Source organism: Cupriavidus sp. NPDC089707, assembly GCF_044748965.1.
GTDB lineage: Bacteria > Pseudomonadota > Gammaproteobacteria > Burkholderiales > Burkholderiaceae > Cupriavidus.
Genome location: NZ_JBIVHB010000003.1, coordinates 1 through 113,899 on the forward strand (window position 1 = coordinate 1; position 113,899 = coordinate 113,899).

Annotated in this window: 100 protein-coding genes, 1 tRNA gene and 4 pseudogenes; 38 read left to right on the forward strand and 67 right to left on the reverse strand. The window is 66.2% G+C overall.

What is annotated here, in order from left to right; genetic code table 11:
• The 6 genes from ACIP1U_RS06300 to ACIP1U_RS06325 all read right to left on the reverse strand — a co-directional run.
• On the reverse strand, positions 1–656 hold a 656-nt coding region (locus ACIP1U_RS06300), incomplete at its 3' end, for an ATP-binding cassette domain-containing protein (RefSeq protein ID WP_400312848.1).
• A 291-nt stretch (positions 657–947) separates the two neighbouring features.
• Positions 948–1,907: a muramoyltetrapeptide carboxypeptidase gene (gene ldcA, locus ACIP1U_RS06305; protein ID WP_400312850.1), complete on the reverse strand. Its 960-nt coding sequence runs from the start codon at positions 1,905–1,907 to the stop codon at positions 948–950.
• Entirely contained in the window at positions 1,904–2,569 is a 666-nt protein-coding gene (gene tadA, locus ACIP1U_RS06310) for a tRNA adenosine(34) deaminase TadA (RefSeq protein WP_400312852.1), read from the reverse strand. Before tadA ends, ldcA begins: the two co-directional genes overlap by 4 nt.
• A gap of 8 nt (positions 2,570–2,577) precedes the next feature.
• Positions 2,578–3,054: a 6-pyruvoyl trahydropterin synthase family protein gene (locus ACIP1U_RS06315; RefSeq protein ID WP_400312854.1), complete on the reverse strand. Its 477-nt coding sequence runs from the start codon at positions 3,052–3,054 to the stop codon at positions 2,578–2,580.
• 135 nt (positions 3,055–3,189) lie between these two features.
• Positions 3,190–3,825, reverse strand: coding sequence for a 7-carboxy-7-deazaguanine synthase (gene queE / locus ACIP1U_RS06320; protein WP_400312856.1), 636 nt, complete (start codon positions 3,823–3,825; stop codon positions 3,190–3,192).
• A gap of 355 nt (positions 3,826–4,180) precedes the next feature.
• Positions 4,181–4,687 carry a DUF1993 family protein gene (locus ACIP1U_RS06325; RefSeq protein WP_400312858.1) on the reverse strand — a complete coding sequence of 169 codons (507 nt, stop codon included), beginning with the start codon at positions 4,685–4,687 and terminating at the stop codon, positions 4,181–4,183.
• 306 nt (positions 4,688–4,993) lie between these two features.
• On the opposite strand from ACIP1U_RS06325, the gene ACIP1U_RS06330 reads away from it, so the two are divergent.
• Entirely contained in the window at positions 4,994–5,395 is a 402-nt protein-coding gene (locus ACIP1U_RS06330; RefSeq protein ID WP_400312860.1) for a hypothetical protein, read from the forward strand.
• Between the two features lie 29 nt (positions 5,396–5,424).
• On the opposite strand, the pseudogene ACIP1U_RS06335 reads toward ACIP1U_RS06330, so the two are convergent.
• A pseudogene (locus ACIP1U_RS06335) lies at positions 5,425–5,646 on the reverse strand (LysR substrate-binding domain-containing protein); the annotation flags it as partial.
• 171 nt (positions 5,647–5,817) lie between these two features.
• Between ACIP1U_RS06335 and ACIP1U_RS06340 the strand changes: the two are divergent.
• Positions 5,818–6,069: pseudogene (locus ACIP1U_RS06340) on the forward strand (alkene reductase); the annotation flags it as partial.
• Positions 6,070–6,140: 71 nt separating this feature from the next.
• Here ACIP1U_RS06340 and ppk1 read toward each other — a convergent pair.
• Positions 6,141–8,276 carry a polyphosphate kinase 1 gene (gene ppk1 / locus ACIP1U_RS06345; RefSeq protein WP_400312861.1) on the reverse strand — a complete coding sequence of 712 codons (2,136 nt, stop codon included), beginning with the start codon at positions 8,274–8,276 and terminating at the stop codon, positions 6,141–6,143.
• A gap of 146 nt (positions 8,277–8,422) precedes the next feature.
• Between ppk1 and ACIP1U_RS06350 the strand changes: the two genes are divergently transcribed.
• Complete coding sequence (locus tag ACIP1U_RS06350) at positions 8,423–8,740, forward strand: hypothetical protein (protein WP_400312863.1); 318 nt, start codon at positions 8,423–8,425, stop codon at positions 8,738–8,740.
• Between the two features lie 183 nt (positions 8,741–8,923).
• Here the strand turns inward: ACIP1U_RS06350 and ACIP1U_RS06355 are convergent, their stop codons facing one another.
• Together ACIP1U_RS06355 and ACIP1U_RS06360 are read right to left on the reverse strand one after the other, a co-directional pair.
• Entirely contained in the window at positions 8,924–10,225 is a 1,302-nt protein-coding gene (locus ACIP1U_RS06355) for an ATP-binding protein (RefSeq protein WP_400312865.1), read from the reverse strand.
• Positions 10,222–10,965, reverse strand: a complete 744-nt coding sequence (locus ACIP1U_RS06360) for a response regulator (protein WP_400312867.1) — start codon at positions 10,963–10,965, stop codon at positions 10,222–10,224. Before ACIP1U_RS06360 ends, ACIP1U_RS06355 begins: the two co-directional genes overlap by 4 nt.
• A gap of 336 nt (positions 10,966–11,301) precedes the next feature.
• Between ACIP1U_RS06360 and ACIP1U_RS06365 the strand changes: the two genes are divergently transcribed.
• Positions 11,302–12,105, forward strand: a complete 804-nt coding sequence (locus ACIP1U_RS06365; RefSeq protein ID WP_400312869.1) for an SDR family NAD(P)-dependent oxidoreductase — start codon at positions 11,302–11,304, stop codon at positions 12,103–12,105.
• Between the two features lie 162 nt (positions 12,106–12,267).
• Here ACIP1U_RS06365 and ACIP1U_RS06370 read toward each other — a convergent pair whose 3' ends face one another.
• The 4 genes from ACIP1U_RS06370 to ACIP1U_RS06385 all read right to left on the reverse strand — a co-directional run bounded on the left by ACIP1U_RS06370 (position 12,268) and on the right by ACIP1U_RS06385 (position 15,958).
• Positions 12,268–12,732, reverse strand: a complete 465-nt coding sequence (locus tag ACIP1U_RS06370; protein WP_400312871.1) for a group 1 truncated hemoglobin — start codon at positions 12,730–12,732, stop codon at positions 12,268–12,270.
• A 318-nt stretch (positions 12,733–13,050) separates the two neighbouring features.
• Positions 13,051–14,115: a VWA domain-containing protein gene (locus tag ACIP1U_RS06375; protein WP_400312874.1), complete on the reverse strand. Its 1,065-nt coding sequence runs from the start codon at positions 14,113–14,115 to the stop codon at positions 13,051–13,053.
• A 134-nt stretch (positions 14,116–14,249) separates the two neighbouring features.
• On the reverse strand, positions 14,250–15,350 hold the full coding sequence (locus ACIP1U_RS06380) for a metal-dependent hydrolase (protein ID WP_400312876.1): 1,101 nt from the start codon (positions 15,348–15,350) through the stop codon (positions 14,250–14,252).
• Complete coding sequence (locus ACIP1U_RS06385; RefSeq protein ID WP_400312879.1) at positions 15,326–15,958, reverse strand: TetR family transcriptional regulator; 633 nt, start codon at positions 15,956–15,958, stop codon at positions 15,326–15,328. Before ACIP1U_RS06385 ends, ACIP1U_RS06380 begins: the two co-directional genes overlap by 25 nt.
• 331 nt (positions 15,959–16,289) lie before the next feature.
• Here ACIP1U_RS06385 and ACIP1U_RS06390 point away from each other — a divergent pair, with 331 nt between their 5' ends.
• A complete protein-coding gene (locus tag ACIP1U_RS06390; protein ID WP_400312881.1) occupies positions 16,290–17,366 on the forward strand; it encodes an AI-2E family transporter in 1,077 nt (358 codons plus the stop codon).
• Between the two features lie 199 nt (positions 17,367–17,565).
• Positions 17,566–19,422 (forward strand): SagB/ThcOx family dehydrogenase, encoded by a 1,857-nt coding sequence (locus ACIP1U_RS06395; protein WP_400312884.1) that lies wholly within the window; start codon positions 17,566–17,568, stop codon positions 19,420–19,422.
• 113 nt (positions 19,423–19,535) lie between these two features.
• On the opposite strand, the gene ACIP1U_RS06400 is transcribed toward ACIP1U_RS06395, so the two are convergent.
• Positions 19,536–19,862 carry a hypothetical protein gene (locus ACIP1U_RS06400; protein WP_400313812.1) on the reverse strand — a complete coding sequence of 109 codons (327 nt, stop codon included), beginning with the start codon at positions 19,860–19,862 and terminating at the stop codon, positions 19,536–19,538.
• 364 nt (positions 19,863–20,226) lie between these two features.
• Here ACIP1U_RS06400 and ACIP1U_RS06405 point away from each other — a divergent pair, with 364 nt between their 5' ends.
• Entirely contained in the window at positions 20,227–20,481 is a 255-nt protein-coding gene (locus tag ACIP1U_RS06405; RefSeq protein WP_400312887.1) for a hypothetical protein, read from the forward strand.
• Between the two features lie 60 nt (positions 20,482–20,541).
• Here the strand turns inward: ACIP1U_RS06405 and ACIP1U_RS06410 are convergent, their stop codons facing one another.
• The 9 genes and pseudogenes from ACIP1U_RS06410 to guaB all read right to left on the reverse strand — a co-directional run bounded on the left by ACIP1U_RS06410 (position 20,542) and on the right by guaB (position 30,169).
• Entirely contained in the window at positions 20,542–20,982 is a 441-nt protein-coding gene (locus ACIP1U_RS06410; protein ID WP_400312889.1) for a hypothetical protein, read from the reverse strand.
• 158 nt (positions 20,983–21,140) lie between these two features.
• Positions 21,141–21,719: an elongation factor P gene (locus tag ACIP1U_RS06415; protein WP_400312892.1), complete on the reverse strand. Its 579-nt coding sequence runs from the start codon at positions 21,717–21,719 to the stop codon at positions 21,141–21,143.
• Between the two features lie 218 nt (positions 21,720–21,937).
• A pseudogene (locus ACIP1U_RS06420) lies at positions 21,938–22,966 on the reverse strand (IS3 family transposase); the annotation flags it as partial.
• Positions 22,967–22,985: 19 nt separating this feature from the next.
• Positions 22,986–23,837 (reverse strand): nucleotidyl transferase AbiEii/AbiGii toxin family protein, encoded by an 852-nt coding sequence (locus ACIP1U_RS06425; RefSeq protein WP_400312894.1) that lies wholly within the window; start codon positions 23,835–23,837, stop codon positions 22,986–22,988.
• Complete coding sequence (locus ACIP1U_RS06430; protein ID WP_400313815.1) at positions 23,821–24,642, reverse strand: type IV toxin-antitoxin system AbiEi family antitoxin domain-containing protein; 822 nt, start codon at positions 24,640–24,642, stop codon at positions 23,821–23,823. Before ACIP1U_RS06430 ends, ACIP1U_RS06425 begins: the two co-directional genes overlap by 17 nt.
• 154 nt (positions 24,643–24,796) lie before the next feature.
• Positions 24,797–25,970, reverse strand: a pseudogene (locus ACIP1U_RS06435) (tyrosine-type recombinase/integrase).
• A gap of 301 nt (positions 25,971–26,271) precedes the next feature.
• Complete coding sequence (guaA, locus tag ACIP1U_RS06440; RefSeq protein ID WP_400312896.1) at positions 26,272–27,891, reverse strand: glutamine-hydrolyzing GMP synthase; 1,620 nt, start codon at positions 27,889–27,891, stop codon at positions 26,272–26,274.
• Positions 27,866–28,477 (reverse strand): hypothetical protein, encoded by a 612-nt coding sequence (locus tag ACIP1U_RS06445; protein WP_400312898.1) that lies wholly within the window; start codon positions 28,475–28,477, stop codon positions 27,866–27,868. Before ACIP1U_RS06445 ends, guaA begins: the two co-directional genes overlap by 26 nt.
• Positions 28,478–28,705: 228 nt before the next feature.
• On the reverse strand, positions 28,706–30,169 hold the full coding sequence (gene guaB / locus ACIP1U_RS06450; RefSeq protein WP_400312900.1) for an IMP dehydrogenase: 1,464 nt from the start codon (positions 30,167–30,169) through the stop codon (positions 28,706–28,708).
• 123 nt (positions 30,170–30,292) lie between these two features.
• Here guaB and ACIP1U_RS06455 point away from each other — a divergent pair, with 123 nt between their 5' ends.
• Complete coding sequence (locus ACIP1U_RS06455; RefSeq protein ID WP_400312902.1) at positions 30,293–31,249, forward strand: DMT family transporter; 957 nt, start codon at positions 30,293–30,295, stop codon at positions 31,247–31,249.
• A 190-nt stretch (positions 31,250–31,439) separates the two neighbouring features.
• Positions 31,440–31,976 (forward strand): DUF4124 domain-containing protein, encoded by a 537-nt coding sequence (locus ACIP1U_RS06460; RefSeq protein WP_400312904.1) that lies wholly within the window; start codon positions 31,440–31,442, stop codon positions 31,974–31,976.
• 72 nt (positions 31,977–32,048) lie between these two features.
• Here ACIP1U_RS06460 and ACIP1U_RS06465 read toward each other — a convergent pair whose 3' ends face one another.
• Together ACIP1U_RS06465 and ACIP1U_RS06470 are read right to left on the reverse strand one after the other, a co-directional pair.
• Positions 32,049–32,393, reverse strand: a complete 345-nt coding sequence (locus tag ACIP1U_RS06465; protein WP_400312906.1) for an RnfH family protein — start codon at positions 32,391–32,393, stop codon at positions 32,049–32,051.
• A complete protein-coding gene (locus ACIP1U_RS06470; RefSeq protein ID WP_400312908.1) occupies positions 32,380–32,817 on the reverse strand; it encodes a type II toxin-antitoxin system RatA family toxin in 438 nt (145 codons plus the stop codon). Before ACIP1U_RS06470 ends, ACIP1U_RS06465 begins: the two co-directional genes overlap by 14 nt.
• A gap of 177 nt (positions 32,818–32,994) precedes the next feature.
• On the opposite strand from ACIP1U_RS06470, the gene smpB reads away from it, so the two are divergent.
• Positions 32,995–33,447 (forward strand): SsrA-binding protein SmpB, encoded by a 453-nt coding sequence (gene smpB / locus ACIP1U_RS06475; protein ID WP_063237853.1) that lies wholly within the window; start codon positions 32,995–32,997, stop codon positions 33,445–33,447.
• Between the two features lie 25 nt (positions 33,448–33,472).
• Here smpB and ACIP1U_RS06480 read toward each other — a convergent pair whose 3' ends face one another.
• The 3 genes from ACIP1U_RS06480 to ppsA form a co-directional block, all read right to left on the reverse strand.
• Entirely contained in the window at positions 33,473–34,405 is a 933-nt protein-coding gene (locus ACIP1U_RS06480) for an SPFH domain-containing protein (RefSeq protein WP_400312911.1), read from the reverse strand.
• Positions 34,406–34,503: 98 nt separating this feature from the next.
• A complete protein-coding gene (locus tag ACIP1U_RS06485) occupies positions 34,504–34,926 on the reverse strand; it encodes an NfeD family protein (protein WP_400312913.1) in 423 nt (140 codons plus the stop codon).
• A 173-nt stretch (positions 34,927–35,099) separates the two neighbouring features.
• Complete coding sequence (gene ppsA / locus ACIP1U_RS06490; RefSeq protein WP_400312914.1) at positions 35,100–37,484, reverse strand: phosphoenolpyruvate synthase; 2,385 nt, start codon at positions 37,482–37,484, stop codon at positions 35,100–35,102.
• A gap of 286 nt (positions 37,485–37,770) precedes the next feature.
• Here ppsA and ACIP1U_RS06495 point away from each other — a divergent pair, with 286 nt between their 5' ends.
• Positions 37,771–38,712 (forward strand): pyruvate, water dikinase regulatory protein, encoded by a 942-nt coding sequence (locus tag ACIP1U_RS06495; RefSeq protein ID WP_400312916.1) that lies wholly within the window; start codon positions 37,771–37,773, stop codon positions 38,710–38,712.
• Between the two features lie 31 nt (positions 38,713–38,743).
• Here ACIP1U_RS06495 and ACIP1U_RS06500 read toward each other — a convergent pair whose 3' ends face one another.
• The 14 genes from ACIP1U_RS06500 to pyrH form a co-directional block, all read right to left on the reverse strand.
• Positions 38,744–39,520 (reverse strand): TrmH family RNA methyltransferase, encoded by a 777-nt coding sequence (locus tag ACIP1U_RS06500; protein ID WP_400312919.1) that lies wholly within the window; start codon positions 39,518–39,520, stop codon positions 38,744–38,746.
• Positions 39,517–40,275, reverse strand: coding sequence for a ribonuclease HII (gene rnhB, locus ACIP1U_RS06505; RefSeq protein WP_400312922.1), 759 nt, complete (start codon positions 40,273–40,275; stop codon positions 39,517–39,519). The genes ACIP1U_RS06500 and rnhB overlap by 4 nt, the downstream gene beginning before the upstream one ends.
• On the reverse strand, positions 40,275–41,483 hold the full coding sequence (lpxB, locus tag ACIP1U_RS06510) for a lipid-A-disaccharide synthase (protein WP_400312925.1): 1,209 nt from the start codon (positions 41,481–41,483) through the stop codon (positions 40,275–40,277). Before lpxB ends, rnhB begins: the two co-directional genes overlap by 1 nt.
• A 13-nt stretch (positions 41,484–41,496) precedes the next feature.
• Positions 41,497–42,300, reverse strand: a complete 804-nt coding sequence (lpxA, locus tag ACIP1U_RS06515) for an acyl-ACP--UDP-N-acetylglucosamine O-acyltransferase (protein ID WP_400312928.1) — start codon at positions 42,298–42,300, stop codon at positions 41,497–41,499.
• Between the two features lie 100 nt (positions 42,301–42,400).
• Positions 42,401–42,850, reverse strand: a complete 450-nt coding sequence (gene fabZ, locus ACIP1U_RS06520) for a 3-hydroxyacyl-ACP dehydratase FabZ (RefSeq protein WP_013956950.1) — start codon at positions 42,848–42,850, stop codon at positions 42,401–42,403.
• Positions 42,851–42,860: 10 nt separating this feature from the next.
• Entirely contained in the window at positions 42,861–43,952 is a 1,092-nt protein-coding gene (lpxD, locus tag ACIP1U_RS06525; protein ID WP_400312931.1) for a UDP-3-O-(3-hydroxymyristoyl)glucosamine N-acyltransferase, read from the reverse strand.
• Between the two features lie 44 nt (positions 43,953–43,996).
• The gene (locus ACIP1U_RS06530) at positions 43,997–44,524 is read right to left on the reverse strand and encodes an OmpH family outer membrane protein (RefSeq protein WP_400312934.1); all 528 of its coding nucleotides are present in this window, start codon (positions 44,522–44,524) and stop codon (positions 43,997–43,999) included.
• A gap of 22 nt (positions 44,525–44,546) precedes the next feature.
• The gene (gene bamA / locus ACIP1U_RS06535) at positions 44,547–46,880 is read right to left on the reverse strand and encodes an outer membrane protein assembly factor BamA (RefSeq protein ID WP_400312936.1); all 2,334 of its coding nucleotides are present in this window, start codon (positions 46,878–46,880) and stop codon (positions 44,547–44,549) included.
• A gap of 96 nt (positions 46,881–46,976) precedes the next feature.
• Positions 46,977–48,380 (reverse strand): RIP metalloprotease RseP, encoded by a 1,404-nt coding sequence (gene rseP, locus ACIP1U_RS06540; protein ID WP_400312939.1) that lies wholly within the window; start codon positions 48,378–48,380, stop codon positions 46,977–46,979.
• Between the two features lie 115 nt (positions 48,381–48,495).
• Positions 48,496–49,677, reverse strand: a complete 1,182-nt coding sequence (ispC, locus tag ACIP1U_RS06545; protein ID WP_400312942.1) for a 1-deoxy-D-xylulose-5-phosphate reductoisomerase — start codon at positions 49,675–49,677, stop codon at positions 48,496–48,498.
• Between the two features lie 23 nt (positions 49,678–49,700).
• Complete coding sequence (locus ACIP1U_RS06550; RefSeq protein WP_400312945.1) at positions 49,701–50,522, reverse strand: phosphatidate cytidylyltransferase; 822 nt, start codon at positions 50,520–50,522, stop codon at positions 49,701–49,703.
• Between the two features lie 50 nt (positions 50,523–50,572).
• Complete coding sequence (locus ACIP1U_RS06555; protein ID WP_400312948.1) at positions 50,573–51,343, reverse strand: isoprenyl transferase; 771 nt, start codon at positions 51,341–51,343, stop codon at positions 50,573–50,575.
• A gap of 44 nt (positions 51,344–51,387) precedes the next feature.
• Entirely contained in the window at positions 51,388–51,948 is a 561-nt protein-coding gene (gene frr / locus ACIP1U_RS06560; RefSeq protein ID WP_400312951.1) for a ribosome recycling factor, read from the reverse strand.
• A 117-nt stretch (positions 51,949–52,065) separates the two neighbouring features.
• Entirely contained in the window at positions 52,066–52,776 is a 711-nt protein-coding gene (gene pyrH / locus ACIP1U_RS06565) for a UMP kinase (RefSeq protein ID WP_317919594.1), read from the reverse strand.
• Here pyrH and ACIP1U_RS06570 point away from each other — a divergent pair.
• Positions 52,775–52,945 (forward strand): hypothetical protein, encoded by a 171-nt coding sequence (locus ACIP1U_RS06570; protein WP_400312954.1) that lies wholly within the window; start codon positions 52,775–52,777, stop codon positions 52,943–52,945. The two genes, pyrH and ACIP1U_RS06570, sit on opposite strands and share 2 nt — an antisense overlap.
• A 135-nt stretch (positions 52,946–53,080) precedes the next feature.
• Here the strand turns inward: ACIP1U_RS06570 and tsf are convergent, their stop codons facing one another.
• Both tsf and rpsB read right to left on the reverse strand, forming a co-directional pair.
• Entirely contained in the window at positions 53,081–53,959 is an 879-nt protein-coding gene (tsf, locus tag ACIP1U_RS06575) for a translation elongation factor Ts (RefSeq protein WP_400312956.1), read from the reverse strand.
• 294 nt (positions 53,960–54,253) lie between these two features.
• The gene (gene rpsB / locus ACIP1U_RS06580) at positions 54,254–54,997 is read right to left on the reverse strand and encodes a 30S ribosomal protein S2 (protein WP_400312959.1); all 744 of its coding nucleotides are present in this window, start codon (positions 54,995–54,997) and stop codon (positions 54,254–54,256) included.
• A 352-nt stretch (positions 54,998–55,349) separates the two neighbouring features.
• Here rpsB and map point away from each other — a divergent pair, with 352 nt between their 5' ends.
• The 3 genes from map to ACIP1U_RS06595 all read left to right on the forward strand — a co-directional run bounded on the left by map (position 55,350) and on the right by ACIP1U_RS06595 (position 60,838).
• Positions 55,350–56,168 (forward strand): type I methionyl aminopeptidase, encoded by an 819-nt coding sequence (gene map, locus ACIP1U_RS06585; RefSeq protein WP_400312962.1) that lies wholly within the window; start codon positions 55,350–55,352, stop codon positions 56,166–56,168.
• A 76-nt stretch (positions 56,169–56,244) separates the two neighbouring features.
• Positions 56,245–58,836, forward strand: coding sequence for a [protein-PII] uridylyltransferase (locus ACIP1U_RS06590; protein WP_400312965.1), 2,592 nt, complete (start codon positions 56,245–56,247; stop codon positions 58,834–58,836).
• 22 nt (positions 58,837–58,858) lie between these two features.
• Complete coding sequence (locus ACIP1U_RS06595; RefSeq protein WP_400312967.1) at positions 58,859–60,838, forward strand: pseudouridine synthase; 1,980 nt, start codon at positions 58,859–58,861, stop codon at positions 60,836–60,838.
• Positions 60,839–61,080: 242 nt separating this feature from the next.
• Here ACIP1U_RS06595 and def read toward each other — a convergent pair whose 3' ends face one another.
• The 4 genes from def to smc form a co-directional block, all read right to left on the reverse strand.
• Positions 61,081–61,614, reverse strand: coding sequence for a peptide deformylase (def, locus tag ACIP1U_RS06600; protein ID WP_209805213.1), 534 nt, complete (start codon positions 61,612–61,614; stop codon positions 61,081–61,083).
• 22 nt (positions 61,615–61,636) lie between these two features.
• A complete protein-coding gene (ligA, locus tag ACIP1U_RS06605; protein ID WP_400312970.1) occupies positions 61,637–63,766 on the reverse strand; it encodes an NAD-dependent DNA ligase LigA in 2,130 nt (709 codons plus the stop codon).
• Positions 63,767–63,778: 12 nt separating this feature from the next.
• The gene (locus tag ACIP1U_RS06610; RefSeq protein ID WP_400312972.1) at positions 63,779–65,167 is read right to left on the reverse strand and encodes a cell division protein ZipA C-terminal FtsZ-binding domain-containing protein; all 1,389 of its coding nucleotides are present in this window, start codon (positions 65,165–65,167) and stop codon (positions 63,779–63,781) included.
• Positions 65,168–65,383: 216 nt separating this feature from the next.
• A complete protein-coding gene (smc, locus tag ACIP1U_RS06615) occupies positions 65,384–68,899 on the reverse strand; it encodes a chromosome segregation protein SMC (protein WP_400312974.1) in 3,516 nt (1,171 codons plus the stop codon).
• Positions 68,900–69,345: 446 nt separating this feature from the next.
• Here smc and ACIP1U_RS06620 point away from each other — a divergent pair, with 446 nt between their 5' ends.
• The 11 genes from ACIP1U_RS06620 (at position 69,346) to ACIP1U_RS06670 (ending at position 80,116) form a co-directional block, all read left to right on the forward strand.
• Positions 69,346–70,173, forward strand: coding sequence for a ferritin-like domain-containing protein (locus ACIP1U_RS06620; RefSeq protein WP_400312976.1), 828 nt, complete (start codon positions 69,346–69,348; stop codon positions 70,171–70,173).
• A 186-nt stretch (positions 70,174–70,359) separates the two neighbouring features.
• Positions 70,360–71,079: a carboxypeptidase regulatory-like domain-containing protein gene (locus ACIP1U_RS06625; RefSeq protein WP_400312978.1), complete on the forward strand. Its 720-nt coding sequence runs from the start codon at positions 70,360–70,362 to the stop codon at positions 71,077–71,079.
• Positions 71,080–71,137: 58 nt separating this feature from the next.
• On the forward strand, positions 71,138–72,265 hold the full coding sequence (locus tag ACIP1U_RS06630) for a metallophosphoesterase family protein (protein ID WP_400312981.1): 1,128 nt from the start codon (positions 71,138–71,140) through the stop codon (positions 72,263–72,265).
• Between the two features lie 49 nt (positions 72,266–72,314).
• On the forward strand, positions 72,315–72,776 hold the full coding sequence (locus tag ACIP1U_RS06635) for a hypothetical protein (protein ID WP_400312984.1): 462 nt from the start codon (positions 72,315–72,317) through the stop codon (positions 72,774–72,776).
• A gap of 36 nt (positions 72,777–72,812) precedes the next feature.
• On the forward strand, positions 72,813–74,243 hold the full coding sequence (locus tag ACIP1U_RS06640; protein WP_400312987.1) for a cbb3-type cytochrome c oxidase subunit I: 1,431 nt from the start codon (positions 72,813–72,815) through the stop codon (positions 74,241–74,243).
• Positions 74,240–75,955 (forward strand): cbb3-type cytochrome c oxidase subunit II, encoded by a 1,716-nt coding sequence (locus tag ACIP1U_RS06645; RefSeq protein ID WP_400312990.1) that lies wholly within the window; start codon positions 74,240–74,242, stop codon positions 75,953–75,955. The genes ACIP1U_RS06640 and ACIP1U_RS06645 overlap by 4 nt, the downstream gene beginning before the upstream one ends.
• 8 nt (positions 75,956–75,963) lie before the next feature.
• Positions 75,964–76,140 (forward strand): cbb3-type cytochrome oxidase assembly protein CcoS, encoded by a 177-nt coding sequence (ccoS, locus tag ACIP1U_RS06650; protein ID WP_400312991.1) that lies wholly within the window; start codon positions 75,964–75,966, stop codon positions 76,138–76,140.
• Positions 76,133–76,342 (forward strand): hypothetical protein, encoded by a 210-nt coding sequence (locus ACIP1U_RS06655; protein ID WP_400312992.1) that lies wholly within the window; start codon positions 76,133–76,135, stop codon positions 76,340–76,342. The genes ccoS and ACIP1U_RS06655 overlap by 8 nt, the downstream gene beginning before the upstream one ends.
• Before the next feature lie 254 nt (positions 76,343–76,596).
• Positions 76,597–77,352 (forward strand): sulfite exporter TauE/SafE family protein, encoded by a 756-nt coding sequence (locus ACIP1U_RS06660; protein ID WP_400312994.1) that lies wholly within the window; start codon positions 76,597–76,599, stop codon positions 77,350–77,352.
• Positions 77,353–77,363: 11 nt separating this feature from the next.
• Positions 77,364–79,532, forward strand: a complete 2,169-nt coding sequence (locus ACIP1U_RS06665) for a heavy metal translocating P-type ATPase (protein WP_400312997.1) — start codon at positions 77,364–77,366, stop codon at positions 79,530–79,532.
• On the forward strand, positions 79,529–80,116 hold the full coding sequence (locus ACIP1U_RS06670; RefSeq protein ID WP_400312999.1) for an SCO family protein: 588 nt from the start codon (positions 79,529–79,531) through the stop codon (positions 80,114–80,116). The genes ACIP1U_RS06665 and ACIP1U_RS06670 overlap by 4 nt, the downstream gene beginning before the upstream one ends.
• A gap of 24 nt (positions 80,117–80,140) precedes the next feature.
• Here the strand turns inward: ACIP1U_RS06670 and ACIP1U_RS06675 are convergent, their stop codons facing one another.
• Positions 80,141–81,106, reverse strand: a complete 966-nt coding sequence (locus ACIP1U_RS06675; protein WP_400313002.1) for a DMT family transporter — start codon at positions 81,104–81,106, stop codon at positions 80,141–80,143.
• Between the two features lie 192 nt (positions 81,107–81,298).
• Here ACIP1U_RS06675 and dapC point away from each other — a divergent pair, with 192 nt between their 5' ends.
• The 10 genes from dapC to ACIP1U_RS06725 all read left to right on the forward strand — a co-directional run bounded on the left by dapC (position 81,299) and on the right by ACIP1U_RS06725 (position 90,958).
• Entirely contained in the window at positions 81,299–82,513 is a 1,215-nt protein-coding gene (dapC, locus tag ACIP1U_RS06680; protein WP_400313005.1) for a succinyldiaminopimelate transaminase, read from the forward strand.
• Positions 82,514–82,578: 65 nt separating this feature from the next.
• Positions 82,579–83,403: a 2,3,4,5-tetrahydropyridine-2,6-dicarboxylate N-succinyltransferase gene (gene dapD, locus ACIP1U_RS06685; RefSeq protein ID WP_209775255.1), complete on the forward strand. Its 825-nt coding sequence runs from the start codon at positions 82,579–82,581 to the stop codon at positions 83,401–83,403.
• Between the two features lie 128 nt (positions 83,404–83,531).
• A complete protein-coding gene (locus ACIP1U_RS06690; RefSeq protein ID WP_400313007.1) occupies positions 83,532–83,891 on the forward strand; it encodes a hypothetical protein in 360 nt (119 codons plus the stop codon).
• Positions 83,892–83,916: 25 nt separating this feature from the next.
• The gene (locus ACIP1U_RS06695) at positions 83,917–84,264 is read left to right on the forward strand and encodes an arsenate reductase (RefSeq protein ID WP_400313008.1); all 348 of its coding nucleotides are present in this window, start codon (positions 83,917–83,919) and stop codon (positions 84,262–84,264) included.
• A 50-nt stretch (positions 84,265–84,314) separates the two neighbouring features.
• Entirely contained in the window at positions 84,315–85,466 is a 1,152-nt protein-coding gene (dapE, locus tag ACIP1U_RS06700; RefSeq protein ID WP_400313010.1) for a succinyl-diaminopimelate desuccinylase, read from the forward strand.
• 25 nt (positions 85,467–85,491) lie between these two features.
• Positions 85,492–86,385 (forward strand): 50S ribosomal protein L3 N(5)-glutamine methyltransferase, encoded by an 894-nt coding sequence (gene prmB, locus ACIP1U_RS06705; RefSeq protein WP_400313012.1) that lies wholly within the window; start codon positions 85,492–85,494, stop codon positions 86,383–86,385.
• Between the two features lie 260 nt (positions 86,386–86,645).
• Complete coding sequence (locus tag ACIP1U_RS06710) at positions 86,646–87,914, forward strand: MFS transporter (protein WP_400313014.1); 1,269 nt, start codon at positions 86,646–86,648, stop codon at positions 87,912–87,914.
• A gap of 208 nt (positions 87,915–88,122) precedes the next feature.
• Positions 88,123–89,130 (forward strand): tripartite tricarboxylate transporter substrate binding protein, encoded by a 1,008-nt coding sequence (locus ACIP1U_RS06715; RefSeq protein ID WP_400313017.1) that lies wholly within the window; start codon positions 88,123–88,125, stop codon positions 89,128–89,130.
• A gap of 72 nt (positions 89,131–89,202) precedes the next feature.
• A complete protein-coding gene (locus tag ACIP1U_RS06720; RefSeq protein WP_400313019.1) occupies positions 89,203–90,774 on the forward strand; it encodes a class I adenylate-forming enzyme family protein in 1,572 nt (523 codons plus the stop codon).
• Positions 90,775–90,881: 107 nt separating this feature from the next.
• Positions 90,882–90,958, forward strand: a tRNA-Val gene (locus tag ACIP1U_RS06725).
• A gap of 66 nt (positions 90,959–91,024) precedes the next feature.
• Here the strand turns inward: ACIP1U_RS06725 and ACIP1U_RS06730 are convergent.
• From ACIP1U_RS06730 to ACIP1U_RS06740, 3 genes are read right to left on the reverse strand one after another with little or no spacing between them, the layout of a single operon-like run.
• A complete protein-coding gene (locus ACIP1U_RS06730) occupies positions 91,025–92,164 on the reverse strand; it encodes a CaiB/BaiF CoA transferase family protein (protein ID WP_400313022.1) in 1,140 nt (379 codons plus the stop codon).
• A 15-nt stretch (positions 92,165–92,179) separates the two neighbouring features.
• Complete coding sequence (locus ACIP1U_RS06735) at positions 92,180–93,193, reverse strand: NADPH:quinone oxidoreductase family protein (RefSeq protein ID WP_400313025.1); 1,014 nt, start codon at positions 93,191–93,193, stop codon at positions 92,180–92,182.
• Positions 93,194–93,205: 12 nt separating this feature from the next.
• On the reverse strand, positions 93,206–94,228 hold the full coding sequence (locus tag ACIP1U_RS06740) for a Bug family tripartite tricarboxylate transporter substrate binding protein (RefSeq protein WP_400313028.1): 1,023 nt from the start codon (positions 94,226–94,228) through the stop codon (positions 93,206–93,208).
• 234 nt (positions 94,229–94,462) lie between these two features.
• Here ACIP1U_RS06740 and ACIP1U_RS06745 point away from each other — a divergent pair, with 234 nt between their 5' ends.
• Positions 94,463–95,362 carry a LysR family transcriptional regulator gene (locus tag ACIP1U_RS06745; RefSeq protein ID WP_400313030.1) on the forward strand — a complete coding sequence of 300 codons (900 nt, stop codon included), beginning with the start codon at positions 94,463–94,465 and terminating at the stop codon, positions 95,360–95,362.
• A gap of 67 nt (positions 95,363–95,429) precedes the next feature.
• Here ACIP1U_RS06745 and ACIP1U_RS06750 read toward each other — a convergent pair whose 3' ends face one another.
• From ACIP1U_RS06750 to ACIP1U_RS06795, 10 genes are all read right to left on the reverse strand, one after another.
• On the reverse strand, positions 95,430–96,500 hold the full coding sequence (locus tag ACIP1U_RS06750) for a M14 family metallopeptidase (RefSeq protein WP_400313032.1): 1,071 nt from the start codon (positions 96,498–96,500) through the stop codon (positions 95,430–95,432).
• Positions 96,501–96,608: 108 nt separating this feature from the next.
• Positions 96,609–97,400, reverse strand: a complete 792-nt coding sequence (locus tag ACIP1U_RS06755; RefSeq protein ID WP_400313035.1) for a hypothetical protein — start codon at positions 97,398–97,400, stop codon at positions 96,609–96,611.
• Positions 97,401–97,483: 83 nt separating this feature from the next.
• A complete protein-coding gene (locus ACIP1U_RS06760) occupies positions 97,484–98,302 on the reverse strand; it encodes a M55 family metallopeptidase (protein ID WP_400313037.1) in 819 nt (272 codons plus the stop codon).
• Complete coding sequence (locus tag ACIP1U_RS06765) at positions 98,302–99,366, reverse strand: P1 family peptidase (protein WP_400313039.1); 1,065 nt, start codon at positions 99,364–99,366, stop codon at positions 98,302–98,304. Before ACIP1U_RS06765 ends, ACIP1U_RS06760 begins: the two co-directional genes overlap by 1 nt.
• A gap of 3 nt (positions 99,367–99,369) precedes the next feature.
• Positions 99,370–100,293: a glutathione ABC transporter permease GsiD gene (gsiD, locus tag ACIP1U_RS06770; protein WP_400313042.1), complete on the reverse strand. Its 924-nt coding sequence runs from the start codon at positions 100,291–100,293 to the stop codon at positions 99,370–99,372.
• 7 nt (positions 100,294–100,300) lie between these two features.
• The gene (gene gsiC / locus ACIP1U_RS06775) at positions 100,301–101,221 is read right to left on the reverse strand and encodes a glutathione ABC transporter permease GsiC (RefSeq protein WP_400313044.1); all 921 of its coding nucleotides are present in this window, start codon (positions 101,219–101,221) and stop codon (positions 100,301–100,303) included.
• A 289-nt stretch (positions 101,222–101,510) separates the two neighbouring features.
• Positions 101,511–103,067 (reverse strand): glutathione ABC transporter substrate-binding protein GsiB, encoded by a 1,557-nt coding sequence (gsiB, locus tag ACIP1U_RS06780; RefSeq protein WP_400313817.1) that lies wholly within the window; start codon positions 103,065–103,067, stop codon positions 101,511–101,513.
• Between the two features lie 38 nt (positions 103,068–103,105).
• Positions 103,106–105,010 (reverse strand): dipeptide ABC transporter ATP-binding protein, encoded by a 1,905-nt coding sequence (locus ACIP1U_RS06785; protein ID WP_400313047.1) that lies wholly within the window; start codon positions 105,008–105,010, stop codon positions 103,106–103,108.
• 50 nt (positions 105,011–105,060) lie between these two features.
• A complete protein-coding gene (locus ACIP1U_RS06790; RefSeq protein WP_400313050.1) occupies positions 105,061–106,038 on the reverse strand; it encodes an isoaspartyl peptidase/L-asparaginase family protein in 978 nt (325 codons plus the stop codon).
• Between the two features lie 8 nt (positions 106,039–106,046).
• The gene (locus ACIP1U_RS06795; protein ID WP_400313053.1) at positions 106,047–107,039 is read right to left on the reverse strand and encodes a MurR/RpiR family transcriptional regulator; all 993 of its coding nucleotides are present in this window, start codon (positions 107,037–107,039) and stop codon (positions 106,047–106,049) included.
• A gap of 308 nt (positions 107,040–107,347) precedes the next feature.
• On the opposite strand from ACIP1U_RS06795, the gene ACIP1U_RS06800 reads away from it, so the two are divergent.
• The gene (locus ACIP1U_RS06800) at positions 107,348–109,291 is read left to right on the forward strand and encodes an ATP-binding cassette domain-containing protein (protein WP_400313055.1); all 1,944 of its coding nucleotides are present in this window, start codon (positions 107,348–107,350) and stop codon (positions 109,289–109,291) included.
• A 274-nt stretch (positions 109,292–109,565) separates the two neighbouring features.
• On the opposite strand, the gene ACIP1U_RS06805 is transcribed toward ACIP1U_RS06800, so the two are convergent.
• The 4 genes from ACIP1U_RS06805 to alr form a co-directional block, all read right to left on the reverse strand.
• A complete protein-coding gene (locus tag ACIP1U_RS06805; protein ID WP_400313058.1) occupies positions 109,566–110,051 on the reverse strand; it encodes a disulfide bond formation protein B in 486 nt (161 codons plus the stop codon).
• Positions 110,052–110,198: 147 nt separating this feature from the next.
• Positions 110,199–110,786: a GNAT family N-acetyltransferase gene (locus tag ACIP1U_RS06810; protein WP_400313061.1), complete on the reverse strand. Its 588-nt coding sequence runs from the start codon at positions 110,784–110,786 to the stop codon at positions 110,199–110,201.
• 3 nt (positions 110,787–110,789) lie between these two features.
• Positions 110,790–112,151, reverse strand: a complete 1,362-nt coding sequence (gene radA, locus ACIP1U_RS06815; protein ID WP_400313064.1) for a DNA repair protein RadA — start codon at positions 112,149–112,151, stop codon at positions 110,790–110,792.
• 100 nt (positions 112,152–112,251) lie between these two features.
• Entirely contained in the window at positions 112,252–113,373 is a 1,122-nt protein-coding gene (alr, locus tag ACIP1U_RS06820; protein WP_400313067.1) for an alanine racemase, read from the reverse strand.
• Positions 113,374–113,899 lie beyond the last annotated feature (526 nt).

The window sequence follows — 113,899 nt, forward strand, 5'->3', positions numbered from 1 at the left end:
CAGACCGAGTTCAGGAAGTGGCGATCGTGGGAGATGATGATCATGGTGGAGTTGCGCTCGTTGAGCACGGTCTCCAGCCAGCGGATCGTGTTGATGTCCAGGTTGTTGGTCGGCTCGTCCAGCAGCAGCACGTCCGGGTTCGAGAACAGTGCCTGCGCCAGCAGCACGCGCAGCTTCCAGCCCGGCGCGACGTCGCTCATCGGGCCCTGGTGCTGCGCGGTGGGGATGCCCACGCCCAGCAGCAGTTCACCCGCGCGCGCCTCGGCGGTGTAGCCGTCGTATTCGGCGTACTTGGCCTCCAGCTCGGCGGCCTTCATGTAGTCTTCGTCGGTCGCTTCCGGGTTGGCGTAGATGGCGTCGCGCTCCTGCGCGGCGGCCCACATTTCGGTGTGGCCCATCATCACCACGTCCAGCACGCGCATGTCTTCATAGGCGAACTGGTCCTGACGCAGCTTGCCCAGGCGGATGCCCGGCTCCAGCATGACGTTGCCCGCCGACGACTCGAGGTCGCCGCCCAGGATCTTCATGAAGGTGGACTTGCCGCAGCCGTTCGCGCCGATCAGGCCGTAGCGGTTACCCTCGCCGAACTTGACCGAGATATTCTCGAACAACGGCTTGGGGCCGAACTGCATGGTGATGTTTGCGGTAGAAAGCACGTCTGGAACCTTGTCTGGAGAATGTGGCGTCACGGCACTGGCCGCGTTGCGCAGGTTGTTGCACCGGGGTGCGCCCCCATGCCGTTCAGGGGCCGGCCTTGCCGGGGAGGCATCGCGCCGGCCGGAGCATGCCGGAGCCATGGCTGGCGATGCGGCACGGGCCGCCCAGGTTCTTGCGAGAACCCGGCAGGAAGTCGGGAAATAACCGCGCATTCTACCATCCGGATGCATTTCTTGCACCCGGATGGCGGCTTGATGCGCAGCGTCGCGCTCGCGCCTGGCGTGAGGTGCTCAGGCCACCGGCGGCAGCACCGGATGGCCGGAAAACGCCATCGAGAATCCGTCGGCACGTGCGGCCAGCCGCACCTGCGCGCCTACCGGCAGCGTCAGCTTGCGAGCGCAATGGCCGAACGGCAGGCCGGTCAGCACCGGCACTGGCAGTTGGTCGCGCAGGTAGGCCACCACGGCCTCCATGTCGTAGCCGTTGTCGTAGTCGGTGACGCGATAGTTGGAAAAGTCGCCCAGCAGGATGGCGCGCTGGGTGTTGAGCACGCCGGCCTGCTGCAACTGGACCAGCATGCGTTCGACCCGGTACGGCGGCTCGTTGATGTCTTCCAGGAACAGCACCCCGCCCTCGACCCGCGGCATGAAGGGCGTGCCGAGCAGGCTGCACAGCATCGCCAGGTTGCCGCCCCACAGCGTACCGGCCACCTCACCGCTGAACGGCTGCCCGCCGGCCTGCGGCGCCGCCACGTCGACCCGGTAGGCAGGATCGCGCAGGATGCCTTCAAAGTGCTCCCACATGTAGGGATCGACGCTGTCGGCGCCAAAGTCCGCCAGCAGCATCGGCCCGGCAAAAGTCACACCGCCGGTGGCCGCGAGGTACGCCAGCTGGAACGCGGTGAAATCGCTGTGCCCGACGATGGGCGTGGCGCTGGCGCGCGCCTGCTCGGCGATACGCGCGAAGTCCACCTGCGCCAGCAGCCGGGCAATGCCATATCCGCCGCGCACCGCCAGCGTCAGCTCATGCGGCACGCCGGTGCCGATGGCATGCAGGTCGGCCAGCCGCTCCGCGTCGGTGCCGCCGAAGCGCAGGTAGCGCCGGGCGATCACGTCGGGGTTGGTGGTGTGGTAGCCATGCTGCTTGAGCCAGGCAACGCCGCGCGCGGCAACCGCAACGTCGTGCGGATAGCCGGACGAGGCAATCAGTCGGACTTCGGTATGCGGCGGCCTGCTGTTCGGCGTACTCATGCGTCGTTGGCTTTGTTCTGTGTATTCGGTTCGGGATGGGTCGGACAGGCGCAGCCTGCGTCAGTTCCGGCCTCGCTGCCTTCCCTGACACCTTCCCCGACACCTGCCGCAACCCCTTCCGCAACACCACGGGCGGCCTTCTGCGCGCGGCGCCTGGCGCCGAAGAAATCCTTCAGCATCTGCCCGCAGGTGTCAGCCAGCACGCCGCCGGTGATGGTGGTCTGGTGGTTGAGCTGCGCGTGCTCGAACAGGTTGAGCACGCTGCCCGCGGCACCGGTCTTGGGATCGGTGGCACCGAACACCACGTGGCGCAGCCGCGCGTGCAGGATCGCGCCACTGCACATCGCGCACGGCTCCAGCGTCACGTATAGCTCGCATTCGGGCATGCGGTAATTGCCGATCACCTGTGCGGCGGCACGCAGCGCCTGCATCTCGGCATGCGCGGAAGGATCGATCGCGCGGATCGGCAGATTGTGGCCGCGGGCGATGATGGTGTCGTTCCAGACCACCACCGCGCCGACCGGGACTTCGCCGGCGGCCTCGGCCAGGCGCGCTTCTTCCAGCGCGGCGCGCATGTAGTGCGCATCGCGCGCGGCGGCCTCGGCCGGATTGTCCGGCAGCGCGCGCGGGGCGCGCAGCGGCAGCGGCGGCGTCTCTGGCATCGCCTGGCTCAGTCTTGCACCGGCAGCACTGCCGGGGCGCTGACTTCGGCCCAGCAATTGGGGGTTTCGAACAGCACCAGCCTGGTCAGCTGCAGTTGGTGGCCGAAACAGTCCTTGAACACCGGCGCCAGGATATCGAAGGCGACCTGGGCCAGGTTCTCGACGGTGGGGATGGCATCCAGCACCACGGTCTTGTGCCCTTCCATCGACTGCAGGAAGTCCAGCAGTGCGGTGTCGCCGCGATAGATCAGGAAGGCGTGGTCCCACTTGTTGACCAGGTGCTCGTTGGCAAGCGCCTTGATATCGCCGAAGTCCAGGATCATGCCGTCATCCGAGGCACCTTCGCGATGCAGCACCTCGCCCGACAGCGTCAGGTCCAGCCGGTAGCGGTGGCCGTGGATATTGCGGCACTGGCCGCAGTGGTTCGGGATGCGGTGGCCGGAGTCGAACTCCAGCCGGCGGGTAATGGAAACTTGTTTGCTCATGTGTAGCGGCGCCCTTTTCGTGGTCAAGGCCGCCTGCGTTGGACGGGCGCCGCGCGTGCGCCCGCAGCCTCTATTGTGTACGTTTGCCCCGGGTTGGGCAAAACCCGGGGCAAAACCCCGAGACAAAACCCGCGCTCAGCGGATGCCCAGCAGCTTGTGGGTCTGCAGCGACAGCCGCCAGCGCGGATGGCGCTGGCAGAAGTCCACCGCGGCGGCCGTATTCTCGCGCTGCAGCGGGCCGTCCATGGGCTGCACCAGGAAATGCTCGAAATCAAGCTGCTCGTATGCGGAAAAGTCCTGGCCCGCTTGCGGGATCACGACCTTGAGTTCGTCGCCGCGCCTGACCACCAGCTCGGAACCCATTTTGGGACTCACGCAAACCCAGTCGATGCCGGGCGGCACGGCAATGGTGCCGTTGGTCTCGATGGCGATCTCGAAGCCCTGCGCATGCAGCGCATCGATCAGCGGCGCGTCGAGCTGCAGCAGCGGCTCGCCCCCGGTGCACACGACCAGCGGCTTGCCGCCCGCGCCCTGTGGCCATTCCGAGGCGACCACCGCGGCCAGTTGCTCGGCAGTACGGTATTTGCCGCCGCGGGTGCCATCGGTGCCGACGAAATCCGTGTCGCAGAACTGGCAAACCGCGCTGGCGCGATCCTCTTCACGGCCGCTCCACAGGTTGCAGCCGGCAAACCGGCAGAACACCGCGGCGCGGCCGGCGTTGGCACCTTCGCCCTGCAGCGTATAGAAGATTTCCTTGACGGCGTAAGTCATGCGTGGGGTCTCTCTGGGACCGTAAACGGATTATCGGCAGCCTTCTGGCTGGCCGAGTGTCTTGGTATGGTGGGACTCGGCCAGGGGCCAGTCATGGCGGATCGATCGGCGGGACCGATGCCGCCCCAAGGCGGCGCACGATCGTGGCAATCGCTGGCAGCGCGGGGGAGCACCGGGTTTCCCGTGCAGGGCTCCGGGCACTGCCGGAGAGTCCGCCCCGTGGCCTGTCGCAGGCTGCGTCCGGCCGCTCCGGACGCAGCTCGGTCAACGAATAAGTATACCAGAGGGCTAAGGGTTTTCGCTTAGAGCCGGCGTGCGGGCCGGCGTGACGGGTGCGTCGCTCGCCGGCAGCACCTTACCTGAGCCCGAGGTAGTCGCGCTTGCCGATCTGCACGCCCTTGTGGCGCAGGATGTCGTAGGCGGTGGTCACATGGAAATAGAAGTTGGGCAGCACAAACCCTAGCAGGTACGACTTGCCATCGAACGTCACCGGCCCCTGCCGCAATTTCAGTTCAATCACGCGCTTTTCACTGCCCTCGAGCTGCGCCGGGGTGACCTGCTCCAGGAACACGATGGTGCGCGCGATCCGGTACTGCAGTTCCGCGAAAGTGGCTTCGGTGTCAGCGAACGACGGCACCTCGATTCCCGCCAGCCGCGCTGCACACCCCTTGGCAGCGTCGCTGGCGCGCTGGACCTGCGCCGGCAGCGGATCCATGTCGGCGATCAACCGGGTCTGGATCAGGTCGGCCGGATCCATGCCCTGCGCCTGCGCGTGCGCGGCGCCCTTGTCGAGGATCGCGGCAAGGTTGCCGAGGGCGCGGATAAACGGCGGGATCGATACGTCGTACATCGAGAGGGCCATGGGGTCTCCTGGTGTGGCTTGTGTTGTCGCGGTTGCAGTGATTGTCGATGGTCGGCAGGCTGTCCTGGCAACCTGCCGCGAGCATAAAACGGATTGGCCTTTACCGCAGAATTCCCCCCGTTTCTGCAGCCTCGCTGCTGCCGGAGGTGCCGACACGCGGCGAGTCCGGCCTCAGGGAACGACCAGGGCGTGGCATGGAGCGGCGTGGTCGCGCTCTGTTGCGGTACACGAACCGCAGGCCGGCAACCTGATTTAACATATCCCGCCATCGCCCCGGAATCCGGCGGAGCCACCGCCGCGCGCCCCATGACTGCGCCGTTCCCCCTTCGCACAGAGTGCCCGCCTGGCGCCTGCATCTGCGGGCGCGAAGCGCTGTTGAGCGATCCCAACGCCGACCTGCGCGTGCTGCGGCTGACCCGCGCGGAAGAAAAGCGCCTGGTCGAACGGCTCGAGAACCTGACCAGCCTGGCCGACCTGCGCCGCATGGAGGGCCTGATGCAGGCGCAGCTGAACATCGTGCTGACCATCACGCCCAGCGCGCGCGGCGTGAAGACCGTGCGCGGCATCAATATCCAGGTGCAGGAACAGCCGGGCCTGTGCCGCAAGATCCGCCAGTCCATTCCCGCGGCCATCCGGCGCAGCATGGAGCAGCATCCGGAGATCGCCTATGCGATCGTCGATGCGCACGACCTGCTGGGCGGCATCTGACGCCCTCGCGACGCCCTGCTTGGACGCCCCTATTCGTCAAATGGCCGCGTGCCGAGCGCGTCGACCACGTGGTCGACAAAGCAGGTGATACGCGAAGCGAGCGCGGTATTGCGGTAGTAGACCGCGTTGACTGGCTGGCGCACATCCAGCGATTGCGCCTCGAACAGTTGCACCAGCCGCCCGCTGCGCCGATCGTCGCGCGTCATGAAATCCGACAGGCACACGATGCCGAGCCCTGCCAGCGCAAGATCCATGAGCATCCCTTCCTTCGGCGTCGGCACGTTCCGCCTCACCGGACCGGCCGTGGCCGATTCGGTACCTACGGCAAGGTGTTGAAAGACCCGGTTGTCGCCGCGATCGCGCGCAAGCACGACGCCACCCCGGCACAGGTGGTTTCTGGCGAGGTTCTCGCGCTGCGTTGACGACGGGATCTGCGTGCGGCCTTTACTGGCGTGCTGATCTATGCCGGCAAATACACCGCGGAACGTGCACGCACAGCATTGCGCGAAGGCTGGGCCGACATGATCGCCTTTGGCAGGCCATTCGTCGCCAACCCCGACCTGCCCGAACGCCTGCGGCAAGGCGCACCCGTCAACGTGCATGAGCGCGAGACGCTGTTCGGCGGCGGTGCGCGCGGCCTGACCGACTATCCGGCGCTGGCGGCCGCGGCCTGAGCAATTAATGTCTGTGGCGTCGCGACGTAGTCGTGATGCCTCCTGCGACAATCATCCCATTGCCCATCCACTCAGGTCAGTGCTGACAGCAATATGTTCTGCGCTGCCTCGCCGTCCTGCACAAGCTGACGCTCATAGTTGCCGCCAGGCGTCATCACCCACGTGTCGCGCCGGTCGGAAAGGTACGGCTTCAGGCCTTCAGAAATAACCCGTTCCTTCAGCCGGGGATCCAGGATGGGAAAACAGATCTCGATCCGCCGGGACAGGCTTCGTTCCATCCATTCCCCACTGGACAGCATGACCCTCTCTGCCCCGCCTTCGTGGAAGTAGAAAATGCGCGAGTGTTCAAGAAATCGGCCCATGACCGATTTCACCGCAATGTGCTCCGACAGGCCAGCCACGCCCGGTCGCAGTGCACAGGCGCCCCTGACGATCAGGTCAATGCGCACGCCTTCACGTGAGGCATCGTAGAGCGCCTGGATCAACTCTGGCTCCAGCAGCGCATTCATCTTGGCAATAATCCGTCCCTTGCGCCCGGCTTTGGCGTGCTCGGCTTCGCCTCGGATCGCCGCCAGCAACTGCTTCTTCAAGGTAAACGGCGATTGCCAGATATGGGTCATGCTCTGCGTCTGTCCGCGGCCGGTCAGCTGGCTGAAGACTTGCGCGACGTCCTGCGTCAGCGAGTCATCGCATGTCAGCAACCCGAAATCCGTATAAGTGCGCGATGTCTCGTGGTGATAGTTCCCCGTGCCGAGATGGACATAGCGCCTGAGCTTTCCACCCTCTCGCCGCAACACCATGACCATCTTGGCATGTGCCTTGAAACCGACGACGCCATAGACAACATGCGCGCCAACTGCCTCCAGTTGCGCCGCCCAGCCGATGTTCGCCTCTTCATCGAAGCGGGCCAGCAATTCCACCACGGCGGTGACCTCCTTGCCGTTGCGCGCAGCTTCGATGAGTGCCGACAGCAGGACCGAGTCGTGGCCGGCTCGATACACGGTCTGACTGATCGCCACGACATCGGGATCCTCTGCCGCCTGCCTGACGAAATCGACGACCGGTGCAAATGACTGGAATGGATGGTGCAGCAGGATGTCGCCCTCGCGCATGGCGCGGAAGACATCGGAATGTTCGTGCAAGATATTCGGCAAGCCCGGCCGGAAAGGCATGTATTTCAGTTCCGGCCTGTCGACGTGATCCGGCACCTGCATCAGGCGAACCAGGTTGACCGGCCCGTTGACCGCAAACACTTCACCTGGCGCCAGCCCGAACTGTTCCTGCAGGAATGTCGTCATTGCCGGCGTGCAGTTGTCCGCGACTTCCAGCCGGACCGCGTCACCAAAATGGCGGTGCGGCAATTCGCCTTGCAGCGCCTCGCGCAAGTTCTTGACCTCCTCCTCGTCCACGAACAATTCACTGTTTCGGGTCACACGGAACTGATAGCAGCCCCGTACCGACATACCACTGAAAAGTTCGCCGACATGGGCGTGAAGGATGGACGAGAGAAAGACAAAGCCATGCTCGCATCCCGAAATGTCCGCCGGCAGTGCGATCACACGTGGCAACGCTCGTGGCGCTTGCACGATCGCATTGCCGGAGTTGCGGCCGAACGCATCCTTGCCCTCGAGCTCAACCGCGAAATTCAGGCTCTTGTTGAGAACGCGTGGGAACGGATGCGCCGGATCCAGCCCGATAGGTGTCAGGACCGGCATCAGTTCGGCGAAAAAGAATTCGCGGATCCAGGCCTTCTGCTCAGCGTTCCACGATGGCCGCCGCAAGAAACAAATCTGCTGTTCCGCCATGGCGGGAATCAACACATCATTGAACAGGCGATACTGTTGATCGACCAGCTCACGCACCCGCTGGTTAACCGTGGCATAGACGACCTGCGGCGTGAGCCCGTCCGGACCGACAACCGGCGATTGAAGCGCGCACTGTTCCTTCAGGCCCGCTACGCGAATCTCATAGAACTCATCGAGGTTGCTGCTGAAGGTACACAGGGCACGAAGGCGCTCGAGCAGCGGAATGGCGGGATCGGCTGCCTGCTGCAGGATGCGGCCAAAGAACGCTAGCTGGCTGAGTTCGCGGTTAATGTAGAACTCATTGCCATTGGCCAAGCCCCCCTCATCCGCCAGGGTGCCCGAGCGTCCCGCGCCCCGAGCATCCGGCGACCCGTTCTGCATGGAGCTGGATTCGTGTTTCATGATTCCGTACCAAGGAGAGCCCTTTCCAGATTCTAGCTGGCGTATCGCGCATATCGACGCGATTCTGGTTCCGGTGTTCGTGAAAGATGCACTCCCCCCGACGAATCCTCGACCTAGAATAGTCCGGCGTGCCCAAGGAGTTGCCAATGACACAGGAAATGCCATATGCCAGCGAGACCACACCCGAGGGCCTGGAGAAATTGATCGAGCACATCAGGCAGGCCGCAGTGCAAGGTGATCTTGACCCCGACTTTGTCCACAAGCTGGCCAAGCGCATCGGCAAGGAGTTTCAGGGGATGAGGGCCGCAAGGCCCGGAGATGCCGGGCTTGCAGGCCTCGAATCAAGCATCGAAGCGCTGCTGCTGGCCGCGGACAGCGGACATGGGGCCAGGTTGACCAAGTCCTGGCAAAGGCTGCGGGAAAATGAGGGCGCAAGCGGCGGCGCGAGTTCTGCTTCCCGGTAGCGGCCGTTACGACGGTTATGCCGGGGACGTTTTCATTACGTCGTTAATTCATTTTTGGCTTCCCTCTGTTTTTCGCCTGCCAGAGGCCGCCGGTTATGCAGCCGCATCCTGGATCTGCCGAGCCCTGATAATCCAGTCTTGCAGTAACTGGACGGGTCTGGTCATTGATGTCGCCCTCAATGCTCACCCGAGCCTGAGCTGCGCCTCGAGCCCACCGCCATCGCGGTTGCGCAGCGTCAGCGAACCGCCGATCGCCAGCGCCAGCTGATGCGCGATGGCCAGGCCCAGGCCGGTGCCGCCGGTCTCCCGGTTGCGCGATTCCTCCAGCCGCACAAACGGCTGCATCACCGATTCGAGCTTCTCTGCCGGGATACCGGGGCCACGATCGAGCACGCCGATCACCACCGCGCCGCCGTCGCGCCGCACGCTCAACTCTGCCGCCCCGCCGAACTTGATGGCATTGTCGGTCAGGTTGGTCAGGATGCGGCGCAGGGCATGCGGGCGCGTCGTGATGGCGCCGCCGATGTTCTGCAGGATCGTGACTGCCTTGCCGGTGTCCTGATAGTCGTAGGCCAGGCTCTCGACGAAAGACCCGATGTCGATCCGCGATGCCTTCTCGCCATCGTCATGCATGGCGCGTGCATAGGCCAGCCCCTCCTTCACCAGCGTCTCGATCTCGGCGAGGTCGTGCACCAGCTTGCGCTTGTCTTCGGAGTCGTCCGCCATCTCGGCACGCAGCCTCATGCGCGTGATTGGCGTCTGCAGGTCGTGCGAGATCGCGGCCAGGATCTGCACGCGCTCCTCGACAAAGCGGGCGATGCGCTCGCGCATGGCGTTGAACGCGCGCGCGGCACGCACCAGTTCCGTCGGGCCGGTCTCCGTCAGCGGCTCGCTCGCTGCGTTCGGATCGAGCGCGTCGGCGGCATTGGCCAGCGCCACTACCGGCCGCAGCGACAGCCTTACGGCCAGCCAGCAGCACAGCACCAGCAGCAGCAACTGCAGCACCAGCACATACGGCAGCCATTGCGCGACGGGAGTCGGCTTCGGATGCACGTCGATGGTCAGCGGGCTGCCGTCGCTGAGGGTGAGGTGCGCCTGCAGGCGTTTGCCCTGCCCCGGGATCGATTCGACCTTGACGGGGAAGCGGCCACCGCTCGCCTCGGTAATGCGGTCAGCGATCTCCTTGGCCTGCTCGCTCATCTCCGGCATGCCCGGCAGGCCCGGCCCGAGTACATATTGGTAGTTGCCGCGATTAACGTACCGTAGCCACTGCGGCCGCTCTGCCGCGGGTAAGCGGTCGAGGATGGCGATCGACGTGGAAACGTCGGTTTCCAGCGTGCCAAGCATCACCTGGCGCGCGGTGATGTAGCGCTCCGCAAACAGCACGCCGAAAGACAGGCCATGGGCCACCACGAGCCCCGCCAGCAAGATCAGGAACAGCCGCGAGCCCAGCGTGCGGGGCCACGGCAATCTTCGGAGATTCACTGCCGGGCCTCCCGGATCTCAACCGGCATCGAGAACACATAGCCCTCGCTGCGCACGGTCTTGATGTAGCGGGGCTCGCGCGCATCGTCCTTGAGGTGCTGGCGCAAGCGGCTGACCAGCAAGTCGACCGACCGTTCGAACATCTCCGCCTCGCGGCCTTGCGTGAGGCTGAGCAGCTGGTCGCGGTTGAGGACGCGCTGCGGATGATCGACAAACACGCGCAGCAGGCGGTACTCCGCGCCACTCAGTGCGACGATGATGCCATCGCGGTCGATCAGGTGCCGCGCCGTGGTGTCCAGCTGCCAGTCGCCGAACGCCAGCAACTGGCCCGCTTCGGTGATCTGCAGGTTAGGCGGCAGCATGCGCGTCCTGCGCAGCACCGCCTTGATGCGAGCCAGCAACTCGCGCGCCGCGAAAGGCTTGGGGAGATAGTCGTCGGCACCCATTTCAAGGCCGAGGATGCGGTCGGTCTCGTCGCTGCGCGCGGTCAGCATCAGGATCGGGGTGGCCTTGTGCTTGCCGGCTCGCAGTTCACGGCACAGCACCAGGCCATCGTCACCCGGCATCATGACGTCGAGCACGATCAGGTCGACAGCATTGGCCTCCAGGATCGACCGCATTTGCCTGCCATCCTGCGCTACGGTCACACGCAGGCCATTCCTGGTCAGGTAGGTCGATACCAGTTCCCGGATCTCCCGGTCGTCATCGACAACCAGAATATGGTCGACGTGTGCATCCATCTTGCATCCCCTCAGAAAAGTCAGGTGAACCGCTAGTCTGCGTCGACGATATTGTATGGGTGCCGGCGCTTCTCCGTGTATCGCACTGTATCTGGCGCAGCGGACGCCACAATCCGGTACATATCCGTTTGCTCGCCCGGTACCGGGAACATCGGTGGATGCCGGTCGGTTCAACTGGAACCCCCTTCCTTGCTGTGAGAGCACCGCTGGCGGCGGTGGCAGAAAAGGTGGCATCTATGACATTGGCGCCATGCCCTTGTGCCCCTACTCTTGAGTTCACGCAGCCGGCCAGTCTGGCGACGGCGTCTCCTCCCCCTGAACTCCGGAGCTTTGACAATGACTACGCACACCCACGCCGGCACCGCCCTCATCACCGGCGCATCTTCCGGCATCGGCGCCCTCTATGCGGACCGCCTCGCGCGCCGGGGTCACGACCTGATCCTGGTGGCACGCAACCGCTCCCGGCTTGAGGCGCTGGCCCGCCGCATTAGCGACGACACGGGCCGCTCGGTCGAGATCGTGACCGCGGACCTTGGCCAGGCCGCCGATCTCCGGCGCATCGAAGCGCTGTTGCGCAGCGATGCCAGCATCACCACGCTGGTCAACAACGCCGGCATTGGCGCCGCGGCGCCGTTGCTGGTATCGGATGTCGACAAGATGCAGGCGATGATCGAACTCAACGTCACGGCCCTGACTCGCCTTACCTATGCCGCTGCGCCGGTGTTCGTGGCGCGCGGCGAAGGCACCATCATCAATATCGCGTCGATCGTGGCGGTGGCGCCCGAGGTCCTGAATGGCGTCTATGGCGGCTCGAAAGCGTTCGTGCTGGCCTTTACCCAGTCGCTGCAGCATGAGCTTGCCGGCAAGGGCGTGCGCGTGCAGGCCGTGCTTCCCGGCGCGACGCGAACCGAGTTCTGGGACACCGCCGGCCAGCCAGTCGAGAACCTGCCGCAAGGCATTGTGATGAGCGGCGACGATCTGGTCGATGCCGCTCTGGCCGGGCTTGACCTGGGTGAAGTGATTACCGTGCCGTCATTGCCTGACGACGCGGACTGGAAGGCGTTCGAAGCCGCACGTGCCGCGCTCGGCCCCAATCTGTCACGTGACCAGCCCGCGGCCCGGTACGGCGTGGCGCGGTAGTTCTCTGGTTGTTCTCTGGTTGTTCCCTAATATCGGGCGCCGGATCGGCGCCCAGGCGAGAAGGCAGGAACCGGCGCGCACGCCAGATTCCGTCCGAACTCGCCCATTCGGCTGATCGATACCAGGGAAGCACACTCGCACATCGCGCGGGGCACCGCAGGTTCAGCGCGAGACAATATCCTTTCTCATCGGCCCGAGTATGCCGAGCAACTCCTTCTGCTCGGGCCCCGGCACCTTGAACTTGTTGAGCGACTTCACCAGATCATCCACCAGCGCGTCAAACTCGCTGTTGGTGATCCCCATGCCGGCATGCGCGCTGCGCATGTCGCGGCCCTGGTAAGTGCATGGCCCCCCTGTGCCAGCACAGATTTGCTCAACCAGCCTCATCTTCAGGCGTGGGATATTGGCATTGGCGAACTTCGCATTGATGCGTGTGTCAGCCGCGACATTGGCAACAAAATCGTCCACGACCGCTGTAATCGCCTTGCTACCGCCAAGCCGATCGTATAACGACTGCTTCGACATATCCGAAGGCGCGGCCGGCTGCGGTCGATCCGGCATGGCGCAACTGCCGAGCCCCATCAAACCCGCCATCAAGATGCCGAACAGAAAAGGTGAAATGCGCATGGTCGACTCCTCTTGTGCGGCGGCGGGCTTGAACAGAGGATGGGGGACGCCCACTACGCGCCGCCGCTCACAAACGGGCCGCGGTATCGTGGAGCGCTGGGCCATTGTTGCCCCTGCTCTTGAACCGCGAACCCCCGCGCGGGTGAATCCAAGTTAGTGCCAAACCAGGGCGAGTTCAAGCCGTCGCGGCTGGCGCGCCATTTAGGATGTCCAGCAAGGCCACGCCCATGGCGCCCTGCACTGCCGCATGATGGCATTCATCACGGCACTACAAGCTGCTCGCCGCGCTGAACGCGGCCTGGTCGCCCGCGCTTCAGTTCACCGCCGGAACCACAGCAGCGACAGCCCGCACGCGGCCACCAGCAGCAGGACCGAGGCCGCCGCCAGCAAGGCACTGATTTCGATTTCCCTGCGCTCGAGCGCGAAACGGGCGCTCAGCCGGCGATACACCTGCGTCAGGTCCGCGGCCGAGCCAGCCTGGAAGTACTCGCCGTCAGTGAGCGTCGCGACCGCGCGCAAGGTGGGTTCATCCAGCAGCATGTAGAAAGACAGGTTCGACACTGCCACACCCGCTTCCAGCGACGTACCGAAGCCCACGGTATAGACACGCACGCCGCGCTGGGCGGCCATGCGCGCGGCATCCAGAGGGTCCGGGCCGGTTGTGCGGCGACCATCGCTGAGCAGGATCACCGCACCGTGCCGGTAAGAGCCGGGCTGCGCCGCCGGCCGCTCCTGGTCGCGCTTGCGGACGGCGTCCGCCGCGGCGGCCTCTGTCATCGATCTGCCCCCCGGCCCGGGTGCGAGCGACTCGCCACTGAAGAGGATCGCTTCCAGGTCGATGCCATCGTCGGGGAACAACATCGCCAGCGCCTGGATCAGTCCGCTGCCTGTCGCCGTGCCGCGCTGGAGCTGGAAGCGATCGATCGCGTCAAGCATGTCCCGCCGGTTGTCGGTGGGGGGCAGCACCACGGTCGCCGTGGCGGCAAAAGAGACAATGCCCAGGCGCACGCTGGCCGGCAGCCCCACGATGAGATCCCGCGCAGCCTGCTGGGCGGCGCTGATCCGGGTCGGAGCGACGTCGGTCGTCTCCATGCTGCGGGAAGTATCCATCGCCAGTACCAGGGTGATGGTGTCGGACGGCAGCGTAACGGTCGCCGTAGGGCGGGCACAAGCCAGCAGGGCCGCGCCCAGCGCAAGCAGAAACAGCAATGGAGGGATGTGACGCCGCAGGCGTTGGCGCCGTCCGAGCGCGGCGCGGGGCAGCGCAAGGCTGGCATACAGCAGGGCGGATTTCTTGCGCCGCGCGATCAGGTACAGGTAGGCCGCCGCCAGCACCGGGAGCGCCAGCAGCAACCAGAGCATCTGCGGCCAGAGAAACTGCATGCCCTGCTCCTTGGCGCGTGGGTAAATTGATGGTACTACGGCATTTTCCCCGGCGGACGGAACCTCCGGGAACAGCGATCAAGCGGGTAACGCAAGCTTCACTGGATCGCGTGAAGCGCCACAAGCATTCAGTGCTAGTCGAGGCGCTGGCGCTGGTCCTTGCTGAAATAGCCAAGCCGGTATAGCCGCCATGGTGCCTGCGCACTGTCGCGGCAATAGCCATAGCGGAAGATGTCTTCCACCGCGGGCAAGTCATAGCGCAGGTCGGTGAACCAGACGCAAGCGGCCGTTTCGACCGGCGGCAGCGGTGTTGCCGGCATCGCCGTGATGGCGGAAAGGGCCGGATAGACTGCGAATCGCCTGAAATCGGCAAAGTCCGGCCGCATCCAGAGCTGCCATGCGAGCGCCCGCTCAGCCCGAGCCTGCGGCAGCCGCGGCCGCTGTGTCCAGGCCATGCGCGCGGGCGGCACATAGGCCCTGGCCATGGCGGGCAGGCGCCCCAGCACCTGCCATGGCGGCACCCAGGCAGGATGCCCGGCCAGGTTGACGTGGGCGACATGGTAGTCCGTCCCTGCGCGGGCGATCAGTTTCCAGTTGAACGGAGAAAACGGCTGGGGGAGCGCGTCCACGCCCTGCGCCTGGATGCCGGCAGCATGCAAGGATTCGTTGCCCAGTTCCAGCGCACGTTGCCTGAGCACACCCTGGACGCCAACATAGGCGCACAGCAGCCCCACGCCCGCCAGCGCTGCCCGTGCACGCCGCTGCGGTACCAGGCACAGTGCCAGGCCCAGGCCGGACACAACGATACCGCTCAGCAGCGGATCGACCAGGAAGGTGGTGCCGAGGCTGAAACGCCGTTCGGAACCGGGATAGAAGATGCGGGTGCCATAGACGGTGATCAGGTCCAGCGCGATGTGGCTGGCCACGCCGAGGCAACTGACGGCGAGCGCTTCGCGCCAGGCCTGGCGCCGGCGCGTCACCAGGCAGAACAGTCCGGCAAGCAATGCGCCCCAGGCAGGAAGCAGCAGCAGCGAATGCGTCGGCCCCTGATGCCAGTGGGCCAGGAAACGCAGCGGATGGACCAGGAAGCCCAGGAAATCAATATCCGGAAAGGCTCCGGCGGCAGCGCCAAGCAGCAGTCGTTCGCAAGTGCTGAGGCGCCGGCCGGGAGCCTCGTCCATGGGGACGGCCAGCGCGACCTGCGCGCCCATCAAGGCGTGGGTGATCGTGTCCATCCGGGCCGGGCTCCGGTATCCCCAGGCCCGCGCGAGGCCAGGCGCTCGGCGCAGCGCAGTTGCCGGCCGAGCCAGGCCCGCGTGCGGCCGGCATCCGGTGAGCGGTCGCGCAGCCAGCAGCCGAAGGTGGAGAGGAAGATGCCGGTCAGCACGACCTCCTGCACTTCGCGCCGCCAGCCGGATTCTGGCAGGCGGGCAGCTTCCCGCAGCCACTGCACGGTGCGGCTGATATGCAGCAGGCCCTGCACCTGCAGATGCACGTGCTCCGGCTGCAGCTTGTAGCGCAGCATCTGGGCAGTGAGCTGCCGGTGCGGGGCCAGCGCCTGCAGCCAGGCGAGGATGGCCTGCTCCAGCCGCTCGCGGTGCGACAGGGCACCCCAGCCTTCACGCGCGGACACACGCACCAGCGCAAGGTCCGCGCGCTCGAACCAGGCTTCGGCCAGGTCGTCCTTCTGCCGGTAATGCCGATGGATCCCGTCCAGGCCGATGCCCATGTCGTCGGCGACATCATGCAGATGCAGGGCGTCCCAGCCGGTGCGCTCGCCGAGCATCAGAGCGGCCTCCAGGATCCGGCCGGCCAGGGCTGCATTGTCGTTCATGGCGTTCATGGCTTTGCCATCCTCGGGAATACGTCCCCACGCTACTTTCCAGCATAGAAAGGCAGCGCGCACGCGGGCGCGGATTTCTTGGCCATGTGCGCGATGCTGCCGGATCGGCGCGCGGTCGGGAGCCTGCCGTCCTGCGCCCTGATCGGCACCCGCCTCGCCACCTTCCGCACACAGACTTCGCACCTGCAACCGGCTGGACGGATACTGTCTCGCTTGTTCTGTCTCGTTTGTTCTGTCGCGCCAGCATAGCGCCTCCTTTGCGGCGTGATGCGTCGCGGTTAGCATAGTGGCAACGCGCATCGCCCCGGATGCCGTACCCACATGCCCTTCCATGAACGATTTCCAAGCAGCCGTATGGGTACGCCGGAGTCTTCTGGTGTGCCTGCTCGGCGGGCTCCTCGCCCTTTCCTTTGTCATAGTGCGGCCGTTCCTTGTGCCACTTGCCTGGGCCGCAATCCTCACCTTTGTCACCTGGCCGCTCAACGCATGGCTGCGCCGCATGCTGCGCCGGCGGCGAACCTGGGCGGCGCTGCTCTCCACGCTGGTACTTGCCGCGTTGCTGGGCGTGCCGCTTATCGGGCTCACCATCCTCCTGCGTGCCGAGATGGTCGCCGCCTACCGGGAGGCGGCGGAGATCGTGAACGCGGGCGTCGCACTGCCGGATTCGCTCGCACGCCTGCCCTGGGTCGGCGAATGGTTGCAGGAATGGTTGTCAGTGCTGTTGGGTGACCGCGCAACCCTGCGTGCCCAGGTCACGGCGCTGATCGAACGGTGGGGCGGCGCCCTTGCAAGGCTGGCCGGCGGTGTGGGACTCAACGCAGGGCTCATTGGCGTGACGCTGCTTACGGCATTCTTCTTCTTCCGCGACGGCGAGCAGTTGCTCGCGCAGTTGCGCCTGCTCCTGCAAGGGGTCCTGGGGCCGCGCGCGCACGGGTACGTCATCGCAGTGGGCAACACCGCGCGGGCCGTGGTATTCGGCCTCTTCCTCGCCGCAGTCGCCCAAGGATCGTTCGCCGGAATCGGCTACTGGGTGGCGGGCGTCGACGCGCCGGTGTTCTGGGGCATTGCCACTGCCATCCTTGCGCTGATTCCCTTTGGTGCGCTTGCGATCTGGGTCCCCATCGGCGTATGGCTGCTCATCACCGGCCACACCGTGGCGGGGATCGGACTCCTGCTGTGGGGCGCTACGGCCGTGAGCTGGGTCGATAACGTCGTTCGTCCACTGGTCATCAGCGGGGCCACCAAGATTCCGTTCCTGCTGGTGATGTTCGGCGTTTTGGGCGGACTCGCCGCGTTTGGCCTGATAGGCCTGTTCGTCGGGCCGGTGATCCTCGCCGTGCTGCTCGCCGTATGGCGCGAATGGCTGGAAAGCCAGGCGGAGCAGCGGGTGGGGCCACCGCCGGCGTAACGGCGTACCGGGGGCGGCACTTGTCGCGCATCCCAACGCCCAAGGCGGACACGTCCTACGTCAGCCACGTTGGCACAGACCGCGCCAGCAGGTGCTGCAAGCAGCGCTGCAAGGGTCGATAGACTGTAGCCTGACCAGGTAGACAGGGATAGAGTTTAGGTTCCGTCGCGTTCCATATTCCAGCAAGGCGTGTCAGGACATGGTGCCAAAGATCCTTTGGGTTCTGTTGCCGCTTTCGATGTACGCAATGTATGTCACCGTGTCGACGTGGCGCGGACGGACACCATCGCGTCAGGCGCTCAATGTGCAAACCAGCCTGCTGCTGATCGCCTACCTGGTGACGACGGCAAGTCTCGGTGTTTTCTGGGTGGCCAATCAGCAGTTGCCGGTGTTCGACTGGCACTACCTGTTTGGCTACTGCACGCTGCTGCTTGTCTCGGTGCACCTGATTTTCAACCTGCCGGCCGTGTTGCGCTGGCTGCGGCGGGCACCGTCCCAGCCAGCGCAGCAGTCCATCCGTAGCGGCATGCACGGCCCAGTCGCGGTCGGCAAGGCGCTGACCGTCCTCGCCGCTCTCGGCATGGCGTTCTTCCTCGGCACGCGTCACGGTGCCAGCGAAGTCGCCGTCCGCTGGACCAACGCCGCCGACGCCGGATCTGGCCCGGTCGATGCCGTGATCCGTTATCACGAATTCTCGTCCGAGTCGCGCAGCCGCGTGTTCCAGCGCGCGCCGGGGATCGAATGGGGTGCGCCGCCGCCCGCTTTCAAGCGCTACCCCGACGTGCCGCACATCGCCCTCGCGCGGGACAGGACCCACGAGCGCGGCCTGAGCGACGCACTGCGCGCCCCCTCACCGCGCAAGCAGCGCCTGAGCGTTGCCGAGTTGGGCGAGATGCTGTACCTGTCGGCCGGCATCACGGCGCGGCGCGGTGGCCTGACACTGCGCGCCTCGCCATCTTCCGGCGCGCTGTTTCCCAGCGAGCTCTATGTCGTGGCGCACAAGGTCGAGGGCTTGCCGGCTGGGCTTTATCACTACGACCCGGAGCACAATCGGCTCGACGCGCTGGGCCCTGCACCGGCCGCGCTCGGCGCGCCTCAGGCAGACGGCGCCGACGCGGCCGTGGTGCTGACTGCGGTGTTCCGCCGCACCGGCTACAAGTACCGCGACCGCGCCTATCGCTATGCGGTTGCGGACGCTGGCCACTTGCTTGAGAATCTGCGGCTCGCGGGGCATCAGGCGGGAATGCGGGCGACGCTCGTCGCGCGCTTTGACGAGATGCTGGCCGCTAAGGCCATCGGTGTCGATGGCCTCGAGGAAGGCGTGCTCGCCGTCATGGATCTGCGACCCGCAGCCAGCGGCGTGGCGTCCACCGGCGAAGCTTCGCGCGCGCGCTTCGCAGCGCCGCCGGTACCCTCCGGCTTGACAATCGGCGTGACAGGCATGGTGCACCGGGCCACGTCGCTGCAGCTATTGGCCGACAAGGCAGGCGCCGGGCACATCGCGCTGCCCGCGCCTGAGCCCGCCGCCGCAGGCGTGACCGACACGATCGTCCAGCGGCGCAGCCAGCGGCGCTTCCTCGACGAGCCGGTGCCGCTCGCGACGCTGTCATCGATGCTGGCCGACATGGCGCTGCCGCCCCAGCTATCGGGCGCCATCCACATCAATCTGGTCGTCAATCGTGTCGCAGGGCTCCGGCCGGGCGTGTATCGCTACCTGCCTCAGCACGCGCTGGTACGCGTGCGCGACAGCGATTCCGCCGCTGCGGCTCAGGCGGCCGCATTGTCGCAGGACGTGATCGGCAACGCCGCCGTGGTGCTGGTGCTTTCCGCCGATCGCGCGCACGTGCTGGCGGAAGGTGCGCGTGGTTATCGCCATGCGTTTCTCGAGGCGGGCATGCTGGGCGAGCGCTGGTTGCTCGGCGCGGTTGCCCGCGGCCTGGCGGCCTGCCCGGTGGGCGGGTTTTACGACGACGAAGCGGCGGCTCTGATCGCTGTCGACGGGCAAAGCGAATGGGTGTTGCACTTCGCGGGTCTCGGCGTGTCGACTGGAACGTAGAAGGAAGCCCGCACAAGCCAATTGCCAGTGAGAGACACGGCCCCTGCAGCAAGGCAAAGGGACACGGCGCATGCAATCAGCCCCGGCGGGTTGGGCCGGGGCTGTCAGGCTTGTTAGTGCAGTTGGCGCTTCAGGTCAGAAAGCTCCGAATGCATCGAACTGACTGCATCCTTGACCTTTTCATCGAGACCGCCGGCCTGCTGGCAAGCGCGGTCTGCACGATCGCCAATCCGTTCGAGATCATCGACCCATTGCCGGATCCGATCCTCATCCTTGGACGACACGACCTTCGATGCCGATTTGCATTCCTTGTCGAGTTCATCCACGCAGTTCATCAAGTCTTGCGGAACCTTCGCATCGGCATGACAAGTCCGTGATGTCTCGCTGATGGTTTGCTGCAGATGACTAAAACGTTGCTGCATTTCACTGGCTTGCAACATGATGCCCCCTTCGTGAACATCCATCCACATGAATTCAGGCAGCAGATGACAGTGTGTTGCCCGTGCCATTGTCATTCGCCCGCAAGCGGCTAACAGCGAAGTGCATTGCGCCAAAGCGACCGTTAAGCGCGCGAAGGACACTTTTTCAGTCTAGGTCAAAATCGGCCACCCGCTCCCCTGTAATCCCGAGGTTCCCGTTGCTGAAACCCGGCACTGGCTGCGGCATTACTAGGCATTAGCGGCGCCTCGCTATATCGTGAACGCAAGAGAGTCCGGCGCTCGGGCGATTCGCAAAGTGCTGGGGTCCGTTCCCGCGACTGACAGGAGCCTAGCCGCGGACCTGCGTAAATTGCCGGAGGCTGAAATGCTGGAGAGGAAGCGGTCTTACAAGGGATTCCACGTTGCCCTGCTCGTGCCGGAGGTGATTGAGCAGGGCAAACCAAACGGGCGCGTCCAGATATCCACGGGCAATGAGGACATGGGCATCCGCTTTACCCCAGACTGGTCCCACCCGCCCGCAACGCAGCAGGAGGCAGAAGACTGGCTTTTCGCCTACGCCGCCGGGATCATCGATTGTGAACTGGCTGGCGGTTTCGGCATTGACCTGAGGAACGAGTAAGTCAGCTCGGAAGCATCGTCGCGCTCACGCCCCACGAAAACCTCTTGTCGCTGGGGAGGGTTATCGCTTGCCCGGTTTCCTGGCGTGCCGCGCGCCGTACATCCGATCGGGGATCAGATCCCGGTCGACGATGTCATCGATGCTTGGCGGCACTGGCGGGTGCTCTTCCCGTACTGCGCTTTGGTCCGCCCTGTCTGCCGGGCTGTCCGAGGGAATACTCTCTGCAGCGCGGGTAATCTCATCCCGACCCTCCTCCGGCGCATCGTCATCATCCGGCTGGTGGCCATGGGGAAAATCGACCGGCTCCACCACCCGCTCGACGATCTGCTCGACGACCCCTTCGACGTCTTCCCGTACCTCTTCCGGTTCGATCGGATCCAGGATGCTGGGCATGGGGCGATTGGCGTGCGATCGATGCGGTGATCCGCTTCGCCGCGTCCTGCCCAAATCCACTTTGGGTGGCTTGTGCATGATCGACTCCTGAGCGACGACGCTGGTCATGCGTCATGCATGACATGCGCATACTTGCATAATATGCACACAGGAGGCTCAAAGTGAAGAACAGGTACCGGATACGGTACTGCCGCCCCTGCCGGTCCCATCCCAACGGGACTGTAAGCTGCGCCGCGCATGCAGGGCGCGATGGCACGGCACGGGAGTCACGATTTTCGCGTTCCGCGCCTTACCCGCTCCAGATATTTTCCTGAAGCAGCCTCGATTCGCACCGTGTCCCCTTCCTTGATGAACTGAGGAACGAGAACTTCCATGCCGTTGTCCAGCATGGCTGTCTTGAAAGTAGAGGTTTCATGCTCGTGCAGGCCCGGCGGCGTGGACACGATGGTTAGCTCGACCGCAGGGGGGAATGCGATGGTGACTGGCTCGCCCTCATAAAGCTGCACCGGGATTCGCATACCGGGGCGAAGAAATTTTTGATAGGCGCCGATGGCTTCTGCCGGAAAACTGATCTGCTCAAAGGTTTCGGGATTCATGAAATAGAAGGCGACACCATCGGTGTACAGGTATTCCATCTCCTGGTGATCGAGCGCGACCTCTTCGAGCTTGTCGCTCGGGCGTAACCGCAACTCCTTGATGTGGCCAGTTTTCAGGTTCTTGAACTTGGCGAAAACTGCACTTCCCTGTTGTCCACTGCCGGCGTGGTACCCGGCGCTGGTAACGGTATGAAGTTCGCCCTCAAGCATGATGACCATGCCCGACTTCAGTCCGGAAGCTTCGACCATTGGTGTCTCCGCCTGGGCGGGAAGATTCGTCTTCAGCCTAGCACCACAGCGCCCCTTCAACAAACGGCCGGCGGCAACAACAGTACGCTGAGCAAAAAGCTCGAGTGGTGCTGACCGCATTGGAGATTGCTCACGGTCTGGGCCGAGTCGACGATATAGGCCTCCAGATATTGGCCTTGGGGTTACCCCGTTTCATCGGACAGTTCTGCATTTGAATTTCATGTCGATGGGTTTTCTCCTTGTGATGGAGCGGTGTAGGCCCGGTGTAGCGGCGGATTCATGACACCGACAGGTAGCTTTTCCAATTCCTGCGGCGAGAGATAGCCCAGGGCGCTGTGCAGGCGGTGCGGGTTGTACCAGCCTTCGAGGAAAGTAAACAACGCTTGGCGGGCCTCGTCGTGCGAGACAAAGCGAGCGCGCGCGAGCAGCTCGCATTCGAGCGTGGCAAAAAAGCTCTCGCACATCGCATTGTCGAAGGCGTCTCCCACCGAACCCATTGACGGGCGCACACCGGCTTCACGGCAACGTCGCCCGAACGCAATGGAGGTGTACTGCGCCCTGGCACCCTTGATCCGAGTGGTGAATGACATCCTCGGGGCGGCGCTGCGCGAGCGCCATATCCAGCGCCTGCAGCATCAACTCGGTACGCAGATGGCTGCCCATGGCCCAGCCCACAATCCGGCGGCTGAACACATCCAACACCACCGCGAGATAGAAGAAGCCCGCTGCGGTCGGTATGTAGGTCGCATCGGCGACCCACAGACGGTTCGGTGCGTCAGCTTGGAAGTGGCGCTGCACCAGATCCGGAGCCGGTCGTGCCCCAGGTGCTCGCCGCGTGGTCTTTACCCAGCGGCGCCGGCTCACGCCGCGCAGGCCCGCTTCACGCATCAGACGCGTCACGCGCTTGCGCCCGACGTGTATTCCTTGCCGGGCCAGCGTCGCGTGAATGCGCGGCATGCCATAGGTGCCGTGCGAACGCGTGTAGATGACCCGGATGCATGCCAGCAACTCCATATCCCGCAGCGCATGGGCCGATGGCCGGCGTTGATTCCACGCATGGAAACCACTGCGCGAGACCTTGAGCAGCCGTGCCATGGTCGCCAAGGGCCAGGTGTCCTGATTCGCCTTCATGAATTCGAACCCTTGTCGGGTACCGTTCCGGTCTCCCGGGCGAACCAGGCCGCGGCTTTTGCCAAGATATCGCGCTCCATCTTGACCCGCCGAAGCTCTCTACGAAGATGGGTCAGCCAAGTTGTACAGCTTGCGTCATACACCCGGGAGGTCCAGCGCATGATGCAGGTCGATCAACCCGAAATCCGGCTGCTCGACCTCTACCGAACGCAGGAACGCCTGGGAAGGTTCGTCCAGCCAGGCCGCGACCTGTTCCAGCAATCGCGCGCGGCTCTGCAGCAATTGCTCCACGCTCACCGGCTCGGACGTCATGCCGCGGAAGTGCGCGTTGAACGTCGCCTCGAAGTCTGCAGGCTCCCTGGGCGCCAGCATCTCCCAAGCCGGCTTGGGACTGCAGGTCAGATAAACGAGGAAGGTCCGCCAGAGCGTTCCGTCTGCCCTCTCGTCCTCGAGCAGCAGGCTGACATCGAACAGGTCGCGAGGATGCTGGCGCGACAGTGCTGCAGCCAGCTTGCCTGCATAGAGGTCCGCAAAGTCGAGCACCTGCACGGACGCGAATCCGAATGCCTCCTCCACTTTGGGCCTGACCACCATCTCCCGTACCGGATGGACGGTGCCACGCATCACCGGTGTGGTCTCGATCTGCACGCGCGCCCGGCCACGGCTGACCACCAGCCGCGTCGCCACGCGGCCGCCCTCGCCCGCTGACAACTGCACCTGCAGTTGCCACGGCCGCGCGCGCAGCACGCCGGCCAAATGCGCCATTGCCGCCTCGATCTGGGCCGCATCGACGGCATAGTCCTGCATCGGCAACCAGGCCAAGTCGATATCCACGGACAACCGCGGCAGATCATGCTCGAACAGATTGATCGCCGTGCCGCCCTTGAGCGCGAAGCGCGGCTCCTGTGCGAGCACCGGCAGGATGTCGACCGGCAATTGCACCCGGTCGGTGTAGCGCCTGTCCCATTGATCAAGCCAGGTGTTCATCCAGGTCTCCAGGCAAGGTGATCTGATAGGTCGGGTGCAACCGGCCGCCGAGCACCAGCGCGCGCTTGCCCCTGCCCAGATCGACACCTTGGAGCGGCACATGCGACAGCCACGCATGCCGATGCCGTTCGGCCAGGGCCAGGAACAGACGCTTGGCCTTGATGCTGCGGCAATGGCGCAGCAGCATGCCGACCCGTTGCGGTCGCAGCGTGGTCATTGCCTGCATCAAGGCATCGGCCTCATAGACCAACGCCGCATCCGTCACGCCATCACACAACTCCAGCATGGCCCGTTCCGGGGTGGAGCAAGCCAGCGCATCCGTCCCGGCGTTGGTCTCATGCCATGCCAATCCCTGATCGAGCAACGCGTTCTCCGGCATTTCGGGCGTGAAGCGCAATGCAGGCAGGTCGAATGGCCCCTTGCCTCGCAATTTGAAGCGCTCGCTCAACGGCAGCTTGCTCACCCACCCTGGAAGCCGGTCTGGCCCATAGAGCGTGACCGTCCCGGCTTCGCCCAGGCGCAGGTAGTGCTCGTGCCCCTGTAAGGTGAGCGCGAAACGCCCCCCGACATGCAGCGACAACGCCTCGCCGACCTGGAGGCTGCGGACCGCGCCCTCCCATTGCAAGCGTCCGCCCGTCCTCAAATACACGCCACGCGCCGGCGACACCAGCCAGCCACTGTCCACGTAGCGTGCGACGAGGCTGTTGGAATAGCCCTGTGCCCGCAGCCACCGGCTGGAAACCAGGGTGGTGTCGCCCAGTTGGGTCAGGAGGCGGTTTAGCTTTCCAGTATTTTGATCACTCATGATGCTCAAAATACACCATTTATAAACCTCGGCCAACCTACTTTGGTTTAAAAAATTGAAAATTAGTTCACTCAAGGTGCTGTTTTTTCCACGATCATGAACCGCTGGCAAGTGATCTGCGGCACGCCCGAGTATCAGAGCCATAGGGACACCTTCACAACGTCGCGCTCAGCACCGGCACCGACACGTTTTCGGGCATCAGCGTCGGCACGTGCGTCCGGCCATCGATCCAGGCATCGACCATGTCGGCCCACTCCTGCAGCATGTGACGCCGCTGGTCTGCGTACTCGGCCTTGTTGTAGACGGAGCGCGAGGAACGTCCCTCCTCATGCGCCAGGCACTTCTCGATCCAGTCGCGGTTGAAGCCGACCTCATTCAACAGCGTCGAGCCGGTACGGCGCAGGTCGTGGACGGTGAACGGCTCCAGCGGCAATCCGGCGGCCTTGGCCCGCTCGGCCACGATCTGTGTAACCCGGCTCAAGGTTGCCTTCGACATGCAGCGGTCGGCGTCGTAGCGCGACGGCAAGACGAATTTGGAGCCTGCCGCGCAGGTATGCAACGCCACGAGGATGTCGAGCGCCTGGCGCGAGAGGTAAACGACGTGCAAGTTGCGCCCCTTCATCCGCTGCTTCGGAATCGTCCAAATCGCATTCTCGAAATCGACTTCGTTCCAAGTCGCTTCGATCAACTCACTCTTGCGCACCAACGTCAGCAGGATTAGGCGCAGTGCCAGCCGGATTGTCGGATAGGTCGCCACGGACTCCACCTGCCGCGCCATGAGCCGGATCTCCAGCGGCGACAAGGCGCGATCCTTCGGCACGAACGTCGCGATCGAGGCTGCACCCACGTCGTCAGCCGGGTTATCCACCTTCTCGCCATGCAGGATGGCGAAGGCATAGACCTGTTTCACGATGTCGCGGACATGCACCGCGGTGGCGGGCGCACCGCGTGCCTTCACCTTGTTGCACAAGGCACGCAGGTCATCAGCGGTGATTTCATTGAGCAGCCGGTTCTGGAAGGCCGCGAGGATGTCCCGATCGACGATGCTCTTGCGCATCGCCCGTGTGCTGTCGGCCATCCGGGCGTCGGCGAGCCACCGGGCGGTCATGTCGCCGAAGCTCTTGGCAGCGGTCAGCAAGGGCCAGCGAGATACCGGCCGGCCCATAGCGGCCGATGGTCAGCGTTTCCCGCCGCCCGTTGAGACGGTAATCGTAGCGGAAGGTGACGGTACCGCTGGGCGATACCGTCACGTACATGCCGTCGCGGTCAAAAGCCTTATAAGTCTTGGACTTAGGCTTGAGGTTCCGCAGTGCGGTGTCGGTAAGCATCGAGGTTTTTCCTCCTGTTCATGACGGCTTTTACCGTCAGGGGTCAGGAGACCTGCTGATGCCCGGAAAGCCGCATAAAACAAGCTTTCCTCAGGAGACTTTTACCGTCAAAGACCGATTTGGTCCAGATAGTAAACGGGAGGATCTAAATCCGGCCTCCAAGTTCTACCGCCACTTCTACCGCCAACTTGTTCCGCTGGGCGGCGATAGTCATCGATAGGTGCCGCAACGTATTTTGTTAAAAATCAACATGTTACAACGACTTTTCGATAGCTGGCGATAGTCCCCGAAGAACCCGATTTCACTCCCACTCGATCGTCGCCGGCGGCTTGCCCGACACGTCGTACACCACCCGGTTCAACCCACGCACTTCATTGATGATCCGGTTCGAGCACCGTCCCAGCAGCGCGTACGGCAGGTGCGCCCAGTGCGCCGTCATGAAGTCGGTGGTCTGCACCGCGCGCAGCGCCACGACATAGTCGTAGGTGCGGCCGTCGCCCATCACGCCCACCGACTTGACCGGCAGGAACACGGCGAATGCCTGGCTGGTCAGGTCGTACCAGCTCTTGCCGACCTGGTCCGGCTCGCACAGGCCCGCGGCGGCGTCCTGCTCGGTGGCGATGGTCTTGCGCAGCTCTTCGATGAAGATGGCATCGGCGCGGCGCAGCAGGTCGGCGTAGTCGCGCTTGACTTCTCCGAGGATGCGCACGCCCAGGCCCGGGCCCGGGAACGGATGGCGGTAGACCATTTCCGGCGGCAGCCCCAGTTCCACACCCAGTTCGCGCACTTCGTCCTTGAACAGGTCGCGCAGCGGCTCGAGCAGCTTCAGGCCCAGCGTTTCGGGCAGGCCGCCGACGTTGTGGTGGCTCTTGATGGTGGTGGCCTTCTTGGTCTTGGTGCCGCCCGATTCCACCACGTCGGGGTAGATCGTGCCCTGCGCCAGCCACTTGGCGTTGGTCAGCTTCTTGGCCTCGGCCTGGAACACTTCGACGAACTCGCGGCCGATGATCTTGCGCTTCTGCTCGGGGTCGGTCACGCCGGCCAGGTGGCCGAGGAACTGCTCGGAAGCGTCGATGTGAACGACCTTGGCGTGCAGGCGGCCGGCGAACATCTCCATCACCATCTTGCCTTCGTCCAGGCGCAGCAGGCCATGGTCGACGAACACGCAGGTGAGCTGGTCGCCGATGGCGCGGTGGATCAGCGCCGCGGCCACCGACGAATCGACGCCGCCCGACAGGCCCAGGATCACCTCTTCGTCGCCGACCTGTTCGCGGATCTTGGCGACGGCTTCTTCGATGTGGTCGCGCATGACCCAGTCAGCCTTGCAGCCGGCGATCTCCAGCACGAAGCGCTCGAGCATCTGGCGGCCCTTGACGGTGTGCGTGACCTCGGGGTGGAACTGCACGGCGTAGTAGCCGCGCGCTTCGTCGGCCATGCCGGCGATCGGGCAGCTGGGGGTGGACGCCATCAGCTTGAAGCCCGGCGGCAGGCCGGTGACCTTGTCGCCGTGGCTCATCCAGACCTTGAGCATGCCGTGGCCTTCCGGCGTGCGGAAATCCTCGATGTCCTTGAGCAACGCGGTATGGCCGTGGGCGCGCATCTCGGCGTAGCCGAACTCGCGTTGGTCGCTCCAATCGACCTTGCCGCCCAGCTGCACGGCCATGGTCTGCATGCCGTAGCAGATGCCGAGCACCGGCACGCCCAGGTCCCACACCGCCTGCGGCGCGCGCAGCTGGTGGTCTTCATAGGTGCTGGCGTGGCTGCCCGACAGGATGACGGCCTTGGGCGCGTACTCGCGCACGAAGTCGTCGGAGACGTCGTTCGGGTGGATTTCGCAGTAGACGTGCGCCTCGCGGACGCGGCGGGCGATCAGCTGCGTGACCTGCGAGCCGAAATCAAGAATGAGGATTTTGTCGTGCATGATGGGCCGATGGCGTGTCTTCCGTTGCGGGCTCGGTCACGACTTCCGTGCCGGGGCCATAGCCCGGCGGCGGCGTGATGACCGGCTCGCGCCGGTATTCTGGGGTATTCGTTGAGCGCGCCACGGGGGCGACGCCGGGTTCCTTCCTGGTTTCCTGTTCCTTCAGCGCGCGTTCCATCTTCAACTGCTGTTCGCGCACGCGCACGCGTTTCGCCGCGGGGATCTGCACCGCGGCAAAAAACAGCAACACTACGGCCATGGTCGGCAGCCAGATCTTGCCGGCGCCTTCGAGCGGCAACTCCAGGAACACCATCCAGGCAATGATCAGCATCGCGCTGGCCAGGTTCACATAGCCGGCCGTGCGTGCCACCGGTACCGTCAGGTGGCCGTTGAACGCGGCCTGCCACAGCAACACCGACAGGCCGACCAGCGCCACGCCGAGCAGTTGCCCGAACAGCGCGGGTTGCGGCTGCGGCAATTGCAGCGCAGCGTACAGCGTGGTGAACGGGGACATCAACAGCAGGACGCCCAGCAGCAGGTCCACCAGGGCATCGAAAAACAGCACGGCTCGCAGCAACACCTTCATTGGCGCTCCTCGTCTTGGGCCCCGCCGGTGATGCGGCTAGCAGCAAGGCACGCCGGACAGGCAACGCCGGCGTAGCGCGCGGCCGGGGGCCAGGGTCGGGGCCGGCTTGGATTCCGGTCAGACCAGGGCGGCGCTGCGCACCTGGCACCAGACCTTGCACGCCCTCGTCCCGATGATCGCGGGCAGCGCACCGCCGCCGCGGCGGACGGCGGGCGCAACCGCTGCGCGTCAGTCGATATGGTAGTTCGGCGCTTCCTTGGTGATCTGCACGTCGTGCACGTGCGATTCACGCATGCCGGCTGCCGTGATCTGGACGAACTGGGCACTCTCATGCCAGTCGGCAATCGACTTGCTGCCGCAGTAGCCCATCGAGGACCGCACGCCGCCGGTCAGCTGGTGGATGATGGCCATCACCGAGCCCTTGTAGGGCACGCGGCCTTCAATCCCCTCGGGGACCAGCTTGTCGACGTTGGCGGTGTTGTCTTCCTGGAAGTAGCGGTCAGCCGCGCCGTCCTTCATCGCGCCTACCGAACCCATGCCGCGGTAGCTCTTGAACGAGCGGCCCTGGTACAGGAACACTTCGCCCGGCGCTTCTTCGGTGCCGGAGAACATGCCGCCCATCATCACGGTGTGGGCGCCGGCCGCCAGGGCCTTGGCCACGTCACCCGAGTAGCGGATTCCGCCGTCAGCGATCAGCGGCACGCCGGTGCCCTTGAGCGCCTCGGCCACGTTGGAAACGGCGGTGATCTGGGGCACGCCGACGCCAGCCACGATACGGGTCGTGCAGATCGAGCCGGGGCCGATGCCAACCTTGACGCCGTCGGCGCCATGCTCGACCAGTGCACGGGCGGCGTCGCCGGTGGCGATATTGCCGCCGATCACCTGCACTTGCGGGAAGTTCTGCTTGACCCAGCGCACGCGGTCCAGCACGCCCTGGCTGTGGCCGTGTGCCGTGTCCACCACAATCACGTCGACGCCGGCCTTCACCAGCAACTCGACACGCTCGTCATTGTCCGGACCCACGCCGACTGCGGCACCTACGCGCAGCTGGCCGTGGTCATCCTTGCTCGCCAGCGGGTTCTCGACCGCCTTCTGGATATCCTTCACCGTGATCAGGCCGCGCAGCTCGAAGGCCTGGTTGACCACCAGCACGCGCTCCAGGCGGTGGCGGTTCATCAGGCGCTTGGCTTCTTCCAGCGGAGCGCCTTCGGCCACGGTCACCAGCTTCTCGCGCGGGGTCATCTTGGCGCGCACCGGGGCGTCCAGCTCTTCCTCGAAGCGCAGGTCACGGTTGGTGATGATGCCGACGACGGTCTTGCCTTCCAGCACGGGGAAGCCCGAAATGCCATGCTGCTGCGACAGCGCAATCACATCGCGGACCTTCATGTCCGGCGAAATGGTGATCGGATCACGCAGCACGCCCGACTCGTAGCGCTTGACGCGCGACACTTCGCGGGCCTGGTCGGCGGGCTTCAGGTTCTTGTGGACGATACCGATGCCACCGGCTTGCGCCATGGAGATCGCCAGGCGTGCCTCCGTCACCGTGTCCATGGCAGCGGACACCAGCGGAATGTTCAGTTCGATCGAACGGGACAGGCGAGTGCGGAGGGAAACATCCCGGGGAAGAACGGCCGAATAGGCCGGGACGAGCAGCACGTCATCGAATGTGAGTGCTTTCTGGACAAGACGCATAGCAAATCCTCTAGGCGCAAAAGCGAATTATACAGGAATGCGCGGCTGGCTGATGCACGGCAATGGGTTTTCCGGCGTGTCGTCTGCTATGCTCGTCGTCCTTTTAATCGGGCGTTGAATAGCATGGGAATTGGCGTATTGTGCGGGCTGCTGGCGGGCGCGTTCTGGGGCATGGTCTTTATTGCGCCCAAGCTGCTGCCGGTGTTCTCGCCGTGGGAGCTGGCGATCGGGCGCTACCTGGCATATGGCCTGGTGGCGCTCGTGGCCGCCCTGCCGCTGATGAAACGCATCGCCCGCAAGCTGACCCGCGCCGATTGCGTGGCGCTGCTGCGCCAGGCCTTTACCGGCAACCTGCTCTACTACGTGCTGCTGGCCTTCGGCGTGCAGCTGGCCGGGGTCGGACCGACTTCGCTGATCATCGGCATCCTGCCGATCACGGTCACTATCATGGGCCGGCGCGACCATGGCGCGGTGGCGCTGTCGCGGCTGCTGTGGCCCCTGCTGGTAGTGGCCGCGGGCATCGCCTGCATCAACATCGACCTGTTCGGCGGCGGCCAGAGCGCACATGCCGCCGCCGGCGACGCCGTGCGGCCGGTCTGGCAGAAGATTGCCGGCGTCTGTTGCGCCGCCGGGGCGCTGGTCTGCTGGACGCTCTACGCGGTCGACAACGCGCGCTACCTGCAGCGCAACCCGCACTACAGCGGTAACGAATGGTCGGCGCTGTATGGGCTGTCGACCGGCGCGGTTTCTGCCGTGCTGGCCGTCATCGGCTGGCTGGTGGCGGGCGACACCCTCACTTCCGGCGACAGCGGCCGCGACTGGCAGTGGTTCTGGATGGTCAACGCCGCGGTGGCGCTTGGCGCGTCGCTGATCGGCAACAACCTGTGGAACATCGCCAGCCGGCGCCTGCCGCTGACGCTGTCGGGCCAGATGATCGTGTTCGAGACGCTGTTCGCGCTGGCGTACGGCTTTGTCTTCGATCATCGCTGGCCGCGACCGCTGGAAATCGCCGCCATTGTGTTGCTGATGGTCGGCGTGGCCTGGTCGGTACGCTTGCACGCCAACGACAAGTCTGCGTAGACTATCGGACGATGGCGCGGAGGTCACACGCGCCACATCAGAACAGAAATACCAGGGTCAAACCGGCGCCATGCCTTGGCGCCTAGCATCGCCCGCGGCAGGCCTGCCGCGGCATTGCCTCGCGCAGCCGGCGGCCCAGCAATCTTTCAGCCGCACCCGCTCCTTACCAGCCACTTTGAGACGCCTCGCCATGAAACGATCGTCCGTGCTGTGCCTGCTTGCCGCCGCCGTCACCGTTACCACCTCGGTCCACGCCAACGCCTACTGGCAATGGCGCGATGCCAACGGCCGCATGGTCTACAGCGACGTGCCGCCGTCCGGCGCCGCCGCGAGGGTGCTGCGCGCCCCTGGCCGCCTTGCCGGCGAGTATCAGCCGGTAGAGACGGCCAGCCCGGAAAGCGGCAACGTCCCCGCGGCAGTACCAGCCCCTGCCCCTGCCAAGGCCGCAAACAAGACCAAGGAGGCCCCGCCGCCGACGGCCGAAGAGGCCTTCCAGAAGCGCCGCGACTCCCGCCTGAAAGCCGCCGCGGAAGAGGCGCGCAAGGAAACCGAGGCTGCCGACCGCGAGGCCCGCTGCGCCCAGCTGCGCAACTACGCCAGCGGCCTGCAGCAAGGGATGCGCGCGGCGGTAGCGGGCCCGGACGGCTCGCTGCAGCACCTGAACAGCGAGCAGCGCCAGGCCGAATTGGTCAAGACCAGCGCCAGCCTCGAGAAGAACTGCAGCTGAACGGAAACAAAAACGGGGCATCATGCCCCGTCTTGCTGTCAGTGCCGTCGCCAGTGGCGCAAGGCGTCCGCCTCAGCCATTGCCGCGCAGCCATTTCTGGCCTTCCCGCGCCCCGCCCTCGCGCAGCTTCTGCACGCGCTTGCGTCGCGCTTGCTTGGGGTCAGCGGTCAGCGGCCGATACACCTCTACGCGGTCGCCCTCGCGCACCACGGTATCGGGCGTCTTGAGCTTGCCGAAGATGCCCACCCGCATGGTCGACGGATCCACTTCCGGGCACGCCTGCAGCAGCCCCGAGCCAACGATGGCCGCGGCGATCGTGGTACCCGCGGGCACGTCGATCTCCTTCAGGAATACCGCATCAGGCCGCGCGTAACACACCGCGACACGCACGGTGCCCGCGCCTTCAGTTGGCGCCATATACCACCTCCGCGCGCTTGACGAAGGCATCGACGAAGGTATTCGCGATCATGCTGAACACCGGACCGATGAGCTTTTCCAGCAGCAGGCTCGAAAATTCGTAGTGCAGGTGGAATTCGATCTTGCAGGCGTCCTCGCGCAGCGGCGTAAAGCGCCACGCACCATTGAAGGTCTTGAAGGGCCCGTCGGCGAAGGTCATATCGATGCGGGTGGGGCGCTCCTGCGTATTGCGGGTGTGGAAGAACTGCTGGATGCCCTTGAAATGGATATGGATCTTGGCGTCGAGCATGGTTTCGGTCTGCTCGAACACCTCCACGCCACCGCACCATGGCAGGAACTTGGGATAGTCCTCCACGCGCGTGACCAGGTCGTACATCTGCGCGGCCGAATAGCCGAGCAGCACGGATTTATGGACGTCTGCCATGTATTGGGAAATCTGGCTCCCGGCCATGCCGCGCGCATTGCGCCAGGCCGCAAGCCGGTACCGGGGCTGGTTTGCTAAAATGTCAATTTTAGCCGACGCTGGTCGCTGGCGGCACTTTGCCATGCGGCACTGCAGCGATCCGGCCCGCTTTCACCCATTGTTCCCCTACCCGCACGCATGACCATTGCAGACAACAAGAAGGCCTTTTTCGACTACTTCATCGAAGAGCGATATGAGGCCGGAATCGTGCTGGAAGGCTGGGAAGTCAAGGCGATCCGCGCGAACCGTGTCCAGATCAAGGAAGGCTACGTGGTGGTGCGCGACGCCGAGATGTTCCTGATCGGCGCCCATATCAGCCCGCTGCAGAGCGCCTCCACCCACGTCAAGCCCGACCCGGTGCGCACCCGCAAGCTGCTGCTCAAGGCCGACGAGATCAAGAAGCTGATCGGCAAGGTCGAGCAGCGCGGCTACACGCTGGTGCCGTTGAACCTTCACTACACGCGCGGTCGCGTGAAATGCGAGATCGGCCTGGCCAAAGGCAAGAAGCAGTTCGACAAGCGCGAGACCGAGAAGCAGCGCGACTGGCAGCGCGAGAAAGCGCGCATCATGAAGGGCGACACCAAGGAGTAAGCGCCGCCCGCCCGCGCCTGCGTGTTCAGGCGCCGGCCTTCTGCCCCTTCACGATTTGCAGCGCTGACGCAATCATGCCGCTCATCTCGCCCAGATTGCCGGGCACGATCAGCGTATTGCCTTGCTTGGCCAGGTTGCCGAATGCGGCAACATATTCCTCTGCCACCTTCAGGTTGACCGCGTCCATACCGCCCTCGGTGCGGATCGCGTTGCCAATCTTCTGGATCGCCTGCGCGTTCGCTTCGGCCACGGCCAGGATGGCCTGCGCTTCGCCCTGCGCCGTATTGATCGCCGCCTGCTTTTCGCCTTCCGACTTCTGGATCGCCGCCTCGCGCGCGCCCGAGGCCAGGTTGATCTGTTCCTGGCGCTTGCCTTCCGATGCAGCGATCAGCGCCCGCTTTTCCCGCTCGGCGGTGATCTGCGCCTGCATCGCATGCAAGATCTCCTTCGGCGGCGTCAGATCCTTGATCTCGTAGCGAAGCACCTTGACGCCCCAATTGGCGGCGGCTTCATCGAGAGCGTTGACCACGCTGTGGTTGATGAACTCGCGCTCCTCGAAGGTCTTGTCCAACTCCAGCTTGCCGATCACCGAGCGCAGCGTGGTCTGCGACAGCTGCGTGATCGCCACTACGAAGTTGCTCGAGCCGTAGGACGCCTTCATCGGGTCGGTCACCTGGAAGTACAGCACGCCGTCCACCTGCAGTTGCGTATTGTCCTTGGTGATGCAAACCTGGCTGGGCACGTCCAGCGGGATTTCCTTGAGCATGTGCTTGTAGGCAACGCGGTCGACAAACGGCACCACGATCGACAGCCCGGGCGTCAGCGTCGCATGGTAGCGGCCCAGGCGCTCCAGCACCCAGGCGTGCTGCTGCGGCACGATCTTGATGCCCTTGGCGATCAGCACGATCACGGCAATAAGGATAATCAGCGGCAACAGGCCAAGCTGAAAAGCGAGCATGTAACAACCCTCCAGTCAGGAAACAGCGGTACGGGGCCGCCGGAACGGCGGCAGGCGGATGGTTGCACGGCTGGCACCGGGCAACCCTTGGATACGGCTCAGCGCGGCGAAACGACCAGCGTGCTGCCGCGCACTTCGACGATACGGTAGCGGCCCGGTGCCGCGGCGCAGTTCGGCGCGAGCTCGACGGTCCAGTCAGCGCCGCGGTACGGCACGCGTGCGCGCCCGTTGGCGTCCCAGGAGGGGACGTCGAGTTCCTGGCCGATGTCGAGATTGACGTTGGGATCCGCGGCGGCATTGCCGCGCCGCAGCTTGCCGAAGCGGGTACGACGCAGTCCGGCAATCAGCACCGCGGCGACCAGCGCCGCGGTCAAGACCTGTGCGGCGGGCGACTGGTCCAGCAAGGCCGCGACGCCGCCGGCGGCCAGCCCCACGGCCACCATCAGCAGGTAAAACGTGCCGGTATTCAGTTCGACGATCACCAACGCGACCGCCGCCACGAACCAGATGTAGTACGCCATCCGAACTCCCCGTCCGATCGATTCCCGATCGATTCCCGATCGATTCCCAAAAAGCAAAAAACCCCGCAGCGCCAGAGGCGCCTGCGGGGCCGATGCAACACCTGACGCAGGGGCCGGTGCCAGCCGGCTGCCCTAAGGCGCCGGCTAATTTCGTTATTGTGACGTCAAATGCCTCAGGAAGCCAGCTTCTGCCAGGTGGCGACCACCGAATCGGGATTCAGCGAGATCGACTTGATGCCTTCCTTGGTCAGCCACGCGGCAAAGTCCGGGTGGTCCGAAGGACCCTGGCCGCAGATGCCGACGTACTTGTCCAGGCGGATCGCCGTCGAAATGGCGCGCGACAGCATGAACTTCACCGCCGGATCGCGTTCGTCGAAGTCCTTGGCCAGCAACTCCATGCCCGAGTCGCGGTCCAGGCCCAGCGTCAGCTGCGTCAGGTCGTTCGAGCCGATCGAGAAGCCGTCGAAGTACTGCAGGAACTCTTCGGCCAGGATCGCGTTGGACGGCACTTCGCTCATCATGATGATGCGCAGGCCGTTCTCGCCGCGCTTCAGGCCGTGCTTGGCCAGCAGCTCGATGACCTTCTCGGCCTGGCCCAGCGTACGCACGAACGGCACCATGATCTCGACGTTGGTCAGGCCCATTTCATCGCGCACGCGCTTCATGGCCTTGCATTCCATCTCGAACGCTTCGGCGAAGTCTTCGGCAATGTAGCGCGAGGCGCCGCGGAAGCCCAGCATCGGGTTTTCCTCGTCCGGCTCGTAGCGAGAACCGCCGATCAGCTTCTTGTACTCGTTGGACTTGAAGTCCGACAGGCGCACGATCACGGGCTTCGGGTAGAAGGCCGCACCGATGGTGGCGATGCCCTCGGCCAGCTTGTCGACGTAGAACGCGCGCGGGCTGGCGTGGCCGCGGGCCACGCTTTCCACGGCCTTCTTCAGGTCGGCATCGACCTGCGGGTAGTCGAGGATGGCCTTCGGGTGGACGCCGATGTTGTTGTTGATGATGAATTCCAGGCGCGCCAGGCCGACGCCGCAATTCGGGATCTGCGCGAAGTCGAAGGCCAGTTGCGGGTTGCCCACGTTCATCATCAGCTTGACGTCGATCTCCGGCATCTCGCCACGCTGGACTTCGGTCACTTCGGTTTCCAGCAGGCCGTCGTAGATGCGGCCCTCATCGCCCTCGGCGCACGAGACGGTGACCAGCGTGCCATCCTTCAGGATGTCGGTGGCATCGCCGCAGCCGACCACGGCCGGCACGCCCAGTTCACGCGCGATGATGGCCGCGTGGCAGGTACGGCCGCCACGGTTGGTGACGATGGCCGAAGCACGCTTCATCACCGGCTCCCAGTTCGGGTCGGTCATGTCGGCAACCAGCACATCGCCCGGCTGCACGCGTTCCATCTCGGACGGGTCGTTGATGACGCGGACCGGGCCGGTGCCGATCTTCTGGCCAATGGCGCGGCCGCTGGTCAGCACAGGAGCGGTGCCCTTGAGCTTGAAGCGCTGCTCTGCCTTGCCGGCCGACTGGCTCTTCACCGTTTCCGGGCGGGCCTGCAGGATATAGATCTTGCCGTCCTTGCCGTCCTTGCCCCACTCGATGTCCATCGGACGGCCATAGTGCTTCTCGATGATCATCGCGTACCTGGCCAGCTCGGTCACGTCGTCGTCAGTGATCGAGTAGCGGTTGCGCAGCTCACCCGGCACGTCGACGGTCTTCACGCGGCCGGCTTCGCCCGGCTTGGTGAATTCCATCTTGATCAGCTTGGAGCCGATCGAGCGGCGGATGATCGGGTACTGGCCGGCTTGCAGCGTCGGCTTGAAGACGTAGAACTCGTCCGGATTGACCGCGCCCTGCACCACCGTTTCGCCCAGGCCGTAGCTGGAGGTGATGAAGACCACGTCGGGGAAGCCGGATTCTGTGTCGATGGTGAACATCACGCCCGACGAAGCCAGGTCCGAGCGGACCATGCGCTGGATACCGGCGGACAGCGCCACCACGTCATGGGCAAAGCCCTTGTGCACGCGGTAGGAAATGGCGCGGTCGTTGTACAGCGAGGCGAACACGTGCTTGATCTTGTCCAGCACGTCGTCGATGCCGCTGACGTTCAGGTAAGACTCCTGCTGGCCGGCGAACGAGGCGTCGGGCAGGTCTTCTGCCGTGGCCGAGGAACGCACCGCGAACGAAGCCTCGGCGCCTTCGCGTTCGGACACGCGGGCGTAGAACTCACGGATTTCCTGCTCCAGGCGCGGCTGGAACGGTGCGGAGGCGACCCAGTCGCGGATCTCGGCGCCGGCCTCGGCCAGGGCCTTGACGTCATCGACGTTCAGCGTCTTCAGACGCTGCGAGATACGCTCGGTCAGATTGTTGTGGGCAAGGAAGTCGCGGAAGGCGAGCGCAGTGGTGGCAAAGCCGCCGGGAACGCGGACGCCGGCTTCCGCCAGCTGGGAGATCATCTCGCCCAGCGACGAATTCTTGCCGCCGACGATTTCCACGTCAGCCATGCGCAACTGCTCGAACGGCAACACGTAGGCGCCGTTATCTGCCTGGTTAGTCATGAGAGCCTCAAAACAAAGTAGAAAACTTGTTGCGCATGCCCGGTATGTTGTTCGCGTTCTGTTCCCGGACCGATCGCTTGGCTAAGCAACCCCATGCTCATGGTGTTGCAATGTTGCGGACGCGGCGCTACGGCTCTCATCGCGCAGCGCATTGTCGACAATTCCGGGCCTGAATTGATGCAAAGGGGGGCCCTCGCGGAATTGCTTAGCGAAAAGATCGCCGCTATTCTACCGTGCTGCGCCGCACTTTTCTGCGGAAGATTGAATCTATTTATTTGCGCAACCCATGTCCCAGCCAGAAGCGCCCGGTACAGCGGATTCCGGGACCCAGCCTGGAACGCAGCCTGCCTCCCCGTCCACTCAAGCGACTGCGGCGACGCCCGCTGCAACGCCCCAGGTCAGCGATCGCCCGCCGGTTCGTACGGTCTTTATCGTCTCGGATGGCACCGGGATCACGGCGGAAACCTTCAGCCACTCGATCCTGGCCCAGTTTGAAATGCGCTTCCGCAAGGTGCGGATGCCATTCGTCGATACCCCGGAAAAAGCACATATCGCGGTCGGCAAGATCAACGAGGCTTTCCATAACGAAGGCGTGCCGCCCATCGTCTTCACCACGCTGGTCAACCAGGAAGCGAACAAGGCACTTCGCCGCGCCAAGGCGATGATCCTGGACATGTTCCAGACCTTCATCGAGCCCCTCGAGAAGGAACTGGGGCTGAAGTCCACCCACGCCATCGGCCGCTTTCACCAGAACGCCGATACCGAGGCGTACAAGAACCGGATCGAGGCGATCAACTTCTCGCTGGCGCACGATGACGGACAGTCCCACAAGAACCTCGAAGAAGCCGATGTGATCCTGGTGGGTGTGTCGCGCAGCGGCAAGACCCCAACCAGCCTCTACCTGGCGATGCAATACGGGCTGAAAGCGGCCAATTACCCGCTGATCCCGGACGATTTCGAGCGCGGCAGGCTGCCGTCGGCGCTGTACGCCTTCAAGAGCAAGATTTTCGGGCTGTCGATCGACCCGCAGCGCCTGACCGAGATCCGCAACGAGCGCCGCCCCGGCAGCAAATATGCGGCGGTGGAAAACTGCCGCTACGAGGTCAATGAGGCCGAGGCGATGATGCGGCGCGAAGGCATCAAGTGGCTGTCTTCGACGCACAAGTCGATCGAGGAAATCGCCACGACGATCCTGCAGGAGATCAAGGTCGATCGCGACAACTACTAGAAAAACAAAAAGCGGCCTCCCGGCCGCTTTTTCATCGCCGCTGCCGCACCGCCTCAAACAGGCAGATCGCGGTGGCAGCCGCCACGTTCAGCGATTCCAGCCCACCCGGCTGGGGAATGCCGACCTTGCGCTTGACGTGCTGCATCCAGGCGTCGCTGACGCCGGCGCCCTCATTGCCGACCACCCAGGCCACCGGCGCGCGCAGGTCGGTATCGAACACCGCGGCGTCGGCATGCGAGGATGTCGCCAGCAATGGCAGCGCCAGCCGCGGCGCCAGCGACTCCACGGTGCAGTGCTCGACGATGTTCAGGTGGAAATTGGCGCCCATGCTGGCGCGCAGCGTCTTCACCGACCAGGCAAACGCACATCCCGTTGCCAGGAATGCATGGCGGATACCGGCCGCGGCAGCGCTGCGCAAGATCGAGCCGACATTGCCGGCATCCTGCACGCCGTCGAGGATGATGCAGTCTTCTTCGACGCGCGCCGGCAGGTGGCCGGCAGGCGTCTCGATCACCAGCATCAGGTCGATGCCGTTGACCACGCCGGAAATCTGCGTGAACAGCGTGTCGGCCAGCACTACCAGCCGCTCCGCGTCGATACGCGCCAGCAATGGCGCAACCTCCGCATGGTCGTAGTGACGCTCGGACACCACGCAGGTGACTGGCTGGCCCAGTGCGTCCACATAGGCCTGGGCCAGGTGCACGCCGTCGAGCAACGACTGCCCAGCCTTGCGGCGCTGGTGGGTGGAGGTGGCCAGCGCCTTCAGGTGCTTGAACAGCGCGTTGTCGCGCGAGGTGACATGCTTCACGGTGCGTCGGTTTGCAGGCCGCCTGACGGCGCGGCCTGGATAGGGGCGGTGAGTTCGCTGACCGCGATGACCTCGGCGACCGCCGTCATCGCGGTGAACATCGGACGCTGCGCCAGCGCCTCGCGCACCGGCGCGAACGAGCGGCGGTGATGCGGCGTGGCGCCGAATTCCGCCAGCGCGGCCAGATGCTGCGGCGTGCCATAGCCGACATGCGAATCGAAGCCGTATTGCGGGTAGCGCTCGTGCAGCGCCATCAGTTCGCGGTCGCGCGCCACCTTGGCCAGGATCGACGCGGCCGAGATCGCCCTGACCAGCGCGTCACCCTTGACGATGGCTTCGACCGGGAACGGCACCTGCGGGCAGCGGTTGCCATCGACCTGGACCAGGTCCGGCACCACGCCGCTGGCGGCCAGCCCCTGCACCGCGCGCTGCATCGCCAGCATGCTGGCGTGCAGGATGTTGATCGTATCGATTTCTTCGACCGTCGCGAAGGCGATATGCCAGCCCAGCGCGCGTTCGCAGATCTTCTCGTACAGCGCCTCGCGCTTGGCGGCGGTCAGGATCTTGGAATCGGCCAGGCCGCGGATCGGGCGCTTCGGATCGAGCACTACCGCGGCGGCGTACACCGGCCCCGCCAGCGGGCCCCGACCCGCTTCATCGACGCCGCAGAGCCGCTGGATCGCAGCGGCGGCCGGCGCCAGGTCCAGGCCCATCTGCGGCGAGGCCTGCGAGCTCTGGGCATTGCGACGCGCCATCAGACGGTCCCCCGGCTGTGCATCAGGTCCACCACCACATCGGCGGCCAGTTGCGCGGTATTGCACTTGAGGGTCTCGTGCATGCGGGTGAAATGCTCGTACAGGAAGGCGGTATTGCCCTCGTCGTTGAGCTGCAGCAGCGTTTCGCGGGCCAGCGCCTCGGGCGTGGCGTCGTCCTGCAGCAGCTCGGGCACGACAAAGCGCCCTGAAAGGATATTAGGCAATCCCACGTACGGCAGGTAACCCTGCCGCTTCATGATCTGCGCGGTCAGCCAGGGCACCTTGTACGAGATCACCATCGGCTTCTTGTACAGCGCCGCCTCCAGCGTCGCGGTACCGCTGGCCAGCAGCACCACGTCAGCGGCTTCCATGGCCTGGTGCGACTTGCCGTCGACAATGGTCAGGCGCAGTTCCGGATACTGCTGGTGCAGGTCTTCGACGATGGCGCGCAGCGGCGCGCTTGCCGCCGGCAGCACGAACGCCAGGTTCGGGTCCATGCGCTGCATCTGCGCCATCGCGCCAAAGAAGGTGGCGCCAAGGTTGCGCACCTCGGACTGCCGGCTGCCAGGCAGCACCGCAACCACGCGGTGACCGGCAGGCAGCCCCAGTTCGGCGCGCGCCCCGGCGACGTCAGGCACCATCGGGATCACGTCGGCGAGCGGGTGCCCGACGTACGTGGCCGGAATGCCGGCCTTGGCGTAGATCTCGGGCTCGAACGGGAACAAACACAGGATGTGGTCCACCGCGCGCGCGATGGTGCGGATGCGCCCGCCGCGCCAGGCCCAGATCGACGGGCTGACGAAATGCACCACCGGAATGCCGGCGCGGCGCAGCGGCACTTCCAGGCCGAAATTGAAATCCGGGGCATCGACCCCGATAAAGCACTGCGGCGGCTCGGCCAGCAGCCAGTCGCGCACCGCGCGCCGGGTGCGCAGGATCTCGCGTAGCGAGCCGAGCACCTCGACATAGCCGTTGACCGACAGCGTTTCCATCGGCCAGCACGAGACGAAGCCCTGCGCCATCATGCGCTTGCCGCCGATGCCGGCGTACGCCATGGTATCGCCCAGGCGGGCCTTGAGCCCGCCCATCATCAGCGATGCCAGCAGGTCGCCTGAGGCCTCTCCGGCCACCATGGCGATGGTGCCGCGCCTGGCGGCGGCAGAACCGTTGCCCGTGGGCAAGCCACCCCGAATCGCGGCGTCGACCATGTGCGGCCCGGTCTCAGCGCACGATGCCGCGCTGGGTGGCGGCAAGGAAGTCGACGAACGCCTGCAACGGCGCCGCGGTGCCGGCATCTGACTGGGCCAGCAAGGCGGAGATCTCGTTGCGCGCCTCGTCGAAGCTGAGGTCGGACTTGTACAGCAGCTTGTAAGCCTGTCGCAGCACGGCGATCTGGCCGGCGTCGAAGCCGCGGCGGCGCAGCCCTTCGACATTGATGCCATGCGGCGTGGCTTTGTTGCCGCTCTTGTCGCTGGCCGCGATCACGAACGGCGGCACGTCCTGCACCAGCGCCGAGGCGCCGCCCAGCATCGAATGGGCGCCGATGCGCACGAACTGGTGCACGCCGCTCATGCCGCCCAGGATGGCCCAGTCGCCCACGTCGACATGGCCGGCGATCTGCGCGTTGCTGGAAAACACGGTGTGGTTGCCAACCGTGCAGTCATGCGCGATATGCACGTAGGCCATGATCCAGTTATCGCTGCCGATGCTGGTCAGGCCGCGGTCCTGCACCGTGCCGGTGTGGATCGTGGTGAATTCGCGGATGGTGTTGCGGTCGCCGATCTCGAGGCGGGTCGGCTCGTTGCGGTACTTCATGTCCTGCGGCACGCCGCCGACCGAGGCATAGGGACCGATGTTGTTGCCCTCGCCGATCGTGGTATGGCCCTCGACCGTCGTATGCGAGCCGATCCGGGTGCCGCTGCCGATCCGCACATTGGGGCCGACGATGGAGAACGGCCCGACGGTCACGTCGGCTGCCAGTTCTGCCTTCGGGTCAACCAGGGCGGTGGGGTGGATTTGCGTCATACGTCCTGTCCTGTGGTGTGTCTGGTGAAGAGTGGGCCCATGCGCGCGGCAAAGGTTCCCGTCCGCGCCGCGCGCCGCTCCGGGAGCGCGGCAGCCGGCCTCACTCGGCCTGCTTCACGGTGCACATCAGTTCCGCCTCGCAGGCGACCTTGTCGTCCACGGTGGCGAATGCCTTGAATTTCCAGATGCCGCGGATATAGCGCTCGACCGTCACATTCATATGCAGCTGGTCGCCCGGGTACACCACCTGCTTGAAGCGGGCCCCGTCGATGCCGACGAAGTAGTACAGCGCGTCTTCCTTGCGCTCCATGTCGGCGCCGAAGGTCAGCAGGCCGGCCGACTGCGCCAGTGCCTCCAGAATCATCACGCCGGGCATCACCGGATGGCCCGGGAAATGGCCCTGAAAAAACGGCTCGTTCATGGTGACGTTCTTCAGCGTCTTGATGCGCTTCTGCGGATCGAACTCCAGCACGCGGTCGACCAGCAGCATCGGATATCGATGCGGCAGCAGCTTCAGGATCTTGCGAATGTCAATGTCGGCTGCGGTCATGATGTTTCTCTTAGTCTTGTGAGGTTTGGGAGCCGGCGGATTGTCCGCGCAGGCGACGTTCCAGCGCCACCACCCGTTCGCGCAGCTTGCTCAGGCCGCGCACGATGGCTGCGTTGCGTTCCCACTCGCCGTGCGGCAGGAACGGGAAGACGCTGGTGAAATGGCCCCCGGGCTTGGTAATGGATTTGGTAATCGACGTACCGCCGGACACTGTGGTCCGGTCGGCAATGGTCAGGTGGCCGGCAAAGTTGGCCGCGCCCCCGATCACACAGAAGCGGCCGATGCGCGTGCTGCCCGATACCGCGGCACAGCCGGCGATGACCGTATGGGCCCCGACTCGCACGTTGTGCGCGATCTGAACCTGGTTGTCGATCTTGCAACCGTCCTCGATCACGGTGTCGGCCATGGCGCCGCGGTCGATCGCCGTATTGGCGCCGACCTCCACGTCATGGCCCAGCACCGCGCGTCCCGTTTGCGGGATCTTCACGTATTCGACGCCGGTGGCGCTGATATCTGGCGCGAAACCGAAGCCATCGGCGCCGATCACCACACCGCTGTGCAGGATGGCGCGCGCCCCGACCACGCAGTGATGGTAGACCGAAACGTTGGCGTACAGCAGCGAGTCGTCGCCAATCTCGGCCCCGGCACCGACGTAGCCGTTGGCCAGGATGCGGACACGCTCGCCCAGCCGTGCACCGCGCTCGATGACCACGTTCGGGCCGATGTAGCACGACGCCGGCACTACCGCGTCGGGCGACACGCTGGCGCGCGGATCAATGCCGACGCGGGGATCGGCATTGGCCTCGCGGTCGAAGCGCTGCGCCACGCGGGCAAAACAGACGTAGGGATTGCGCGCGACCAGCCAGTTGCGGCCGTCGGCACGGCCCTCGGCGCGGATGCGCTCGAGGTCGGCCGTCGACACGATCACGGCTCCGGCCTTTGAATCGAGCGCCTGCTGCAGGTAGAGCGGATTGGACAGGAACGAGAGTTCGCCCGCCCCAGCCTGGTCGAGAGGAGCCAGGCCAACGATCGCCAGGTCGGGATCACCCACAACCTGCGCGCCGTTCTCGGTGGCGAGCTGACCCAGTGTGGGTGTCTGCATGGCGGTACTTCCTGAAAAAAACGGTACGAACGAACAGCGGCGGCTTACTTGCTGCCGGTGTTCAGCGCCTTCATCACCTCATCGGTGATATCGATGCGCGGGTTGACGTACACCGCTTCTTGCACGATGAGGTCGTATTTGCGCTGCTCCGCCAGTTGGCGGATCACACGGTTGGCGCGCTCCAGCACCTGCGCCAGTTCTTCATTGCGGCGCTGGTTCAGGTCTTCGCGGAACTCGCGCTGCTTGCGCTGGAATTCGCGATCGAGGTCGGCCACCTCGCGCTGGCGCCGCTGGCGGTCGGAATCTGCCAGCACGGCCGTGTCCTTGTCGAGCTTGTCGGCCATGCCCTTGATCTTCTGGGCCATGTCCTGCAGCTCGCGGTCGCGCTTGGAGAATTCCTGCTCCAGCTTGACCTGGGCCAGCTTGGCCGGCTGCGAATCGCGCAGGATGCGCTCGGAATTGACGGCGGCAATGCGCGCCTCCTGGGCCATGGCCGGCATCGCGGCGCAGAGCGCGGCAGTGGCGAATGCAGCGGCGCCCAGGGATTTGACCAGTTTGGATGTTGTCATCATGAAAACAGATCCTTTTACAGAATCAGAATGCCGTCCCGATCTGGAACTGGAAGCGCTGCGTCTTGTCGGTCTCGTCCCGGTTGAGCGGGAAGCCCATGCTGATCTTCAGCGGGCCGATCGGCGACAGCCACGACATGCCGAAGCCGGTCGAGTACTTGAGGTCACTGAACGAAATCGGTGCGCCTTCCTGGTAGACGTTACCGAAGTCGAAGAACGTGAACAGGCGCAGCGTGCGGTCAACGCCCGAGCCCGGCAGCGGGAAAATGAACTCCACGTTACCGATCATCTTGGACGCACCGCCCACCGGGTTGCCGTTCTGGTCCTTCGGGCCCAGCGTGCTGGTCTGGTAGCCGCGCACCGAGCCGATACCGCCGGCGTAGAAGTACTTGAACACCGGGAACGGCGTATTGCCGTAGCCGTGGCCGTAGGCAACTTCACCGTTCAGCGCCAGCGTGAACGCCTTCGAGATCGGGTAGAAGTACTGCTGCTGCACGCTGGCGCGGTAGTACTGCGTATCGCCGCCCGGCAGGCCCACTTCCAGGTTGGCCTGGGTGTATGGGCCCTTGGTCGGGACCAGCGCGCTGTCGCGGCGGTCGCGTGCCCAGCCGATCGTGAACGGGAAGTTGTTGATCCCGTCGCCCGAGTTCTTGCCGATCTGGTTCAGCCAAGCGGTGTACTGGCTCGGCGTGTTGACCGACGTGTAGACCTGGGTGCGTTCGTAGCCGATGCCGAAGAACACCGTGTCGACTTCCGAGAACGGCACGCCGAACTTGAAGCCGCCGCCGGCGGAGACGATCTTGTAGTCCTGGTCGCCGGTGTAGTACAGCGGACGCGAGGTACGGTAGTAGATATCGGTCGAGCGGCTGATGCCGTCCACCGTGAAGTACGGGTCATACTGCGTCAGCGCGATGGTACGGAACGACTTGGCGGTGTTCACGTCCAGGCCCAGGCTGGTGCCGGAACCGAACACGTTGTCCTGGCGCAGGCCGGCCTGCAGCACCAGCTTGTCGGTGGACGAGAAGCCCACGCCCAGGCTGATCTGGCCGGTCGGCTTTTCGGTTACGTTGACGTTCACATCGACCTGGTCGGGCGCGCCGGCCACGTCCTCGGTGGTGATGTTGGTGTCGGTGAAGTAGCCGGTCCGGTTGATACGCGCCTGCGACTGCTGCAGCTTCTCGCTGTCGAACCACGAGCTTTCCATCTGGCGCATCTCGCGGCGCACCACTTCGTCGCGGGTCTTGCTGTTGCCCACCACGTTGACGCGGCGCACGTATACGCGCCGTCCCGGGTCGACCATCAGCGTCAGCGCAACCTCACGCTTTTCCTGGTCGATGTTCGGCTGCGGGTTGATCGTGGTGAAGGCGTAGCCATAGGTGCCCAGCAGGTCGGTAATGGCCTTGGTGCTGGCGGTCAGCTTTTCGGACGAGAAGATGTCGCCCTTCTTCAGCTGCAGCAGCTTTTCCATTTCCTCCTGCTTGCCCAGCAGTTCGCCGGCCAGGCGGATGCCGGACACCTTGTACTGCTCGCCTTCCTTGATGTTCAAGGTCAGGTAGATGTCCTTCTTGTCCGGCGTGATCGACACCTGGGTCGATTCGATCGCGAACTCGAGGTAGCCGCGGTTCAGGTAGTAAGAACGCAGCGCCTCCAGGTCGGCCGTCAGCTTCTGCTTCGAGTACAGGTCATTCTTGGTGTACCACGACAGCCAGTTCGGCGTGGACAGCTGCATCTCGTCGCGCAGCGTGCTTTCCTTGAACGCCTTGTTCCCGACGATATTGATCTGGCGGATCTTGGCGACCGGGCCTTCCTCGACGTTGAACACGACCGAGACGCGGTTGCGGTCCACCGGCGTGACCGTGGTCTGCACGTCGGCGGCATAGTAACCGCGCGCGACGTACTGGCGCTTGAGCTCCTGCTCCGCCTTGTCGATCAGCGCCTTGTCGTAGTAGCGCGCTTCGGCGACGCCGACCGCGCGCAGCGAGCGGCGCAGCGTGTCCTTGTCGAATTCCTTGATGCCGACGAATTCCAGCTGCGAGATCGCCGGGCGTTCTTCCACCTGCACGACCAGCACGCCGTCTTCGGCGCGGATCTGCACGTCCTTGAAGAAGCCGGTATTGTAGAGGGCACGGATCGCATCGGCGCCCTTGTCGTCGGTGAAGGTCTCACCGACGCGCACGGGGAGGTAGCCAAACACCGTACCCGGCTCGACGCGCTGCAGACCCTCAACGCGGATGTCCCTGACGACGAACGGATCGGCAGCCCAGCCCGCCGGGCTCCAGGCTGCAATAACGGCACTCGCCAGCAAACCCAGCGAAATGCGCTTATGTCTGATCAATGTTGATCCCCTCTTTGATTCCATCCAGGATTTTCCATGCCTCGTGGGACTGCGCATGGCAATGGCGCCCCCTGGCGACGGTGTCCGACGACACGACCGCCCCCTTGCCGACATGCGTTTCTAGCCGTTCGCCAGAAACATTCGGCTGACGTCATTGAACAAAGCGAGCGAGGTCAGGAGCAGGATGCAGGCAATGCCAACCTTCTGCAGCATTGCCTGCCAGTGGTCTGGTACGGGCCGGCCAGTCAAAAATTCCACGCAATAATACAGCAAATGCCCCCCATCCAGAACCGGAATAGGTAACAAATTCAGTACACCGAGGCTAACGCTGACCAGCGCCAGGAAGCTGACAAAGGCCTGCACACCGAGGTTTGCGGCACGCCCGGCGTAGTCGGCCACGGTCAGCGGACCGCTCAGGTTCTGCAGCGATGCCTGCCCCACCAGCATCTTGCCCAGCAGCTTCAGCGACAGCACGCTGGTGTCCCACACCTGGCCGAACGCGCGGGCCAGAGCCTGGTCCGGACGGTAGCGCACCGTTTCCATCTCCACCGCCTGGCTGAGCGCCGCGCCCAGCTTGCCCGCCGGCGGCGCCGGTGCGCCGCTGGCATCCTTTTCGCCGTCACGCGGGGCGGCAACGTCCAGCGTCACCGGCACGTCCAGGCGCTTGCCATCGCGTTCGATGCCGAGCGTCACGGTCTGCCCGGGCTGGCTGCGCACTGCCTTGATCAGCGCGCTGGCCTGGGTCAGCGGGTTGCCCTGCCAGGCGACGACGCGGTCGCCCTTCTTCAGCCCGGCGCGCTCGGCGGCCGAATCCGCCAATACCTCGGTGATCGTGACCGGCCCGCCCTTCAGATGCAGGCCGAGGGTGCTGAGCGGATCCTGCTCCGGGTTGCCGCCGGTATTGGGCAGGCGCGCCAGCGTGACTTCCCGCTCGGCTCCGTCGGCGCCGCGCACGCGCAGCACGGCGCGCGCATCGCCGAAGCCCTCGGCGAACACCGCCATGCGCAGGTCGTTCCAGGAACGCACCGCTTCGGTATCGCCGTTGGCGGTCAGCGACAGCACCCGGTCGCCTTCGCGCACGCCAGCCTGATGCGCCATGGTACCGGCCGCCGGTGCGGCGACGATCGGCGCGGGTTCGCGCATGCCGCCGGCGAACAGCGCGAAGTACAGCACGATCGCCAGCAGGAAATTGGCCAGCGGCCCGGCCGCGACAATGATGAAGCGCTTGCCGACCGGCTGGCGGTTGAACGCGCGCGGCAAGTCAGCCGGATCGATCCGGGCGTCGCGTTCGGAGTCAAACTCGCGCTCGTCGAGCATCTTGACGTAGCCGCCCAAGGGGATGGCCGCTACCGTCCATTCGGTGCGGTCGCGGCTCTTCGAGATCCAGCGCAGCAGCGGCCGCCCGAAACCGATCGAAAAGCGCAACACCTTCACGCCGCAGGCGCGCGCGGCGAGGTAATGCCCCATCTCGTGCACGTAGATGAGCACGCACAGGGCAACGATGAAAGCGAGTACGGTTTGCATGGCGTCGGGACGTCGGTAACAGTGGCTGGACTGGCGCGCCGGACCCGGGTGTACCGGCATGTCCGGGGCCTGCCGCTGCGCTATTGTCGCAGATGCGGCAGGCCGGCCCGTCGGGTCAGTGGCGCAGCGCCAGTCCGGCAACAGCCGCGTGCGCTGCCTCGCGCGCCATGCGGTCGGCATCAAGGATGGCGTCAAGCGTGTCCGCCGCGCCGGCTGGTGCTGCCTGGAGCACCTGAGCCACCAAGCGCGCGATGTCAGTGAAGCGCACTTTTCCGCCCAGGAATGCTTCGACCGCCACCTCGTTGGCCGCATTGAGCACGGTCGGCGCCACGCCACCGGCGCGCAGGGCGTCGAAGGCCAGTCCCAGGCACGGGAAGCGCTGCAGGTCCGGCTTCTCGAAATGCAGCCCGCCTGCCAGCGTCAGGTCGAGCGGCGTCACGCCGGCATCGATGCGCTCGGGATAGGCCAGGCCGTAGGCGATCGGCGTGCGCATGTCAGGGTTGCCCAACTGCGCCAGCACCGAGCCGTCGTGGTAGGCCACCATCGAATGCACGATGCTCTGCGGGTGGATCAGCACCTCGATGCGCTCGGGCGGCGCGCCGAACAGCCAGTGGGCCTCGATCACCTCGAGGCCCTTGTTCATCATGGTGGCCGAGTCGACCGAGATCTTGCGGCCCATGACCCAGTTCGGGTGGGCGCAGGCCTCGTCGGGAGAAATGTCGTGCAGCGTGTCGGGATCGCGCGTGCGGAACGGCCCGCCGGACGCGGTCAGCAGCACCTTGGCCACACCGCGGCTGTAGCGCGGATCGTCGGCAGGCAGGCACTGGAAGATGGCGTTGTGCTCGCTGTCGATTGGCAGCAGCGTGGCGCCATGCTCGCGCACCGCGTCCATGAAGATGCGGCCGGACATCACCAGTGCTTCCTTGTTTGCGAGAAGCACGCGCTTGCCGGCACGCGCGGCCGCCAGCGTCGGGCGCAGACCGGCGGCGCCGACGATCGCGGCCATCACAGCGTCGGTTTGCGCGTCGGCGGCGACCGATTCCAGCTCGGCCTCGCCGTGGCTGACTTCGGTATCGACACCGGCATCGCGCAGCAGTGCCTGCAGTTCCCCGGCCGCCTCGGCGCTACCCACCACGGCGCGAGCCGGGCGGAACGCAATGCATTGCCCGGCAAGCTTGCGCACTTGCCGGTGCGCCGTCAGGGCATGCACGGTGTAGCGGTCGGGATGGCGGCGAACGACATCGAGCGTGCTTTCGCCGATCGAGCCGGTGGCGCCCAGGATGGTAATGCGCTGCATATCAGACCGCTTCAGAGAAGGCTTCAGAGAAAAATCAGCATCAGTGCCGCCAGCGGGAACACCGGCAGCAAGGCATCGATCCGGTCCAGCACACCGCCATGGCCCGGCAGCAGCCGGCTGCTGTCCTTCATGCCGACCTGCCGCTTGAGCAGCGACTCGAACAGGTCGCCGATCACACTCGCCGCCACCAGCAGCGTGGTCAGCCCGGCCACATAGCCCAGGCCGCCGCGGTCGCCCAGCACCGAGAACCACGTGGGCGCGAAGGCATGGGTGGCGGCCAGCGCCAGGCCGATGATGAGCGCCAGCAGCCAGCCGCCGATGGCGCCCTCCCAGGACTTGCCCGGGCTGATCGACGGTGCCAGCTTGCGCCGGCCGATGGCCTTGCCGGTGAAATAGGCGCCAACGTCGGCCGCCCACACCAGCACGGCCGCGGTCAGCAGCACGCCGATGCCGGCGCCGCGCAGGATCATCGTGGCATGGGCAAACGCGGGCAGGATAACCAGGCCCAGTATGGCCCCCAGCACGGCAAAGCCCGGCGTCGCGGTGCGCACGCCACGGGCCAGCAGCACCAGCGCCACGCCCCAGCACACCACCGCCGCTTCCAGCAGCCAGGTGGTGGCGTGCCGCAGCGGCATGTCATGCCAGGTGATGGTGGCGATCAGGCAGGCCAGTGCATAGACATAAGGCCAGGGCCCGCGCAGTCCGATCAGGCGTCCGAATTCCCAGCCCGCCAGCAGCACGATCACCCCGAGCAGACCCGCCAGGCCGGCCGGCGGCGCCAGGAACAGGATCGGAAGGATCAGCAGCAACAGGCACAGGGCGGTGATGACGCGGGTGAGGAGCATGCGCTGCGGTCCCGTGGAAGTTGTTGGAGTAGCCAGGAGTGGCCAGAGTGTCAGGCCGTGCCCGATAGTCCCGGCGCAACCAGTTGCGCGCTGGTGCGGCCGAAACGGCGTTCGCGCTGGCGGTACGAGGCAAAGGCCTTGTCCAGCTCGGCGGCGTCGAAATCCGGCCAGTACACATCGGTGAAATACAGCTCCGAATAGGCGAGCTGCCACAACAGGAAGTTGCTGATGCGCTGTTCGCCGCCGGTGCGGATGAACAGATCGGGCTCCGGCGCGTAGGCCATGGCCAGGTGCGGCGCGAGCATCGATTCGTCGATCGACTCCGGATCAAGCATTGGCGAGCGCGCCAGCATCTTGCGCATGGCCTGCAGCAGATCCCAGCGACCACCGTAGTTGGCGGCGATGGTCACGGTCAGGCCGGTGTTGCCGGCGGTGCGCGCCTCGGCATCCTTGATCAGCTGCTGGATGCGCGGGCTGAAGCGGCCCAGGTCGCCAACCACCCGCAAGCGGATGTTGTTGGCGTGCATCTTCACCACTTCGCGCCGCAGCGACATCATGAACAGCCGCATCAGGAACGACACCTCGTCCGCGGGCCGGCGCCAGTTCTCGGAACTGAACGCGAACAGTGTCAGGTACTGCACGCCCCGCGCGGCGCAGGCTTCCACCACCGCGCGCACTGCGTCCAGCCCCCGGGAGTGCCCGGCAACACGCGGCAGGTGCCGCTCGGTCGCCCAGCGGCCGTTGCCGTCCATGATGATGGCAACGTGACGGGGCACGTAAGAGGTATCGGGTACGTCGAGCGTTGAACTGATGTGCTGCATGATGGCAGACGGTCGCTGCTGTCCCGGCAATTGCCGGGACAGCGTCAGACCGTCATGATCTCCTTCTCTTTTTCGGCGACCATCTTGTCGATCTCGGCGACGTACTTGTCGGTCAGCTTCTGTACTTCGTCCTGGCCGCGGCGCTCATCGTCTTCCGAGATGGTCTTGTCCTTGACCAGCTTCTTGAACTGCTCGTTGGCATCGCGGCGCAGGTTGCGCACCGCCACTTTGGCGCCTTCCGCCTCACCCTTGACGACCTTGGTCAGCTCCTTGCGGCGCTCCTCGGTCAGCGCGGGCATCGGCACGCGGATCACGTCGCCCATGGTGGCCGGGTTCAGGCCCAGGTCGCAGTCGCGAATAGCCTTCTCGACCGCGCCAACCATCTTCTTTTCCCACGGCTGCACCGTAATGGTGCGGGCATCAGCCAGGCCAACGCTGGCGACCTGGCTGATCGGCACCATCGAACCGTAGTAATCCACCTGAACGTGGTCGAGCAGGCCGGTGTGGGCACGGCCAGTGCGGATCTTCGCCAGATCGGCCTTGAAGGCTTCGATCGACTTCTGCATCTTCTGCTCGACGCTCTTCTTTGTGTCGGCGACGCTCATGTTAACCTCCGGAAATCAGCCAACCATGATCCCGCCGGGCGGGATCGAAAATGAATCATTCTACTCTTTGCCCGGCCAGACACCAGCGCCGTGGCGCGGCATCGGCGGGCACCGCGCTCAGACGTGGACCAGGGTACCCTCGTCTTCGCCCAGGATCACACGCTTGAGCGCGCCCGGCTTGACGATCGAGAACACCCGGATCGGCAGCTTCTGGTCACGGCACAACGCGAAGGCGGTGGCATCCATCACCTGCAGGTTGCGGGAGATGGCCTCGTCGAAGCTGATGGTGGTGTAGCGCGTGGCGCTCGGGTCCTTCTTGGGGTCGGCGGTGTAGACGCCGTCCACCTTGGTCGCCTTGAGCACGACCTCGGCACCGATTTCCGAGCCGCGCAGCGCGGCGGCGGTGTCGGTGGTGAAGAACGGGTTGCCGGTGCCGGCGGCGAAGATCACCACCTTGCCCTCTTCCAGCTGGCGAATGGCGCGCGGGCGGATGTACGGCTCGACCACCTGGTCCATGCGCAGCGCGGACTGCACGCGGCCTTCGATATTGGCATGGCGCATCGCGTCCTGCAGGGCCAGCGCGTTCATCATGGTGGCCAGCATGCCCATGTAGTCGGCCGTGGCGCGATCCATGCCGGCCGCGCCGCCCGCGACGCCGCGGAAGATATTGCCGCCGCCAATGACCACCGCGACCTGGACACCGAGCTTCACGATCTCGGCAATATCGTTCACCATCGCCTCGATGGTGGAGCGGTTGATGCCAAAGGCATCGTCGCCCATCAGGGCTTCACCGGACAGTTTCAGAAGGACGCGCTTGTAGGCTGGCATGTTTACCCTCGGACAGGAGCAAGTCGCTCGTTTGGGACTCAACACAAATGAGACGATTGATTTTTTGACACCGGCGGCGCGGATCGACGCGCCGTCGGCGGAAGAAAGCCGGTTTTCGGGGTCGCCCGGCCCTGCCGCCAGGCGACAGGAAGACGACCGCGAAAACTGACTGCTGCAGTGCAACGTGCTGCGTGGCGCAATACGCAACGCTGCACTACTTATGCAGAGGGGCACCTTGCGGCGCCCCTGCGGCATTATAGGCGCCCGGCCCCGCCCGCAAGGGCAGGCCGGCGCGCCCCGGACATCAGCCCTTTTGAGCAGCGGCCACCTGGGCGGCCACTTCAGCAGCGAAGTCGTCCTGCTTCTTCTCGATGCCTTCGCCCACGACGTACAGGGTGAAGCCCTTCACGGTCGTGTTGGCAGCCTTGAGCATCTGCTCGACGGTCTGCTTGTCGTTCTTCACGAACGGCTGGTTGAACAGCGACACTTCCTTCAGGTACTTCTGCACCGAACCTTCGACCATCTTGGCGACGATCTCGGCCGGCTTGCCCGACTCGGCGGCCTTCTGCTCGGCGATGCTGCGCTCCTTGGCGATCAGGTCGGCGGGGACCTGCTCGGCCGACAGCGACACCGGCTTCATGGCGGCCACGTGCATGGCGACGTCCTTGGCGGCGGCTTCGTCGCCGTCGAACTCGACCATCACGCCGATACGGGTGCCGTGCAGGTACGAAACCAGCTTGCCGCCGTTGGCGTAGCGGACAAAGCGGCGGATCGTCAGGTTTTCGCCGATCTTGCCGATCAGGGCCGTGCGGGTGGCCTCCACGCTCACGCCGTCGAGGTCCAGCGCCGACAGGGCAGCCACGTCGGCCGGGTTCTGCTTGGCGATCAGTTCTGCAACCTTGGCCGAGAAAGCCAGGAAGTCATCGTTCTTGGAGACGAAATCGGTCTCGCAGTTCAGCTCGACCAGCACGCCGGTGGTGCCGTCGATGAACGAAGCGACCACGCCTTCGGCGGTCACGCGCGATGCGGCCTTGCTGGCCTTGTTGCCCAGCTTGACGCGCAGCAGCTCTTCGGCCTTGTTCAGGTCGCCGTCGGCCTCGGTCAGGGCCTTCTTGCATTCCATCATCGGCGCGTCGGTCTTCGCGCGCAGTTCTGCAACCATGCTTGCGGTAATTGCCGCCATTTGTCACTCCTTGAATGGTTCGCGCCGGGCCCCGGCAGTCGCCCGCGGCACCCGGTCGGTGGGTCTACAGCGCATCCGCGGCAGATATTGCCTGCGGCGGATGACAACAATTCAAATTCGAAAAAAGGGGGCGCCAAATGTGCCCCCTTTTTTGCCCTGCCGCCGACGTACCCCGGCTTGCGCCCTGCGCGCTGCCCGATGTACCGGGCGGCAAGCGAAGCTTGCCTGTCGTGTGTTGACGTGCGCGCTATCGGGTTCCTTCTCGGTTCCTTTCAGGCAGCGGGCCGGAGGCTATCAGCCTTCCTGCACTTCGACGAATTCGTCGTCGCCGCGGGCGGCTTCAACGACTTCCTGCACCGCGTTGGCACGGCCTTCCAGGATCGCGTCAGCCACGCCGCGCACGTACAGGGCCACAGCCTTGCTCGAGTCGTCGTTACCCGGGATCACATAGTCGATGCCGTCCGGCGAGTGGTTGGTATCGACCACGCCGATCACGGGGATGCCCAGCTTCTTGGCTTCGGTCACGGCAATCTTGTGGTAGCCGACGTCGACCACGAAGATGGCGTCAGGCACGCCGCCCATGTCCTTGATGCCGCCGATCGACTTTTCCAGCTTGATCATCTCGCGCTCGAACATCAGCGCTTCCTTCTTGCTCATGGTTTCCAGCGCGCCGGCTTCCTTGGCGGCTTCCATGTCCTTCAGGCGCTTGATCGAGGTCTTGACCGTCTTGAAGTTGGTCAGCATGCCGCCGAGCCAGCGGGCGTCGACGTAAGGCATGCCGGCGCGGCCTGCTTCTTCAGCCAGGATTTCGCGCGACTGGCGCTTGGTGCCCACAAAAAGGATGGTGCCGCGATTGGCTGCCAGCTGACGCACGTACTTCATGGCGTCCTGGAACATCGGCAGCGTCTTTTCGAGGTTGATGATGTGGATCTTGTTGCGATGACCGAAGATGAAGGGGGCCATCTTCGGGTTCCAGAAGCGGGTCTGGTGGCCGAAGTGGCAACCGGCTTCCAGCATTTCGCGCATGGTAACGGACATGTGATTCTCCAAAGGGTTAGGTCTGAAGCCCGCCCCGACATTCCTGAAAAGGAACACCCCGGATAGGCGGGCCAGCGATTTCCAAAAACAAAAAACATCGCAGCAGATGCTGCAAAATACCGACCTGGCGGGTCTAATGCTGCGCCGCAACCAAGTCAGCCCGCTATTCTAGCAAAAAAAGCCCGGAGCGCTCAAGCCGCCCGATCCTGGCCGCAGCGCAGGCCCTGGAGATGCACCGTCTGAAAGCGCCCCCACGCAGGCTGCGATCAGGCTCCGATGGTGCGATAATCCCACATTAATCTTTCGAATTCGGCGCGGCCAGTGGCCCCGCCATCACTTTTGGCGACGCAGCATGAGCATTTACCTGAACACCGCCGAAGACATCGCCCAGATGCGCGTGGCTTGCCGCCTTGCCTCCGAAGTCCTCGACTACATCACGCCCTTCGTCCAGCCTGGCGTCACCACGGGCGAACTGGATCGCCTGTGCCACGCGTACATGCGTGACGTGCAAGGCACCGTGCCGGCGCCGCTGAACTATGCGCCCCCCGGCTACCCGCCCTTCCCCGGCGCGATCTGCACCTCGGTCAACGACGTGATTTGCCACGGCATCCCGGGCGAGCGCGTGCTCAAGAGCGGCGATGCGGTCAACCTGGACATCACCGTCATCACCAAGGAAGGCTATTACGGCGACACCAGCCGCATGTTTATCGCCGGCGAGGGCTCGATCCTCGCCAAGCGCCTGGCGCAGGTGACGTACGAATGCATGTGGCGGGGCATCGCGCAGGTACGCCACGGCGCGCGCCTGGGCGATATCGGCCATGCCATCCAGGTGCACGCCGAAGCCGCCGGCTACAGCGTGGTGCGCGAATACTGCGGCCACGGCATCGGCAAGAACTTCCACGAAGACCCGCAGATCCTGCACTACGGCCGCGCCGGCACCGGCGCCGAGATCAAGGCCGGCATGATCTTCACCGTGGAGCCGATGATCAACGCCGGCAAGCGCGATATCCGCACCATGCCCGACCAGTGGACGGTCAAGACCCGCGACCGCAGCCTGTCGGCGCAGTGGGAGCACACCGTGCTGGTCACCGAGACCGGATATGAGGTGCTGACGGTATCCGCCGGCACCCCGGCGCCGCCGGCCTTCATTACGGAATCCGTCGCGGCCTGAGGTCGCACACCAGCCAGGGCGCCTGACCGGCGCCCTTATTTTTCCAGCCGTGCCCACGAACCACCCCGCCCTCTCCATGGACACCACGCCGGAACTGCTGCTGGCCGCGCGCGTGCGCGACCAGCTCAAAGCCGACAAGCAGGCGCTGTTTGCCGACTTCAACGCCAGCGCCAACGTCGGCACGCTGATCACGCGCCTGCGCCGCGCCGTCGACGCGGCGCTGGTGGAAGCATGGCGCGGCCTGGAGATGCCCGCGGGTGCGGCGCTGGTGGCGGTGGGCGGCTACGGCCGCGGCGAACTGCTGCCCTATTCGGATGTCGACGTGCTGCTGCTGCTGCCCGCCGAGCCCGACCAGGACACCACCGGGCGGCTGGAACGCTTTATCGGCTTGTGCTGGGACCTGGGGCTGGAGATCGGCTCGTCAGTACGCACCGTGGACGATTGCATCCGCGAGTCGCGCCAGGACGTCACCATCCAGACCTCGTTGCTGGAGGCACGGCTGCTGACCGGCAGCCGCAAGTTGTTCGAGTCCATGCGCACGCGCTATCTCGCCGACCTGGACCCGGCCGCGTTCTTCCAGGCCAAGCTGCTGGAAATGCGCCAGCGCCACGCCAAGTACCAGGACACCCCCTACGCGCTCGAGCCCAACTGCAAGGAAAGTCCGGGCGGCCTGCGCGACCTGCAGGTGATCCTGTGGATGACCAAGGCAGCGGGCCTGGGCGACAGCTGGAAAGAACTGTTCGAGCGCGGGCTGCTGACGCAGCGCGAAGCGCAGGAGCTGGCGCGCAACGAGCGCCTGCTCAAGACCATCCGCGCGCGCCTGCACCTGGTGGCGGGCCGGCGCCAGGACGTGCTGGTATTCGACCTGCAGACCGCGCTGGCGGAATCCTTCGGCTACCGCCAGACCACGAACAAGCGCGCCAGCGAGCAGCTGATGCGGCGCTATTACTGGGCGGCGAAGGCCGTCACGCAGCTCAACAGCGTGCTGCTGCTGAACATCGAGGCCATGCTGTTCCCGAGCGAGTCGCAGGTCACGCGCGTGCTCAACGAACGCTTTGTCGAGCGCCAGGGCATGCTGGAAATCACCAGCGACGACGTCTACGATCGCGATCCGCACGCGATCCTGGAAACCTTCCTGCTGTACCAGCGCACGCCCGGCGTGAAGGGCCTGTCGCCGCGCACGCTGCGCGGGCTGTACAACGCACGCACCATCATGAACGCGGGCTGGCGCAACGACCCGGAAAACCGCCGCCTGTTCCTGGCGATCATGCAGGAGCCGCAGGGCATCACCCACGCGCTGCGGCTGATGAACCAGACCAGCGTGCTGGGGCGCTACCTGATCAACTTCCGCCGCATTGTCGGGCAGATGCAGCACGACCTGTTCCACGTCTATACCGTGGACCAGCACATCCTGATGGTGGTGCGCAATATGCGCCGCTTCGCCATCGTCGAGCACACGCACGAATTCCCGTTCTGCAGCCAGCTGATGGCGAGCTTCGACAAGCCGTGGGTACTGTGGGTGGCGGCGCTGTTCCACGACATCGCCAAGGGCCGCGGCGGCGACCATTCCAAGCTCGGCACGCAGGACGCGCGCCGCTTCTGCAAGCAGCATGGCATCGCGCGCGAAGATGCCGACCTGATCAGCTGGCTGGTCGAGCATCACCTGACCATGAGCCACGTGGCGCAGAAGCAGGACCTGACCGATCCGGAAGTCGTGCATACCTTCGCGCGCGCGGTCGGCAGCGAACGCTACCTGACCGCGCTGTACCTGCTGACGGTGGCCGATATCCGCGGCACCAGCCCCAAGGTCTGGAACGCGTGGAAGGGCAAGCTGCTGGAAGACCTGTACCGGATCACGCTGCGCGTACTCGGCGGCGCCAAGGTCGATTCGCATTCGCTGTGGGCGCAGCGCAAGGAAGAAACCATCTCGACGCTGCGGCTCAAGGCGTTCGACCCCGAGCTGGGCAAGCCGCTGTGGGCGCAGCTCGACGTGGCATTCTTCCTGCGCCATGACGCGCGCGATATCGCCTGGCTCACGCGGCACCTGTACGACAAGGTCGACAGCCCCGCGCCGGTGGTGAAGGCACGCATCTCGCCTGCCGGCGAGGGCCTGCAGGTAGCGGTCTACGTGCAGGACCAGCCCGACCTGTTCGCGCGCATCTGCGGCTATTTCGAGCGCAAGGCGTTCTCGATCCAGGACGCCAAGATCCACACCACGCGCCATGGCTACGCGCTCGACACGTTCCAGGTCACCGACCCTGGCATGGCAAGGAATGGCAACGACCGCGGCAATTACCGCGACATCATCGCGCTGGTGGAACACGAGCTTGGCGAAAAGCTGCGCCAGCAGGGCGCCCTTGCCGAGCCCACGCAGGGACGCCTGTCGCGCCAGTCGCGCAGCTTCCCGATCAAGCCGCGCGTGGACCTGCGCCCGGACGAGCGCGGCCAGTATTACCTGCTGTCGCTGTCCGCCAACGACCGCACCGGCCTGCTGTACGCCATCGCCCGCGTACTGGCACGGCATCGCGTGTCCGTGCATTCGGCACGCATCAACACCCTGGGCGAACGCGTCGAAGACGTGTTCCTGGTAGACGGCAGCCGCCTGGCCGCCGACAACCGATTGCAGATTCAGCTTGAACAGGACTTGCTCGCTGCCCTCGCGATCTGAAGCGGCAGACAGCATCAACGATATGACCGACAGCAATTCGCCGAAGCGCAAGACGCTAGGCATCAAGGCCGCAAGCGATACCGGCACGGCCGCACGCAAGACCGGCAACCGCCCGGTGCGGGTTTCGGACCTGAACCGGAACCGCGTGCGAGCGGTGACCGAAGGCATCAAGCGTGCGCAGCAAAGTGACGGTGGCAAGGGTGCCGGCCGCCGCGTGCCGGGCGAAGCGCAAGCTGGCGGCGACGTGCGCAAGCCGCGTTCGCCGCGCCCCGCTGACGGCGAGCGCCAGGCACGGCCACGCCGTGCCGAAGGCGAAGCGCGGCCACCTCGCCGTTTTGGCGACGACGACAATCGCCCACGCCGCTACGGCGACGACCGTGGCGAAGCACGCCCGCGTCGCTTCGAAGGCAATGAATCGCGGCCGCCGCGGCGGTTTGGCGACGACGACAACCGTCCCCGCCGCTACGGCGACGATCGCGGCGAAGCACGTCCGCGCCGCTTCGAAGGCAATGAAGCACGGCCGCCGCGGCGCTTTGGCGACGACGACAACCGTCCGCGCCGTTATGGCGACGACCGTGGCGAAGCACGCCCGCGTCGCTTCGAAGGCAATGAATCGCGGCCGCCGCGGCGCTTTGGCGACGACGACAACCGTCCCCGCCGCTATGGCGACGATCGGGGCGAAGCACGTCCGCGCCGCTTCGAAGGCAACGAAGCACGGCCGCCGCGGCGCTCTGGTGACGACGACAATCGTCCGCGGCGCTACGGCGACGATCGCGGCGAAGCGCGTCCACGCCGTTTCGAAGGCAATGAGTCCCGGCCGCCGCGGCGCTCTGGCGACGACGACAACCGTCCCCGCCGCTATGGCGACGATCGCGGCGAAGCACGGCCGCGCCGTTTCGAAGGCAATGAAGCACGGCCGCCGCGGCGCTTTGGCGATGACGACAACCGTCCCCGCCGTTATGGCGACGATCGCGGTGAAGCGCGTCCACGCCGCTTCGAAGGCAATGAGTCGCGTCCGCCGCGGCGCTCTGGTGACGACGACAACCGTCCGCGGCGCTACGGCGACGACGATAACCGTCCTCGTCGTCCTGCCCCCGCCGGCGAACGCCGCCGCGATGGCTCCGCGCCGGCGCGCCGCTTCAGCGATGCCACCGGAACGTCCCGGCCGCAGGCACCGGCCCCGCGCCCGCAGAAGCCCGCACGCGACGACGCGCCTGAGGCCACCCATGACGACGGCCTGGTGCGCCTGTCCAAGCGCATGTCCGAACTCGGCTTGTGCTCGCGCCGCGAAGCCGATGAATGGATTCCGCGCGGCTGGGTGCTGGTCGACGGCAACCCGGTGACCGAACTGGGCAGCCGCATCCGCCCGGATGCCGAGATCGAGATCCTGCAGGAAGCGCGCTCCGAACAGGGTGAGCGCGTCACCGTGCTGCTGAACAAGCCGGTGGGATACGTCTCCGGCCAGGCCGAAGACGGCTACGAGCCGGCGGCTGTGCTGTTCACCGCCGAGAACCAGTGGGAAGGCGACACCACGCGCAAGCGCTTCGCCCCGTGGCAACGCAAGAGCCTGGCGCCCGCCGGCCGCCTCGATATCGACTCCACCGGCCTGCTGGTGCTAACGCAGGATGGCCGCGTCGCACGCGCGCTGATCGGTGAGGATTCGAACGTCGAGAAGGAATACCTGGTACGGGTGGTCTGGCATGGCCCGCAAGGCGCGGTCGAGCGCAATGTCAGCGAGGTGTTTCCCGCCGACCAGCTCGAACTGCTGCGCCATGGCCTGTCGCTGGATGGCGTGCTGCTCAAGCCGGCCAAGGTCAGCTGGCAGAACGAAGAGCAGCTGCGCTTCGTGCTGCGCGAGGGCCGCAAGCGCCAGATCCGCCGGATGTGCGAGCAGGTCGGGCTGGAAGTCGTTGGCCTGAAGCGCGTGCGCATGGGCCGCGTGGTGCTGGGCGACCTGCCACCGGGGCAGTGGCGGTTCCTGGGGCAGTTTGAGAAGTTCTGATGTGGGAAGAAAAGCGGCCGGGATGGCCGCTTTTTTGTGTCCGGGTGCAAAGCTTGGCGCCAGCCTGATCCGTTGCCGATTGCATGCTCCCTCTCCCGCTCGCGGGAGAGGGTTGGGGAGAGGGCCGGTGTGTCCACGAAGTGAAGCGCACCACTTCGTTGATGCTCCGTCCCTCTCCCCCGACCCCTCTCCCGCGAGCGGGAGAGGGGAGCAAACCAGCAGCGTGCGTGTTCGCGTCGCTCTCAGTCGTCGCTATTGGCCGGCAAATCCGGAAACAGGATTTCGGTAAACCCGAACCTCGAAAAATCCTTGATCCGCATCGGATAAAGAATGCCCTGCAAGTGGTCGCACTCATGCTGCACCACGCGCGCATGGAAGCCCTCGGCGACCCGCTCGATCCGGTTGCCCATCAGGTCATACCCGCTGTATTTCAGCCGCACATGCCGCGGCACCACCCCGCGCAGGCCAGGCACCGACAGGCACCCTTCCCAGCCGTCTTCCAGCTCGTCCGACAGCATCTCCAGCACAGGGTTCATCAGCACTGTCTTGGGCACCATCGGCGCATCCGGATAGCGCGGGTTGCGGTCGAAGCCGAAGATCACCACCTGCAGGTCCACGCCGATCTGCGGTGCGGCCAGCCCGGCGCCGTTGGCGTGATCCATGGTGTCGAACATGTCTTCGATCAGCGTGCGCAGTTCCGGCGTATTGAAACGCTCCACCTTCCGCGCCACCTGCAGCAGGCGCGGATCGCCCATCTTGAGAATCTCGCGGATCATGGCTGTTTCCTGTTTCCCCGGCTTATTCCTGCACGGGCGCAGCGCCCGCTTCTGCCAGCAACGCAAGCATGCCTGCCTCGTCCAGCACCGGCACGCCCAGGGCCTCGGCCTTGTCCAGCTTGCTGCCGGCTTCGGCGCCAGCGACCACGTAGTCGGTCTTCTTCGACACCGAACCCGCCACCTTGGCGCCCGCGGCTTCAAGCAATTCCTTGGCGTCCTCGCGCGACATGGTCGGCAGCGTGCCGGTCAGCACGAAGGTCTTGCCCGACAGCGGTGCCGGTGCCCTGGCGGCCGGCTCGCTTTCCGGCCAGTGTACCCCTGCGGCGCGAAGTTGTTCGATGACCTCGACGTTATGCGGCTCGCCAAAGAAGTGCGCGATTGACTGCGCCACCACCGGGCCGACGTCATTGACCTCCAGCAGCGCGGCTTCGTCGGCGGCCATCAGCCCGTCAAGCTTGCCGAAATGCCGGGCGAGATCCTTGGCGGTGGCTTCGCCCACATGGCGGATGCCTAGCGCGAAGATGAAGCGGTTCATCGTCGTCTCGCGCGACGCCTCGATCGCCGCGACAAGGTTGGTCGCCGACTTGTCGGCCATGCGCTCCAGCGCCGCCAGCTTGGCCACGCCAAGCTTGTACAGGTCTGCCGGCGTGCGCACGATGCCGTGGTCGACCAGTTGCTCGACTACCTTGTCGCCCAGCCCTTCGATATCCATGGCACGGCGCTGCGCAAAGTGCAGCAGCGCCTGCTTGCGCTGCGCCGCGCAGATCAGGCCGCCGGTGCAGCGCGCGATCGCCTCGTCTTCCAGCCGCTCGATATGTGAGCCGCACACCGGGCAAGCCGTCGGCATCACGAAGGCGCGCGCATCCGCCGGCCGGCGCTCGGCCACAACCGCCACCACCTCCGGGATCACGTCGCCGGCGCGGCGCACGATCACCGTGTCGCCGATATGGACGTCCTTGCGGCGGATTTCGTCCTCGTTATGCAGCGTGGCATTGGTCACTGTCACGCCGCCGACGAACACCGGCTGCAGCCGCGCCACCGGCGTGATCGCGCCGGTACGGCCAACCTGCACCTCGATGTCCTCGACAATGGTGGTCATTTCCTGCGCCGGGAACTTGTGCGCCAGCGCAAAGCGCGGCGCACGCGAGACAAAGCCCAGCCGGTCCTGCTCGGCCAGCGCATTGACCTTGTAGACCACGCCGTCGATGTCGTACGGCAGGTCGTCGCGGCGCTGGCCGATATCGCGGTAGAAATCGAGCAGCCCCTGCGCGCCCTTGACTACGGCCCTCTCCTTGCACACCGGCAGGCCCAGCGCATCGAAGCCGTCGAGCATGGCGCTGTGCGTGGGCGGACGATCCACGCCCTGCAGCTCGCCCAGGCCATAGGCGAAGAACGACAGCGGCCGCTTCGCGGTGATGCGCGGATCAAGCTGGCGCAGGCTGCCGGCAGCGGCATTGCGCGGATTGACGAAGGTCTTCTCGCCGGCTTCCGCCTGGCGTGCATTGAGCTTGTCGAAGTCGCGGCGATACATGAAGACTTCGCCGCGCACTTCCAGCACCGCGGGCGCCTGGCCGCGCAACTTCAAGGGGATCGCCTTGATGGTGCGCACGTTGACGGTCACGTCCTCGCCGGTCTCGCCATCGCCGCGGGTGGCGGCCTGCACCAGCCGGCCGTCTTCATAGCGCAGCGACATGGCCAACCCGTCGAACTTCAGTTCGCAGGAATACTCGACCGCGTCGGCCGCGCTGAACAGGTCGGCCTCGCCCGCCGCGGGTGCGGTGCGGCCCAGGCCCTGCGCGCAGCGGCGGTCGAAGTTGAGCACGTCGTCGTCGGCGAAGCCGTTGTTCAGTGACAGCATCGGCACGCGGTGGCGCACCGTGTCGAAGGCGGCCAGCGCCTCGCCGCCGACACGCTGCGTGGGCGAATCCGGCGACTGCAGCTCGGGATGCTCGAGCTCGAGCGCCATCAGTTCGCTGAACAGCGCGTCGTACTCGGCATCCGGGATGGTGGGCGCATCCAGCACGTAGTACTGGTAGCTGTGGCGGTTGAGCTCATCGTGCAGCCAGGCGACGCGCCTGGCTGCGGCTTCGGGCGGCAAGCCGCCGGCGGGCGCGGAGGCTTCAGCCTGCGCGCCGCGTGGTTTTACGGTCATGGCAGGCTCCGGCTAGACGCTGAACAACCGCAGCGCCACCGGCGAGCCGGCTGGCATGCCGCGCGCTTCCAGCTTCTGGTAGAGCGCTTCCAGCTGGCTGAAGATGGCAATGAACGAGGCTTCGGTCAGTGGACGCATGTTGTCGTCGACCAGCTGCGCGCCCATGCGCTGGGCCAGCGTGTTGCCGTACTCGCAAACCGTCTTGAACGGCTTGGCGCCCTGGTCAGCCAGCGGCACGTCGAGCAGCAGCGTGATCTGGCGCCCGGATTTGATCGTCAAATCATCGCGCAGGAAGTTGGTATCGCCGAACTGCAGCGTGAACAGCGGGCGCTGCACGCCTTCGGCATTGGCCTGGTAGCGGATAAAGCGCGTGCCGTCGCGCGACAGCACCAGCCCGTCCTGGGTGGCCACGTTCTGCACGTAGGCGGCCGACCACGGCGCGCCGTCGGAAATCACGTTGACACCCAGCTGCACGTCGCTGCCGGCGGCAAAGCCATCGAGCTCGCGGGCGTTGGCCACGGTCTCGCTCATGTCGGGCAGGTCTGCGGAGGCATCGAGCGCCTCGGCCAGCGACTCCACCGCGGTAATGAACTCGGAGAACTCCAGCGCATTGAGCGGGCCGCTGCGGTTGGCAAGCTGTACGCCGACCTGCAGGTCTTCGTACTGGTGGCCGGCGGTGACCGGCTCCCATGCATTGGCTTCGGCGCGCAAGCCCTCGATATGGACCTGCTTGGTGCCGGCGCGGCGCAGCCGGCCGGTCAGCGGCAGGATGCGGTCGCCGGAGGCCTTGCGTTCCAGGTGCAGCGGCACGATGCAGTCGATCAGCGGATCGACCACGGCCGGTGCGGGCTGGCCGTCGGGAACGGCGGCGGCCGGGGCGGCCGGAGCGGCCGGAGCGGCGACCGGGGCGGGGATCGATGCTGGCGCAGGCGCGGGTGCGGGCACAGCAGCGGGCGCCGGCGCAGCGGCCACCGCAGGGCTCGGCGCCGGTGCGGATACGACCTCGGCGTCGTCTTCGGCGCTGGGCTCGGCCTGCACCACGCCGGCAGCCACCGCGACCTCTTCCGCCACGGCCTCGTCAGCATCGGCGGTGCTGGCCGCGGCAGCGGCAGCAGCGGCTACGTGGTTGGGCTGCGACGGTGCTGCCGGGGTGCCCGGCGCCAGCGTCGGCTCGCGCCGCTGCACCGACTCGGCGGCAGCCTCGTGCAGCCGCGCCGCGGTCTCCGGCGCAGTGGCGTGGCCGGCCACCGGCTCGCGCATCGGCGGCAGGTCGTCCTCGGGGCTCAGTTCGCGGGGACGGCGCGCCTTGCGGATCTGCCACTGGTTATAGCCGAACAGCAGCGCCAGGAATACCAAACCCGCGACGATCAGCGCGGTCTGCAGGTCCATGTTCAGCTTCATGCTGCAATCTCCAAAGCGCCCATATTGGTCACAGCATCGTGGTGTCGGTTGCGCGCAGCATTCGCGGACGTGCGCCGCCCCGCTGCGCGGGGCCCCTGCTTACTGCTCATGCTGCAATCTCCAAAGCGCCCATGTTGATCACAGCACGGTGGTGTCGGTTGCGCGCAGCATTCGCGGACGTGCGCCGCCCCGCTGCGCGGGGCCCCTGCTTACTGCTCATGCTGCCTCCGCCATCGAAACCGCCGCGTCCATATCCACGGCCACGATCCGCGAAACGCCTTGCTCCTGCATGGTTACGCCAATGAGTTGATGAGCCATTTCCATGGCGATCTTGTTATGTGAGATGAAAACGAACTGAGTCTTGTTCGACATGCGCGCCACCATGTTGGCGTAGCGTTCGGTGTTCGCGTCGTCCAGCGGCGCGTCCACCTCGTCCAGCAAACAGAACGGCGCGGGGTTGAGCTGGAACATCGCGAACACCAGCGCGATCGCGGTCAGCGCCTTCTCGCCGCCCGACAGCAGGTGGATGGTCGAGTTCTTCTTGCCCGGGGGCTGCGCCATTACCTGCACGCCGGCGTCAAGGATTTCCTCGCCGGTCATGATCAGGCGCGCCTGGCCGCCGCCGAACAGCGACGGGAACAGTTCGCCGAAATGGTGGTTGACCTGGTCGAAAGTGCCCTGCAGCAGCGCGCGGGTTTCCTGGTCGATCTTGGCGATCGCGTCTTCCAGCGTATTGATGGCGTCGTTCAGGTCGGCCGACTGCGCATCGAGGAAGGTCTTGCGCTCGCGCGCCGCCGCCAGTTCATCCAGCGCGGCCATGTTGACCGGGCCCAGCGCGTTGATGGCGTTGTTGATGCGCGTGACCTCACCCTGCAGGTACGACGGCTTCAGGTCGCCGGTGAGCTTGTGCGCCAGCCCCTCTTCGTCAACCTTGGCTTCGGTCAGCTGCTCGCTGAACTGCTCCTGGTTCAGGCGCGCGGCCTGCTCCTTGAGCTGCAGTTCGGTAATGCGGTCGCGCAGCGGCTGCAGGCTGCGTTCGGCGGCCAGGCGCTGCTCGTCAAACTGGCGCAGCTGCGCCGACAGCGCGTCCAGCTCGGTGCGCGCGATGGTGAGTTTTTCTTCCTTCTCGGCGCGCAGCTCCAGCGCATCCTGCAGGCCGGTATGCGCGGTCTGCTCGTTGATGGTTTCGAGCTCGGCGCGCGCGTTTTCCAGCGACTCGGCAATGCGCTCGGCCTGGTCGGCCGCGACCTGGATATTGCGGCGCAGTTCGTCGATGCGGCTGGACAGGTTGCGCTCGGCGAAGAGCGCTTCCTGCGCCGCGCGCTCGAAGTCGCGCAGCTGATGGCGCGCGCCAGACAGCTTGCTGTCCAGCGCCTCGAAGGCCATCTGCTGGTCTTCGTGCGAGGCCTGCATCTCGGCCAGCGCGGCATCGTGCTGCTCGAAGCTGGCTTCGGATTCTGCGCGGATCGCGCGTTGTTCTTCGATCTGCGCGTGGATCTCTTCGAGCTCCTCGCGGATCTGGCCGCTGCGGGCGGCATAGCGCTCCATCGCCTGCGACAGCTTGAGCACGTCCATCTGCAGCGCGTGCACGCGGCGCGTGGCCTGCTCGGCGCGCGAGCGGGCCTCGCCCAGCGCCTGGCTGGCCTGCGTGTAGGCGGCCTCGGCGCGCACCGCCTGGGTCTTGGCTTCGTCCGACTGCAGCGCCTGCGCGCGCGCCTGCTTCTGCAGGTTCTCGATTTCCTGCTCGCGCGCCAGCATGCCGGCCTGCTCGGAATCAGCGGCGTAGATCTGGATCGCGTTGCGGCCGACCACGTGGCCTTCGGCCACCACGAACGACGCGCCTTCGGGCAGCGTGCCGCGCGCGGCCAAAGCCTGCGCCATGTCGGTGGCAACGAAGATGTCGGCCAGCCAGTCCTGCATCACCGCGCGGATGCCCGGCTCGGTGATCTGCACCAGCGACATCAGCGGACGCAGCCCCGCCGGCGTTTCCAGCGGACGGGCCGCGGCCGGCGGCGAGTAAAACGCCAGCTTGGCCGGCGGCGCGTCCGTCAGGAAGGCCTTGACCCAGTCCAGGTTGGACACTTCCAGCGCATTCAGCTTCTCGCGCAGCACGGATTCAAGCGCGTTTTCCCAGCCCGGCTCGATATGGACCTTCTTCCACAGGCGCGGCAGCTCGGCCAGCCCGTGCTTGGCCAGCCACGGCTGCACCTTGCCGTCGGTCTGCACGTTCTCCTGCAACTGGCGCAGCGCATGCAGACGCGCTTCGAGCGAAGCGATTGCGGCGGCTTCGCTATGCACACGCGCCTGAGCGGCGCGTCGCTCTTCGTCGAGGCGCGGCACGCTGTCTTCAGCATCGGCCAGCACGGCCTGGGCTTCCTCGACCAGCGCCTCCTGTTCGGCCAGCTCGGCGCGGCCCTGTTCCAGCCGGGTTTCATCGGGACGGTCCAGCCCCTTTTCCTCGCCCGACAGGCGTTCGCGGCGCTGTTCGAGCTGCTGCAGCATCTGGTCGGCGCTACGCTGCTGCGCGGCTTCGAGCTTGAGCGCCTGCTCGGCCTGCATGATGCCGGCGCGCTGCTCGTTGAGCAGTTGCTGGGCATCGCGCCACTGGCCTTCCAGCGTCGGCAGTTCGTCGTTCTTGTGCGCCACGGCCTCCTGCGCCTCGACCGTGCGGCCTTCGGCCACGGCGAGGTTTTCCTCGGCCTGCGCCAGTTCATCGGTGGCCTGCTCGGCCTTGCCCTGCCACTGCTCGCGCTGCGTCGTCAGCGCGGCGATCTGCGCCTGCACGCGATTGCGCGACTCCACCACGTAGCGGATCTCGGCCTCGAGCTTGCTGACCTCGGCATTGGCTTCGTACAGGGCCCCCTGCGCCGCGTGCATGCCATCCGATGCGGCGTAATGCGCGGCACGCATGGTTTCCAGCTCGGCCTCGACGTGCCGCAGCTGCGCGGTCTGCGCTTCCAGGTCGATCTGGGCCTGCTCGATGGCGCGCTGGTGGCGTTCCTGCTCGACCTGTGCCTCGCGCTTGCGCAGCAGCCACAGCAGGTGCTGCTTCTCTTCGCCATCGGACTGCAGCGTCTTGAAGCGCTGCGCGACTTCGGCCTGGCCTTCGAGCTTTTCCAGGTTGGCACCGAGCTCGCGCAGGATGTCCTCGACGCGGGTCAGGTTCTCGCGCGTGTCGGACAGGCGGTTCTCGGTCTCGCGGCGGCGTTCCTTGTACTTGGACACGCCCGCGGCTTCCTCCAGGAAGATGCGCATGTCATCGGGCTTGGCCTCGATGATGCGCGAGATCATGCCCTGCCCGATGATGGCGTAGGCGCGCGGGCCCAGGCCCGTGCCCAGGAAAATGTCCTGGATATCGCGCCGGCGCACCGGCTGGTTGTTGATGTAGTAGGACGAGGTGCCGTCGCGGGTCAGCACGCGCTTGACCGCCACTTCGGCGTACTGGCTCCACTGGCCGGCGGCGCGGCCTTCGGCGTTGTCGAACACCAGTTCGACACTGGCCCGGCCGGCCTGTTTGCGCGCCGTGGAACCGTTGAAGATCACGTCCTGCATGGACTCGCCGCGCAACTCGGAAGCGCGTGACTCGCCCAGCACCCAGCGCACCGCGTCGATGATGTTGGATTTGCCGCAGCCGTTGGGACCGACGATGCCGACCAGTTGGCCCGGCACCTGGAAATTGGTGGGATCGACAAATGACTTGAAGCCCGCCAGCTTGATCGAGGATAGTCGCACGGTTTCTCGTGTGGTATCGGCCGCCAGCGGTCCGTCTTGGGGTACCGCGCGCAGCCTGGTATCGGGGCTATAGCCACGTTCAGAAGCCGGGCTGCGCGAGAGTTGGCGCGGCGTGCCGCCTGCGCCTCAAAATGCCCCCCGGGCCCGAGAATTGGGGCTAATCATACCATCGCAGATGCCTTCACCGGCTCGTTTGGCGGTTGCCCCGGCGCCATCTTCCTCCGCGCATTTCCTTTGCTTTTCCGCCCCTTACAGGGGATACCGCAAGCACTTTGGCATCCATCAGCTGCGCGCCGAGCCAGCGCGCATGTGAAGTGGCCGGGAAACTAATTAGGGTAAATGCTAGTCTCTGCTCTGTCGGCGTGATCCCGGAAACGCTCCGGGAGCCGCGCACCCATGAAAGCCCCCGAAGCCCTGCCTTGCGGCAATTTCCAGGAGGACCAAGCATGCGTGAACTGTCGGCGGCCGCTCGGCCGTGGTCTGTCAGCGACATCAATTACCAGGCAATCGAGGTAGAGCGCGTCCGCGACGACCGCGACTTGTTCTACTTGCTGGTGTCGGCCTCGTTTATCGAAAGCGGCTCCGATACCTATGCCGGCAATCTCGCCACTTACTACGCCCGCGTGCCGGACGCCGCCGGCTGGCTTTCACAGCACTGGGAGGCCGAGGAACTGCAGCACGGCCTGGCGCTGCGCCGCTATATCGAGCATGTCTGGCCGGACTTCGACTGGGAAGCCGGCTATGCGCGCTTCTTCGACGAGTACAGCCTGACCTGCTCGATCGACCAGTTCGAGCCGACCGAAGCCCTGGAAATGGCCGCCCGCTGCGTGGTCGAAACCGGCACCGCCGCCTATTACCGCGCGCTGGAACGGGCCAGCGACGAGCCGGTGCTGCGCGGCCTGACCCGCCGCATCGCCAACGACGAGGTTCGGCATTACAAGCACTTCTATCAGTTCTTCAGCCGCTTTGCCGCGTCAGAACGCCTGGGCCGGATGCGCGTGTTCCGCGCGCTGGCCCGCCGGCTGCTGGAGATCAAGAACGAGGATACCGCCATCGCCCTGCGCAACGTGCTGCGCATGGAGCGCGGCGTCGACGAGGTCTCTGAGCAGGAAGTGAAGGCGCTGAACTCCCGCGTCAGCGCCGTGATCCGCAAGAACCTGCCGATCGACATGACAGTGAAGATGCTGCTGCGCCCGCTACACCTGCACCGCGGCGTGGAGCGGGCGGTACGCAAGCCGCTGGTGGCGGCGGTGTCGCGGGTGATGCTGCATTGAGCGCATTGCTCCCTGTGAGCGTCCGCGGCATCACGCGCATGCGCACAAAATGTCAGTTGCGCTTTGCTTCGACCTGCCTGCGTACTATGCTTCAGCGATAATCAATAGTGCCCAGTTGGACCCTTGAACTGTCCGGGGGGACTCAGTAGTTGAGCGCGCATGGTGCGCTCGGGAGTGGGAAACATCATGTGTTTCTTTCTTCGCAAGGCTTGCTGCATGCAACTGGCAGTGCTCTGCCTGTTCAGCGTCCCCACCTTTGCCTATGAAGTCGCCCCGGTCAGCGGCGGCGGCAAGATCGAAGGCAAGGTCACCTTCCAGGGCACCGTCCCGATCCGCAAGATCATCCCCACCAAGGACCGCGAAGTCTGCGGCGGCCCGCGCGATGAACCACAGATCCGCGTGGGCGCCGGCAAGGGCGTGCAGGATGCCGTCGTGTACCTGAAGGAAGTGCCCAAGGGCAAGGCCTGGGGTGCGCCCGACAAGGTCCCGGTGCTCGACCAGGAACAGTGCATCTTCAAGCCTGCCGTGCAGGTGATCCGGCCCGGCAAGCTTGAAGTGACCAGCTCCGATCCGATACTGCACAACACCCACGGCTTCTACGGGAAGCGCACGGCGTTCAACCTTGCGCTACCGGACAAAGGGGTCAAGATCACGCGCGAACTGCCGCGGCCCGGGCTGGTCCGGGTCGAGTGCGACGCGCACGGCTGGATGCTGGCCCACATCTATGTCGCCGACAGCCCGTACTACGCGCTGACCAGCGACGACGGCAGCTTCCGCATCGACGACATTCCGCCAGGCAATTACACCCTGGTCGCCACGCAGTACTACACCGGCGACACCGAGACGCCAGTCACGGTAGCCGGCGGCCAGACCGCGAAACTCTCGATCGAACTCAAAAAGAAATAAAGCGTTCAGTTTCGCCGCTGCCATTTTCATCATCCCCCGGGGGGCGGAGGACCGCCAGATGAACTCATTTGAACTCGAACGACGCGAGTTGCACCGGACCCTGGCCGGTCCGGGCGATCGCCCGGACGGCGCAGCAGTATGGACGCGCCGCACATTCCTGCACCAGGCGCTGCTCAAAGGCGTTGCGGGCGCCGCCGCATGCGGATTCTTCCCGCTCCTGAATACCCTTGACGTGGCCTACGGGCAAACCGGCCAGAGCTTCCGCTTCGCCTGGGTCTCCGACACACACCTCTACCCCAGGGAGCTCAACTCGCGCTTCGTGGAAAAGACGGTGCGCGCCTTCAAGGAAGTGCAGGCGATGAATCCGCCGGCCGACTTCATGATCTTCGGCGGCGACCTGGCGCAACTCGGCGAGCCCGTCGAACTGCAGCTCGGCGCCGAACTGCTCAAGGAAGTGAAGATCCGCAAGGTCTTCATCCCCGGCGAGCACGACTGGTACCTCGACATGGGGTCGACCTGGAACAAGACTTTCGGCAACACGCCCTGGACCTTCGACCACAAAGGCGTGCGCGTGATCGGCCTGAACACCATCGCCGGCGCACCGGACTTCTGGACTGCGCGCAAGATGACGCCGAAAGAACGCATGGGCCATATGGCCACGCTCGACGGCACCCTGGGCGGCGCATGGTCGGTGATCGGCGAAAAGCAATTGCGATGGCTCAACAGCACGCTGTCGAACTGGCCCAAGAACAGCCCGGTCATCCTGTTCACGCACACGCCGCTGTACGAGTACTACCCGCCGTGGAATTTCTGGATCCGCGACTGGCGCGAGGCGCATGAAATCCTCAAGCCCTACGCCAATGTCACCAATGTCCATGGGCATACGCACCAGGTGCTCTACAACGAGATCGGCAAGTTGCGCTCGATCGGCATGCTCGCGACCTCGTGGCCATGGCCCTACGCGCCGGAAGGCGTGCCGCTGCTGACCAAGCCGATGATCCGCGCCGATCCTGGCGATCACTTCGATGGCGTGGGCTGGAGCACGCTGACCATGACCCCGCAGGGACGGGTGGAGAACGAGTACAAGATGTGGCGCAAGACGGTCTTCGCCGACCAGCCGGCCGATTCAGGCACTGAGGACAACCGCAACCAGATCCTCAGCCCGCGCATCGCCGACCGGATCTAGACTAGACCGGCCGCCCCCTCATCCGACGCAGCAATGCGTGAGGAGAGACATGATGAAGAACGACAAATGGCATGCCCGCGCCCTGACGGCAGGCGTGGCCGTGTTGCTGCTGATCGGCTACGACAGCGACCGGCCGATGGCACACAAGGAACCTCACACGGCGGACCAGCTGAAGGCGTTTGAAGACGTGTTCATGGAGCAGGTAAGGGTTGGCGACCAACTGTTCCACGGCGATCCCGTCGCGGAGAAGCGGCTGAACGTCAAGCTCTCGAACACCGGTGTGGCCTGCGCCATGTGCCACCCCTATGCGTCCGACACCCACCCGCATGAGTTCCCCAAGTTCCAGGAGCAGATGAACGAGTTCGCCACGCTGCGCGACATGATCAACTGGTGCATCGAGAAGCCCAACGAAGGCGAGAAGATCGACCCCAACGGGCCGGCCATGAAGGCGCTGGAGGCCTACATCTATTACTCGAACCGCAACAGCAAGCTTGATCCTGGCAGGCATTGAGCGCTTGGCTGGCTGCAAAAAAAGGAGAAAAAGCATATGACTGCCGCCCGCGCGACATCGGACCCATCCGAAGCATTTCCCGACCTGGATTCGCTGATCGACCGCGGGCTTATTCTCAAGTGGCTCTACTGGGGATTGTTCTGGCTGATGTTCACGCCCAGCATCGGCGTGACCATCTCCAGCCTGTTCAACTTCCCCGACTACCTGGGAACCTCGCAATACCTGACCTTCGGCCGCTTGCGGCCAATGCACGTCAATGGCGTGATCTTCGGCGCCTTCTCCACGCTGTTTATCGGCCTGTGCTACTACCTGCTGCCGCGCCTGTGCGGCGTGCCGGTCTGGAAGGGCCGCTGGGGACACTGGCTGGTATGGGTGTGGAACCTGGGCCTGGTTGCCGGCATGGCTTCGCTGATGCTCGGCTACAACCAGGGCCTGGAGGCCGGCGAATTCCCGATCGTGATCGACGCGATCATCTTCTTCGTGGTGACGGTCACCACCGTGCAGTTCCTGATGACGATCGCGCACCGGCGCGAGCCGCAGCTCTATGTGGCGGTGTGGTACCTGATTGGCGCCTTTGTCTGGACCGTGATGAACCTGGTGCTTGGCAGCTTTATCCTGCCGTACACCTTCACCGGCATCAACAGCGCCGCCTTCCACGGTTTGTTCATCCACTACATCGTGGGACTGTGGATCACGCCTGCCGGCTACGTGCTGATCTATTACTTCCTCCCGGCGAGCGTGCAGAATCCGGTCTACAGCCACAAGCTGTCGCTGGTGGGGTTCTGGTCGCTGGCGCTGTTCTATCCCTTCGTCGGCATCCACCATTACCTGTACAGCCCCATCGCCGACTGGGCCGAGACGCTGGCGATCATCACCTCGATGCTGCTGATCGTGCCGGTGTGGACGGTATTGCAGAATTTCTTCGGCACCATGATGGGCCGCTGGCAAACCTTCACCCAGAACCTGACCGCCAAATTCCTGATCATGGGTTCGCTGATGTACCTGGCGGGGTGCTTCCAGGGTTCGACCGAGGCCCTGCGCGCGATCCAGCAGCCAACGCATTTCAGTGATTTCGTTATCTCGCACTCGCACCTGACGGTGTTCGGCACCTTCGTGGTGTGGGCCATCGGCGGCACGGTCTATGTCATACCCCGGCTGGTGGCGCGGCCGCTGTGGTCGCCGCGGCTGGGCAACTGGTCGTTTTGGCTGATCACCTTTGGCATCAGCCTGATGGGACTGGACCTGACCATGGCCGGCCTGCAGCAGGGCTACATGCTGATGGCCGGCGTGGAATGGCTGGACTCGCTGGTGGCCATCCGCCCCTACTGGCTGGTGCGCACGACCGCCGGCATCTCGATGGACATCGGCATGTCGCTGCTGGTCTATAACCTGATGCGCACCGTGCTGTCGGCGGAGCCCGCCACGGCACCCAGCGCCACGGGCGCCGTACGCGGAGCGTCGTCATGACCCCGCGCCGCCCCGATGGCCGCTACGGCCTGCGTTTCTATGCGCTGGTCGCGGGCTTCGGCTGCCTCTCGCTGGCCGCCTTCGTGCAGGGCGTGCTGCCGATGCTGGAGCCGCAGTCGCGCACCGACAAGGTCACCCAGGTGGTGCGCACCGACCTGGGCGAACTCAAGTGGATGGAAGCGCGCGCCACCGACTACTCGCCGCTGCAGCTGCGCGGCCGCGAGGTCTATACGCGCGAAGGCTGCTGGTACTGCCACTCGCAGTTCGTGCGCCCGGTCACCGGCGAGACCCGGCGCTGGGGCCCGGTCTCCCAGGCCGGCGAATATGCGTTCGACCTGCCGCACCTGTTCTCGACGCGGCGCATCGGCCCCGATCTCTCGCGCGTTGGCCTGAAGTTCAGCGATGCCTGGCACCTGGCGCATTTCTGGGACCCGCGCATGTTGTCGCCCGACTCGATCATGCCGCGCTTCTCAGCGCTGTTTTCCGAGCCGCACACCGCAAGGCTGGTCACCGACCAGCAGGGCCGCCGCACCATCGAGAACACGCCCGAGACCCGGCAGTTGTTCGATTTCGGCAGCAGCGAGACCATCGCGCTGACGCCCAACCAGGCCGGCCTGCTCTACGTCCCGGAGCGCGGGAAGTATCCCGTGATCCTGACCCCCAACAAGGAATTCACCGGGGAGACCGTGATCCTGATTGCCGACACGGAAGACCTGCGCGCGCTGGTGGCCTACCTGCAAAAGCTCGGCACCAACCGCGGCAAGTGGCGCGACCGCTTTGAACCGCAGCAGATGGAGGCCTCGCAGACGAGCATCCCGCGCTCGGAAGAATGGATCGCGCACGGCAAGAACGTGTATGAGCGCCGCTGCCTCGGCTGCCATGGCGAAAAGGGCGACGGCAACGGACCGGCCGCGGCGTTCATGCAGAAGGACCGCCCGCGCAATTTCACGCTGGGCGTGTTCAAGTTCCGGCTCACGCCGTCGGGCTCCATGCCGGATGACGGCGACCTGCTGCGCACCATCACGCGCGGCGTGCGCGGCACCGCGATGCCGAGCTGGCACGAACTGCCGGAAAAAGACCGGCTGGCCGTGATCCAGTACATCAAGTACGTGCTGGCGGCCGACCGCAGCAAGCCCGACAAGCCCTACTTCTACTTCCTCGAAGAACCCCCGCTCGCGCCAATCTTTATCGGCGTGCCGCCCAAGCCCTCGGCCGAGCTGATCCAGCGCGGCAAGCAGGCCTGGGACCGCGCCAAATGCTGGGAATGCCACGGGCGCACCGGCAAGGGCGACGGCGAGAAAGCGGCCGGGCTCGAGGACGATTTCGGCTTCCCGATCCCGCCGGCCAACCTGACCACCGGGCAGTTCAAGTCCGGGGCATCGGTGAAGGACATCTTCCGCACCATGAGTACGGGGCTGTCCGGCACGCCGATGCCGTCGTTCAGCGACACAGTGTCCGAGGACGACCGTTGGGCGCTGGCCTACTTCGTCCTGTCCCTGTCGGCCTACACCGATCCGCTGACCGGCCAGCCGCTGCCGATCCCGCCCGGGCAGAAGGCGGCGCTGAACGACCCCGACCTGCGCGCCGACGAATCGCGCCATGCCTATCGTCCCCCGGCGGCCGGCGAACCGGGACAGCCCGGCCAGCCAAGCACCTATGCCGGCGAGGCATGGGCCAGGCGGCACGGCTTCGCATTTGCTGACAAGCGCTAGGAGCGAGCATGGCTGAACTCACCTTCCTGCAATTCGTGGTGGCCTTCTTCATGAGCCTCGGCGCGGTCTGCGTGTTTATCTGGGCCGTGCTGTCGGGGCTGTTCGAAGACGCCGAGGCCATCAAGTACAAGGCCTACCGGGCGGAAGTCAAGGATGACGATGCGGAGACATCCGGCCATGAATGATGAACCCGACACCCCGCCCGCCGGGCCGGAAGCGCCGCATCACCAGCAGACCGAAGGCTACGGTGGCGGCCATATCCAGGCGCGGCATGGCCGCATCAATGTGTGGCTGCTGGTGGTCTACCTGGTGTTGTTCATCTGGGCGTTGTACTACGGCTACGCCTACTGGGGCGGGCTCGGGCCGGGGCTGGACCTGACGCGCTAAGCCGACCGCCCGCCGACCGTCCGCCACACCATCGGAGCCGACCATGATACCGAGACTGCTGCTGGCGCTGGCCCTGCTGAACCTGGCCTTCCTGTTCGGCGAACTCGCGCTGAACGTGCTCGGCCTGCAACTGTTATAGCGGAGCCGGTCATGACCCTTGCCGAAGCGATCGCCTTCTGGATCTTTGTCATCATGACGGTTGGCTTCTTTGCCTGGGTGGCCTATCTGGCGATACGCAAGTAGCGGGAGAGGCCATGAGCAACCTGTGGCTGGTCTTTCTGGCGGGCGCCGCCGGCAGCATGCACTGTGTCGGCATGTGCGGCGGCTTTGCCTGTGGCCTGGGCCCCGCGCCCGGCGGACGCCTTGCCTCCTGGTTGCGGCACCTGAGCTATAACCTCGGCCGGATCTGCAGCTATGCCTTCCTTGGCACGCTGGCCGGCTATCTCGGCATGCTGCTGGCAGGGCACGCCGGTGAAAGCAGCATGGCCAGCATGGTGCAGCGCGGACTGGCCATCCTGTCCGGCCTGCTGATGCTGCTGATCGGGCTGAACCTGGCCGGGTTCGTTGGCCGAGGCGGCCATGCGCTGGGCGGCGCGGGCGCGCAGTGGCTGGCGCAATCGCTGCGCACCTTGCTACGCCAGCCCGGACCTGCCGCGCCGCTGGCATTTGGCGTGCTGAACGGCTTTCTCCCCTGCCCGCTGGTCTATGCCTTCGCCGCGCAGGCGGCAGCCAGAGGCACCGCGCTGGGCGGCCTGCAGGTCATGCTCGCATTCGGGCTCGGCACCTTACTTACCATGCTGGCAATGGGCGGACTCGGGCTCTGGTGGCGCGCGCGGCATCGGTCCGGCGCCATCCCGGTGCAGCCGGTCGTGGCCAGCTTCCTGGCTGCGCCAGCGGCGCGCGTGGGCTGGCGCATGCAGGGCGTGCGCGCCGCCGGCGCGTTCATCTTCCTGCTCGGCCTGATCACGCTCGCGCGCGGCGTGGTACCGATGAGCGCCCACCTGCATTAGCCAGGCCGTCTATGCCAATCGAAAACACACACGCCTGCAGTCACTGCCGGTTGCCGGTCGGACGGCTGGGCCAGCAGCGCGAGCTGGACGGCGAAGCGCACTGGTTCTGCTGCTATGGCTGCTGCCTGGCCTATCAGGTGCACCATGGCGAGCACGAGGAACCGCAGGCTGCCGCCGCGCTGATCCGGCTCGGCGTCGGCGGGTTTCTCGCGATGAACGTCATGTTGTTCAGCTGGCTGCTCTACGCCGACGCGTTTACGGGCGACGAAGCGTGGCTGCGCGGGCCGGTTCACTGGCTGCTGTGGGCGCTGGCGACGCCTCTGGTACTGCTGCTGGGGCGGCCATTTGCCGAAGGCGCGTGGCAGGCCATGCGGCAGGGACGGCTGTCGACTGACACCCTGGTCTGCATCGGCGTGCTCGCCGCCTACTGCTACTCAGGTTGGCAGGTATTGCTTGGTTCGAGCCTGGTCTATTTCGACACCGCCGCCATGGTGCTGCTGCTGTTCACGCTGGGCCGCCTGCTTGAGGCACAGGTGCGCGTACGCACCGCGCGCCGGCTCGCGCCGATGCTGGCCGCTGAACGCGCCGAGGCGCGCGTGGTCGATGGCGGCACCGAAGACTGGCGCGCCGTCGTCGACATCCGGCCGGGCGAGATGGTGCGGATACTTCCCGGCGAGCGCGTGCCAGTCGACGGCATCGTCGTCGATGGCCGCTCGGAGTGCGACGAAGCGGTCCTGACCGGGCAGGGCGAGCCGCAGTTCAAGCCGCCGGGCGCATTGGTGCACGCCGGCAGCATCAACGGCAGCCGTCCGCTGCTGGTCCGCGCCACGGCGGCCGGGTCGCAGACCCAGTGGCAGCAGATCGGCGGGCAGGTGCGTGAAGCGCTGGCGCGCAAAACGCTGGCGGGCGACACCGTCGACCGGATCATTGCCGTGTTCATTCCCGGCGTGCTGGCGCTGGCCGCGGCCAGCGCGTGGTTCTGGGGCAGCCGGGCGGGCGCTCCGGCGCAGGCGGCGGATGCCGCGATGCTGGCCGGACTGGCCGTGCTGGTGGTGGCATGCCCGTGCTCGCTGGGCCTGGCAGCCCCGCTCACGCATGCGTTGGCGATCGGACTGGCGGCACAACGCGGCATCCTCGTGCGCGGCGGCGACGTGCTGGAAAGGCTGGCGCGGCTCAAAGGCATTGCCTTCGACAAGACCGGAACGCTGACGGCGGACACGCCGCACCCGGTCGGCATGCAGACCGAAGGCGCCAGCCACGCGGAAGTCCTGCGCGTGGCGGCTGCGCTGGCGCAGGCGTCGGACCATCCGGCAGCGCGCGCGATTGCCGCCATGGCCCGCGCCGCGGCATCGCCGCCCGCAGCCTCCAACGAAGTCGAGGCCAATGCCGGCGAGGGCCTGTGCGGTCGCTTCGATGGCATGGACTGCGCGCTGGGATCGCCCGCGTTCCTCGGCACGCTCGGCTGGCACGTGCCGCCTGCCCTGCTGGCTACGGCGCCACTGGGATGCACGCTGGTACTGGTCGGCTGGGAGGGCCAGGCGCGCGGGCTGATCGCGCTGCGCACGCTGCCGATGCCGCATGTTGGCGACGTGATCGCCGAGATGCAGTGCCACGGCCTGCGCACGCTGCTGCTGAGCGGCGACAATCCGCACGCGGTGGCGGCAATGGCGGGCGACTTGCATATCGATGCGTGGCAGGCCAGGCTGCTGCCGCACGACAAGGTGCGCGCCCTGCGCGACTGGGCCGCCGGTACAGGTCTGGTCGCCATGGTCGGCGATGGCCTCAACGACGGCCCGGTGCTGGCGGCTGCCTCGGTCGGCATCGCGGTGGGCAATGCCTCCGACCTGGCGCGCGAAAGCGCGGACGTCGTGCTGCCGCGCTCGGGCCTGGCCAGCCTGCCGTGGCTGTTGCAGCAAGCGCGCCAGGTGCGCCGCACGGTTCGGGCCAACCTGGCCTGGGCCTTCGGCTACAACGCCATCGCGCTGGCGCTGGCCGCCAGCGGGCTGCTGCAACCGGTACTCGCGGCGGTGCTGATGGCCGGTTCCAGCGTGCTCGTGGCGATGCGCTCGTGGCGCGCCGGCGCAACTGCCGAAGCGAATGCAGGCAACGCCGAACGCGCAGGCGCCACGGCACCGGGCCATCGCGCTGCCTTGCGATCCGGTCAGGGAGTCTCGCCATGAACCGATGGCTGGCCAGGCTGGCCGCCTGCCTGTTCGCGGCCTCGTTGCCGGGCCTTGCGCCGGCCACGCACAACGAGATCCAGCATACCGACCTGTCGTCGCGCGGCTGGCCGGTGGGGGATTTCCGCCTCACCGACCAGAATGGCCGCCCCTTTACCCAGACGCAGCTGCAAGGCCGCTGGACCCTGGTGCTGCTGGGCGACACCCATTGCGGAGCGCCATGCAGCGCTGCGTTGACAGCCCTGACAGGGTTGTACCAGCGCATCAGCACGACGCAGAAGCTTGCCACCACGCAGGTATTGTTCGTCTCGCTGGACCCGCAGCGCGATACGCCTGACGCACTGCGGCGCTACCTTGCCCCGTATGACGCCCGCTTCCTGGGTGCCACAGGCAGCCCGGAGACGCTGGCGCGGATGATCGACGATCTCGGCGCCAGACCTGGCGTGCCACCCGCCCCCAACGCAGCCTATCCGGGCTCGCTGATCCTGGTCGGGCCGGATGCCACGGTGCGCGCGCAGTTCCTGCCGCCGTTCGACGTGCCGCTGCTCACCGCCGCCTACCTGAAAGCACGCGTGCGAAAGTGACACGCACGCCGCAAAAGCGACGACTCAAGCTGCCGGTTCGGGGTCAGGCACTGCCAACGCACGCGCCGGCCGGCTCCGGTGCACCAGCCCGGACAAGGCCCCGGCCGCGACGATGCACAGCCCGCCGGCCGCTTCCTTCCAGCTCAGCACCTCGGTCGCCAGCCACCACGCCGAAACCGCCGCGATCACGATCTCGAACAGCATCAGCAGCGACACCCGGTTAGCGGGCAGCCGCTGCAGGCCGTACTGCACCACCGAATTGCTGACCACCAGCACGGCGGCCAGGCCCAGCACCAGCATAGCGACGCTGACCTGCGCGCCTGGCACGACTATCACCGAGGTGCCGTCCAGCAACAGTGCCGCCGGCACGCCGACCACGGTGCAGCCGAGGTACACCACCACGGTACGCACGCGCGCATCCATGTCGGGAAAGCGCTGGCCGGCGCGGCGCGACAGCACGTTATTGACGGCGAAGCCCATGCCGCCGACCAGTCCGGACCATTCCGCCGCGTTGCCCGGCAGCGGCACGCCGACTTCTGGCGTCCAGAGCATCAGCCCGGCGCCGAACAAGGCCAGCGCCACCAGCCCCAGTCCGGCCGCCGACAGCCGCTCCCCCAGGAACAGCCGGGCGAACAGCGCGGTCCAGACCGGCGTCAGGTAGAACAGCAGCAGCACGCGCATGACATGGCCGTTGACGCTGCCCCAGACAAAGCCGGCGTTGGTCACCCCGGCCGCCAGCCCGATCGCGACAAAGAGCCAGTGCGGGCGCAGCCCGGCCAGTTGGCGGCGGAATGCCAGCAGCGACAGCGCCGCGGCAACCGCGCTGACCAGCGCGGCGGCGTGCATGCCGCCCAGCCCCCAGCCGGCCAGCACGCGGTACGGAAACCAGGCGATGCCCCAGACCGAGGCCCCCAGCAGGATGGAAAGTGATGCCTTGACCGCATGGCGATCGGCCGGCGCAGCCTGCGCCGTAACGGGTTTCGTGCTCATGAAGGGAATCTGTTTGAGGCGAGCCGGCGCTTGCTGCCATGGCTGGCAGGCAAGTCCGGACGGCGCCGGCGGCATCACTGCGAGGTGATGCCCGCCATCCGTGCCCCGGCCGGCCGCGCGGGCGGCCCCGGCGCACGGTAACCCGCGCCGTTCCTCTATAATGCGTCGTTTTAACCGGCCCCGACTGCTACCGTGAATCCGCGCCTCGATCTGCTCCAGCCCTACCCGTTCGAGAAACTGCGGGTACTCTTTTCGCAGGTTAAGCCTGCCGAGAAGCCAGCGATCAGCTTCGGCATCGGCGAACCCAAGCACCCGACGCCCGAGTTCATCAAGCAAGCGCTGGCCGAGTCGCTTTCGGGACTGGCGAATTATCCCACAACGGCCGGTTCCGATGCACTACGACAGTGCATCGCCGGCTGGCTGGAACGCCGCTACGGCCTGCCCAAGGTCAACGCCGCCACCGAAGTGCTGCCGGTGACCGGCTCGCGCGAGGCGCTGTTCGCCTTCGCCCAGACCGTGGTCGACGGCACCACCCCGGGCGCGCTGGTGATGTGCCCGAACCCGTTCTACCAGATCTATGAAGGCGGCGCGCTGCTGGCTGGCGCCACGCCCGTGTTCGCCAACAGCGACCCGGCGCGCAACTTCGCCCCGGCCTTCGACCGTATCGGCGAAGAGGTCTGGCAGAAGGTCCAGCTGCTGTTCGTCTGCACCCCGGGCAACCCGACCGGCGCGGTGCTGTCGCTGGACGACTGGAAGCAGCTGTTCGCGCTGTCGGACCGCTACGGCTTCGTGATTGCATCGGACGAGTGCTACTCGGAAATCTATTTCGACGAAGGCCGCGCCCCGCTGGGTGCGCTGGAAGCCGCGCACAAGCTCGGCCGCGCGAATGGGGCCCACCCCTTCGAGCGGCTGGTGATGTTCTCCAGCCTGTCCAAGCGCTCCAACGTGCCGGGCCTGCGCTCCGGCTTTGTCGCCGGCGACGCCGCGCTGCTGAAGAAATTCCTGCTATACCGTACCTACCATGGCGGCGCGATGAACCCGGCGGTGCAGACCGCCAGCATTGCCGCCTGGAACGATGAGGACCACGTGCGCGAGAACCGCGCCGCCTACGTGCGCAAGTTCAGCGAAGTGACGCCGATGCTGGCCGAGGTGCTGGACGTGGCGCTGCCCGATGCCGGCTTCTACCTGTGGGCCGATGTGTCGCGCACCGGCCTGAGCGATACCGAGTTCGCCGCGCGGCTGCTGGCCGAGCAGAACGTGACCGTGCTGCCCGGCAGCTACCTGGCGCGCGAGGCTGGCGGCATCAACCCGGGCGCCAACCGCGTGCGCATGGCACTGGTAGCCACGCCGGAGGAATGCCTGGAAGGCGCGCGCCGCATCGTCGAATTCTGCAAGGCGCTGGGCTGAGGCGCTGCCCCGTCCGTCGCATTGACCAGACCCACGCATCAATATTCAACCCTGAGAAAACGAACATGACGCAAGCACTGCAAGCCCTGATCGACCAGGCCTGGGAAGACCGCACCAGCCTGTCGCCCAAGTCCGCCCCCAACGACATCCGCGAAGCCGTGGCCAACGTCATCGGCCAGCTGGATGCCGGCACGCTGCGCGTGGCCGAGAAGCAAGGCAAGGACTGGATCGTCAACCAGTGGGTCAAGAAGGCCGTGCTGCTGTCGTTCCGACTGGAAGATAACGCGCCGATGAGCGCCGGCGGCTTCGCCCAGTTCTACGACAAGGTGCCGACCAAGTTCGCCAACTGGAGCGGCGACGACTTCGCAAAGGCCGGCTTTCGCGTGGTGCCGCCCGCCGTGGCCCGCCGCGGTTCGTTCATCGCCAGGAACGCGGTGCTGATGCCGTCGTACGTCAACATCGGCGCCTATGTCGATGAAGGCACCATGGTCGACACCTGGGCCACCGTCGGTTCGTGCGCGCAGATCGGCAAGAACGTGCACCTGTCGGGCGGCGTAGGCATCGGCGGCGTGCTGGAGCCGCTGCAGGCCAACCCGGTCATCATCGAAGACAACTGCTTCATCGGCGCACGCTCGGAAGTCGTGGAAGGCGTGATCGTGGAAGAAAACTCGGTGATCTCGATGGGCGTGTACCTGGGCCAGTCGACCAAGATCTACGATCGCGAAACCGGCGAGATCCACTATGGCCGCGTGCCGGCCGGTTCGGTCGTCGTTGCCGGCAACCTGCCGTCCAAGGATGGCAAGTACAGCCTGTACTGCGCGGTGATCGTGAAGAAGGTCGACGCGCAGACCCGCGCCAAGACCAGCCTGAACGACCTGCTGCGCGACTGATCGATACGGATCGCGCTTTGGCGCAGCAAGCTGCGCCACCTCGTCCCGGGGCCGTGCCCCGGGACCGCAATACCGCTGTCACCTCCCGCCTGGCCAGGCTGAACATGCCTTCCCTCCGCAAGCGACTCATGGCTCTGGATCCCGCCACCGTCAGTACCGTGCTCTCCCTGTTGCCCACCATTCTCGAGCAGGCCAACAAGACCATCGAGAAGATCAAGAAAGGCAAGCGCAAGGACGACGCGCCCGAAGGCGCCGTGGCCGAAACGCGCGATCCCGCCGCCCGCATTGCCGAACTGGAAACCGCCGCCGTGCAGCAGGCCGAAGCGGTCAAGCTGCTGGCCGAGCAGCATGCCATCACCATCGAAGCGCTGCGCAAGGAAGCCGCGCGGCTGGACCGCCGCCTGCGTCTGATGACCGCGGTCGCCATGGGTGGCGTGGCGCTGGGCCTGGGCAGCCTGGTGATTGCGCTGAACCTGCTGTTCCGCTGAGCCCGAACTCCACAAAGAACAAGCCATGACCGTCCTCCTCTACGGCATTCCCAACTGCGATACCGTCAAGAAAGCCCGCACCTGGCTGGATGCCAACGGCGTGGCCTACACCTTCCACGACTTCAAAAAGCAAGGCGTGGATGAATCCATGCTGCGCGGCTGGCTCAGGCACGTGCCGCTGGCCACGCTGCTGAATCGCAAGGGCACCACGTATCGGGCACTGTCGGATGCCGACAAGGCCCGCGCCGAGGAAGAAGCCGGCGCGATCGCGCTGATGCAGCAAAGCCCGTCGCTGATCAAGCGCCCGGTGCTGGCCCACGCTGGCAAGGTAATGGTGGGCTTCTCCGCCGACCAGTACGCCAGCCAGTTCTGATTTACCTGCTGATTTACCTGCCGATTTACCTGATTTAGCGCCGCCGTCACATGACCGCCACCCTCGCCCTCACCGAAGACCTGATCCGCCGCCGCTCCGTCACGCCCGCCGACGAAGGCTGCCAGGCCATCCTGGAAACCCGCCTGAAGGCGCTCGGCTTCGACTGCGAAGCCATCGTCAGCGGTCCGGACGATTTCCGCGTGACCAACCTGTGGGCGGTCAGGCGCGGCACGCAGGGCACGGCGGGCAAGCTGCTGGTGTTCGCCGGCCATACCGACGTGGTGCCGACCGGCCCGCTGGAGCAGTGGCACTCCGACCCGTTCGAGCCGACCCATCGCGACGGCAAGCTGTACGGCCGCGGCGCCGCCGACATGAAGACCTCGATCGCCGGCTTCGTGGTGGCGGTGGAGGAATTCGTCAAGGCGCATCCCGCGCACGCCGGTTCGATCGGTTTCCTGATCACCAGCGACGAGGAAGGCCCGGCGCATGACGGCACCGTCAAGGTCGTCGAAGCGCTGACCGCGCGCGGCGAGCGCCTGGACTATTGCGTGATCGGCGAGCCGACCTCGGTCAACGCGCTCGGCGACATGGTCAAGAACGGCCGCCGCGGCTCGCTGTCGGGCAAGCTGACGGTGAAGGGCATCCAGTGCCATATCGCGTATCCGCACCTGGGCCGCAACCCGATCCATGACGCCGCACCGGCGCTGGCCGCGCTGGCCGCCGAAGTGTGGGACGAAGGCAACGAGTATTTCCCGCCGACCAGCTGGCAGATGTCGAATATCCACGGCGGCACCGGCGCCACCAACGTGATCCCGGGCCACGTCACCATCGACTTCAATTTCCGCTTCTCGACCGCCAGCACGCCCGAAGGCCTGAAGGCGCGCGTGCATGCGATCCTGGACCGCCACAGCCTCGAATACACGCTGGACTGGACCCTGGGTGGCGAGCCGTTCCTGACGCCGCGCGGCGACCTGTCCGACGCGCTGTCGTCGGTGATCAAGGCCGAAACCGGCTTCGACACCGAGCTGTCGACCACCGGCGGCACCTCCGATGGCCGCTTCATCGCCAAGATCTGCCCGCAGGTGATCGAGTTCGGCCCGCCCAACGCCAGCATCCACAAGATCGACGAGCACGTCGAAGTGCGCTTCATCGACCCGCTGAAGAATGTTTATCGTGGCGTGCTGGAACGCCTGATCGCCTGATTTTTTTTCGCCGAAAGACACCTACATGGCAACACCCGCTCCCCTGCGCACCGTGCGCGACCTGCTGCGCCTCGCAGTCTCGCGCTTCACCGCCGCGCGCCTGTCCTTCGGCCACGGCAGCGCCAACGCCTATGACGAGGCGGCCTACCTGGTGCTGCACACGCTGAACCTGCCGCTCGACACGCTCGACCCGTTCCTCGATGCGCGCCTGCTGCCCGAGGAAATCGACGCCGTGCTGAAGGTCATCGACCGCCGCGTCAACGAGCGCGTGCCGGCCGCGTACATCACGCACGAGGCCTATATGCATGGCCTGCGCTTTTACGTCGACTCGCGCGTCATCGTGCCGCGCAGCTTTATCGGCGAACTGCTGCAGGAAGGGCTGGAGCCGTGGGTCGGCGAGACCGCGCAGATCGGCCCGGTGCTGGAGCTGTGCACCGGCTCGGGGTGCCTTCCGATCCTGGCCGCGCACGTGTGGCCGAACGCGAAGATCGATACTGTCGACATTTCGGCCGATGCGCTGGCCGTGGCGCGCCGCAACGTCGCCGACTACAAGATGGACGACCGCATCCGTCTCTACGAAGGCGACCTGTATGCGCCGCTGCCGCATGGGGCCACCTACGATGTGATCCTGACCAACCCGCCGTACGTCAATGAAGCCTCGATGCAGGCACTGCCGGCGGAATACCAGGCCGAACCGCGCATTGCGCTGGCCGGCGGGGACGATGGCATGGACGTGGTGCGGCGGATCATCGCCGGGGCCAAGGCGCGATTGAATCCGGGTGGCGTGCTGGTGGTGGAGATCGGCAACGAGCATGCCAATGTGGAAGCCGCCTTCCCCGAGCTGGAAATCGTCTGGCTGCCGGTCAGCGCGGGCGAAGAGCAGGTATTTTTGCTGACGTACGACGCTCTGCCGGCGTGATACGCCAAACCCACCGACGGTGTGCTCCCCTCTCCCGCTTGCGGGAGAGGGGCCGGGGGAGAGGGCAGGCGCTTGCGTACCGCAACGGGCTGACTCCGTGGACACTCCCGCCCTCTCCCCAACCCTCTCCCGCAAGCGGGAGAGGGAGCACACAATCCGCACAGGGTACGGCCGCGCAATCTGGGCGAACACCGGCCAACCGTTGATCCGGCAACGCGCGCAGGCTCTACACTCGCTGCAGATATAGCGCCACAGACGCCGTGACCGCCAGCCACTCCCCCCTTCCCGGATCCCCTCCCGGTTCCAATGCCCTGCCCGCCGGGGCCGCAACCGCGCGCGCCGTGCGCGGCATTGCCATCCTGACCTTCGCGTTCGCGCTCAGCCAGTTCTTCCGCTCCTGCCTGGCAGTGATGGCGCCGGAGTTGCAGCACGATTTCGGCCTGTCCCCGGCAGGGTATGGCGCACTCTCTTCGTCATTTTTCCTGGCGTTCGCCGTGGCGCAGATCCCAGTGGGCATTGCGTTCGACCGCTACGGTGTCGGCCGCCCGACCGCGCTGCTCCTGGCCGTGGGCGCGCTGTCGTCAATCGTATTCGTGCTGGCGCCCAACGGCACCGCGGCCACGCTGGCGCAGGTGGGTCTGGGGCTGGCGTGCGCGCCCGTGTTCATGGGCCTGCTGCATTTCGCCTCGGAACAACTCTCCGAACGCGACTACACCCGCGTCGTCAGCCGCTCCAATGCCACCGGCATGATCGGCTCGCTGTGCGCGACCGCGCCGCTTGGCTGGGCCATCTCGCTGATCGGCTGGCGGCCATCGATGGCGGTATCGGCGCTGGGCATGGTGGCGGCCTGCTATGGCGTGTGGCGCTTCGTGCGCGACCATGGCCATGCCGAGGCACGCAGCGCCTCGTGGCCGGCGATGCTGTCGGAAAGCATGCAGCTGCTGAAGCTGGCGCCGCTGTGGACACTGATCCCGCTGTGCGTGGCCATGGCGGCCGGTACCGCCTTCCGCAATGCCTGGAGCGGCCCCTACCTGGCTGAAGTATTCGGCCTGGGCTCGGCGCCGCGCGGCGTCGCCCTGACGCTGCTGAGCCTGGCCGGCTTCCTGACGGCATTCCTGCTGCCGGTGCTGGTGCGCCGCAGTACGCTCAAGACCGCCATCGCCGGCTGGTCGTGCTTTGCCATGTCGGGGGCGATCCTGCTGGCGCTGTGGCCGGACACCGGCATCGGCTACGCCGTGGCGATGATGGCGCTGCTGTCGACCATCGGCATGCTGCATCCGCTGGTGATGGCGCAGGGCCGCGGCCTGATCCCGCCGTCGCAGCGCGGACGTGGGCTGGGGCTGCTCAATACCTTCGTGTTCCTCGGCTCGGCGCTGACGTCGTGGGCGTTCGGTCTGATCGCCAATGCGGGGCATGTGCGGCAGTGGCCGGTGGGGTCGACTTATGCGGCGATCTTTGTGTCCGCTGCGGTGCTGGTCGCGGTGTCGCTGATCCCGTATTTCTTCAGTCCGCCGCATCCGACCAACTGAGCGCCGTTTCGGACGAGCCCTCCATGCAGCCGCGCGGCGTGTGGATCACCAGGACGGACGCCTGGGCTCCGCCCACAAAAAGCCAGACTTATCGATTTAAGAATTCCCCTGCCGCGCATCCCGCTTTACCGTTTGTGACATCCACGTCCCTGCCCGCTACATGGGACGACCGGCCGCGCCCGCGGCCGCATAACAAGGAGACACATCGATGGCATCATCCCTGCGCCCCGTCCGGGGCCGCCGCGCATGGCTCGCCCGCGGACTGGCCGGCATGCTGGCCGCCACGTCCCTGGCCGTACCGTTCACCGCCGGCGCCGAGACCTGGCCCGCGCGGCCGATCCAGCTGCTGATCCCCTACCCGCCCGGCGGCAGCGCCGACCTGCTGGCGCGCCCGGTGGCCGCCAAGCTGCAAGAAAAGCTGGGCCAGCCGGTGGTGCTCGACTACCGGCCCGGCGCCGGCGGCACCATCGCCACGCAGGCGCTGGCGCGCGCCAAGCCGGACGGCTACACGCTGATCATGGTGCTGGCCGCGCATGCCATCAATGCGAGCCTGTATCCCAAGCTGCCGTACGACACCCGCAAGGACTTCGCGCCGGTGTCGCTGGTGGCCAACCTGCCGATGATCCTGGCCGGCAGCGCGTCGCTGCGCGCGAACAACGTGCAGGAGCTGATCGCGGAGGCCAGGGCCAATCCCGGCAAGCTGACCTTCGCCTCGGCCGGCAACGGCAACACCGGCCACCTGGCGGGCGAGTTGTTCGATTCCGTGGCGGGCATCAAGATGACCCATGTCCCGTACAAGGGCAGCGCGCAGGTGGTGACGGCGATGCTGTCGGGCGAGGTCCAGCTGACCTTCGACAGCATCTCCACCACGCTGCCGCACGTGAAGAGCGGCAAGCTGCGCGCGCTGGCGGTGACCGGCAGCCAGCGCGCAGCGGTCGCGCCTGAGGTGCCGACGCTGGCCGAAGCCGGCGTGCCAGGCATCAGCATCACCGGCTGGTATGCGGTGCTGGCACCAGCCGGCACGCCGCAGCCTGTGGTCGACCGCCTCAGCACCGAGATCGCCACGGTGCTGCGCCAGCCCGACCTGAAGGCCACGCTGGCAACCAACGGCTATGAACCGGTCGGCTCGACGCCCGCCGCGCTGCGCACGCATATCGATGCCGAGATCAGCCGCTGGAGCAAGGTGGTGAAGGACTCCGGCGCGCAGATACAGTAACCGAGTAACCGCTTCCCGGCGGGCGCCGCCATGCCGGCGCCCGCTCCGTTCTTGCGACATGAATTTGCCGACATGACCCAGACGCCCACCAAGCCCACCCCGCCCGCCCCGCTCACCCGCCCTTTCACCACCATGTCCGTGCTCGTGCGCGAGCATGCTAACGAACGCCCCACGCAGCGCGCGCTGATGCATGACGGGCGCGTGCTTGATTACGCCGGGCTGGACGCCGCCATGGACCGCATCGCCGCGGCGCTGGCGCGCGACAATGTGCGTCCCGGCGAGGCCATCGCGATCTGCGCGAACTCGTCGATCGAATACGCCGCGGTCTACCTTGGTGCCGTGCGCGCTGGCGTGGTGGTGGCACCGCTGGCGCCTTCGTCCACGGCCGAGAGCCTGGCCGGCATGGTCGCTGACTCCGGCGCGCGCATCCTCTTCACCGATGCCGCGGTTGCGGCTGCATTGCAGCCGGTGCACGCGCAACTGGCGAGCACGCCCATCGTCACCCTCGATGGCGACGACGCTGGCCAGCCCTATGCGGACTGGCTCGCCCCGGCCGGCACGCCGGTGCGGGAGCCCGATATCCGCCCGGAAATGCCGCTGAACATCATCTATTCGTCCGGCACCACCGGCAAGCCCAAGGGCATCGTGCAGTCGCACGGCATGCGCTGGGCGCACGTGTCGCGCGGCGCGGCCACAGGCTACGGCACCGACGCGGTCACGCTGCTGTCGACGCCGCTGTACTCCAACACCACGCTGGCCAGCTTCTTCCCGACCATCGGCCTGGGCGGCACCGCGATCCTGATGGCCAAGTTCGATGCGGGCAAGTACCTGGCGCTGGCGCAGCAGCACCGTGTCACCCACACCATGCTGGTGCCGGTGCAATACCAGCGCCTGCTGGCGCATCCGGACTTCGACCGGCACGACCTGTCGTCCTTCCGGCAGAAGTTCTGCACCAGCGCGCCGTTCAGCCCGACGCTGAAGGCCGAGGTGCTGCGCCGCTGGCCGGGCGGGCTGACCGAGCTGTACGGCATGACCGAAGGCGGCGGCAGCTGCCTGCTGCATGCGCACCAGTTTCCCGACAAGCTGCATACGGTGGGCCGCCCCGCACCGAACGCAGACATCCGCATCATCGACGACGAAGGCCGCGAGCTGCCGCCGGGAAGCACCGGCGAAGTGGTCGGCCGCTCGCCGGCGATGATGAACGGTTACCACAACCAGCCGGAGAAGTCCGCCGAGACCGAATGGCACGATGCACAGGGCAATCGCTTTATCCGTACCGGCGATATCGGCCGCTTCGATGATGACGGCTTCCTGGTGCTGCTCGACCGCAAGAAGGACATGATCATCTCGGGCGGCTTCAACATCTATCCGAGCGATATCGAGGCGGTGGTGCGCGAGCACCCGGCGGTCGCCGAGGTGTCGGTGGTCGGCGTGCCGTCGGAGCGCTGGGGCGAGACGCCGGTGGGCTTCGTCGCGCTGCGCGCCGGAAGCGGCGCGACCGCGCAGGACGTGCTGTCCTGGGCCAACGAGCGCCTGGGCAAGACCCAGCGGCTGGCCGAGTTGCACGTGGTCGACAGCTTGCCGCGCAGCGCCATCGGCAAGGTGCTCAAGCGCGAATTGCGCGAACGGCTGACGCAGGCCTGAGGCCTTGATGCAAAGGATGCTGACGCGCTGCGCGCAGCACAATCGCAGAAAGTTTGCGAAGGCGCTTGCGCAATCGCGAAGGCGTCCCTATAATTCGCGGCTTCGCTAGGCTCGTAGCTCAGCTGGTTAGAGCACCACCTTGACATGGTGGGGGTCGTTGGTTCGAGTCCAATCGAGCCTACCAACGCACAAAGGAAACGGACGGTACGCATCTGCGCACCGTCCGTTTTTCTTTTGCTGCGCGGAATCGTCAGGTGCTGATGCCTAACTCCGCCAGCACCGCCCCGGTATGCTGCCCAAGCGCAGGCGCGCCACCTTCGGGCCGCGCCATGCCTGCCATCCCCGGCAGGTTGGCCCAAGGCACGTCGCCAATCCCATCCAGCGCCAAGCGGCCGAAAACCCCCGCCTGCCGGCATTGCGCGCTCTGCAGGAAATCGCTGGCGTGGCTGACGCGCCCGAACAGCACGTCATGCTCGGTCAGCAGCGCTTCCCAGTGTGCAAGCGGCTGCGCGGCCACCGCCTGCGCCACGCGCCGGTTCAGTTCCGCCGCGCGTGGCAGCCGGCCGGCACTGGTGCGCAACGCGGCATCGTCGAGCCAGTCGTCAAAGCCCAGCACGCGCGCCAGCCGCACGAACATCGCGTCGTTGAGCATGCTGATGTAGAGCATACCGTCCGCTGCCGCGAACAACCCGGTCGGTGCATTGGCCGCGGCCATTTCCGCACCGGGGAACATGGCATCGTCCACCAAGAGGTACGACTGCAGCGCCGCGCTGGTCTCCAGCAGCGACAGCTTCACGTGGCGCCCCTTGCCATGGCGCGCGGCCTTGAACAACGCCGCGCACGCATGCTGGGCCGCATACAGTCCGGTGCTGAGGTCGATCAGGAAGAACGGGACACGCCGCGGCTGGCCCGTGCCGTCGCGGTTGAGGTGCATCAGCCCGCTGACCGCCTGCACGGTGGTATCGACTGCCGGCAGCGCCGACATCGGGCCGGCATGGCCATAGCCAGTGATCGACACGTACACCAGCGCCGGGTTGCGCGCCGCCAGCGCCTCATAGCCCACGCCCATGCGCTCGGCTACGCCTGGACGAAAATTCTGGATCACCACGTCGGCACGCTCGGCCAGTCTTGCCATGGCGGCGCGGCCGCTGTCAGTGCGCGCATCCAGCAGCACGCTTTCCTTGCCGGCGTTGCACGCCACCGCGATCGCGGTCTGGCCGGCGCGGATGCGGCCCATGTTGCGCGACCAGTCACCGCCGGGCGGTTCCACCTTGATCACGCGCGCGCCCTGCTGACGCAGCACCAGCCCGCAGTAGGGGCCGGCAATCCCCTGGCTCAGGTCGAGCACCGTCAGGCCGTCGAGCAGCGCAGCGTCTTGTCCGGATTGCATGTCGTTCTCCACGTTTCAGATATCCAGCATGACCTTGCCGATGGCGCGGCGCGACATCGTGGTGTCGACCGCCGCCAGCCAGTCGCGCAGCGGGAAGTGCTGCAGCACGAGCGGCGCCAGCTTGCCGCTCGCCACCGCCTGCATGATCTGTTCGACTACCTGCTGTACGCGCGGCGCGAAGCGCTGACGCTCGTCGGTCAGTCCCCAGCCGACGTAGTAACCGTAGTTGAAACCGATCATCGACAGGTTCTTGACCAGCAGCAGGTTGGCCGGCACTTCCGGGATGCGCCCGCTGGCATAGCCGATCGACAACAGCCGCGCACCCGGTGCCGCGCAGCGCAGCGAGGCATCGAACAGGTCGCCGCCGACCGGATCGAACACCACGTCGACCCCGCCCGCCGGGCACAGCGCCTTCACCGAAGCCGCCAGCGTGGCCGCATCGGCAGGCAGCGCGTGCGCCGCGCCGTTGCGCAGTGCCGCCTCGCGCTTGGCATCGGTGCTGGCGGTGGCGATCACGCGCGCGCCCATCAGCTTGCCCACCTGGACCGCGGCGGTGCCGAGTGCGCCGCTGGCGCCGTGCACCAGCATGGTCTCGCCGGGCTGCAGCGCGGCGCGCCACGCCAGCGCGGCCCACACGGTGCCGTAGGTAACCGGCAGCGCCGCGGCGTGGGCCAGTTCCAGCCCGTCCGGCACCGGATAGACCGTATCGGCGGTCGTCACCACCTCTTCGGCAAAGCCGCCCCAGTCCAGCGCCGCCGCTACGCGCTGACCCACGCGCAGGCGCGTCACGTCCGGCGCGACTTCAAGGATCTCCCCGGACGCTTCAGTGCCGGGCGTGAATGGCAGCGGCGGCTTGCGCTGGTACTTGCCCGACACGAACAGGCTCAGCGCAAACCCGACGCCCGCATGCCGCACGCGGATGCGCACCTGCCCTGGCTTGAGCGGCTGGCGCGGAATGCGTTGCAGTTCAAGTTCGCTCCAGTGGCACCAGCGCGAACAGACCAGTCCCAGGTAATCGTTGTCTTGCATTCGTCCGTCCTGTCATTCCAGCGTGATGCCGACATCGCGGATGACGCGGCTCCATTTGTCGCGGTCGCTCTTCAGCACCGCGGCGAAGGCTTCCGGCGTGTTGCCCACCGGCACCAGGTTCAGGTCCTGCATCTTCTTCGCGATCTCCGGCATGCGCACAATGCGAGCCACTTCGCGCGACAGCGCCTCGACCCGCGCCTTCGGCACGCCGGCCGGGAACAGCAGGCCCATCCACGCATCCGGCTCGAAGCCCTTGTAGCCCGCCTCGCGGAAGGTCGGCACCCTGGGCAGCAGCGCCGAGCGTTCGGCGCCGGCCATCGCCACCGGGATCAGCTTGCCGCCCTGCAGCAGTGGCATGGCCGTGCCCACCGCGATGAAGCCGATCTTCACGTGCCCGGCGGCCAGGTCGGTCGCCAGCGGCGCACCGCCCTTGTAGGCCACGTGTTCCATCTGCAGGCCGGCCTCGCGCTTGAGCAGTTCGCCGAGGATATGGCCCGTCGTGCCGGCGCCATAGGAGCCGTACGGGTACTTGCCGGGGTTGGCCTTGACCAGCGCCACCAGTTCCGGCAGCGTGCGCACCGGGAAATCCGGCGACACGGCCAGGATGGTCGACGAGATCGCGACCTCGCTGACCGGCGTGAAATCGGCGATCGGATCGTAGCCGATACGCGGGTACAGCGACGGGTTCTGCACGTGCGCGGTAAAGGTCAGCAGCGCGGTGTAGCCGTCCCTGGCGGCGCGCGCGACGTGCTTGGTACCGGTGGTGGTGCCTGCGCCTGGCTTGTTGTCGACAATGACCGGCTGGCCCCAGGCCCTGGTCAGTTCCTGCCCGATCAGGCGGGCAACCGCGTCGTTGACATTGCCGGCCACGGACGGCACCACAATGGTCAGCGGCCGCGACGGATACGCTTCGGTATCCGAGGGAGAATCGGCGGCGCGCGCAGTGGCCACAGTTGAGGCGGCAGTTGAGGCCGCAAGCGCGGCCAGCAAGATGGCGGGCATGGCGGCGCGCAGCCGTGAGCGGAGGATCGGCATGGTTGGTGTCTCCTGTCGTGGCTCCCTTCTGTGATGCCCGCCAGCCGGTGACGATGCGAGGGATGCCAACGCAGTCTAGGCCACCCGCGCGGCACGATCGATTCCTGCACGGCACAGTCCGAGTCCTGCCAGGCATGGCGCAATGCGAGGCGGACATCGAGGCCGCGGCGCGGTCCGCTCGCCGCGCTACAATGGCCCGCACTATTCGCACGCTGCCAGGCCGGCACCTACCCCATGCGATTCGAGGATCTTGAAGCCTTCCTGGTAGTCAGCGAACACGGCAACCTGCATCGCGCCGCCGATCGCCTCGGCATGACCCAGTCCGGCCTGTCCAAGACGCTGGCGCGACTGGAGGGCGAGGCCGGCATGCCGCTGTTCGAACGCACCCCGCGCGGGCTGGTGCCGACCAGCGTCGGCAAGACGCTGCGGGCGCATGCGCGCAAGATCTCGCTGGCAGCGACCGACCTGCGCAATGAGCTGGCCGAGCAGCGGCTGGCGCGCGCCGGCACCGTGCGGCTCGGCGCCATCCCCTACCTGGTGCCATCGCTGCTGTCGCCGCTGCTGGCGCAGTTCTTCGTCAGCCGCCCGCTGGCGGTGTTCTCGATCGAGACGCACCTGAGCGCGCGCCTGATGGCGATGCTGCAGAACGGCGACGCCGACCTGATCCTGGCCGCGCGCCCGGCCAGCGTCCCGGAAGACATCGACTGGCTGCCGCTGGGGCCGCTGACCATGCAGATCGTCTGCCGCAGCGCGCATCCGCGGCGCGACAGCTTCCGTACGCTCGGCGACCTGACCGAGGAGCGCTGGGCCGTGCCGGCCAGCTCGCTGTACTTGCGCCAGTGGCTGGAAGAACGATTCACTTCGGTGGGCCTGCCGCCGCCGCGCGTGGCGGTGGAAAGCACCGCCTCGCCGGTCGCGTTCGGCGAGTTGCTGCGGCACTCGGACCTGCTCGGCATCATGCCGCCGCGCATCCTGAAGCAGGCGGAGGGTCAGGGCCTGCAGGCCATCGCCGGGCCAGGCATGTCGTGGCAGCACGAACTGGCGGTGCTGTGGCGCGCCGGCGGCTACCTGTCGCCGATCTGCCAGGACTTCCGCGACGCGATCGTCAAGTGGTGCGAGGAGATGGAAATCTGAGGTGCCCAATCAGGTCCGCTCACAGGCCCGCTCAGGCCGCAATCAAGCCGCCGCTATCAAGCCACGCTCAGGCCGCTGCCAGCGTGCTGCGCAGGGCGTCGGTCACCTGCGCCACCACGCCGTCGCGCCAGTCGTCGGCATCGCCATAGAAGGCCTGCCACATCGCCTGGCGCACCAGCGCGCGCTGGTTCTCATCCGCTTCGGGGTGCCGGTGCAGCCAGTGGTCGCCGCGCAGCGCGTCCAGCACCTCGCCCACCGGCAGCGTGCCGAATTCCAGCGCGATGCCGGCATAGTCGATCCCCGGCAGTGTCTGCGGCACCGCATGCCAGGCCAGCCCGGTCAGGTTGGCCGAGGTCGACGAGCCGTCATAGATCGACGTCACCCGGCTGCCCCAGATGGCGCGCGTGCGCGTCAGCGACTCGGGCGCGTCCGGGCCCATGTGGATAGGCTCGCCATAGCCCCACGGCCCCAGGCCGGTGTGCACGTCGATCCAGCGCAGCGCCTCGCGCCCGGCGCCGAAGCGCGCCAGGATGCGGCACAGCGTGTAGTTGCTCCAGGTCGCCTTGGTACCGCCGAAGAACATGCCTTCCGGGTCCTGGTACTGGCCGCCGCTCAGCGCGGCCTGGTACCACGCCATGCCGCGCTCGGCCACGGTCTTCATCAGCCGGGCCTGATCTTCGGCCGAGGGCGGCCACTGCGCCGGCAGCAGCATCGGCGCAATCTCGGCATAGGGCACGTTGTGCGGCAGCGGCTGCGAGAAATCCATGAAATTGCGGTTCAGGTCGACGTTGTCTTCGTTGACCCGGCGCAGGTGCGAGAAACCGTAAGGATTAATGGCATGGACCAGCAGCAGGCTGGTGCCGGCGGCGGCGCAATCGGCCAGCAGCGCGGTGTCGTTCAGCATCGCAATCTGTGCGCCGGAGCCGGCGAAGCCCTCGGCGCCATGAGTGCCGGAGGTGACCATCAGGCACTGCCGCGCGCCGGATGGGCCCATCTGCGCCACGTCGATGGCCAGGTCTTCTCCGGCGCTGCCACGGCGGGTCGGATGCGGGAACTGCGCCAGGTCGGCCCCGGCCGTGCGCGCGGCGTCGAGGAACTTCTGGCGGGCTTCGGCGTAGCTGCGCGAAAAGGGGCTCATGGCGTCACCGGCGGATGGCGATGCAGGCCATTAGACGCCATTTCCGCCGGTTCTGCCAGTTCTGCCAGCCTGCCGCATGGGGCTAGGCAAAGGGGCTAGGCAAAGGGGCTAGAACAGCTCGCCGTTCGGGTCGGCCGGTGCCGAAGCTGCCGGGACTGCCGGACTTGCCGCTTCCGCCCCGGCGCCCCAGATGCCGGGCGAGGTGAAGGCCTGCGGATGCATCTCGATCCCTGCCGCGGCCAGCTGGCTGGCGGTCAGCACCAGATGGCGCGCCAGCCAGTCGTGCAGGCCGCGCAGGAAGCGGATGTTGTCGACGCTGTTGGATGCGGCAATCAGCCGCTCCAGCTTGACATGGGCGGTATAGACGTCGAGCAGGTTGGTGGCGCGCAGCCGCGGCGGCGTGCTGGGGGCGCGCTCGATCGCCAGGATCCGGCGCACCTGCGCGGTGGCCACGTCGCCGGTACGCAGGTATTGCTCATAGACCGGGTCAAGCGCGGGAAAGCGCACGGTGGGCTGCACGCGCGGCACGGCGGCCACTTTTTCCATGCGCAGAACAAGGTAGCGGATGGCGGCGAGACGCTCGGCCGCCGCAGTTTCCGCCGCGCTGCGGCGGCCGCGCCGGACGCCGGCGGGGATGGGGTCGGGCAAGGCCGTGCGGGGCGCCACGTCGCGCTCGGTGTAGTCCGGCACCTGCAGCAGCAACCCCGGATGCGCCACCGCGGCGCGGGCGCAGTCCTCCCCGAACGGGTCCTCATGCCCGGCGGCGTCGCGCAGGATATAGGCCTGTCCGTGCGGGAAACCGTGGTGCCGGCGGCTGTTGCCGCGCGCATGGCAGCGGGTGTCCAAGTCGACGAAGTCCTTGCGTACGGGGATCCAGCCCCCGTCGTGTGCCTGGGTCATGCGAATGCTTGATGCTGGGTTGGCTGCGGACCCGCTATTGTCGCCGATCCGGAGAATCCGCTGCCGGCAGGCCCTGCTTCAGGCTACTTCAGCATGAACGACATCGCCGACAGGCAGTTGAGCATGCGCACCGCGGCCTGCACGGAATCGGCCTGGAAGCCCAGCGTCACGCCGTCCAGGCGCTCCAGCGCCGGCCACTGGCAGAACAGGTCGGCATGCGCCGGCGTCAGGGTCTGCAGCCGGGCACTTGCCGGCGTGTCGAGCCGCAGGCATTGCGCCTGCGCCGCGGCGCGCACGCTGTCGGCCGCGGCCGCCTGGATCGCCTCGCGCGCCGCTCCCGGCGACAGCGTGGTGCCGCTGCCGAAGCCTCCGGCACGCTTGGTCTCGACGAAGCGCACCCACGGCATCAGCGGCCGGGTTTCCTGCACGAAGACATCGTCGCCGCTGGCCATCAGCACCGGCACGCCCAGTTCCCCGGCCAGCGCGCCGTAGAGGCCGGCCTCGCCCAGTTCCATGCCGTTAAGCCAGACCCGGGCGAAGGCGCTGCTGTTGATGGTGTGCGCCAGCACGCCGCGGCTCTGCGCGCGGCCGTGGTAGCCGATCATCAGCACACCGTCGGCGCCGTCCTCGATGCCGGCCATCATGCCCAGGTAGCGCGGCTTGCCGAGCACCAGCCGCGCGCGCGGGTCGATCTGGTCCGGCAGCAGGTTGCGAAAGCCGCCATGCGAGTCGTTGACCAGCACTTCGGTGGCGCCGCCGGCAAAGGCGCCGGCGACGGCAGCGTTGGCCTCCGCGGTCATCCAGGCGCGGGCGCGTTCGTATTCGCCGTTGCCGGGGCGGGTCTGCTCGGCGTGGAAGACGCCGGCGACGCCCTCGATATCGGTGGAAATCAGGATCTTCATCAGGCGGATTGGCGCAGTTCTGGCATGACCTCCAGCAAGGCGCGGCGGGCATGGCCGTCGCGGCCCTGCACCGTCGCCGCATGCCAGAGCGCATGGACGATGGCCTGCTCGACACTGTCCGCGGCGGCGCGGAACAGCGGGTCGAGCAGCGTTTCGTGAAGCATGGCGACGGCGGGCATCGCGCGGTCTGCCTGGTGCGGGACGGTATACGCGGTCGAGAACGCGAGCGCGATATCGCCAGAGCCGTGCCCGAACACCGAGCCGGTGCGCGCCAGCCCCGCGCCCGCGCGCAGCGACAGCCGGCGCAACTGGCGCGCGTCCAGCGGCGCGTCGGTGGCCACGACCATGATGATCGAGCCCTTTTCAGGCAGCGGCGGCTGCGCCATCGCGCCGGGCTGCACCAGCCGTTGCACCAGTTGCGGCCCGACCAGCTTGCCTGCCAGCGTCAGCGACTCCGGCGTGCCGAAGTTGGCCAGCACCAGCGCGCCGACGCAATAGCCCTGCGCCATGCGCGATGCCGTGCCGATGCCGCCCTTGACGCCGAACGACGACATGCCGCGCCCAGCGCCGATCGCGCCCTGCGCGACCTCCTGGCCGGCAGCGGCCAGGGCGGCGTCATAGTGGCTGCCGTCCACGGCCATGCGCTGGATATCGTTCAGGTAGCCGTCATTGCATTCGAACACCAGCGGATTGACGGTCGGCCATGCGCGCCCGATCTCCGGGTTGGCGGCGACGGCGGCGCGGATCTGCGCCTGCGCCATGGCGCTGACCGAGAAGGTGTTGGTCAGCGCAACCGGCGTCTCCAGCACGCCCAGTTCGTCCACTTGCACCAGCCCCACGCTCTTGCCGAAGCCGTTGAGCACGGTAGCCGCCGCGGGCACCTTGTCGCGATACATGTCGCCCTCGTGCGGGCGGATCACAGTGACGCCGGTCTGCACGTCACCCTGCGCCAGCGTGCAGTGCCCCACATTCACGCCCGGCACGTCCGTGATGCTGTCGCGCGGTCCCGCCGGCAGATTGCCGATACTCGGGACGCGCGGCACGCCCTGCGTCGATGTCTGCATGGCTCAGCGGCGGTCGATCTTGGGATCCAGCGCGTCGCGCAGGCCGTCGCCAAGCAGGTTGAACGCGAGCACGGTCAGGAAGATCGCCAGGCTCGGGAAGATCGCGACGTGCGGCGCGGTGACCATGTCGGCGCGCGCCTCATTCAGCATCGCGCCCCACTCCGGCGTGGGCGGCTGCGCCCCCAGCCCCAGGAACGACAGGCTGGCCGCGGTGATGATCGAAGTGCCGATCCGCATCGAGAAATACACCACAATCGACGACACCGTGCCCGGCAGGATATGGCGCGTGAGGATGGTCCAGTCCGACGCGCCGATGCTGCGCGCGGCCTCGACGTAAGTCAGCCGCTTGAGCATCAGCGTATTGCCGCGCACCAGCCGCGCGAATGCCGGGATGCTGAAGATGGCCACGGCAAAAATCACGTTGGTCATGCCATTGCCGAGGATGGCAACGATGCCGATCGCCAGCAGGATGCCGGGGAAGGCGAAGAGCACGTCGGAGATCCGCATCACGATGCGGTCCCACCAGCCCTCGTAATAGCCGGCCAGCAGGCCCAGCACGGTACCGATCAGCGCGCCGATGACGACCGACAGGAAACCTGCCGCCAGCGAGATGCGCGCCCCGGCCAGGATGCGGCTGAAGATATCGCGCCCGAGCGAATCGACGCCCATCCAGTGCGCGGCCGACGGGCCGGCGTTGAGCGCGTCGTAGTCGAAGAAATTCTCCGGGTCGTACGGCACGATATGCGGCGCCAGGATGGCGACCAGCACCAGCAGCAGCACGAATACGCCGGCGCCCAGCGCCAGGTGCTGCTTGCGGAATTTGCGCCAGAACTCGGTCCAGGGCGTGCGCACGGCCTCCGCAACGAGGGCGGCGGGGGCGGTAGCGGGTGCCGCTTCGCTTGCGGCGGGCGTGGAAAGCTCAGTCATGCCGGCCTCACTTGTAGCGGATGGTGGGATTGATCACGGTGTAGAGCATGTCCACCACCAGGTTGATCAGGATGAATTCGAGCGAGAACAGCAGCACCTCGGCCTGGATCACCGGGTAGTCGCGCATCTCGACGGCATCGACCAGCAAGCGGCCGAGGCCCGGCCAGTTGAACACTTTCTCGACCACGATCGAGCCGCCCAGCAGGAAGCCGAACTGCAGGCCCATCATGGTCACCACCGGGATCATGGCATTGCGCAGGCCGTGCTTGGCCACCACCAGCGTCTCGCGCACGCCCTTGGCCCGGGCGGTGCGGATAAAGTCTTCCTGCAGCACCTCGACGAACGAGGCGCGGGTAAAGCGCGCCATCACCGCCGCCACCGCGGCGCCCAGCGTGACCGAGGGCAACACGTAGTGCTTCCAGGTGTCGGCGCCGATCGACGGCAGCCAGCCCAGCTGCACCGAGAACACCTCCATCAGCAGCATGCCCAGCGCAAAGGCGGGAAAGGAAATCCCCGACACCGCCAGCGTCATGCCGAAGCGGTCCGGCCAGCGGTTGCGCCACACCGCCGAGCCGATGCCGATGGCCATGCCGAACACCACCGCCCAGGCCATCGACGCCACCGTCAGCAGCAGCGTGGGCATGAAGCGGTCGCCGATCTCCTCGCTCACCGGGCGCTTGGTGCGCAGCGAATTGCCGAACTCGCCGCGGATCGCATTGGAGAAGAAGTTGACGAACTGCTCGTGCATGGGCCGGTCCAGGCCCAGGTCCTTGCGCACCAGTTCGACCGTGGCCGAGTCGGCCTCAGGGCCCGCCGCCAGCCGCGCGGGATCGCCCGGCAGCAGGTGGACGAACAGGAACACCAGCACTGCCACGATCAGCAGCGTGGGGATCACGCCCAGCACTCGTTTGAGGAAGTAGTTCAGCATCACACACCATGAAGAAAGGCCGCAGGCCGCCCACCTGCGACCCCGCGACGCGGGCAGGCGGCCACCATCGGCTTACTGCTTTACTGCTCTGGTTGGGTGGGTTGTGGCGGTGTGAGGCCCAGCGGTGCTGCCACCGCCTGCCCTCTCCCCCGCCCCTCTCCCGGAGGGAGAGGGGAGAAAACCCTCGGGATCCAACATTGCCCGCTGTTTGCTCCCCTCTCCCGCTTGCGGGAGAGGGGCCGGGGGAGAGGGCGGAGCGTCAACGAAGTCCCACCCTTCACTTCACCCCTCACTGCTTGATATCAATCTCATCAAAATTGAACGACCCGTCCGGCATCACATACGCACCGGTCAGCCGCTTGCTGCGCGCGAACAGCACCTTCTCCGTCACCAGGAAGGCCCACGGCGCATCCTTCCAGATCCGTTCCTGAGCGTCCTTGTACAGGCGAGCCTTTTCGCCGCGGTCCGTGGTGCGCAGCGCGCCCGCGATGTCCGCATCGACCTGGTCGTTCTTGTAGTAGGCGGTGTTCAGCAGCTTGGGCGGCATCGACTCGGAAGCCAGCAGCGGGCGCAGCGCCCAGTCCGATTCACCGGTCGACGACGACCAGCCCACGTAGTAGATGCGCACGCCGGCGTCTTCCGGCTTCTGCACGCTTTCGACCTTCTCCACGCGCTGGCCGGCTTCCAGCGCCTGCACCTGCGCCTTGATGCCGACCTGTTGCAGCTGCTGCTGCACGAACTGGATCACCTTCTGCGCGGTGGTGTGGTTGTACGCCGACCACAGCGTGGTCTCGAAGCCGTTCGGGTAGCCGGCCTCCTTCAGCAGCGCGCGCGCCTTGGCCGGGTCATACGGCCACGGGCCCAGCTTTTCCGCAAAGTCCACGCCCGGAGGCACCACGCCTTCGGACGGCACCGCGTAGCCGGCGAAGGCCACCTTGGCGAGCGCCTCCTTGTTGATGGCGTAGTTGATGGCCTGGCGCACCTTGGGGTCGTTGAACGGCTTGACCGTGGTGTTCAGGCTCAGGTAGCGCTGAATGATCGACGGGGACGCAATCAGATCGACTTTCGTGCTGGTCTTCAGCACCGCGGCCTGTTCGAACGGGATGCTGAAGGCAAAGTCAGCCTCGCCGGTCTGCATGATCGCGGCGCGGGTATTGTTGTCCACCACCGGCTTCCAGGTGATGGTGTCGATCTTCGGATAGCCGGTCTTCCAGAAGCCGGCGAATTTCTTGCCCTTCAGGTGATCAGGCTGCTTCCATTCAACGAACTCGAACGGGCCGGTGCCGACCGGGTGGAAGGCAATCTCCTTGCCGTATTTCTGCAACGCAGTCGGCGAGATCATGACTGCCGAAGGATGCGCCAGCACGTTGATGAACGGCGAGAAAGGCTCTTTCAGCGTGACCTTGACGGTATTGGCGTCGACCACGTCGGTCCTGGCCACGCGGTTGAACAGCGTGTAGCGCTTGAGCTTGTTGGCCGGGTTGGTGACGCGGTCCAGATTGGCCTTGACGGCGGCGGCGTCGAAGGTGGTGCCGTCGTGGAACTTGATGCCCTTCTTCAGCTTGATCGTATACGTCAGGCCGTCCTTGCTGACCTCGTAGCTCTCGGCCAGGACGTTGACCAGCTTCATGTCCTTGTCCAGCCCGAACAGCCCCTGGTAGAAAGTCTTGCCGACTGCCTGCGACAGCGTGTCGTTCGAGTCGTATGGATCGAGCGAGGTGAAGGTGGAAGCCACCGCCATCACCGCATCCTTGGCCGCGAAGGCCGGGGCCGCGGCCAGCATGCCCAGCGCGCCGGCGGCAAAGGTGCCGGCCACCCATCGGGGCGAAACCCTACGTGCAGACATCATCGATTCTCCTTGGTATGGATATGACTTCCAGGACTTCAATAGGCGCCGCCGACGGCATGCCGGGCGACATAGTGGCCAAGCGCGCCGCTGCCGGCGACCTGCACCAGCGGTTGCACCACCGGCTCGTCGCCGACCGCGCGGATCGGGCTGGGAATCTCATCGTTCAGCGGCTCGCGCCGCAGGTGGCGCCGCGCCGGATCGGCGATCGGCACCGCCGACATCAGCTTGCGCGTGTACGGGTGCTGCGGGTCCTCGAAGATCGCGCGGCGCGGGCCGATCTCGACGATCTGGCCCAGGTACATCACCGCCACGCGGTGGCTGACGCGCTCCACCACCGCCATGTCATGCGAGATAAACAGGAAGGCGATGCCCAGTTCGCGCTGCAGGTCCAGCATCAGGTTCACGATCTGCGCCTGGATCGACACGTCCAGCGCGGAGACCGATTCATCTGCGACCACCACCTTGGGGTTCAGCGCCAGTGCGCGCGCAATGCAGATGCGCTGGCGCTGGCCGCCGGAGAACTCGTGCGGATAGCGCGCCGCGTGCGACGGGTCCAGCCCCACCTTGTCGAGCAGCCAGGCCACGCGCTGCTCGGCCTCCTTGCCGCTGGCTGCCTTGTGCACCAGCAGCGGCTCCATGATCGAATAGCCAACCGGCACGCGCGGATCGAGCGATGCGAACGGGTCCTGGAAGATGAACTGGATATTGCGGCGCAGGGTCTGCAGCGCCGGGCCTTCCAGCTTGCTGATGTTCTGGCCGTTGAACTCGATGGTGCCGCTCTGGCTTTCCACCAGCCGCAGCAGGGAGCGGCCCGTGGTGGACTTGCCGCAGCCGGACTCGCCCACCAGTGCCAGCGTTTCGCCGGGATAGAGATCGAAGCTGACTTTCTCCACCGCATGCACGCGGCGCGTGACGCGGCCGAACAGGCCGCCGGGCACGTCGAAACGCGTGACCAGGTCCTGCACGCGCAGGATCGGCGCGACGCCGGGCTGCACCGTGTCCTGCGGCGCGGCCTGCTCCGCCCTGGCGCTGTCCAGGCGCAGCAGCGGGAACTTGGCCGGCAGGTCGGTGCCGCTCATGGCGCCCAGGCGCGGCACGGCCGACAGCAGCGCGCGCGTGTACGGATGCGCCGGTGCGCGGAACACGTCGTCGGAGCTGCCCTCCTCCACCTTCTCGCCGCGGTACATCACCAGCACGCGATCGGCCACTTCGGCCACCACGCCCATGTCATGGGTTATGAAGACCACGCCCATGTGCATTTCGGCCTGCAGGCTGCGCACCAGTTGCAGGATCTCGGCCTGGATGGTCACGTCCAGCGCGGTGGTCGGCTCGTCGGCGATCAGCAGCGCCGGCTTGCACGACAGCGCCATCGCAATCATCACGCGCTGGCGCATGCCGCCGGAGAGCTGGTGCGGATAGCGCTCCAGCACGCGGCGCGCCTCGGGGATCCGCACCAGCTCCAGCATGCGCAGCGCCTCGGCACGCGCCGCGGCGCGGCCCTTGCCCTGGTGCAGCCGGATCGATTCGGCGATCTGCTCGCCCACCGGGAACACCGGGTTGAGCGAGGTCATCGGCTCCTGGAAGATCATCGCCACGTCGGCGCCGCGCACGCTGCGCAGCGTCGCGTTATCCGCGCGCGCCAGGTCGATCACCTCGCCGCCGCGCCTGCGCAGCAGCATGCTGCCGCTGGCGATCTTGCCGCCGCCATGCTCGACCAGCCGCATCAGCGCCAGCGACGTGACCGACTTGCCCGAGCCCGACTCGCCCACCACCGCCAGCGTCTCGCCGCGGTCGACATGGAACGACAGGTTGCGCACGGCCTCGACGGTACGTTCGGACGTGGCAAAGCGCACGCTCAGGCCGTCGACCGAGACGACGCGCTCGGGCGGCAGGACGATGCCGGAGGCGGATGCGTGCGATTGCGCGGGGATAGTGGCCACTGGAACTCCTTGTTTGCTGCGAGTGCTAAGACTTGCCGGTGCGGCGTGGGTCAGCCGTAGATGGAGACGTTGACCGCCTCGCCCACGCGGGCAAAGCCGCGGTACATGCCTTCGGTGTTAAACGGCAGCGTGATGTTGCCGGCGCGATCGACCGCGATCAGGCCGCCGCGGCCTTCGATGGCAACGAGTTTTTCCATCACCACGCGCCGTGCCGATTCTTCCAGCGACAATCCGGCATAACGCATCTGCGCCGAGACATCGTGAGCGGCCACCGTGCGGATAAACATCTCGCCGGTGCCGGTGGCCGACACCGCCACCACGTCGTCGGCATAGCAACCCGCGCCGATGACAGGGGTATCGCCGACGCGCCCCACCCTCTTGTTGGTCACGCCGCCGGTGGAGGTCGCTGCGGCGAGGTTGCCACGGCTGTCGCATGCCACCGCGCCGACGGTGCCGAACTTGCTGTCGGAGTCGATCGGGTCGGCCGGCACGGCTGGGTTCTTGCGCGCCGCCAGTGCGGCGGCATCATGGTCAAGCAGCGCCATGCCGGCGGTACCGCGGGCGCGCTGCCATTGCTCATGGCGTGCCTGCGTGAAGTAGTAGTCTTGCGCCACCAGCTCCAGCCCCTGCGCGGCGGCGAATTCCTCGGCGCCGGCGCCGGCAAACAGCACATGCTCGCTGTGGTCGAGCACCGCGCGCGCGGCCAGCACCGGGTTGCGCAGCCGCGTGACGCAGGCGACTGCGCCGGCATCGCGGGTGGCACCGTCCATCACGGCCGCATCGAGTTCATAGGTGCCGGCGTGGGTCAGCACGGCACCCTTGCCCGCGTTGAACAGCGGGCATTCCTCCAGCAGGCGCACGGCCTCGGTCACGGCGTCGAGCGCCGTGCCGCCGCCGGCCAGGATGCGTTGGCCGGCCTGCAGTACCTGCTGCAGCGCTTCGGTGTATTCGCGTTCGCGCGCGGGGTCCATCGCCTCGCGGGTGATGGTGCCGGCGCCGCCGTGGATGGCGATGACTGCTTGTTGCATGAGGTGGTTCAGGATTTCTTGAGGTTGGACGCGCGGCGGCGCGTGGTGCCCGCCGCCTGGTCTTCGGTAGGCTGCTGTCCGGTCGAACCGGCTGAGCCAGTTGAGCCGGCTGGCCCGGCACGGCCGGCGCGTTCGGCTCCCGGTGTGCCATAGAGCCATGGCAGCAGGAATTCGGTCATTTCGGCGGCGGCCTTGACCGGCCGCTCGGCGCGGTGCGCGACCGCGCCGCACAGCGCTTCGATCAGCGCCAGCACGGTCGCATCGGAGTTGGCCGAGAGCCGGTTGGCGGCCTGCGCGTACAGGGCGATGTCGGCCAGCGGCGCCAGCGGCGAGGTCGGGGCGTCGGTCAGCGCCAGCACGCGGCCGCCGTGCGCCTTGACGCGCTGCGCCAGCTCGATGGTGTCGGTCACGTAGCGCGGGAACGCGATCACGATCAGCAGGTCGCTCGGCTGCAGCTTGAACAGCTGCCGCGCCGCGTGCGAGGCGCCGCCGGCGCCGGCGACCGAGGTCACCATGCGGCAATGCATTTCCAGCCCGTGCTGCAGCAGGCCGGCCAGGAAGCCGCTGGCGCCGAAGCCCGCTACGTAGACGCGCTGCGCGCCCAGGATCGCGGAGACCGCGCGCTCGCACGCCTGCGCGTCGATGCCGCGCCGCGTGGCTTCCGCATTGGCGGCCGCATCCTCGAGCGAGGCGGCGAACACCTCGGCCACGGTGGCGGGCCGTTCCAGCTCGCTGCGCAGCCGCTCGACCGGCGCCAGCGTGGCCTCGAAACCGCGCACCAGTTCGGTACGGAACTGCGGATAGCCGTCGAATCCCAGCGCCCGCGCAAAACGGTTGGCGGTCGCTACCGACACATCCACCGCCGCGGCAAACTCATCGATGCGCATCGTGGCCGCGCGGAACAGGTTGGCCAGCACGTATTCCGCCATGCGGCGGTGCGCCGGCGTCAGCGTGGGCAGGCTGCGCGCGATGCGGTCGGAGATCGAATGGCCTTGGGTCATGTCGGGTCGGGATGGCGTTCGCACGGGCGGCGACGCTGCCGGTTACATTCTGAAAAACATCATGAAAATGAATTTACACTCAACCCACCCATAAAGAAAATAAGTTTTTCCAGATCGCGGGTAATCCCTAGGGCCGACCGTCACGCACCGCACCAGGGCGGTGCGCAACCGTCGCGGCATTTCTGGTGTTTCGCCATTCGCGGGCATGCCCCGCACCGGAAACGCTACAATGCCGGCCAGCGCCGCCAACCCGCCTTGGCCGGCTTTTCCGCGTAGTTGCCAGTTCCCGTTCAGAAGTTTCCCCGCTCGTGATCCGAATCGACCAGCTTGTCCTCCAGCGCGGCACCAAGGTGCTGTTCGACCACACCACCGTGACGCTCAACCCAGGCGAGCGCGTGGGCCTAGTCGGCGCCAATGGCAGCGGCAAGTCGACACTGTTCGCGCTGCTGCGAGGCGAGTTGCATCCGGATGGCGGCGATGTCAGCGTGCCGGCGCAATGGCGCGTCGCCCATGTGGCGCAGGAAACGCCCGCGGTCAGCCGCAGCGCGGTCGAGTACGTGATCGACGGTGACACCCGCCTGCGCGAGATCGAAGCCGCCATCGCGGCCGCACAGGCCAGCGGCGACGGCACCGCCGAAGGCGAAGCCCATGCCGCCTATGCCGATGCGGATGGCTACACCGCCCCCGCGCGCGCCGAGGCGCTGCTGCTGGGCCTGGGCTTTACGCTGCCCCAGGTAACGCAGCCGGTATCGTCGTTCTCCGGCGGCTGGCGCATGCGCCTGAACCTGGCGCAGGCGCTGATGTGCCCGTCGGACCTGCTGCTGCTCGACGAACCGACCAACCACCTGGATCTCGACGCCATCGTCTGGCTGGAAGACTGGCTGGCGCGCTACCCGGGCACGCTGGTGATGATTTCGCACGACCGCGAATTCCTCGACGCGATCTGCAACGTCACTGTGCATATCGAGAACCAGCAGTTGCGCCGCTACGGCGGCAACTACACGCTGTTCGAGACCCTGCGGCTGCAGCAGATGGCACAGCAGCAGGCCGCCTACGCGCGCCAGCAAAAGGAAATCGCGCACCTGGAATCGTTCATCACGCGCTTCAAGGCCAAGGCGACCAAGGCGCGCCAGGCGCAGAGCCGGGTCAAGGCGCTGGAGAAAATGGAGCGGCTGGCGCCGGTGCATATCGCCGCCGGCTTCGCCTTTGAATTCCGCGAGCCCGACGCCGCGCCCAACCCGATGATGGTGCTCGATGGCGTCGACTGCGGCTACGCCGAGGCCGAGCCCCCGGTCACCATCCTGCACAACCTGGCGCTGTCGATCCAGAACGGCCAGCGCATCGGCCTGCTGGGCGCCAACGGCCAGGGCAAGTCGACGCTGGTCAAGACGCTGGCCGGCACGCAGGATCCGATGACCGGCACGCTGCGCCTGGGCAAGGGCCTGCAGATCGGCTACTTCGCCCAGCACCAGCTCGAGACGCTGCGCGACCACGACTCGCCGCTGCAGCACCTCGCGCGCCTGGCGCCGGATGTGCGCGAGCAGGAGCTGCGCGATTTTCTCGGCAGCTTCAACTTCCGCGGCGACATGGCCACGTCACCGATCGAGCCTTTCTCCGGCGGTGAAAAGGCGCGCCTGGCGCTGTCGCTGATCGTCTGGCAGAAGCCCAACCTGCTGCTGCTCGACGAACCGACCAACCACCTCGACCTCGATACCCGCGAAGCGTTGACCATGGCGCTGGCGCAGTTCGAAGGCACGCTGATCCTGGTCTCGCACGACCGCCACCTGCTGCGCGCCACCGCCGACCAGTTCATGCTGGTTGCCGACGGCACCATCAAGCCCTTCGACGGCGACCTGGACGATTACCGCGACTGGCTGCTGCAGCAGGCGGCGGCCAAGCGCAACGCCGCCGTTGCCGCGCACCTGGCGGAGAACGGCGGCGATGACGGCAATGGCGCCGCCACGATCAACCGCAAGGACCAGCGCCGCGCCGAGGCCGACGAGCGCCAGCGCCTGTCGGCGTTGCGCAAGCCGCTGACGAAGGAGCTGGAGAAGGTCGAGAAGCGGATGGCAGTGCTGCAAGCCGCCAAGGAGGAGATCGACCGGTTCATGGCCGATGAATCGAGCTATGCCGAAGCCAACAAGGCGAAGCTGATGGAGATGCTCAAGCGCCAGGGCGAAGTCAATGGCGAGCTGGAAACGCTGGAAGAGAAGTGGCTGGAACTGCAGGAGCAGATCGAGCAGATTGCGTGAGGATACGAGTCTCCTCCCTCGCACCCTTATCCATGGCAACCTGGTCGGCAGCCCGGCTCTCTCCCCTCTCCCGCGAGCGGGAGAGGGGTTGGGGGAGAGGGCAGGCGCTTCGCAAGCATCGCGGCCCTTCACTCCGTGGAGACTTTTGCCCTCTCCCCCGCCCCTCTCCCATAAATGGGAGAGGGGAGCAAACCCTCAGATCCGGAATGCCGCGGCAGCCCAAGCAAAAAAACCGGCGCACATGGCGCCGGTTTTTCATTGCCGTCCGCAATCCTCAACGGAAATTCTTCTCCCGCCGGATCAAACCCACCGCCAGCGTCAGCGTCAGGATAAACAGCCAGATCAGCGACCACGCCGGCACCGACAGGCCCAGCACCGGCGGCAGCGGCGCCGCGCACAGGCCATCGGCATAGAACACCTGCGGCAGCACCTTGGCGGTCGGCAGCGCGTTGACCCAGTTCTCCAGAGGATCGATGCCGCAGGTCGCCTTGGGGTCGAGCAGCAGCGAAACATGGTAAACAGCTACAGCAATGCCAGCGATGCCGGACAGCATGCCCAGCCCCTGCCACAACGAACGCGTGTTCTGCGCCACCACGGCAAGCAGCGCGAAGATGCCGATGCCGACAAACGCAAAGCGCTGCATCACGCAAAGCGGACAGGGCTGGTAGCCCTTTTCAAACTGCAGGTAGAGCGCAACGCCGACCAGGCCAAAGGAAACCAGGGCGATCAGCAGGAAATAGGCGCGGGAATTGGCTTGCATAGCGGTGATAAAGGGTGATCCGGTAAACGGTGCCGTCAGGTGTCTTCAGTTCGGGGGCGCGGCATTGCTGCGCATTATTACCGATTTTTCCGCACCCGCCTCGGGCGTCACATCGGCTGCGCATCCCCTGCCCTGTGGCGGATTGACTCAGGGCACTATACCGTGCCCGCCTGCCACGCTCGTTTGCCACGCCGCGCGCGGCAAACGATACAGGCAATGAGGACGCAGCGGATGCCCCGGCGGCAGCGCAGGATGCTCGAACCCCGGCGCATCCTCGCACATGCCCAGCCGTTCCATCACCGCGCGCGAGCGGCGGTTGTCCAGCGTGGTGAAGGAAACGATCTCGTCCAGCCCAAGCGTGCCGAAGCCATAGGCCAGCGCAGCGTGCGCCGCTTCGGTGGCAAGGCCGCTGCCCCACGCCTCGCGTGCCAGGCGCCAGCCGATCTCGACACAAGGCGAGAACGGCAGCGCGGCGACCGGCACGTGCAAGCCGACAAAGCCGGCAAAGGCGCCGTCCAGCTTGCGCTCGACGGCCCACAGCCCCCACCCGCGCCCAGCGATCAGTGCCCGGCAACGGTCCGCCATCGCGTCGCTTTCGGCCCGCGTCAGCGGCGCGGGGAAATAGCGCATCACCTCCGCATCGGCATTCAGCGCGGCGAATGGTTCATAGTCGGCATCGCGCCACTGGCGCAGCCGCAGCCGCGGGGTTTCGACGAGCAAGCTGGCGACGTCCATGCCTCAGTCCAGGTGGCGCACGCGATCGATCGCCTGCTCGATGCGCTCCACCGCGATCACTTCAAGGCCGTCGATCTTCTGCTTGGGCGCGTTGGCCTTGGGGATCACGGCCAGCGTGAAACCCAGCTTGGCAGCTTCCTTCAGGCGCTCCTGGCCCCGCGGGCTGGGCCGGATTTCTCCGGCCAGGCCGACTTCGCCAAACACCACCAGCCCGCGCGGCAGCGGCTTGTTGCGCATCGACGAATGGATCGACAGCAGCACCGCCAGGTCGGCGGCCGGCTCGGTGATCTTCACTCCGCCCACCGCGTTCAGGAACACATCCTGGTCAAAGCAGGCAATGCCCGCGTGCCGGTGCAGCACCGCCAGCAGCAGCGCCAGCCGGTTCTGCTCCAGGCCCACCGCCAGCCGGCGCGGGTTGGGCACGTGGGCGGTGTCGACCAGCGCCTGGATCTCCACCAGCAGCGGGCGCGTGCCCTCCTGCGTCACCAGCACGCAGGAGCCGGGCACGGTCTCTTCATGCTGCGACAGGAACAGCGCCGACGGGTTGCTGATGCCGCGCAGCCCGCGCTCGGTCATGGCGAACACGCCCAGTTCGTTGACCGCGCCAAAGCGGTTCTTGAATGCGCGGATCAGCCGGTGCGAAGAATGCGTATCGCCCTCGAAGTACAGCACCGTGTCGACGATATGTTCCAGCACGCGCGGCCCGGCCAGGCTGCCTTCCTTGGTCACGTGGCCGACCAGGATGATGGTGATGCCGCTGCTCTTGGCGATGCGCGTCAGCTGCGCCGCGCACTCGCGCACCTGCGCGACCGAGCCCGGCGCCGAGGTCAGGGACTCCGAGTACAGCGTCTGGATCGAGTCGATCACCGCCACTTCCGGCTTCTCGGCTTCGAGCGTGGCCTGGATCTTCTCGAGCTGGATTTCGGCGAGCAGCCCCAGCGCCGGGCTTTCCACGCCCAGTCGCTGCGCACGCAAGGCGATCTGCGCGCCCGATTCTTCGCCGCTGACATAGAGCACGCGGCGCTGCCCGGCCAGGTTGGCCAGCGCCTGCAGCAGCAGCGTGGACTTGCCGATGCCGGGATCGCCGCCGATCAGCACCACGCCGCCCGCCACCAGCCCGCCGCCCAGCACGCGGTCGAACTCGTCGATGCCGCTGGAAAAGCGCGGCACGTCGGCGGCGTCGATCTCGGACAGCTTGCGCACCATGGCCGATGCCGCCAGCGGCTGGAAGCGCTTGGACGCGGCCGTCTCGGCCACCGTTTCCACCAGCGTGTTCCATTGCTGGCAATGCGGGCACTGGCCGGCCCAGCGCGGCGCGGTGCCGCCGCATTCGGTACAGGTGTAGACGGTCTTGGTCTTGGCCAACGGAAAATCCTTGCGGGAAAGAACAGGCCGGGCGCAGAAGTGGCCCGGCCCTCACACTAGCCGGCGGCAGCCGCTGCCGCCAGGTCTCGTTTGCAACCCTTTACACCACGGCCGGCGCCGCGCTGTCGGATGCCGTGATGGTCGCCACCGTGGCCGGCACGCGCGGCGCCAGCGCGCACATCAGCTCGTAGCCGACCGTGCCGCTGGCCTGTGCCACCTCGTCGATCGGCAAGCCCTGGCCCCACAGCGTCACCGGGCTGCCGACGCGCGCCTTCGGGCACGGCGTCAGGTCCACGCACAGCATGTCCATCGACACGCGGCCGACCAGTTCGGTGCGCACGCCGTCGACCAGCACCGGCGCGTGCTGCTCGCCCCAGCCGGAGGCATGGCGCGGGTAGCCGTCGGCATAGCCGCAGGCGACCACGCCGATGCGCATCGGCCGGTCCGTGGTAAACAGCGAGCCGTAGCCGACCGTATCGCCCGGCTGCAGGTCCTGCACCGAGATCAGCTCGCTGTGCAGCGACATGGCCGGCTGCAGGCCGGTGCCGGCGATATCGGCATCGCGGCCGGTCGGCGAGGCGCCGTACAGGATGATGCCGGGACGCACCCAGGCGCGGTGCGCCTGCGGATGCCACAGCACCGCGGCCGAGTTCGACAGGCTCGCCTCGCCCGGCAGGTTGGCCGTGGCGGCGTCAAAGGCCGCGATCTGGTGGGCGATGCCTCGGGGACTATCCGCATCGGAAAAATGCGTCATATGGACGATACTGCCCACGCAGGGCATGGCGCGGGCGCGCTCCCAGGCGGCGCGGTACTGGGCCGGATGGAAGCCGAGCCGGTTCATGCCGGTGTTCAGCTTGAGCTGGATCGCCAGCGGGCCCTTGGGACGCGCGCTTTCCAGCATGCGCAACTGTTCGTCGCAGTGGATCGCGGTGGTCAACCGGTATTGCTCGATCAGGGCAATGTCCTGCGGCTGGAAAAAGCCCTCCAGCAGCAGGATCGGGCCCTGCCAGCCCAGGTCGCGCAGCAGCACGGCTTCGTTCAGGTCCAGCAGGCCGAAGCCGTCGGTGCCGCGCAGCGCGGCAAAGACGCGGCGGATGCCGTGGCCGTAGGCATTGGCCTTGACCACGGCCCAGATGCGCGAGTTCGGCGCGCTGCGGCGGACGATGTCCAGGTTGTTGGCCAGCGCGGGCTGGTGGATGACGGCGTGGATGGGTCTTGGCATGGAGTCACATCTCGGAAATCGGGCAGCGAGCGTTCGGGCGGCGCAGTGGCGCATCGGGCACGCTACGCTCGCTACTGCGGGAAATGGAAGGACGGCTCTGTCTCAATATCAAGGGCGCAAGCGTCACCTGCCAGTGGGTGATGGCACGTGGATGCGTGCGGAGTGCTTCATATTGCGCGCAGGTCGCGCTAAGGTGATCGGCCATGAGTATTTGCGTTCACCAGGTCACGCGAATGTCGCCTGGCGGCGATATGGTCGAGCCGTTGCACCAGATCAGGGAAGACCCGGTCCTCTGGCCGGGACCGCAGCCGTTATTTGAACACATCCGGGGGCCGCTGCCGGGGGTCATCAGGGAATCGGCGCGGCGATTTGCAGTAAAAAAGGCACCTTGCCGGGGTTCGGGAATGTCATGTTTTCGTGATATAAAGCCGGACGCTCCGGCCATGTTCTAAAAGCGAAGCATTATGTCAATGACTGTCAGGCAAGCCGCACGACGACGCCGCAGCGCAGTGCAACCGAGACGATT

Excerpts from the sequence above, each read along its gene's own strand:
- def (WP_209805213.1), bottom strand. The coding sequence starts at position 61,614 with ATGATCCGCGAGATTCTCAAGATGGGCGATCCGCGCCTGCTGCAGGTG.
- ppsA (WP_400312914.1), bottom strand. The coding sequence starts at position 37,484 with ATGACTAACCAGGCAGATAACGGCGCCTACGTGTTGCCGTTCGAGCAG.
- ACIP1U_RS06365 (WP_400312869.1), top strand. The coding sequence starts at position 11,302 with ATGACTACGCACACCCACGCCGGCACCGCCCTCATCACCGGCGCATCT.
- lpxD (WP_400312931.1), bottom strand. The coding sequence starts at position 43,952 with ATGCAGACACCCACACTGGGTCAGCTCGCCACCGAGAACGGCGCGCAG.
- ligA (WP_400312970.1), bottom strand. The coding sequence starts at position 63,766 with ATGACCGTAAAACCACGCGGCGCGCAGGCTGAAGCCTCCGCGCCCGCC.
- ACIP1U_RS06765 (WP_400313039.1), bottom strand. The coding sequence starts at position 99,366 with ATGCAGACATCGACGCAGGGCGTGCCGCGCGTCCCGAGTATCGGCAAT.
- ACIP1U_RS06665 (WP_400312997.1), top strand. The coding sequence starts at position 77,364 with ATGCCAATCGAAAACACACACGCCTGCAGTCACTGCCGGTTGCCGGTC.
- ccoS (WP_400312991.1), top strand. The coding sequence starts at position 75,964 with ATGGCTGAACTCACCTTCCTGCAATTCGTGGTGGCCTTCTTCATGAGC.
- tadA (WP_400312852.1), bottom strand. The coding sequence starts at position 2,569 with ATGCCAGAGACGCCGCCGCTGCCGCTGCGCGCCCCGCGCGCGCTGCCG.
- ACIP1U_RS06635 (WP_400312984.1), top strand. The coding sequence starts at position 72,315 with ATGATGAAGAACGACAAATGGCATGCCCGCGCCCTGACGGCAGGCGTG.
- prmB (WP_400313012.1), top strand. The coding sequence starts at position 85,492 with ATGGCAACACCCGCTCCCCTGCGCACCGTGCGCGACCTGCTGCGCCTC.
- ACIP1U_RS06410 (WP_400312889.1), bottom strand. The coding sequence starts at position 20,982 with ATGACCAGCGTCGTCGCTCAGGAGTCGATCATGCACAAGCCACCCAAA.
- ACIP1U_RS06570 (WP_400312954.1), top strand. The coding sequence starts at position 52,775 with ATGTTTACCCTCGGACAGGAGCAAGTCGCTCGTTTGGGACTCAACACA.
- ACIP1U_RS06805 (WP_400313058.1), bottom strand. The coding sequence starts at position 110,051 with ATGCAAGCCAATTCCCGCGCCTATTTCCTGCTGATCGCCCTGGTTTCC.
- guaB (WP_400312900.1), bottom strand. The coding sequence starts at position 30,169 with ATGCGTCTTGTCCAGAAAGCACTCACATTCGATGACGTGCTGCTCGTC.
- rnhB (WP_400312922.1), bottom strand. The coding sequence starts at position 40,275 with ATGGCGCGTCGCAATGCCCAGAGCTCGCAGGCCTCGCCGCAGATGGGC.
- ACIP1U_RS06795 (WP_400313053.1), bottom strand. The coding sequence starts at position 107,039 with ATGACCCAAGGCCATTCGATCTCCGACCGCATCGCGCGCAGCCTGCCC.
- ACIP1U_RS06495 (WP_400312916.1), top strand. The coding sequence starts at position 37,771 with ATGTCCCAGCCAGAAGCGCCCGGTACAGCGGATTCCGGGACCCAGCCT.
- ACIP1U_RS06550 (WP_400312945.1), bottom strand. The coding sequence starts at position 50,522 with ATGCTCCTCACCCGCGTCATCACCGCCCTGTGCCTGTTGCTGCTGATC.
- ACIP1U_RS06810 (WP_400313061.1), bottom strand. The coding sequence starts at position 110,786 with ATGGACGTCGCCAGCTTGCTCGTCGAAACCCCGCGGCTGCGGCTGCGC.
- ACIP1U_RS06325 (WP_400312858.1), bottom strand. The coding sequence starts at position 4,687 with ATGGCCCTCTCGATGTACGACGTATCGATCCCGCCGTTTATCCGCGCC.
- ACIP1U_RS06730 (WP_400313022.1), bottom strand. The coding sequence starts at position 92,164 with ATGCAATCCGGACAAGACGCTGCGCTGCTCGACGGCCTGACGGTGCTC.
- ACIP1U_RS06430 (WP_400313815.1), bottom strand. The coding sequence starts at position 24,642 with ATGAGTGATCAAAATACTGGAAAGCTAAACCGCCTCCTGACCCAACTG.
- ispC (WP_400312942.1), bottom strand. The coding sequence starts at position 49,677 with ATGCAGCGCATTACCATCCTGGGCGCCACCGGCTCGATCGGCGAAAGC.
- ACIP1U_RS06405 (WP_400312887.1), top strand. The coding sequence starts at position 20,227 with ATGCTGGAGAGGAAGCGGTCTTACAAGGGATTCCACGTTGCCCTGCTC.
- ACIP1U_RS06740 (WP_400313028.1), bottom strand. The coding sequence starts at position 94,228 with ATGCCGATCCTCCGCTCACGGCTGCGCGCCGCCATGCCCGCCATCTTG.
- gsiB (WP_400313817.1), bottom strand. The coding sequence starts at position 103,067 with ATGTCTGCACGTAGGGTTTCGCCCCGATGGGTGGCCGGCACCTTTGCC.
- ACIP1U_RS06660 (WP_400312994.1), top strand. The coding sequence starts at position 76,597 with ATGAGCAACCTGTGGCTGGTCTTTCTGGCGGGCGCCGCCGGCAGCATG.
- ACIP1U_RS06480 (WP_400312911.1), bottom strand. The coding sequence starts at position 34,405 with ATGCTCGCTTTTCAGCTTGGCCTGTTGCCGCTGATTATCCTTATTGCC.
- frr (WP_400312951.1), bottom strand. The coding sequence starts at position 51,948 with ATGAGCGTCGCCGACACAAAGAAGAGCGTCGAGCAGAAGATGCAGAAG.
- rpsB (WP_400312959.1), bottom strand. The coding sequence starts at position 54,997 with ATGTCCGTTACCATGCGCGAAATGCTGGAAGCCGGTTGCCACTTCGGC.
- ACIP1U_RS06640 (WP_400312987.1), top strand. The coding sequence starts at position 72,813 with ATGACTGCCGCCCGCGCGACATCGGACCCATCCGAAGCATTTCCCGAC.
- ACIP1U_RS06425 (WP_400312894.1), bottom strand. The coding sequence starts at position 23,837 with ATGAACACCTGGCTTGATCAATGGGACAGGCGCTACACCGACCGGGTG.
- ACIP1U_RS06690 (WP_400313007.1), top strand. The coding sequence starts at position 83,532 with ATGGCTCTGGATCCCGCCACCGTCAGTACCGTGCTCTCCCTGTTGCCC.
- ACIP1U_RS06625 (WP_400312978.1), top strand. The coding sequence starts at position 70,360 with ATGTGTTTCTTTCTTCGCAAGGCTTGCTGCATGCAACTGGCAGTGCTC.
- ACIP1U_RS06395 (WP_400312884.1), top strand. The coding sequence starts at position 17,566 with ATGGTGCCAAAGATCCTTTGGGTTCTGTTGCCGCTTTCGATGTACGCA.
- ACIP1U_RS06790 (WP_400313050.1), bottom strand. The coding sequence starts at position 106,038 with ATGCAACAAGCAGTCATCGCCATCCACGGCGGCGCCGGCACCATCACC.
- ACIP1U_RS06350 (WP_400312863.1), top strand. The coding sequence starts at position 8,423 with ATGACACAGGAAATGCCATATGCCAGCGAGACCACACCCGAGGGCCTG.
- ppk1 (WP_400312861.1), bottom strand. The coding sequence starts at position 8,276 with ATGAAACACGAATCCAGCTCCATGCAGAACGGGTCGCCGGATGCTCGG.
- lpxB (WP_400312925.1), bottom strand. The coding sequence starts at position 41,483 with ATGGTCGACGCCGCGATTCGGGGTGGCTTGCCCACGGGCAACGGTTCT.
- map (WP_400312962.1), top strand. The coding sequence starts at position 55,350 with ATGAGCATTTACCTGAACACCGCCGAAGACATCGCCCAGATGCGCGTG.
- tsf (WP_400312956.1), bottom strand. The coding sequence starts at position 53,959 with ATGGCGGCAATTACCGCAAGCATGGTTGCAGAACTGCGCGCGAAGACC.
- ACIP1U_RS06760 (WP_400313037.1), bottom strand. The coding sequence starts at position 98,302 with ATGAAGATCCTGATTTCCACCGATATCGAGGGCGTCGCCGGCGTCTTC.
- bamA (WP_400312936.1), bottom strand. The coding sequence starts at position 46,880 with ATGGAATCAAAGAGGGGATCAACATTGATCAGACATAAGCGCATTTCG.
- ACIP1U_RS06695 (WP_400313008.1), top strand. The coding sequence starts at position 83,917 with ATGACCGTCCTCCTCTACGGCATTCCCAACTGCGATACCGTCAAGAAA.
- ACIP1U_RS06735 (WP_400313025.1), bottom strand. The coding sequence starts at position 93,193 with ATGCAAGACAACGATTACCTGGGACTGGTCTGTTCGCGCTGGTGCCAC.
- ACIP1U_RS06750 (WP_400313032.1), bottom strand. The coding sequence starts at position 96,500 with ATGAGCCCCTTTTCGCGCAGCTACGCCGAAGCCCGCCAGAAGTTCCTC.
- queE (WP_400312856.1), bottom strand. The coding sequence starts at position 3,825 with ATGACTTACGCCGTCAAGGAAATCTTCTATACGCTGCAGGGCGAAGGT.
- ACIP1U_RS06465 (WP_400312906.1), bottom strand. The coding sequence starts at position 32,393 with ATGGCGCCAACTGAAGGCGCGGGCACCGTGCGTGTCGCGGTGTGTTAC.
- ACIP1U_RS06655 (WP_400312992.1), top strand. The coding sequence starts at position 76,133 with ATGAATGATGAACCCGACACCCCGCCCGCCGGGCCGGAAGCGCCGCAT.
- ACIP1U_RS06315 (WP_400312854.1), bottom strand. The coding sequence starts at position 3,054 with ATGAGCAAACAAGTTTCCATTACCCGCCGGCTGGAGTTCGACTCCGGC.
- ACIP1U_RS06630 (WP_400312981.1), top strand. The coding sequence starts at position 71,138 with ATGAACTCATTTGAACTCGAACGACGCGAGTTGCACCGGACCCTGGCC.
- ACIP1U_RS06755 (WP_400313035.1), bottom strand. The coding sequence starts at position 97,400 with ATGACCCAGGCACACGACGGGGGCTGGATCCCCGTACGCAAGGACTTC.
- ACIP1U_RS06595 (WP_400312967.1), top strand. The coding sequence starts at position 58,859 with ATGACCGACAGCAATTCGCCGAAGCGCAAGACGCTAGGCATCAAGGCC.
- ACIP1U_RS06415 (WP_400312892.1), bottom strand. The coding sequence starts at position 21,719 with ATGGTCGAAGCTTCCGGACTGAAGTCGGGCATGGTCATCATGCTTGAG.
- fabZ (WP_013956950.1), bottom strand. The coding sequence starts at position 42,850 with ATGACCGCAGCCGACATTGACATTCGCAAGATCCTGAAGCTGCTGCCG.
- ACIP1U_RS06555 (WP_400312948.1), bottom strand. The coding sequence starts at position 51,343 with ATGCAGCACATCAGTTCAACGCTCGACGTACCCGATACCTCTTACGTG.
- ACIP1U_RS06400 (WP_400313812.1), bottom strand. The coding sequence starts at position 19,862 with ATGTTGCAAGCCAGTGAAATGCAGCAACGTTTTAGTCATCTGCAGCAA.
- pyrH (WP_317919594.1), bottom strand. The coding sequence starts at position 52,776 with ATGCCAGCCTACAAGCGCGTCCTTCTGAAACTGTCCGGTGAAGCCCTG.
- ACIP1U_RS06380 (WP_400312876.1), bottom strand. The coding sequence starts at position 15,350 with ATGGACACGATCACCCACGCCTTGATGGGCGCGCAGGTCGCGCTGGCC.
- ACIP1U_RS06590 (WP_400312965.1), top strand. The coding sequence starts at position 56,245 with ATGGACACCACGCCGGAACTGCTGCTGGCCGCGCGCGTGCGCGACCAG.
- lpxA (WP_400312928.1), bottom strand. The coding sequence starts at position 42,300 with ATGACGCAAATCCACCCCACCGCCCTGGTTGACCCGAAGGCAGAACTG.
- ACIP1U_RS06460 (WP_400312904.1), top strand. The coding sequence starts at position 31,440 with ATGAAACGATCGTCCGTGCTGTGCCTGCTTGCCGCCGCCGTCACCGTT.
- ACIP1U_RS06390 (WP_400312881.1), top strand. The coding sequence starts at position 16,290 with ATGAACGATTTCCAAGCAGCCGTATGGGTACGCCGGAGTCTTCTGGTG.
- smpB (WP_063237853.1), top strand. The coding sequence starts at position 32,995 with ATGACCATTGCAGACAACAAGAAGGCCTTTTTCGACTACTTCATCGAA.
- gsiC (WP_400313044.1), bottom strand. The coding sequence starts at position 101,221 with ATGCTGAACTACTTCCTCAAACGAGTGCTGGGCGTGATCCCCACGCTG.
- ACIP1U_RS06375 (WP_400312874.1), bottom strand. The coding sequence starts at position 14,115 with ATGCAGTTTCTCTGGCCGCAGATGCTCTGGTTGCTGCTGGCGCTCCCG.
- ACIP1U_RS06620 (WP_400312976.1), top strand. The coding sequence starts at position 69,346 with ATGCGTGAACTGTCGGCGGCCGCTCGGCCGTGGTCTGTCAGCGACATC.
- dapE (WP_400313010.1), top strand. The coding sequence starts at position 84,315 with ATGACCGCCACCCTCGCCCTCACCGAAGACCTGATCCGCCGCCGCTCC.
- ACIP1U_RS06645 (WP_400312990.1), top strand. The coding sequence starts at position 74,240 with ATGACCCCGCGCCGCCCCGATGGCCGCTACGGCCTGCGTTTCTATGCG.
- rseP (WP_400312939.1), bottom strand. The coding sequence starts at position 48,380 with ATGCAAACCGTACTCGCTTTCATCGTTGCCCTGTGCGTGCTCATCTAC.
- ACIP1U_RS06445 (WP_400312898.1), bottom strand. The coding sequence starts at position 28,477 with ATGAAGGTGTTGCTGCGAGCCGTGCTGTTTTTCGATGCCCTGGTGGAC.
- ACIP1U_RS06745 (WP_400313030.1), top strand. The coding sequence starts at position 94,463 with ATGCGATTCGAGGATCTTGAAGCCTTCCTGGTAGTCAGCGAACACGGC.
- ACIP1U_RS06330 (WP_400312860.1), top strand. The coding sequence starts at position 4,994 with ATGACTGCGCCGTTCCCCCTTCGCACAGAGTGCCCGCCTGGCGCCTGC.
- ACIP1U_RS06360 (WP_400312867.1), bottom strand. The coding sequence starts at position 10,965 with ATGGATGCACACGTCGACCATATTCTGGTTGTCGATGACGACCGGGAG.
- ACIP1U_RS06485 (WP_400312913.1), bottom strand. The coding sequence starts at position 34,926 with ATGGCGTACTACATCTGGTTCGTGGCGGCGGTCGCGTTGGTGATCGTC.
- ACIP1U_RS06720 (WP_400313019.1), top strand. The coding sequence starts at position 89,203 with ATGACCCAGACGCCCACCAAGCCCACCCCGCCCGCCCCGCTCACCCGC.
- guaA (WP_400312896.1), bottom strand. The coding sequence starts at position 27,891 with ATGCACGACAAAATCCTCATTCTTGATTTCGGCTCGCAGGTCACGCAG.
- ACIP1U_RS06530 (WP_400312934.1), bottom strand. The coding sequence starts at position 44,524 with ATGATGACAACATCCAAACTGGTCAAATCCCTGGGCGCCGCTGCATTC.
- alr (WP_400313067.1), bottom strand. The coding sequence starts at position 113,373 with ATGCCAAGACCCATCCACGCCGTCATCCACCAGCCCGCGCTGGCCAAC.
- dapD (WP_209775255.1), top strand. The coding sequence starts at position 82,579 with ATGACGCAAGCACTGCAAGCCCTGATCGACCAGGCCTGGGAAGACCGC.
- ACIP1U_RS06675 (WP_400313002.1), bottom strand. The coding sequence starts at position 81,106 with ATGAGCACGAAACCCGTTACGGCGCAGGCTGCGCCGGCCGATCGCCAT.
- ACIP1U_RS06385 (WP_400312879.1), bottom strand. The coding sequence starts at position 15,958 with ATGAACGCCATGAACGACAATGCAGCCCTGGCCGGCCGGATCCTGGAG.
- ACIP1U_RS06455 (WP_400312902.1), top strand. The coding sequence starts at position 30,293 with ATGGGAATTGGCGTATTGTGCGGGCTGCTGGCGGGCGCGTTCTGGGGC.
- ACIP1U_RS06470 (WP_400312908.1), bottom strand. The coding sequence starts at position 32,817 with ATGGCAGACGTCCATAAATCCGTGCTGCTCGGCTATTCGGCCGCGCAG.
- gsiD (WP_400313042.1), bottom strand. The coding sequence starts at position 100,293 with ATGACTGAGCTTTCCACGCCCGCCGCAAGCGAAGCGGCACCCGCTACC.
- ACIP1U_RS06670 (WP_400312999.1), top strand. The coding sequence starts at position 79,529 with ATGAACCGATGGCTGGCCAGGCTGGCCGCCTGCCTGTTCGCGGCCTCG.
- ACIP1U_RS06370 (WP_400312871.1), bottom strand. The coding sequence starts at position 12,732 with ATGCGCATTTCACCTTTTCTGTTCGGCATCTTGATGGCGGGTTTGATG.
- ACIP1U_RS06610 (WP_400312972.1), bottom strand. The coding sequence starts at position 65,167 with ATGAAGCTGAACATGGACCTGCAGACCGCGCTGATCGTCGCGGGTTTG.
- ACIP1U_RS06715 (WP_400313017.1), top strand. The coding sequence starts at position 88,123 with ATGGCATCATCCCTGCGCCCCGTCCGGGGCCGCCGCGCATGGCTCGCC.
- ldcA (WP_400312850.1), bottom strand. The coding sequence starts at position 1,907 with ATGAGTACGCCGAACAGCAGGCCGCCGCATACCGAAGTCCGACTGATT.